This is a genomic window from Mycolicibacterium neworleansense (genome assembly GCF_001245615.1).
GTDB classification, from domain to species: Bacteria; Actinomycetota; Actinomycetes; order Mycobacteriales; family Mycobacteriaceae; genus Mycobacterium; species Mycobacterium neworleansense.
The window spans coordinates 398,785-513,368 of sequence record NZ_CWKH01000002.1; the positions used below are offsets into that span (position 1 = coordinate 398,785).

Below are 114,584 nucleotides of genomic sequence, written 5' to 3' on the forward strand. Positions count from 1 at the left end.
TGCGGGCCGGGGCCTCGACCGGGCTGGGCGCCACCTCCTGCGGAGGCAACGGCTTGGGTTCGGGCGGCTTCACCTCTGAACTCGGCGCGGTGCCGGTGGCACTGGTCAGTGCATACGTCACCCCACCGATGGCGACCACGACCAGCGCCGCGGCCACCGCGAAAACCGTCAACGGCAACCGCTGCCAGCCCCCGCTCGGTTGTTCGATCGGACCAGTCGGGGGTACGTACTGCACGGCTGGACGCGCCGCGGTTTCGCTGCCGTAAGAGTCGACCAGGTCGGGCCCGGTGTAGGGCACCACGTCGTCACCGGCGTCGTCCTCGGACCAGGCCAGCGCACGGAACGTCGACGAGCCCTCGGAACCCTCTGCACCGGAAGGAATCCCGGCAGGTGGCACCACGGCCGCTACACCCAGGGTCGGCGCCATACCGGTCTGCGCATCGGCCTCGGCGAGGTACGCGGCGGACAAGGCGGCACCGATCGCGGCATCCAGTGCGGGCTGCGGAGTGGTCACCACCACGGCTTGTGAGTGTGCTGAAAGCCGTTGGGTAACCAGTGGAATGCTGGCGCCGCCGCCGATGGTCACCACCGCGGATACGGCCGGCCAACTGATGCCGTTGCGTTCCAACGCTTTTTCCAGCGCATCGAGGGCGCCGGCAAGCGGAGCCTGCATCAGCGATTCGAGCTCGGTGCGGGTCACCCGCACAGTTGCGGCATACCCGGGCAGTTCCACCACCAGATCGGTCGCGGTATCTGCCGACAACCGCTCCTTGGCTTGGCGGCACTCCTCACGTAGCCGGGTCAGCGACCCGACAGCCGCGGTGCCTGCCGGATCGATGCCGCCGGCCTGGGCGACGCCGTCGAGCACGTGCGCCAACAGAGCCTGATCGATCTGGTCCCCGGAGAAATCGGGATAGCGGGTGGTCTCGTCGATCGGCTCGAAGGCCGACGCCGCATCGGCCAGCGTGATGCTGGTACCGCCACCGCCGAAGTCCAGCAGGGCCACCACACCGGTGGGCGGCAGGCCGGGATTGGCACGCAGGGCGGCCAGGGAGGCGACCGCATCGGGAACGAGCCGGGGCGGCCTCCCGTCCCGAGAGAAACTCGGGTTGGTGCGCAGCGCATTGCGCAGGGCGCGCAGGGTAGGCGCTCCCCAATGCGCCGGGACTGCGATCGCCAGCTGATCCGACGGTCCGCCGGCCAGCTCCACCATCGCATCGAGTGCCTCGACCAGCAGGGTGTCCGCGGGATACGACGCGCCGTCGGGCGCCACCAGGGGCACCGGATCGCCGACCCGCTCGACAAAACCGCTCAGGGTGACACCGGAACCGGATTCGGGCACGCCGACCTGCGGCGTCCGGTCGGTCGACAAGGTCAACACCGAACGCCGGCTGACAGGTTGATTGCCGACCCGCGCCGCAACCAAGTTGGTGGTCCCGATCGACAACCCCAACGGGCCGCTCATAACGCACGCCACGATAGCCGCCGCGCGGCGCCGAGGCAGTCTGACACTCCGTGCGAGCCGCCGCCGAGCGCATTCCGCCAGTGCGGGTTTGACCTGATCAGCAACACCTATGCGACCCACAGGAACATCGATGGTCACTGTCGATAATGGCCGTAAAGCCCACGCGGCAACCATTTCGGCGTGTCTTCGCGGAAACGCCTTCCGCACCCTCAAAGCGGTTTTACCTCAACGCGTTTACGGCCGCGTAGATCTGCGCATGATCAAAAATATTGACCCACCACCGATTTCCCCGGCCACCGGACCGAGCAACACCGCCGACAAACACCAGACAGCTGGTGATCACCGCCGACGATCAGCGCCGGCACCATTCGGCAACCGCGAAACCCCTCAACCGGCGTTTGACTTCGCAGCCTGCGGGTACAGCCACATCATGACGTCACTGTGGCTCGCCGACCGCCCGGAGCACCGAATATTTGCCACGCTTGCCGAGGAATCGGAGCGCAGTGCGGACGTCGTCGTGGTCGGCGCCGGCATCACCGGCCTGGTCACTGCGGTACTGCTGGCGCGCGCCGGGCGAGACGTCATGGTCCTGGAGGCACGCACCGCGGGAGCCGGCACGACCGGCAACACCACCGCCAAGATCAGCCTGCTGCAAGGCACCAGGATGACCGACATCGTGGCCAAGCATTCACCGCAGGTGGCCCGCCACTACGCCCAGGGCAATCTCGAAGGGCAGCAGTGGTTGATCGACTACTGCGACGCCCGCGGGATCGGGCTGCAACGCGAGGCCGCCTACACATACGCCCAGTCACCCAACGGCGTCGCAAAAGCCAAGGAGGAGCTCCGGGCCTGCCGGGAAGCCGGCCTGGAGGTCGAATGGGCCGACGAGGCCGACGTACCCTTCCCGTTCCACGGCGGAGTCAGATTGGCCGACCAAGCCCAGTTCGACCCCATGCCATTTCTGGACAGCCTGATCGCCGAGCTGCACGAGCGCGAAGGCCGGCTGGTCGAAGGAGTCAGGGTGCAGCGCGTCAGCCACGATGGCGGCGCCCGACTCAAACTGCGGGTACAGACCAGTAGCGGCACCGAACTCGAGGTCCGCGCCAATCGGTGCGTACTGGCCACCGGTACCCCAATCCTCGATCGAGGCGGATTCTTCGCCCGGCTGTCTCCCCACCGCTCGTACTGCATGGCGTTCCGGGTGCCCGGCAATATCACGCGGGGCATGTACATCTCGACCGATTCCCCTACCCGCTCAACACGTTCGGCTCCGACTTCCGACGGAGAGTTGCTCATCGTCGGCGGCGCCGGCCATCCGGTGGGACGCAAAAGCGACCCCGCCGCATCCGTCGACGAGCTGGCGTCGTGGACCAAGCTTCACTGGCCTGGTGCGGTCCAGACCCACTTCTGGTCGGCGCAGGACTATGCCCCCATCGACGCGCTTCCCTATGTCGGCCCGATCCTGCCGGGCCACGACGAGATCCTGGTGGCAACGGGTTTCGACAAATGGGGAATGACCAACGGGGTCGCCGCCGCACTGGCCTTGTCCGGCCGCGTCCTGGGCGGACGAATGGACTGGGCCGAGGCGTTCGCCAGTTGGAGTCCGCACGAGTTGTCGGGGATCGCCGCGGCGGTGCAGACCAACCTCACCGTCGGGTTGAACATGGCCAAGGGCTGGATCGCGCCCGCCACCCGCATCGGCGCCACCGCCACCGAGGACTGCGGCGTCGTGACCGGGCCACCGTGGCATCTGCAGGCACACAGCGTGGTCGACGGGGTCGAGCGCACGGTGTCGCCGGTGTGTCCCCACCTGGGCGGCATCGTGAATTGGAACGACGCCGACAAGTCGTGGGACTGCCCACTGCACGGGTCCCGCTTCGCTCCGGACGGCACGCTGATCGAGGGGCCGGCAACCCACGACCTCACGCCTTCGGGATAGCGCCACACCCGCTCGGCCGGTGTGCTCAAATGTCGGGCATGGGTGACATCGACGACATCAAGCAAGTCAAGTACCGGTACCTGCGTGCCTTGGACACCAAGCACTGGGACGAGTTCGCCGACACCCTCACCGAGGACGTCGCGGGCGACTATGGGCAGTCCATGGGCCAGACCCTGCACTTCACCGACCGCGACTCGCTGGTCGATTACATGAAGAGCTCGTTGGGCCCGGAGGTGATCACCGAACATCGCGTCGCACACCCGGAGATCGAGGTGACCGGCGACGAGGCCACCGCCACCTGGTACCTGCAGGACCGCGTGATCGTCGCGAGCATGAACTTCATGCTGTTCGGGTCGGCGTTCTATCACGACCGCTACCGGCGCACCGCCGATGGCTGGAAGATCAGCGCCACCGGCTACGACCGCACCTACGATGCCACGCTGTCGCTGGAGGGGCTGAACTTCAAACTGGAACCCGGTGCCGCCCTGAATATCTGACGGCTATTTCGCGACCGCGATCACCGCGCCGGGCCGGAGCCACTGCATGATCTTGACCAAGGTGGCGTCATCGATCGCGACGCAGCCGGCCGTGGGCCCGCCGTCGGTGGTGTGAACGAAGAAAGCGCCACCGTTGCCGGGCACCCTGGCCTTGTTCACGCCCATCACCACAGCGTGTTTGTACTGGGGGATCTGCAGGTTCTCGGTCCCGCTGCTCGGGTCGGTGTTGAACGGGCACTGCGCCTTCGGGCACACCTGCATGGTGTTGTAGGTCGGGCTCTTCATGTCGCCGTCCCACCAGTGGTTGGGCCCCACCTGCACATACTGCAGGCCGCCGCCGGGATTGGGTGCGGTGCCGAACGCGAAGTCGAGCGTGAAAACGCCCATGGGCGTCTTCATTTCACCATCGTGGGTCTGCGGAGCCATTCCGTTGGAGCCGATGTTCGCCGGAATCCCGGCGCCGATCGGCTGCCATCCGGCCGGCCCGCGCTGCCAGACATCCATCTTGGCCTTCGAACCGCCCACGCCCACAACCGAAATGACCTGGGTGGCGTTGCCGACCGACGAGGCGAACCAGGGCGGGTCAACGGCACCGGCTGTCGGCGCGCATGCCAACGCCAGCACCCCGGCACACAGCACGGCGAGCAGTCGGCGCATCCGTCCATCGTCGTCGGCGTCCCTCTCGGCCCGATAAAGCTTGGAGCACGATCCGGTCGCGACAGATACGTTGGCGGGATGGACGTGCGCGCGATCGGCAAAGGACTGGGCACCTTGGACCGCGAGGTCTTCGAGGCGGTAGCCGAGTCGCCCAGCCCCCTGTTGGACTCCGTGATGCCCCGGCTGACCAGGGCCGCAGACCATTCCAAGCTGTGGTTCGCCATCGCCGCGGCGATGGGCGCACTGGGCAGCACGTCGGTGCGGCGCGGCGCCGCGCGCGGTGTGGTCAGCCTGGCCGTCACCAGCCTGGTGACCAACCAGGTGGCCAAGCGGATCTGGCGGCGCCCGCGGCCGGACCGCAGCGTGATCCCTCTGGCCCGACGGACCCGACGGGTCCCCACCTCACATTCCCTGCCCTCGGGCCACTCCGCGAGTGCGGCGGCGTTCGCGGTCGGCGTGGGCCTGGAATCGGCATCGATGGGCCTGCCGCTGGCGCTGCTGGCCGGCCTGGTGGGCCTGTCCCGGGTGGCCACGGGTGCGCACTATCCCGGCGACGTGTTCGCCGGATTCGGCATCGGCGCCGCGATCGCCGTCCTCGGCGCCCGCGTCGTACCCACCATCCCGGCGGCCACCCTGCCGAAGTCCGATCCGCTGCGATTCCGCACCGAGCCGCGGCCGGAGGGCGAAGGCGTCACCCTGGTGATCAACCCGGCCTCCGGCGATGGCACCGGGGCACGCATCATCGATGACGTCCGAAAGGCCCTGCCGCGCACCGAGATCGTCGAGCTCGGCGCTGACGATGACATCGAGGCGGTCTTGCGGGCGACGGCCGCACGCACCGAAGTGCTCGCGGTGGGCGGCGGCGACGGCACCGTGGCGTGCGCGGCAGGCATCGCCGTCGAGGCCGGTGTGCCCCTCGCGGTCTTTCCCGGCGGGACGTTCAACCACTTCGCCAAGGACATCGGCTGCGATTCGGTGGCCCGGACCGTCAAGGCGATCACCGACGGCACCGCGGCCTACGTCGACCTGGTGTGCCTCAACGAGGAACACATGGTGATCAACACCGCCAGCATCGGCGCCTACCCCAAGTACGTCCGCACGCGCGAGCGGCTCGAGCACCGGATGGGCAAGCGGTTGGCCGGGATGTACGCGCTGTACCTCACGCTGCGCCGGGAAGCGCCGGTCCGGATCAGCTACGACGACAAGACACTTGAGACAGAGTTGTTCTTCCTGGGCAATTCCACGTATTTCCCGTCCGGATTCGCACCGTCGCAGCGTCCGCGTCTAGACGACGGCCTGATCGACGTGCGGATCCTGGAGACCGGGCGACGGTTCAGCCGGCTGCGCATCGCGACGGCCGTGGTGCTGGGCCGGCTGGAACGCAGTCCGCTCTACCACGAGCTGCAGGTGCCGGAGTTCCGGTTCGTCGCGGTCGACGGCCCCACCACCGTGGCCCATGACGGAGAGCTCGGCGAAGCGCTCAGCGAGGCCAGCTTCAGTGTGCGTTACCGGGCGCTGCCGGTGTTTCGTCCGCTGCCGTGACCGTCGGATACGGCGGGCACAGCAGGTAGACCGCCACGAACCAGGCATAGCCCAGCGCCCACCCGGCCACCACGTCAGACGGATGGTGGACGTTGAGCACCACCCGGCCCACCCCGATCGCGATGATGACGAGCACGCCGGCGGCCAACCACCAGCTCCGGAGTCGTGGCTGCAGCGTCGGCCAGGCCAGGGCCAACAGGGCCAGCACCGACACCATCACACCCAGCGCATGCCCGGAGGGAAATGAGGTGGAGGCCGCATGGACCATTGCGGTGGCCGGACGCGGACGCTCCACCAGGAACTTGGCCAGCTCGGTTGTCACCGCGCTGAGCTCGATGGTCAACAGCAGGAACAGCACGATGCGCCGTCGTCCTCGCCGCAGCGCGACAACGATCAGCACCAGGGCCAGCAACCGGAAAGCAAACGGGCCGAGCACCGTGCAGAACACGTCCCAGGCCGTCACCCAGCCGGGGTGCGCCATGCCGAACCGGTAGGGGCCCGCCAACCCGTCCGCATCGAGGTCGGCCAGCCACGTCCACTGCGCCTCGTAACCGATCCACAGCGCCGCGTACAGCACGAGGGCCAGGCCGCCGGTCACGATCAGCCATCTGGCACGCGAATTCACGAGATCATCTCTACCAGCTCCAACCGATTTGCCATGTTTGCGCGCTACCGTCGAGGACATGGCATTGATCCTGCGAAAGCTGATGCACATCGGCGCACTGCCGGAGGGTCTGCGAGCGGAAGCCGAGGCCGAGGGCATCCTGTTTCTCGCTGAATACGTCCCGGTGACCAGGCGTTTCACCGGTTCCATTCCGGGCAAGCGGTCGGCGGGCAGCGTCGCGAGTTATGCAGGTGCGGTGGTCCTGACCAACTACCGCGCGCTGGCCACCATGTCCACCCTGCCCAAGCTTGCCGGCCGCAGCGTCGACCAGCCGTGGACAGCGCCGCAGGTCGGTGCGATGCATGCCGAGATCGACCCGGCCGGCCTCACGATCACGGCGGATGTGGCCGAGATCGACCGGCGCTGCCGCGGTGAGTTGTCGCTGCACTACAAGACCGCGATACCGGACGAGGTCCTGGCACAGCTGCCGCGCCGGTCGCTGGCCTTCGACGTCGGCCCCGAATACGTATTCCGCGCGGTCGGAGTGCCGTACCACCCGTAACCCGGCGGCCCGCAAAGTTCGGTATTTACTGGGACGCGATGTCTCGGTAAATTGGCGCAATGGTTTCCACCTCGCCTGACGCCGCACCTCTGGATGCGGGCTACCAGGATCTGCTGCATACGCTGTCCGAGGGTTCCGTGCGCCGCCGCTTCGACCCCTACCTGGACATCGCATGGGACTCCCCCGATTTGGCGATCGACCTCGACGATCCCCGCTGGGTGCTGTCACCCAACGTCGATCCGCTCGGCGCCACCGCGTGGTACCAGGCCCAGCCGCTGGCCAGGCAGATCGAGATCGGCCGCTGGCGCACGCTCAACTCGGTCAAGGTCGGCGCGGCCTTCGAGAGCATCCTGATCCGCGGGCTGATGGCCTTCATCATGAAGCTGCCCAACAACTCGCCCGAGTTCCGCTACGCGCTGCACGAGATGACCGAAGAGTGCAACCACATCCAGATGTTCCAGGAGCTGGTCAACCGCAGCGGCGTGGACGTGCCGGGCATGCGGCCATTGTTCCGCCGGTTGTCCCCGTACATCGGCCTCGTCGGCCAGTACTCCCCTACGGCGTTCATGGCGGGCATCCTCGCCGGTGAGGAGCCGATCGACCACTTCCAGAAGGGGTTGATCCGCGAGGGCGCCAACATTCCGCCCGCAGTGCTGCGGACCATGCAGATCCACATCGCCGAAGAGGCCCGCCACATCTCCTGGGCGCACGAGTTCCTCAAAACGCATATGCCCGAACGCTCCTGGCGGATGAAGGCGTTCGCGTGTGTGGCATTTCCGTTGACCCTGCGCTGGCTCGCCCACGAGATCGTGGCTCCGCCGAAGTCATTCGGCGAGGAGTTCGGGATTCCGCGCGAGGTGATCAAGGACGCGTTCTGGCGCAGCCCGCACTCCCGCAAGATCCTGGCCGGCTACTTCGGTGAAATGCGTGCCCTGAGCGAGGAGCTCGGCCTGATGAACCGGGTTGGCCGCTGGATGTGGAAACGCTGCGGCATCGACGGCGAGGCGGCCCGCTACCGCGGTGTGCCGGACCGCGAAGCGGTAGCCATCGCCTGATGCCCCACGTCATCACGCAGTCCTGCTGCAGCGACGCCTCGTGCGTCTACGCCTGCCCGGTCAACTGCATCCACCCCACACCCGACGAACCCGATTTCCACACCGCGCAGATGCTCTACGTCGACCCGGTGGAATGCGTCGACTGCGGGGCTTGCGTGACGGCCTGCCCGGTGGACGCGATCAAACCGCACACCAAGCTGACCGCCGCGGAAGACGTGTTCGCCACCCTGAACGCCGATTTCTACGCCACACCGCGGCCGCGGCCCGTCCTGGCGCCCGTCGTGCCGCCGTTGCAGGTACGCACCGGGAGCGACCTTCGCGTGGCGATCGTCGGATCCGGCCCGGCCGCCATGTACGCCGCAGAAGAGGTGCTGACCATCCCCGGGGCCAAAGTCCGGATCTACGAACGGCTCACGCGGCCATATGGTTTGGCCCGATTCGGGGTGGCCCCCGATCACCAGCGGACCCGCGGGGTGACCCGCCAGTTCGACCACATCGCCGCCGATCCGCGCCTGGAGATGCGGTTGGGCGTCGAGGTCGGCGGTCAGATCACCCACGACGATTTGCTCGCCGAACACCACGCCGTCGTCTACGCGGTGGGGGCCTCGACGGACCGCCGCCTCGACATCGGTGGCATCGACCTACCCGGCGTCAGCTCGGCTACCGAATTCGTCGCCTGGTACAACGGTCATCCCGATCACGCGGGCCGGACCTTCGACTTATCGGGCCGTCGCGTGGTCATTGTCGGCAACGGCAACGTCGCCCTCGACGTCGCACGCATCCTCACCATCGATCCCGATCTGCTGGCCGACACCGATATCGCGCCTCATGCACTGAAGGCGCTGCGCGACAGTTCGGTCGAAGAGGTGGTGGTCGTCGGCCGGCGCGGGATCGAGCAGTCCGCGTTCACCCTTCCCGAACTGGTCGGTCTGTGCTCGACGCCGGATGTCGACGTCGTGGTCCGCGACGAGGACGTGCGGACACTGCCGGATTCCGATCCGCGGGCCTCGATATTGCGTGCGGCGCCACGCGGGGCGGGTAACCGCCGGATCGTGCTCGAGTATCTGCTGTCACCGACCACGATCCTCGGTCCATCCGCGGCCACCGGTGTGGAATTCGTGCACAACGAGCTCATCGCCGCGCCCGACGGTTCAACACGGGTGAAATCCACTGGGCGCCAACGAGTCATCGAAGCAGGTCTCGTACTGACGTCCATCGGCTACCGGGGCAAGCCCGTGGCGGGTCTGCCGTTCGACGACACCACCGCCACGGTGCCGAATGACGGCGGCCGGGTGCCGCAGGTCCGCGGGGCCTACGTCACCGGCTGGATCAAACGCGGCCCGACCGGCTTCATCGGGACAAACAAATCCTGCGCCCAGGAGACGGTTCGCAGCCTGGTCGCCGATTACAACGCCGGGCGGCTGGCCTAGCGGCTCATCAGCCCGGCGATCACCGACGTCAACTCGTCGTCGCGGTTGATGTCCAGCCCGCTCGCGCGCGCTGCGCCGTCCAGGACGTACCAGCCGAAATCGGCCAGGTGCGTCACGATCTCTTCTCGTGACCGCTCCGGCGCCGCGCCACGGATCCATGCCGACAAGGTGGCCTCCACCATCGTCACCACCGCGAACGGGACGGTCTTGAACGCGCTGTCATCCACCCCGATGGTTTGGGCGATCGTGGCGATGATCCCCTCGGATTGCCTGGTCATGCGGAGCTTGAGCTCACTGACCGCATCCAGAGACCCGTCGCTGTCGAACGTCGGGCCGCGCCGGACGAACTCGTCGAGCCGGGGGTGATCGAGCATCCAGTCGGCCACCGCCGCCACGGTGCGGGTCAGGATCTCGCGCAACGAGCCGTTACTGACGTCCAGGTTGGTGTCGAGAACCGCCGCGAAGTCGTCGAACACATAGGACCGGACGCGGCGCTCAAGCTCATCTTTGCCCGCGAACTGGCGGTACACCACCGACTTCGCCAGTCCGGCGCGGTCGGCGATACGTGCCATGGAGATGTCGGCGCCCGGTGGATTCTCCTCGATCAACGCGACCGCCGCCTGCAGGATCTGGGCACGCCGCTCGGTGTTGTGCTGCTCCCAGCGGGCCTCATAGCCGCTGACCGCAGCGGGTTCGGTGGCGGTCGGCATGGCCCCCACCCTACCGATGAAGCCGTGCCGAATAAGTCGCTCTCGATGAGCCAAACGGTTGCGGACGGCAAGCTCAGGCGGTTCGGTCGTAGAGTGGATGGAAAGGACGTGACGTGACCGAGCCGCAACGGCAGAACCTGCTGATCGTGCACTGGCATGACCTCGGGCGTTATCTGGGGGTATACGGCCACTCGGACGTGGCCAGCCCGCACCTCGACCGACTCGCCGCCGAGGGAATTCTGTTCACCCGCGCACACGCCACCGCACCGTTGTGCTCCCCGTCGCGCGGCTCGCTGTTCACCGGCCGGTACCCGCAGAGCAATGGACTGGTGGGCCTGGCTCACCACGGCTGGGAGTACCGCGCCGGCGTGCGCACCCTCCCTCACCTTCTCGGCGAATCCGGCTGGCACACAGCGCTGTTCGGCATGCAGCACGAGACGTCGTACCCGGCAAAACTGGGATACGACGAGTTCGATGTGTCGAACTCGTTCTGCGAGTATGTCGTCGAGCAGGCCACCGCGTGGCTGGCCGATGCGCCGCAACAGCCCTTCCTGCTGACCGCCGGATTTTTCGAGACGCACCGGCCATATCCGCGCGACCGGTACGAACCGGCCGATTCGACCTCCGTCGAGGTCCCCGACTACCTGCCCGACACCGGCGCCGTGCGCGGCGATCTCGCCGAGTTCTACGGGTCGATCGCGGTAGCTGACGCGAAAGTCGGCGAACTGCTCGGCGCCCTGGCCGAGGCCGGTCTGGACGCGAACACGTGGGTGGTGTTCATGACCGACCACGGACCGGCGCTGCCCCGCGCCAAGTCGACGCTGTACGACGCGGGCACCGGTATCGCCCTGATCGTGCGTCCACCCCGGGGTACCGAGATTGCGCCCCGCCGCTACGACGAGTTGTTCAGCGGGGTCGATCTGCTGCCCACCCTGCTGGAGTTACTCGGCGTCCAGATCCCCGCCGAGGTCGAGGGTTTGTCTCACGCCAGCAACCTCCGGTCATCCTCCACGGAGGCCGGTGAAGTCCGGTCCGAGGTGTACACCACAAAGACCTACCACGATTCTTTCGATCCCATTCGTGCGATCCGCACAAAGGAATACAGCTATATCGAGAATTACGCGGCGCGGCCATTGTTGGACCTGCCGTGGGATATCGCCGACAGCCCGCCCGGTCGCATACTCGCAGAGCAGATCCTCGCACCTCGGCCCGACCGCGAACTGTACGACCTCGCCGCGGACCCTTCCGAACGCAACAACCTGCTGGGACCGGATGCCACCGACAAGGCCGAGGCGATCGCCGAGAACCTCGCCCTGCTGTTGAACGACTGGCGCCAGAAGACCCTCGACGTCATACCGTCCGAATTCGCCGGCACGCGCATTTCGGAGCGTTATACCCAGACATATCTGAGCGTCCATGGCCGCCCGGCCACCAGCCGATCCGCCATCGCCGCCGACCGCGGCATCACCGATACCCACCAATAGTTTTCATCTCGGTGAATTAAAACTCTTGACGCTTCTTTGAATAGGCGCCGCAAATCAATGATGGTTAAAGTCTCGCCCATGTCAGATCATCCGACCGCCTACCTGGTGCTCGCCTCCCAGCGCAGCGGCAGCACCTTGCTGGTGGAATCCCTGCGCGCCACCGGCATGGCCGGTGAACCGCAAGAGTTCTTCCAGTACCTGCCGAGCACCAGCATGTCGCCGCAGCCCCGGGAGTGGTTCGCCGATGTCGAGGACGAGTCGATCCTGCGCCTGCTCGATCCGATCGTCGAGGGCAAGCCGGACCTGGCACCGTCGGAGATCTGGCGCGACTACGTACGCACGGTCGGCCGGACGCCCAACGGGGTATGGGGCGGCAAGCTCATGTGGAACCAGACCCCGTTGCTGCTGCAGCGTGCCGAGGGCCTGCCCGAGCGTTCCGGCCCAGGCCTGCTGGCCGCCATCCGCGACGTCATCGGCAGCGATCCGGTCCTGATCCACGTCTACCGTCCTGATGTTGTGTCGCAAGCGGTTTCGTTCTGGCGAGCGGTGCAGACCAGGGTCTGGCGCGGCCGGGCCGATCCGGTGCGCGATGCCCGCGCCGAGTACCACGCGGGCGCCATCGCCCACGTGGTCAAGCTGCTGCAGGCCCAGGAGGAGGGCTGGCGCGCCTGGTTCGCCGAGGAGAACGTCTCCCCCATCGAGGTGTCCTACCCGTACCTGTGGCGCAACCTCACGACCGTGGTGGCCACGGTGCTGGAAGCGCTCGGTCTGGACCCGCGGCTGGCCCCGCAGCCGGTCCTGGAGCGCCAGGCCGACCAGCGGTCCGACGAATGGGTGGACCGCTACCGCAAAGACGCCGAGAAGGAGGGGTTGCCGGTATGACGGTCGCTGATGAGCCGCTTGCGCGAAGAACAGCAAGCACTGATCTTTTGCACGTCGACGAATTACGGCTGCTGGAAGCCGAAGCCGTGCACATCATCCGCGAAGTGGTGGCCGAGCTCCAGCGCCCCGTGCTGCTGTTCTCCGCGGGCAAGGACTCCATCGTCCTGCTGCGCCTGGCCGAGAAGGCTTTCCACCCTTCGCCCTTGCCGTTCCCGGTGCTGCACGTGGACACCGGGCACAACTTCCCGGAAGTCATCGAGTTCCGCGACCGGCGCACCACCGGCGTCGGGCACAAGCTTCTCGTCGGGTCGGTGCAGGAGACGATCGACAGCGGCCGGGTCACCGATCCGGGGCCGGGCGCGTCCCGCAACCGGCAGCAGACCCGCACGCTGCTCGACGCGCTGGAGGCCGGCGGATTCGACGCGGCCTTCGGCGGCGCCCGCCGCGACGAAGAACGCGCCCGGGCCAAGGAGCGCATCCTGAGCTTCCGCGACGAGTTCGGCCAATGGGATCCGCGCGCCCAGCGGCCCGAGCCGTGGTCGTTGTACAACGGCCGGATCCGCAAGGGCGAGCAGGTACGGGTGTTCCCGCTGTCCAACTGGACCGAGCTCGACATCTGGCGCTACATCGAGCTGGAAAACCTTGAGCTGCCGTCGATCTACTTCGCCCACGAACGCGAGGTCTTCGAACGTGACGGCATCCTGCTCGCGGTGTCGGAGTACGCCGCACCCGTCGGCGCCGAGACGGCGGCCGTCGAGTGGGTGCGCTACCGCACCGTCGGCGATCTGACCATCACCGGGGCGGTGCGGTCACAGGCCACCACCATCGACCGGGTGATCACCGAGATCTCGGCGGCCACCGTGTCCGAGCGCGGCGAGACCCGCGCCGATGACCGCACATCCGTGGCCGCGATGGAAGACCGCAAGCGGGAGGGTTACTTCTGATGAGCGCTCGCGCGAAGAACAGGGGATTCTGATGAGCACGCGTCAACTGCTGCGCATCACCACGGCCGGGTCGGTCGATGACGGCAAGAGCACGCTGATCGGCCGCCTCCTGCACGACACCGACAGCCTGCCGCTGGATCATCTTGAGGCCGTGACCGATTCGGACGGGGTGGCCGACCTGGCGGCGCTGTCCGACGGGCTGCGGGCCGAGCGGGAGCAGGGCATCACCATCGATGTGGCCTACCGGTTCTTCTCCACCGCCACCCGCAGCTACATCCTGGCCGACACCCCCGGCCACGAGCGCTACACCCGCAACATGTTCACCGGTGCCTCCAATGCGCATGTGGCGATCCTGCTGGTCGATGCCCGGGCCGGGGTGCTGCGCCAGACCCGGCGTCACGCCCGCATCGCGAAACTGTTGGGTATCAAGCACTTCGTCGCCACGGTCAACAAGATCGACCTGGTCGACTTCGACAAGGACCGGTTCGCCGAAGTTGAACGGGAGCTGCACCAGGTCGCCGACCGGCTCGGCGGGCTCGATCTGACCGTCATCCCGATCGCCGCCAAACTGGGCGACAACGTGGTGCACCGCTCGCAGAACACCCCCTGGTACGAGGGGCCGACCCTGCTCGACTACCTCGAGGGCATCGAACTGTCCGCACCCCATGCCGATCCGGCAAACCTGCGCCTGGCCGTGCAGTGGGTGTCGCGACCCACATCGGAGCAGCGTCGCCGTTACACCGGCCGGCTGTCGGCGGGCACGCTACAGGTCGGTGACCCCGTGGTGAGCCTGCCAGCCGGCACGCGGTCGGTGGTCACGGCCCTGGACACCCTCGACGAGGACCGCGCGGTAGGTGTTGCCCCGCTGTCGGTTTCGATCGAGCTGGCCGACGACATCGATGTCGGCCGCGGCGATGTCTTCGTCAGCGGCGCGTCGGATGCCGTGGTGCCGGTGCTGGCCCGGGAGATCGACGCGACGGTTTGCTGGTTCTTCGACAACCCGCTGCGTGCGGGCGACCGGCTGGCCCTCAAGCAGGGCACCCGCACGGTGCGGGCCACGGTCCAGGAGCTGCACACCAAGCTCGACCCGGAGACCCTCGACGAGGTCGAGGCTCCGGTTGAGCTGGCGCTCAACGACATCGGCTCGGTCACGCTGCGCACCAGCTCGGTCCTGGTGGCCGACAGCTACGCCGACAATCGCGACAACGGCGCGTTCATCCTGATCGACGAGGTGTCCAATGACACCGTCGGCGCCGGGATCATCGTCGAGGCGCGCGAACTCAAGCCGAGCGGACACAACCGGTCCGACATCAAATGGCATCCGTCGTCCTTGGACCGCGACTATCGCTGGAACAGCACCGGCCAGCGCGGTGCGACCATCTGGTTCACCGGTCTGCCGGCCTCGGGCAAGTCCACGCTGGCGGTGGCCGTCGAGCGGGCGCTGGTCGAATCCGGCCAGGTGGCCTACCTCCTCGACGGGGACAACCTGCGCCACGGCCTGTCCGATGATCTTGGCTTCTCGGCCGGTGACCGGACCGAGAACATCCGCCGGGTAGGCCACTTGACCCGGCTGCTGGCCGATGCGGGTGTGGTCGCGCTGGCATCGCTGGTGTCACCGCTGAAGTCCGACCGCGAGACCGCTCGGGCCCTCAACGACGCCGCCAAACTGCCGTTCATCGAGGTGCACGTCGCGACCTCGTTGGCCGAGTGCGAGCGCCGGGATCCCAAGGGGCTCTACGCGCGAGCCCGGGCCGGTGAGCTCAAAGGCCTCACCGGCGTCGACGCACCTTACGAGCCGCCCGAGAATCCCGACCTGGTGCTCGACACCACCGGCGCCGTGATCGACGACCTGGTCCGGCAGGTCATCGATCTGCTCAACACCCGCCGCTAACCAGTGATTTGTGCACCTCCACCAACGGCCAGCGTTGCCGGAGGTGCACAAATCGCCTCGATGACGCGGTCGGCATGGGTGACGTACAGCCCGTGTGCAGCCCCGGGGATCTCGACGAGCTTCGCGTCAGGCAACAGCGCGGCGGTGCGTCGCCCGGTGAGCTCGATGGGCGCTGACACGTCGGCATCGCCGTGGATCACCAGGACCGGCAGATCGAGGCCGGCAAGCTCGGCGCGGTAGTCGGTGTGGGCGCCCATCTGCTGGGTGGCGACCAGTGTCACGAGGGGCACGGCGGCGACCTGGTCCACCGTCCACCGGACCACCTCGGGCGACACCACGTGATTCCCGAAGAAGGACGCGGCGTTGTCCACACACCATTGCCGCACATCGCGTTCCAACTCGGCGAGCATTCCGTCGAGCATCGCCTCGGGAACACCGTCGGGGTTGTCCGGGGTCTCGACCAGGAGCGGGAGCTGGGGCGCTACGAGCACCGCACGATTCACCCGCGCGGTCCCGTGCCGGCTCAGATAGCGCACGATCTCACCACAGCCCAGGGAATGCCCCACCATCGCCACCTCGCGGAGGTCCAGGTGCTCGAGCAGCGCGGCCAGGTCGTCGGCCAGCAGATCCACCGTCCACTCGCCGTCGTAGGTACCGGAAGCGCCGTGCCCGCGCCGGTCATAGCTCACACAGCGAAACCCATTGTCCACCAGTCTTTCCACGAGGTGAATCCACTGGCCTGAATTGAGTCCCCACGAATGGGTGAAGACCACGACCGGCCCGGACCCGGCGTCGGTGTAGTGAATGTCGGCGCTGTCTGCGGTCTTGAATGTCGGCATGCGCCAATGCTTGCGCAGCGCGGTACGGAAATCGATTACGTCGTAGGTAATGGCTGTCCGACTTGAGCGACCACAAACACGCGCCGGAACGGGAAGAACGTGGTGCCGTCTTCGCGCTTGGGATAAGCCTCGGCCAGCATCGGGATGATGGCCTGGCGGTATTGCTGCCACAGCTCTTCGCTCAGCCTGCCCTTGACCTGAGTCAGGGCCGTACCGGTGATCCAGTCCAAAACCGGTTTCTCACCGGTCAATTGGTGCAGATAGGTGGTTTCCCAGGCATCCACCGCACAGCCGGCGTCGGTGAGCAGTCCGGCGTATTGAGCCGGCGTGTCCACCTGGCCCACGTCACGCCACGGCATGTCCCGCAGCGGTTCGATGAACGTTTCCCGCCGCGCCAGCTCCCGGACCGCGTGATGTGAGGGCGCATCGAAATTGCCCGGCACCTGGAACGCGATCCAGGCGCCGGCCGGCAACTGTCCGGCCCAGCGCACCACGAGGTCGCGATGCGTGGGCACCCATTGCAATGCCGCGTTGGAGACCACCACGTCGGTATCGGGTTGCGGTGCCCAGTCCTCGATCCCGCCGGCGTGGGCCTCGAGCCCGCGGGCCTGCGCGGCCGCCACCATCTCCGGCGAGCTGTCCCAGGCCTCCAGCGCGGTGTCAGGCCAGCGCTGTAGCAACGTCTCGGTCAGGTTGCCCGGTCCACACCCGAGGTCGACCACCCGTCGCGGCGCATCCGCTGCGACGCGGTTCAGCAGGTCGTAGAACGGCCGGCCCCGATGATCAGCGAAGGTCAGATAGGTATCGGGATTCCACACCCACCCGATCATTCCCTCCCGCGGCCGGCGGTGCATGATCGTCGACGATGGATGAATCGAAAAAAGTCCGGCAAATCTGGACGGAGCTGGGCCTGCCCGGCATCGTCGACGTGCACACCCACTTCATGCCCAAGAACGTCATGGACAAGGTGTGGCAGTACTTCGACAGCCAGGGGCCGCTGATCGGCCGGGAATGGCCCATCACCTACCGCGCCGACGAGGCCCAGCGGGTCGCCACCCTCCGCGAGTTCGGCATCCGCAGGTTCACCTCCCTGATCTACGCGCACAAACCCGACATGGCGGCCTGGCTGAACCAGTGGGCGAGGGGCTTCGCCCAGGACACCCCCGACTGTCTGGCCACCGCCACGTTCTTCCCCGAGCCCGAGGCCACCGGCTATGTCAGGGATGCCATCGCCGCAGGCACCCAGGTGTTCAAGTCGCACATCCAGGTGGGCAACTATGAGCCCAACGATCCCCTGCTCGACGAGGTCTGGGGTCAGATCGAGGACGCCGGCATCCCCGTCGTCATCCACTGTGGATCCGGCCCGGCGCCCGGTGACTTCACCGGTCCGGACCCGATAGCCCGCCTGCTGACCCGCTATCCGCGCCTGGCGCTGATCATCGCGCACATGGGTATGCCCGAGTACTCGGCATTCCTGGACCTGGCGGAACGCTACGACAACGTGCGACTGGACACCACAATGGCGTTCACCCCGTTCGTCGAAGAGATGATGCCGTTCCCCGCCGCCGAGCAGGGCCGGCTGAAGGACCTGGGTGAGCACATCCTGTTCGGCAGCGACTTCCCGAACATCCCGTACGGATATGCCGAGGCCGTGCACCATCTGATCGACCTGCCGGGTGTCGACGACGCCTGGCGCCGCAATGTTCTGCATGACAACGCCGCGAAGTTGTTCGGTCTGAGCTGAGCAGTTGGTTAGCATCGGGAATCGTGGACCCGGATCCGGTTGAACCCCCGATTCCCGTTCCTGACGTCCCCGGCGGTGATGCCGGTGCGCGCGGTCTGCCGCACCGCGCGGATCTGACCGCCCGACAGCGGGCCATCGTAGACGCCTCCGCGGTCGCCGACATCGCGTTGCGCACCGGGGTCGCTTCGATCGTGGCCGCCTCGATGGTGCCGACCATGCTGGCATCGATGCTGCATCCGTCGGCTTCACGCGCCGAGCATGACCACATGCGCTTCTACGCGGATCTGGCTGCCGCGCAGGACCCCGCGGTGTCGTTCCCGGCTCCCACCGGGCCGCCCCGGGTGTTGACCCGGCGGGCGAGTCCGGTGGCGGAGATGATCGCGCACGGCCGGGTGGAGAACATCCAATTCGACAGCAGCTTCACCGCGGTCAATCCTGCGCTGCGCGACCTGTGCGGTGGGTTCACCCGCAACAACGTTGTGAGGGCGCAACATTGGCGCCACAACGACGGGCCGCACCCCACGTTGTGTGTGATCCACGGGTTCATGGGATCGCCGTATCTGGCGAACGGACTGTTCCTGTCGCTGCCGTGGTTCTACCGCTCGGGATACGACGTGTTGTTGTACACCTTGCCGTTTCACGGCGGCCGCGCTGAGCGGTTCTCACCGTTCAGCGGCTACGGATTCTTCTCACACGGATTCGCCGGCTTCTCCGAGGCGATGGCCCAGGCGGTGTACGACTTCCGTTCGGTGGTCGACTATTTGGAGTCCACGGGTGTCGACCGCGTCGCCCTGACCGGCATCTCGTTGGGCGGCTTCACCTCGGCCCTGCTGGCCAGTGTGGACGACCGGATTCAGGCCGTGGTCCCGAATGTCCCGGTGGTGACCCCGGATCGCACGGTCGACGAGTGGTTCCCGGCGAACAAGCTGGTGGCCCTGCAACGTCTGGTGGCCAGGACCGACCCTGCATTGACGGAAGCGGCGGGGCGGTACGCCTCGCCGCTGAACTACCGCCCGCTGGTGCCCAAGGAACGACGCCTGATCATCACCGGCCTCGGCGACCGGCTGGCTCCGCCGCAACAGGCCGAGATGCTGTGGGAACACTGGGATCGCTGCGCGTTCCACTGGTTCCCGGGCAACCACTTGTTGCATGTGAGCCAGCCGGACTACCTACGCCGGATGACCCGCTTCCTGCGGGATTTCATGTTCGACTGACGCCGTCAGCGCCTGCGGCGGCGCGACCGGAGTGCCCTCGAGACGCTGCACGGACAACGGGTTGAGCGCCGCCAGCGCCGGACGATGCCGGCCGCGAACCGGGGTCAGCCCGGCCAGCGGAGCCTTGCGCGCCGGCCGGTCCTGGGTGCGGATCGCGGCACCCACCGTCAGCTGGGGATCAGCCGGAGATCCGGTGAACTCCAGTGCCGTCCAGGTTTCCTGCGCGGGCAGGGCCGCAACTGCGGCCAGCACGTCATCCAGCTTGTCGTTGACGCTCACGCGGTACGCCGCAACGTGTCCGGAGTCGTCCTTGACCCCACGCCAGGTTTCCTTGCCCGGTTCCGGCAGCGGAGCGTCGACTCCGTCGACCAGCGTGACCGTCCAGCCCTGCTCCCGCAGATGGTCGCGCAGGCGGCGTCCGACGATTTCGATGGTGTCCCGCAGCGGGATTCGCGATGACCGGGCGCGCAGCGCGTCGAGGTTGTCGACGGCGGCGACGGTCAGGCTGATCCAGCTGCGGCGCGAGCCACCGGCGTCGCGGTGGGTCATGCGGACCTTGTCACAGCGGATGCCGTACCGGTCGAGGTAGCTGACGACGACCGGAAGCTGGGCCGGGTCGGCGGGATCGACGCGCAGCACGACGGTCTCCGAATCGGCTGCCTCGGCAGGCCGGCTCTTGGCGAGGTTGCGCCGCCACACGGCGATGCTGCGGGCGACCCGGGTGGTCAGGAACAGCCCGCCCCACCAGGCCAGCAGCAGCACCACGGCGGCAACGGAAACGCCGAGCACCCACCGTTCGGTATCGGTCTGCCACGGCCGGGCCAGGACCGCCGCGACGATGAACAGAGACGCCAGCGCGAGTCGGGCGGTCATGAGTGGTCCTTCCGTCGATATGCGCTGAATGCGACGGCCATGGCCGCCAGCGCGAGAGCTCCGGTGCCGGCGAAGGCGACGATTCGCCCGGTGTTGTCACGCGGGGCCGGTTCCGCCGGGGCGGCAATGGGTTTGCCCGCGGGGGCCGCCGGTCCGTCTAGTGGGATGTCGGCGACGTCCCAGGTGAGTGCGGCCACCGGATCGACGCCGCCGGCACCGGTCACGTTGGACGGCGAGCGCGCAGCACCCTGGGCCGTCGTGGTCAGCCGGTGCACCACCTGGCGGGCGTTCAGATCGGGAAACTTGCTGCGCACCAAGGCGGCAACGCCGGATACGTATGCCGCGGCGTAGCTGGTGCCGTTGAGCGGGACCAGTTTGTCCTGCTCGGTGGGCATGGCGTTGGACAGCCCACCCCCGGGCGCGTTGCTCACCGAGGAGATGTTCTCGCCGGGCGCGGCGATGCCCACCCACGGTCCTGCCATGGTGAATCCGGAGGGCTGCCCGGTCGCGTTGAGCGCGCCGACGGACAGCACGTAGGGCTGCCACCACGACGGGATGGACACCGAGGAGACGCCGCCCCAGTTCCGCGGATCGCCGGGCGCGCCGGCGTCGGCGGGCGCATTGGACTCGCACGACGATCCGGTCGCGACGCCGCCGCGGCTGTTCCCGGCCGCTGCGATGATCACCGCGTCCTTCTCGACCGCCGCATAGCGCAGCGCCGCACCGAGTTCGGTCTGATCGATCTGCTTGTCGGCGGGTACGCAGGTCACCACGGAGATGTTGATGACGCGCGCACCCATGTCGGCCGCACGCACCACGGCCCGGGCCAGGCTGGCCACGTCGGCTGCCACGCGGGCCTCGACGGCGTCGGCGCCGGGCGTGCGCGGGGCGAACCGTGGCGAGTTCTGCCTGATCGAGATCAGCCGGGCTTCCGGCGCCACACCCGAGAACCCGTCTGGCCCTGGCTGTCCGGCGATCAGGCCGGCCACCGAGGTGCCGTGACCATCACAGTCGGTCAGGCCGTCGGTGGACTCGATGAAATCGCCACCGCCTTCGACGTGAGGCAGCCGGGGTCCCGGCTGCACACCGGTGTCGATGACCGCGACGGTCTGGCCTTGTCCCCGGCTCTGTTTCCAGGCACCGGACAGATTGAGCGCCAGCTGATTCGGGCTGACCGCGCCGGGGTCGGTGCCCGGCAGGACGCCCGTGGTGGCACACGCCGAACGCTGCGTCATCGCCTCCACCGGGCCGGCACTGCCGGCCGGCGGGGCGATCTGCGGGTCGACCTCGGGCGGGCTGACGGCACCCGCCGACGGGGAGCCGACCAACAGCACCAGACCGGCTGTGGCCAGGACACCCAGGCTCTTGTGGATCACCGATTCATCACCTGTCGAGAACGAGGCTGAACAGCCCGATGAGGAAGGCCATCACCGGAATCAGCGAAGCGTCGAGGCCCGTGGCCAGGAAGCCGACCAGGCGCCGCATCGGCAGGGAGTAGGTGTCCGGAGACGCGGCCCGCGGGTTCAGCGCGGCGACGACCCACACCACCACCAGGGCGGCGAGCACGGCCAGCGCCCACCACGCGGCCTCGTACCGGCCGTCGATCGCGAAGGTCACCAACAGGACGACGGTCAGCAGGTAGGGATGGCCGAGCAGCCACGCCTTGCACGAGGCAGAGTCCCAGACCCGCGCCCGCAAGGCGGCACCGAACGCGGCGGCCACCACGACATACCAGGCCCACGGCGACGCGGTCGGCGAACCGACCAGGGCCACCGAGCCGGCCACGCCGAGCAGCACACCCGCTGCGATCACACCGGTCTGGTGCGACTGGCTCACCCGGACCCGGCGCGGCAGGTCGGCCAGAACCGACAGTGGCTGCGCCGACGGCGACGGATCACCCGGCGCGGGGATGACGGGCAGCGGGAAACGCGCCCACATGGCGGACAACTGGGCGGCCTGAACGGTGACCACGAGCGCGATCAGGATCAGCGCGCACCCGACCACGGTCGAATTGATCTCCCACAGCGAGGCCGCACCGGCGACCAACAACACACCGACGCCGGCCACCGTGGCCGCGGTGAACACCGCGATGCCCCGGTCATCGGACGAGCTGGCCATGCTGATCAACGACCACGCGGCCACCCCGGCCGCGGCCAACAGGATGCTGGGCGCACCGAAATCACCTGGCACACCGAGGGCGAACGCCGCGGCGACAGGAACCAGCGCAGTGACGGCCAGTGCCGTGGCCAGTACGGGTGAGCGGCCCCGGGTCGACAGCGCGGCGAGCACGGTGGCGATGGCGATGCCACCGACGACGAACAATCCGAGCAGCTCACCGGTCACCACACGGTGGGCGACGGCCAGGCCGGTGCCCGCCAGGATCAGCCCGATCAGGGCCAGCGATGCGTACCGCGCGATGTTCTCGGCACCCCACGGGCGCCGGCGGGCGGCCGAGAAGATCACAGCAGCGTCGGCGATGTCCTCGACGATGCGCGGGGCAGCCGGGCCGGCCGGGACTGCTTGCAGCGCAAGCAGATCCCCGTCCACCACGCCGACCGTGTCGAGCGTGGCATCCAGGCTGTAGGGCGCACCGCCGACCGGGGCCAGGCTGAGCCGCACCGGGTCCGGGGCGCTCGCGCCGTCGTCGCCCCCGGCAGGGAGCACGATGCGCTGGACCGCGGGCAGGATCTCGCGCAGCGGCAGCTCGGACGGCAGGGCCATCTCGGTCAGCCGGCCGCCATCGTCTCCAGCGGCCAGCACGGCCACCCGAACGATCGGCATCACAGTGTTGTCGGACATTCCTATGCTTTCTGGGTTCTTCTCATGGAGCGTGAATCTCGGTGGGATACAGCGTGGTCGGTTGGCGCGGCTTCGTCGAAGTCGCGAATGAGCGGCTGGTCGGGGAACCAGGAGCCGCTCGGCAGCGAAGCGGTGAGCCGTTCGATCGCCATCGCGATCGATTCGGCGTTGCCCGCCGTGAAGGTCGAAATCCACTCCCCGTCGAAGGCTTTCGACGGGGAGACCAGGATCCGTCCCTCGGGAGTGTCGATGATGCTGACCCCCACTTGTGTGGTGACCCGGTGACCGTCGCGGTGTTCTCCGGCGACGATCTCGACGTAGGTGCGCCGTCCGTCGAACACCGACTCCACGATCGGCCGGGCCGAGGCTGGGACACCGAGGAATCCCAGCACCTCGGTCAGCGGGGTGCCGTTGCGGATCTGATCGTCCGCGCGGGCACCGGCCGCGGCCGGCAACGCGAACTCCTCGAACCGGGCCGGCCTGCGTTGCGACAGTCCGGCCGTGAGCACCGGGACCAGCGCGTGCGGATGGTGGATGTCCATCTCGGTGAACGTCACCAGCTGCGCGTTGCGCAGAACGACCACCGTGCGGCCGTCCAGTCTGGCGACGATGCCGCGCAGCAGATCCCCTGGGCCGGAGACAAACCGCAGATCGAGCCATTGGGTTGCCCGGCAAACCAGCCGAACCCATTGCGCCACCTGCGGATTGACTCCACCACTGGCGTCGAGCACACCCATCCGGGTCAGGCCGGCGGTCTGCTCGGCGGCAAAGCCGGACCGCTGCACCGGTTCGCTGTAGGGCGGCGTTATGGCCAGCACCCACGGGAACGCCCCGGCGCCGAGTACCTCGGCGAGGTACCAGGCCTGATCGGTGGTGAGCTCGACGGCGTTAGCTCCGGTGTTCAAAGCGGAGCCTCCGGCTCCAGAAGGCCACCGATGCTAGCCCCACTTGGCCCCTTCGGCGGCGTCGCGCGCGCTCATCGACATGGTGTTCATCTCGTGAGTGGAGGCCATCGCCCGGTAGGCCCGGGTGAGCTCTTCCATGGCCTGGTTCCACTGGGCCTGCCAGGCCTGGTAGGTCATACCGGTGTCACCCTGCCAGGCGCTGCTCAACGCGGCCTGCTCGGCGGCGATGTCGGCACCGACCGCGTGCAGCGCACCCGAGTAGGTGTTCATCTCCCCGGCGTGAGCCAGCATGGCGGGGTAGTTGTACATGATCTGAGACATGAAAACTCCTGTATCCGTTGCTTGTTCGGCTAGACCGAGGTGTAGGTGCTGGCGGCGGCGGCGTCCTGGGCGACGTAGGTGCCCGCGGCGTCACCGAGGTTGAGCTGCGCGATGTCCAGCAGTGCGTTGACCTTGGCGGACACCTCGACGAACCGGGCGTGCGCGGCCTGGAACGCGGCCGAGGCCTCACCCATGTGGTAGGCCTGCGAGGACATGGCGGCCTGCTCGGCCTGGGCGATGGTGCTGCGCATCAGCGCGGCCTTGGCGCCGAAGGCGGCCTCGGAAGCGATCAGCTGGGGGATGTGAGCGTCCAACAGACTCATGGAATTTCCTTTCGGATCGTTGATGGATGGTCGTCGTGCATGAGCGGTCTGGTCAGCTGCGCGAACCCCCTTCCGGATCGCCCGGGGCCTCGTCGGGCTCCCAGGAACCGGGCAGCATCGGGGAGACGGGACTCTCGTCGAACCTCTCGCCGGCGAGCGTGGTCAAACCGGCCGCGGTCGCGGCCGATTTCGTCCCGGTGCCGGTGAATCCCATTGTCCCGGCACTACTTTCGGACGCACGTACCCGAGGTTCCGGTTGTGGCGCGGGGTCAGGATCCGGCTCCTCGTAGTCCATGTAGGCATCCGCGTAGGCGTGGTCCTCCAGTGCCGCACCCCGCTTGCGCCGACGCTTACGACGCGCCGCCAGCGACGCGGCCACGCCTGAAGCCGCCGCGGGGATTCCGGCAGCCGGTGCCGAGGCACTGGACTTGCCGCCCACCGTCGGGCTGAAACCCTCATCGGGGTCGTTGCCCAACACCACATATGGCGCGAAAGCCGCAGCGGCGACCGGAGCCGGTGCCGCGGCCCCACCGGCGCTGGCCGGGGCACCCGCAGGAGCGGTTCCCACCCGGCCCACGGGTACCGGCGCGGCCTCGGCCTCGGCCGGGACGTCGGCCGGAGACGGGTCGGGCAGTAGTCCGAGGAACCCCAGGGACGCCAGGCCGATGCCCAGCAGCGGGATCAGGAACGGCGAGAGCGCAACGCTGATCCAGGTGCCCCACCCGACCGGCTGGAAGATCGCCTGGTAGATCACGGGGCCGAGCATCGCGCCCCAGGTGCTCCAGAAGGCGCTCGGGTTGGTCAGCAGGGTCTCGATCATCCCCTGGATGTTGCCGAGCGGGTCGTTGAGGAACTTCAGCAGCTGATCGCTGTCGGGCAGTGTCCTGACGTAGTCGATCAGCCATTGCGGCAGGTTCGGGTACTCGCTGTCCGCCGTGGTATCGGCCGTGGTCAGCGCCGAACCGGATTCCGTCGCGGTGGCCTGCGCCATCATCTGCTGTGCGTTGGCCGAGGCGGTACCTGCCTCCCCCACACCGGGTTTGAGCAGCATCGGAGACGGCGTGCTGCTGGGAGCCGCCATGACCGCGGCACCGGCGACAGCCTGGTAGGTGGCCATGGTGGTGGCGGCCTGGATCCACATCCGGACGTAGTCAGCCTCGTTGACCGCAATCGGAATCGTGTTGATACCGAAGAAGTTCGTGGCAAGCAGGACGCCGTGGACGACATGGTTCAGCGCGAGCTCTGGCAGCGTCGGCATGGTGGCCACCGCGGTGGTGTAGGCCGCGGCCGCAGTCTCGTGTTGCACCGCCACCGCGGCACTGTTGGCGCTCTGCTGCGCCAACCATGTCAGGTAGGGCCCGTGGGCGGCGACGTACTGCTCCGAACTCGGGCCCTCCCACGACCCGGCCTGCACCCCGCCCAGCACGCTGGTGAGTTCCGCTGCCGCCGAGGCATATTCGGTGCTCAGCGACTGCCAGGCCCCCGCTGCGGCCAGCAACGACCCGGCGCCTGGACCGCTGGAAAGCAGCGTCGAGTGCACCTCGGGTGGTAGGGCCATCCAGATGGGGGCGGTCATGTCAGATGCCGCGCGCGGTCAGGTAGGACGCAGCCGCCATCGCGTCACCGGTGACGTAGCTGGCACCGGACTCCCCGACGCCGACACCCGAGCGGCCGAGTTCCTCGACCCCTTGGGCGGCTACCGCCGAGTGCTGGGCGCCGTGCGCGCTGAACCCCGTCGCGGTCTGCAACGACACCGCGTCCGCGGCAGGCGGGATCACCGCCGAGACCAGGGGCGCGGCGGCGGCGTGGGCCGCGGCCAGACGGGCGGTGAGCGCTTCGACGGCCGCGCTCGCGGCGGTCAATCCTTCCGGAACTACTCGCAATGTCATCAGAATTCCTTTCTCCCGTTGTTCACGGACAGCGCCGTGTCATCGATGAGTGGGTTGACGAGCTGGACGAACTCGGGCGCGTCGCCGTCGCCGAGCAACATGCCGCGTCCCGCCGGGAACCGGGCGAACCGGTGCCCGCGGAGCTTGCCGCTGTCGGCGGGATTGCCCGACAGCATCAACGTGGTCGCTTGCAGATCATTGAGGCGGCGCAGCAGCGGTGCGGTCATCACGGCGTGCGCCGATCCGGTGGCCCGGGCCGTCACGATGACGCGCAGACCCAGATCGGTTGCCTCGGCCAACAAGTTCACGATGTTGGTCCACGGGCGCTGCCCGGCGAACGGTCCGCTGATGGCGGGTCCGTCGGGGATCTGGTCCACGTCGTCGATGATCAGGTAGTGGATGTGGCCGTCCGTGCCCGTCCGCTGGTTCCAGGCGCTGAGCTCCTGCGGGCTCAAACCGGCAGGCGGACGGCGCTTCTCGATGAGGGCCGACAGACCCAGCATCGCGGGCAGCACGCGGTCGATGTTCGCCGTGTACTCGTTGTCCGGGAACAACGGCTCCTCCACCAGGTGCAGCCGTCGGTCGATGACCGTGAAGGCCACCTCGTCCGGCCGGGAGTTCTCCCGGATGGTCCGGATGATGTGACGCAGCAGCGTGGTCTTGCCGGACCTCGTATCGCCGAACACCGCCAGCAGCGGGTTGGTCTTGAAGTCGAGCACGACGGGAGCCAGGTCTTCCTCCCGCTGACCGATGACCACCTGCTCGGGCGCCGGGTACAGCGGCGCCAGCGCGGCCGGGGCCAGCGCGGTGGGCAGCAGACGCACCGGCGGTGCGCTCTGTCCGGGGTAGCGGGCATTGATCACGGCGATGTCGCTCAACTGCGGCTCGGCGAACAGGAAGTGCTCGGCGGCCATGGTCAGGCCGCGGCCCGGCTGATCGGCTGGCACCGATTCGGCCGGACGACGCAGCGCACCCACCACCCGCACGATGCTGTCGTGGCTGTCGTGCAGCTTGAGCTCCAGCCGCAGGCCGAGGCCGTCGCGCATCGCCAGCGGCACCTCCAGCCAGTTCGGCGTGGTGATCACGACGTGGATGCCGTAGGACAGGCCGGTATTGGCCAACTCGGTCACCTTGGCCAGCAACGGGTTACGCGTGTTGAAGGTGTCGGTGTTGTCGCGGCTGAAGGCGTACAGGTTGTCGATGACCAGGAACACCTCGCCGTAACCATCGGAGTATTTGCCCACCCGGCTCACCGCGCCCTGCTGCTGACGGGCCCGCAGCAGCTGCTCGAGCTCACCGAAGGTGCGCCGGATGCGCTCGGGCTCCAGCGGGGTCGCCACACTGCCGACGTGCGCCAGATCGGCCAGGCCGGCAAGCTGCCCGCCGCCGTAATCGAGGACGTAGAAGCTCACTTCGCTCGGCGAGTGCAGTGCCGCCGCCGACAGGACGAAGGTCTGCAGTGCCGTCGACTTACCCGATCGCGGTCCACCGTGGATCAGCACGTTGGCTGCCGACGAGTTCGCGTCGTACACCAGAGCGTCGCGGCGCATCTCGAACGGCTTGTCGATTTCACCCAGCGGCCAACGCAGTTGACCGGGTTCGACGTCGGTGCGGGCCAGCACGTCGTCCAGCGCGATCGCGTCGTCCAGCGGCGGCAGCCAGAGCTTGGGTGCCTGCGGGCCGTAGGTGGCCAGCTGGTCGCCGATGGTGGCGATCAGCTTGCGCGGTGGCGCGACATCGATCTCGGGCTCGTTCGTGACGATCACGGTATCGGGCTCGGGCTCGACACGCGACGCGGTGAACAGCTGCGGCTGCGGCAGGGCCCGCACCACGATCGACTTCTCCGCGCGAGGCGGGTCGTAGATGCCGTCGACGTAGGTGCTGCGAAACTTGATCGGCACCGCACCCGGGGCGGGCACCAGGAAGCCTTCGCCCTTGTGTTCGCGACCCGACTCGATGTGATAGGCGTCCTCGACCCCGATGATCTGCCGGGAGATGCTGGGGCTGGCCACCTTCAGGCCGATCCGGTACGACGTGTTCTTGTCGATGTCCTTGATCCGGCCCACGTCGAGGGTCTGCGACGCGAAGAGGATGTGGATCCGGAACGAACGCCCCTTGCGTGCGACGTAATCGAACAGGTCGGCGTACTCCGGATGCTCGGCGAGCATCAGGGTGAACTCGTCGGCGACCACGAACAGCGTCGGCATCGGGGGCAGGTCGTGCCCGGCTGCGATGGCGGCCTCGTACTCGGTGACCGAGTTGAAGGCACTGCCCTGAACCCGGCGGCCGGCCTCCTTGAGCAGCTGCTCACGGCGGGCCACTTCCCCGCGCAGGGTGTCGGCGAACCGGTCGGCCAGCGACCGCTTCTCGGCCATGTTCGAGATGACCGCCACCACCTGTGGGAAGTTGCGGAAGATGTCGGCTCCGGCCTCACCCTTGAAGTCGGCGTAGATCACGATGAGCCGCTCAGCGGAGTGAGTCGTCAACAGTGACAACAGGATCGACATCAGGGTCTGGGACTTGCCCGAGCCGGTCATACCGATCATCAGGCCGTGCGGGCCCATGCCGCCCTCGGCCTCGTCTTTGAGGTCGAAGTACAGCGGCTCACCGGTGGCGGTGACGCCGATCGGCACGCGCAGTTCGTCGTCGCGGTTGCGCGGCGCCCACAGGCTGGCGACGTCCAGTGCCGAGGCATCCGGGATATCGAGGAGCGTCGTGAAGGTCGCGCCGCCGGTCGCGGTCGAGCGCACGTAGCCGGGATTGGAGTCCCAGCGCGACAGCCGCCGCGCGATGTGAGCGGCCGCGGCGGCCGACACGGCGTCGGCCTTGGCGACATACGGCTGCCAGCCGCTGCTCTGCCACCGCTCGATCCGGCCGTCGGTGACCCGCAGGATGGGCCGCTCGGGATCCGGGTACTGCTCACGGTTGGGCAGCTTGTCGCTGCGGTGGATCACCGTCACCCCGGTAAGGCCGGGCTTGCGCGCGATGTCGTCGGGGTCGGCCTCGGGGTCATCGAGCACGACCAGCATGTGCTTGAGCACCTGGTCTGATTCGGCGGGGAACGCCGGCCGGCCGGCCAGGGCCGATTCGAGTTGTCCGCGCAGCTCGGTGACGCCGGTGGTCAGGTACCGAGCCGGGCCGACGCCATCGGCCTGGGCCGGAATATCCACATGCGGAAGCCATTTCAGCCACGACCAGGCATCGCCGTCGACATCGGGCGAGGCCAGCGCAACGCCGAGCATGGTCGGGTCGTGCCAGGTCACGGCCTGGGCGATCCAGGCCCGCAGCGCGTCACGAACTTCCTCGGCCTCACCGATCACGGTGATCCGGGCCAGCTTGGTGACGTCGATGCCGGTCGGGGCGTCGCGCACGGTGCGCTGCACGTCGAGCAGACCGCGAAGGGTGCTGTGCGACACCGGTTCCAGGTCGATCTCGTCGGCGGTGTCCTTGACCTTCAGCGCCGCGTCCAGCGGCACATCGTGCAACCCGGCACGCAACACCAGGAAGTCACGGTCGCGCGGGTCGCGCTCCCACTGCCGGCGGGTGCCGGGAATGACGGCCAGGGCCTCGGGCTCGGGGTGCGACCACTCCAGCGCGGCACGCTGTTCGGCGGCGTGGGCGCGGACGTTGTCACGCACCACCGACAGGTAGCGCAGGTAGTCGGCGCGTTCGGCGTCGACCTCCTCGGTGCGCATCTTGTTGTCCGACCCGCGGTAGAGCGCGGTGGCCGCCAGCAGCAGCACGAACGGGAAGAACAGTGTCGTCGGAGAGATCATCCGCATGCCGGTGGCCACCAGCGCCACGATCATGCCCACGATCAGGATGACGATCAGGAACGGCAGCACCCGGCGCAGCAGCGACGGCGGAACCAAACGCGGCAACTGCGGCGGTGGTTCGATCGTGATGGTGCCCTTGCGGGTGGTCGGCGGAGCCAGCCTGCGCTGGTGCTCGAAAATCAGCCGGCTCATCGAGTTGCCTCCAGGCGTGCAGCATTGGCGTTGGACGACAGCGCATCGTGTGCGGTCAGGGCGTCGCCACGGGACAGGGTCGGGCCGGCAGCGAACTGCGTCAGGATCGACCACGGGACGGGCAGGGCCGGCGCGGTGAGGCCAAGCGCGGCAACGGTTTTGTCGTCACCGTTGGTGTCGATGCCGTAGCGCACCCCGGTATCGCTCACCCAGAACAGCGAGCCTGCGACCGGCGAACCCGGTTCGGCGCCCACGGTCTGCACCAGATATCCCGTGCCGGGTGTCAGTGCGACCCGGTTGGCGGCGCCGTTGGCACCGGCTCCGACCAGCTCGACGCTGTGCAACCCGTCGGGCACCGGCAGGGCGGCGCCGGAAAGCACGCTCAAGCGGCTCTCGGTGGCACCGGCCGGCTTGCTCCACTGGGCGCAGGTAACCGGGGCGGTCGAGGGCGCCACCACCTTGACCGGGGCGCCCGGGTAGGCGGCCGTGTCGATGGCATGGGAGACGGGCATCCGCGACACCTCGTCGGGCCCGATTCGCGGCGCCTGGTCCAGGCCGTAGGAGTTGGTGTTGCGCAGGATCGTGGCCAGCACCGGTGAGACCGGCTGCAGGCCGTCGGACAGCACCGCGTAGTACCGGGCGGTGTTGTCGGCGTCGTAGGCGGCCACCACGCCGCCGACGGGCACCGGCGTCGACAACTGGTAGTTCGTCGGTGCCCCGGCGTCGACGATGTGCGGGGCCGTCAGAGCCGGCGCTTCGGGGATGGCGTTGAACAGGCCGGCAGCGATGGGCCGGGGTGCGGGGATCTGCTCGCCCAGACCGAGGGCGTCGGTGACGGCACGGTTGGCCAGATCGACCGGGCTGCGCTTGCCGTCCCACAGCAGCCAGTCACCCGGGGTCGGGCCTTCGCTGTTGTGCACCAGCACGGCTTGATCAGAGGTCAGCTGCAGGGCGCGCTCACCACCGGAGGCGAGAGTGCCGGCGATGACCGTCACACCGGCGTTGATACCCGAGACCGAGTCGCACACAGTCCAATCCGCGTCGGCACTGGTGCTCTGCACCATCCGTTCGGGCGCACCGGGGATGCCGAGCAGGTTGCCGCGCGGGAACTTGTCGATCTCGCTGGTCTTGACGGTGGTCGGGTTGTCCGCCTTGCCGGCGATCAACCGCGCCGAGGTGAGGTTCAGCACGGGATGCAACTGCTCACCGACCCGCACGTACAGGGCAGCCGTCGACCGGTCGGCCAGCACGGCGTCGTTACCTGCGGCGCCGCCCGGACGGATCAACGAGAAGATGAAGCAGCCGACCAGGCCGGTGACCAGGATCAGCGCACCGGTCATCACCGCGCGGCTCTGTGTGCGCAGCGGATCGACCAGCATGCGGGTGTCGTGCAGCGCGACGCCAGAAGCGATGCGGCGCATGACAAATCGCCAGCCGGTCACCTGGTGGCGCGTGACGAAACCGCGGCGGTACTGCACACCGTCGGGGTTCTCGTTGTTCGGCGTACGAGACGAGAAGGAACGACGCTCGTCGGAAGGTCCCGGGGGGGTCATGCGGGCACCGTCAGCCCGAGGCCGCGCAGCAGCGGGCCGGCCGAATTGGTCACGTCACCGGCGGTGATCGTCATCATCTCCTCGTCGGTGAAGTCGTCGTGGTCGGAATGGTCGAGGCGGTACTCGCGCTCCTCCTCGGAGCGCTCGACCAGGTTGCGGACGAAGCGGCCGTTACCGGCGATGTCCAGGCTGCGACGCGGCACGCCGTTGGCGTCGGGCGTGGTGGCTTCGGCCAGGTAGCCGAACAGGCGCTCCATCTCGTCGTGGGCGGCCTTCTCGAAGGTGCTGTCGCGCTTCTCTGCCATCCGCTCGGCGATCTCGACGAGTTCCGAGGAGGAGTACGACGGGAAGTCGATGCTGCGGGTGAAGCGCGAGCGCAGACCTTCGTTGGTGTCCAGGAACATGTCGAGGTCCTTGCGGTACCCCGCGACGATCACCACGAGCCGGTCGCGGTCGTTCTCCATGCGGGCCAGCAGGGTGTCGATGGCGACGAGGCCGAAGTCGTTCTTGGCGCCGGTGGACACCAGCGCGTAGGCCTCGTCGAGGAACAGCACGCCGTCGAGTGCGCTGTCGATGATCGCGTTGGTCTTGGCTTCGGTCTCACCGATGTGCTGGCCGATCAGGTCGGCACGGTGCACCTCGCGCACCGTCTCCTTCTTGAGAAGTCCCAGACCGCAATAGATCTTCGCGACGACGCGGGCGATGGTCGTCTTACCCGTTCCGGGCGGGCCGGCGAACACCAGGTGGTTGGTGCGCTGGGCCACGGCCAGTCCGCGTTCCTGGCGGCGGATCGACATCGCGACCGAGCTCTTGAGCCGCGCCACCTGGAACTTCACTTCTTCCAGACCGATGAACTCGGCCAGTTCGGCTTCGGCCTCGACGAGCAGGTGCGCCTTGCGTTCCTTGGCGCCCGGGTCGACGAAGTCCGACTCCGACGGTTCGGTGTCGGGATCCCACGGATCGGTACGGGCATCGATGCGCGCCGCAGTGGTGACGAGCAGGCCGAAGGTCGAATCCGACAGCGCCTCTTCGACTTGCTTGTTCTCCGGGTGTGCCGCGAAGAGGTCCTGCAGTACTTCGTTGGCGTCCTCGTCCTCGCCCTGTCCGCGCAAGGTCAGCGCCTTGGCCAGGGCGCCGTCGAGGGCCGCCACCGCGATCGGACCGGACGGGTCCTCCAGGTAGGACAACGCGGGCGCGAACATGCCGAGCCGGGCCAACGCGATGCCGAGGGTGGTGCGTGCGGCGTGCGCGGTGACCTCGTCGAGCGACGGGTTGGTGACCACCGGGGTGAGCAGACGCACCACATCGGACCAGCGCTCGGCGTGGTGGTTGAACGCGACCCGCAGCCAGGTGGCGTTGAGCCACCCGGGCCGGCGGGCGAGCACGTCGGCAACCAGCGCGTCGGCCTCGGCACGGGCACCTTCGGTATAGCGCCGCACGGCGTAGGCGAGCTGGAAGTCGTCGACCTCAGTGGCGCGGAACTGCAGGTACAGGCCGCTGTCGTAGAGGAACCCGAGCTGACCGGCCGCGAGGTCGATCTCACGCTGGAGCAGGCCTGCGCTGCCACGGGTGCGCCACACCGCGTCGATGACCGGTCCGGACACGTCGCCCGCGGCGGCCAGGCCGGTCCAGGCATCGCAGTGGTCGTGCGCGATGCGTGTCAGACCAGCAAAGCCGGCCCGGGCCGCGTCGAGATCGGCCGGCCGCTGACGGTCGTTCACCGTCAGGCCGAGCGCACGACAACATGTGGCGAAGCGGCTGATCACATCGCGATCGAGCCGGGGCGCTCCGGAAGGCGGAGCCGCAAGCGTGTCACTACCCATATGCGTGCACGGGAGCGACTAAGCCCCCGATTCTCTCCCTTATGTATGGCTAAGCTAACTTTTGCTGAAGTTAGCATTGCATAACTTAAGTGTCGAGAGGCACCTACTCGCGCTAGCTCGTGAACTGCCTCACCTTTTGGTCGCAGCCACCAAGGTGATAGTTCCCGTCATTGCCCCCGCCTCGGAGTCAGGAGCGGGCACGGGCCGGTCCAGTTCGGCGAGATAGCGATGCAAGGGCGTCGCGGTTGCGTCCCAGCCCTGCGCGCCGAACCACTGATCCGCGGGCGCGTGTTGCTGGTTGTACACGAGCGTGAAAAAGGCGTTCTCCTCACCGGAGGACACCGCTTCGGCACGCTTCGCCTCGAACGCCTCATCCGGCATCGGAACCGCCTCCTCGATACCGACGAAGCTGCCGGGCGCCGCCAGCGCATCGATGCCAGCAAACAGCTGTTCCTGTGCTGTGGCAGGCAGATAGATCAACAGACCCTCGGCGATCCAGGCAGAGGGCCGCGATGGATCGAAGCCGCTCTCCCGCAGCGCCTGTGGCCAGTCGTCGCGCAGATCGATCGCCACCTCGCGCCGCTCGGCCGTCGGTTGCTCGCCGAGGCGGTTCATGGTGTCGCGTTTGAACTCCAGCACCCTGGGCTGGTCCAGCTCGTACACCACAGTGCCGTCGGCCCACGGCAGCCGGTAGGCGCGTGAGTCCAGACCGGCTGCCAGCAGCACGACCTGCTTCACCCCGGCGTCGATGGCGCGGGTGAAGTACTCGTCGAAATACTTTGTGCGGGCACCTTGGAAGTCGACGAAGCTTTTGCCGAACTCGGTCTGCAGCGGGTGCTCCGGGTCGGTGCCCTCGACGGCAGTCGTCCACTCGCCCCCGACCGCACGGCAGAACGCCTCGGCATGCCGGTCGACGGCCAGGGGGTCGGGCTTCTGCGCCTCCAGTGCCCTTGAAGCAGCTACGAATAACGCCGTCTGCCCCACGCTCGTGGTGATGTCCCAGTTGTCGTTGTCGCTACGCACCGCCGCGAGGGTACGCCGCGACCCTGACAGCTAGACCAAGGGACGACCGGTGCGGATCCGCCAATCGAGGTCTTTCAGCAGCAGATTGAAGGGGAACTGCCGCAGGAACGACGGCAGCAGGTCGTTGATCGTGCGCAGCACTGCGATCAGCCGGTCGAACCGCTTCTGACTCTTGGCATCCCATGGCAACCGCATCTCGTCGCGGAACCGCTGGGGGAGAAAACCCGTGGTGATCAACAGGGCCACCGCGTCGAGCCGGCGCTGCACCATGCGGGGCAGCTTCGGATTCTTGGGCCGGCCCGCGGCGATCGGATACAGATATCCGCGCACGGTGTCGTCGATGTGCAGTTTCTCCAGCGACTCTTCCCAGTAGCGATCGAACGCGGCCCGGTCGGCCGGCCACATCGACTCAGGCACCTGCAGCGTGGTGCCCATCGTGACGCTGTCGCGGTAGTGCTGGTCGGCGGTCTCGTCGTCCAGCTCGCCGATGAACATCCGGAACACGTCGACCCCGCCCTTATAGAGGCAGGCGGCCACCCAGAGCTGCAGGTTCTTGTCGAACGCGTTGTACTTCACCGGGCTGTCCTCGGTGGAATACACCTGCGCGTGCGCCTTGTTGACCGCGCGGCGGTAGGCCGCCTTTTGCGCGTCACTGCCGCGAGTGGCCACCGCCAGGTAGGTGAAGGTGGTCCTGGCGCGCTTGATGGGGTGCAGATCGGTGCGACCGCTTTCGACGCGGCTCTCGACGACGCCGTAGCCGACGCCGGGATCGGCCAGTTGCATGATCACGTTGGCCGGACCGGCCAGCAGCGCCACGCCCATCAGACCGTCGTCGAAGCTGGCGCCGCGCCGGCGGCGCTTGGGCGCGGCCCCCGGACGTGAGGAGTCACTCATCCCCCGCTCGACGTGCGGGATCGGTTCGCTGACCGTCATGGCCACCCCTCCTGAAACTGAGAACACGTGATTCCTGATATTGGCCTGTAAGTCTGACGGGTGTCAAGATGTGTGGGTGAAGCAGGTCCGTCCCTACCGCGGCATCGAGGCCGCCGACCGCCTCGCGCAGCGGCGCAGCCAGCTGCTTGAGGCCGGGCTGGACCTACTCGGGGCAGAGGACGCCGAGGTGACCGTCCGGGCCGTGTGCCGCACCGCCGGTCTGGCTGCGCGCTACTTCTACGAGAGCTTCGCCGACAAAGACGACTTCATCGGCGCGGTGTACGACTGGGTGATCGCCGATATCGCGACCTCGACGCAGGCCGCCGTTGCCGCCGTTCCACTGGCCGACCAGACGATGGCCGGGATGAGGAACATCGTCCATCTGATCGCCAAGGATCCGAGGATCGGACGGCTGTTGTTCAGCGTCAAGCTGTCCAACGAGGTGTTGACCCGCAAACGTGTCGAGTCCGTGGCGCTGTTCGCCACCCTGCTCGGCCAGCACGCCGGCGACGCCCTGCAGCTGCAGGACAACGATTACCTCAAAGCCACTTCGTATTTCGCCGTGGGCGGTGTGACACAGACGATCAGCGCGTGGTTGTCCGGCGAGGTCGCACTGTCCCCTGAGCAGCTCATCAACCAGTTGCGCTCGATGCTCGATGCGGTGGCCGGCATGCAACAACCGGAGAGTTGACGTGCCGGGCCCGGTGTTGCTACGCCCCACCGCGCCACTGGCCGGCCATGTTCAGTTCTTCGGATATTGGCAGAACATGCAGGGCGTCGCCCACCGCAGCCTGGCCCTGCCGCGCGGCGCCGCGACTGTGATCATCGACCTCGACCCTCGCGACCGCGTCGACTTCTACGCCGCAGACGCCACTACCCGCCTCGATGTCGGCACCGAGTTCATCGCCGGCGCAGGAGTGACGTCCTACGTCACTCACATCGCTCCGTCGCAGACCGTGTTGACGATTCATTTCCGGCCCGGCGGCGCCTCCGCGTTCATGTCCGCACCGCTCGGCGAACTCGAGAACACCTGCGTCAGCCTGGACGCGATCTGGGGCGGCGATGCGCCGACCCTGCGTTCACGGTTGATCGAGGCCGCCTCAGTGCCGGCGCGGATAACCCTGGTGGAGGCGTTCCTCCTGGCGCGCATGCGATCCCGCGATCTGGCGGTCGGTGCCGTGCTGGCCGCCGCCGAACGCCGGCCTTCGCTGCGGGTGGCCGACGCTTGCACGCTGACCGGGATGTCCTCCCGGCAACTGATCGCATCGTTCCGGGCCGAGGTGGGCCTGGCACCCAAGGTCTATCTACGGCTACGCCGGTACCAGGCCGCCATGCGGCTACTGGACACGGGAACCGCCCCCGGTGCCCAGATCGCGGCAAATCTGGGCTATTTCGATCAGGCGCACTTCGTTCGGGAGTTCCGGTCGTTCACCGCCATGACGCCGACTCAGTACGCACAACGCCGGATCGGGTTACCCAGCCACGTCGGCTTCGGCAAAAATATCCAATCCGCCGCCGCGCTCGGCCGCGCATGATGGCGACATGACAGACTCCGAGCGCATCCCCGGCCAAGCCGTCGCCGACACCGGAACCCTGGTGGCGGCCATCCGGGCCGAGGAAACCCGCCGCCCCGACCGGCTTTTCAGCGATCCCTTCGCCGAGAAACTCGCCGGTCAACACGGGCGTCGCCTGCTCGCCGAAGCCGTTGCCGCCAGCGGTGACAAGTCGACCTTGCAGATCGTGGTGCGCACCCGGTTCTGGGACGAGGCCCTGCTACGCGCGGTGCCACCGGTGCGGCAGGTGGTGATCCTTGCCGCCGGACTCGATGCGCGGGCGTACCGGCTGCCGTGGCCCGAAGACACCACGGTGTTCGAACTCGACCAGCCCGCGGTGGTCACTGCCAAGGCCGAGACGCTGGCCGGCGACGCGCCACGCTGCCGTCGGGTGGCCGTCGGCGTCGACCTCACCCAGGACTGGACTGATACGTTGCGGTCCAACGGTTTTGACTCAACGCAACCGTCCGTCTGGCTCATGGAAGGGCTGCTGCAGTACCTGGACGAAGCCGCCGTGCACACTTTGTTCGAGCGGGTCGACGCCTTGTCAGTACCCGGTTCGGTACTGCTCTACGACATCGTCGGCAAGGCGCTGCTGGACAGCGTGATGCTGGCCGCGGTCCGCGAACAGATGTCCCGCAACGGGGCGCCGTGGCTGTTCGGCACCGACGCCCCGGCACAACTGTGCGAGCGGTTGGGCTGGTCGGCCGTCGTCACCGACGTGGCCGAGCCCGGCAACCAGTGGAACCGGTGGTTCGCTCCCGCGGTGCCACTGGAAGTTCCCGGGGTGCCGCGCGGGTATTTCGTCACCGCGACCAAGTAGAAGCCCTAGCCCGCAGGCACCGGAGCACGTCGGTCGGCGGCCGTCTTCGGCTCCGCCTGCGCATCGTTGTCGGTGAATTCCTTGGTCCAGCAGGCGAATTCCAGGGTGATGCCGTCGGGGTCGAGGAAGTAGAACGACCGCACGTAGACGCCGGGGTGCACGGTCGCCGACGCCTGCATCGGGCTGTCGTCATGGTTGAGCACCGGACCGACGCGAACGCCCTTGGCCTTGAGCTTCTGCCGGTACTCGTCGAACTTCTCGGCCGGCACGTGCAGGGCGATGTGGTTCAGCGAGCCGGTGGCGCTGACGAATTCGCCGATGCCGGGGATCGCCGCGGGTGCCGAGATCCCGGGAACGCCGTCGGGGGCTTCACGGAACCAGAAGAACGCGATGCAGTCCCCGTTGCCCGCGTCGAAGAAGAAGTGCTGCCCCATGCCGCCGGGCAGGTCCAGCGACTTGATCAACGGCATGCCGAGCACATTGGTGTAGAAGTCCACGGTGCGCGCCATGTCCGCGCACACCAGCGCCACATGGTTGATACCGCCGAACTCGAACTCCGGGTTGGGATTGCTGGGCTTGATCACGTCGACACACCTCCGGGGTGAACACACCAAACACTGGCGCAACTGCGAATCTGAATCTAACATCAGATTCAGATGTGATCAATGGCCGTTAGGAAATCCGTGACCGTCAGTCCCCGTACCCCGCTACCGACCGCGCGTGGCCGCCAGACGCAGGCGGCGATCGACAGCGCGGCCCGAACGGTGATCGCCCGCAAGGGCCTCCTGGCCACGACGATCTCCGACATCGCCTCCGAGGCGGGCCGGTCGGCCGCGTCGTTCTACAACTACTACGCCTCAAAAGAGGCCATGGTCCGCGAATGGGCCCTGCGATTCCGCAACGAGGCCCGTGAACGCGCACTGCCCGCGACCGCACCGAACCTGACCAACTGGGAACGCAGTTACCAGGCGGCCTCCGCGCACTGGACGACCTACCGGCACCGCCTGGCCGAGATCATCAGCGTGTCCCAGATGGCGATGATCGACGACGACTTCGCCGAATACTGGGACGAGATCTGCCAGTTGCCGATCGCCATGATCACCGAGATGATCAAACACGCTCAGCAGCAAGGGTTCTGCCCCGACGACGACGCACACCTGACGGCCGTCGCGCTGGTGTCGATGCTCAACCAGTTCTGCTATGTCCAGCTGTCCGGCGGCCGTGACGCGGCCGCCGACGACACCGCCTGCATCACCACCCTGGCCAACATCTTCTACCGGACCATCTACCACGAGGGGAACCCGCGTTCATGAGCACAGCGTCACCGGAAGTGGTTCGCGAGTTCGTCGGCCTGGAATCGCCGACAGCCCAGCGTGCCGGCGCGGGCGGATACCCGTGCCAGGGACTGTATTACCGGAGCGCAGAACACAAGCCCACGGTCGCGGTGATCGCCACGCACTACCAGATCGACTTCTCCGAGCACTACATCGCCGAGCACCTGGCCGCCCGAGGCATCGGCTTCCTCGGCTGGAACACCCGCTTCCGGGGGTTCGAGAGCAGCTTCCTGCTGGACCACGCCCTGGTCGACATCGGAGTGGGCGTGCGCTGGCTCCGCGAACAACAGGACATCGAAACCGTTGTGCTGCTTGGCAACTCCGGAGGCGGATCCCTGATGGCCGCCTACCAGTCTCAAGCCGTCGACCCGAATGTGCAGCCACTGGACGGAATGCGGCCGGCGGCCGGCCTGACCGAACTGTTGCCCGCCGACGGATATGTGGCCAGCGCCGCCCACCCGGGGCGCCCGGATGTCCTGACCGCGTGGATGGATGCCTCCGTCGTCGACGAGAACGATGCCGTCGCCAGCGACCCTGAGCTCGACCTGTTCGACGAACGCAACCCGGCGCCCTATTCGGCGGACTTCGTGGCCCGGTACCGCGCCGCCCAGGTCGACCGGAACGAGAAGATCACCGACTGGGCCACCGATGAGCTCAAAAAGATTCAGGCAGCCGGGTATTCGGACCGCCCGTTCACCGTCATGCGCACGTGGGCCGATCCGAGGATGGTCGATCCGGCCATCGAGCCGACCAACCGGCGGGCCAACCTGTGTTATGCCGGGACCCCGATCAAGGCCAACCGCTCGGCCCGTGGCATCGCCGCGGCCACCACCGTGCGCAACTGGATCGGCATGTGGAGCCTGCGGCATGCCCAGACCCGGGCCGAGCCACATCTGGCCCGGATCACCTGCCCGGCCCTGGTGATCAACGCCGACCAGGACACCGGGGTGTACCCGTCCGACGCCCAACGCATCTACGACGCACTCGCCAGTAGCGACAAAGACCAGTGCTCGATCGACACCGATCATTACTTCACCACTGCCGGCGCGCGTGGCGAGCAGGCCGATACCATCGCCCGATGGATCGCGAAGCGGTGGCGGTGAACCCCGGCCGGATCAGGGTCCTGGCGCACTTCACCCCGGGTGAGAGGGTGCTGGATTTTCTTGCACCCCATCAAGACTGGCTGGACGTGACGTTTTGCGCCGAGGACGACGACACCTCGTTCTACCGCGAACTTCCCTCCGCCGAGGTGCTCTGGCACGTATTGCGGCCGCTGTCCGGCGATGACCTGGAGCGCGGGCTGCGGCTGCGGCTCGTGCACAAGTTGGGCGCCGGGGTGAACACCATCGACGTCGACACCGCCACCCGGCTGGGCATCCTGGTGGCCAACATGCCCGGAGCCAACTCACCATCGGTGGCCGAGGGCACGGTCCTGCTCATGCTGGCCGCGCTGCGCCGGTTACCCGAACTCGACCGCGCCACCCGCGAGGGCAGAGGCTGGCCCTCGGATCACAGCCTGGGCGAAACCGTGCGCGACATCAGCGGGTGCACGGTGGGCCTGCTCGGCTACGGAAACGTCGCCAAGCGGGTCGAGAAGATCGTCGTCGCGATGGGCGCCGACCCGTCACAGGTGATCCACACCAGCACCCGCGACTCCGGCCATCCGCAGTGGCGGAGCCTGCCAGACCTGCTGTCCGCCAGCGATATCGTCTCGCTGCACCTGCCGCTGACCGAGGCCACGCAGGGGCTGCTCGACAGCAAGGCCCTGGCCTCGATGAAGCGGGGCGCCGTCGTCGTCAACACCGCGCGCGGTCCGATCATCGACGAGGCCGCCCTCGTGGAGGCGCTGCGCAGCGGGCAGCTGGCCGCGGCCGGCCTGGACGTCTTCTCCGAGGAGCCGGTGCCGACCGGCAATCCCCTGCTGGAACTACCCAACGTGGTGCTCACCCCGCACGTCACCTGGTACACCGTCGACACCATGCGGCGCTACCTGACCATGGCGGTCGACAACTGCCGGCGCATCCGCGACGGCGAGCACCTGGCCCACGTAGTAAACGGGGTTAAATAGGCCGCCGGAGTGGCGGCGATCACGTCGGGGTACCCTCGGCCCAACCGACCGGTTAATAGAGATATGCCCCGGATGGAGGAACCGCATGCCTATTGCGATCACGTCTGAGCACAGCGATCTGGCCGATTCTGTTCGGTCCCTGGTAGCGCGGGTGGCGCCGTCGGAGGTGCTCCACGAGGCGCTCGAGACGCCCATCCCCAACCCGCCGCCCTACTGGAAAGCCGCGGCCGAGCAGGGCCTGCAGGGCGTCCACCTCTCGGAATCCGTTGGTGGGCAAGGCTTCGGAATCCTCGAGCTGGCCATCACGTTGGCCGAGTTCGGCTACGGCGCCGTGCCCGGCCCCTTCGTCCCGTCGGCGATCGCCGGCGCGCTGATCTCGGCCGACAATCCCGAAGCCAAGGTCCTTGGTGGCCTGGCCACGGGTGAGACCATCGCCGCCTACGCCATCGACTCCGGCCTGACCGCCACCCGGCACGGCGACGGCCTGGTCATCCGCGGCGAGGCACGCGCGGTGCCCGCCGCGGCACAGGCCTCGGTTCTGGTGCTTCCCGTCGCGATCGAGTCCGGTGTCCAGTGGGTGGTGCTGGACGCCGCCCAGCTGGAGATCGAGCCGGTGCAGAGCGTCGATCCCCTACGCCCGCTGGCCCACGTGCGGGCCAACGCCACCGAGGTGACCGGTGATCGGGTGTTGTCCAGCCTCAGTCGCGCCCACGCCCGCGCGTTGATCACCACCCTGCTGTCAGCCGAGGCGATCGGTGTCGCCCGCTGGGCCACCGACACCGCCACCGCCTACGCCAAGATCCGCGAGCAGTTCGGCCGGCCGATCGGCCAGTTCCAGGCGATCAAGCACAAGTGCGCCGGGATGATCGCCGAGACCGAGCGGGCCACCGCCGCCGTCTGGGACGCGGCCCGTGCACTCGACGAGACCCAGCAAGACCCGTCGGCCCAGACCCATTTCGAATTCGCCGCCGCGGTGGCCGCCACCCTGGCACCGGCCGCCGCGCAGCACACCACTCAGGACTGCATCCAGGTGCACGGTGGCATCGGATTCACCTGGGAGCACGACACCAACGTCTACTACCGGCGTGCCCTGGTGCTGGCCGCGTGCTTCGGCCGGACCTCGGATTACCCGCAGGCAGTGGTCGATACCTCGACCTCCACCGGCATGCGCCCCGTCGACATCGACCTGGATCCCGACACCGAGAAGCTGCGTGACGAGATCCGTGCGGAAGTCGCTGGGCTGAAGGCGATTCCGAGTGGCGCCGAGCGCAACACCGCCATCGCCGAGGGCGGCTGGGTGCAGCCGCACCTGCCCAAGCCATGGGGCCGTGCTTCGGAGCCGATCGAGCAGATCATCATCGCCCAGGAGTTCAGCACCGGCCGCGTGCGGCGCCCGCAGATGGGCATCGCCTCCTGGATCATCCCGTCGATCGTGGCGTTCGGCACCGACGAGCAGAAGCAGCGCTTCCTTCCGCCGACGTTCCGCGGCGAGATGATCTGGTGCCAGCTGTTTTCCGAGCCGGGTGCGGGGTCGGACCTGGCCAGCCTGACCACCAAGGCCACCAAGGTCGACGGTGGCTGGCGCATCACCGGACAGAAGATCTGGACGACGGGTGCACAGTTCTCGGCCTGGGGCGCGCTGCTGGCACGGACGAATTCCGACGCTCCGAAACACAATGGCATCACGTACTTCCTGCTGGACATGAAGTCTCCGGGCGTCGAGGTGAAGCCGCTGCGCGAGTTGACCGGCAACGCGATGTTCAACACCGTGTTCATCGACGACGTTTTCGTGCCCGATGACATGGTGCTCGGGGAGGTCGACCGTGGCTGGGAGGTCAGCCGCAACACACTCACCAACGAGCGGGTGTCGATCGGCAGCAGCGAGCCGCCGTTCCTGGCCAACGTCGACCAGTTCGTGGAGTTCCTGCGTGACGGGCAGTTCGACCAGATCGAGCAGAACCACGCCGGCCAGTTGATCGCCGAAGGCCACGCCGCCAAGGTGCTCAACCTGCGATCCACCCTGCTCACGTTGGCCGGTGGCGATGCCATGCCCGCCGCGGCGATCTCCAAGCTGCTGTCGATGAAGACCGGCCAGGGTTACGCCGAGTTCGCCGTGGCCTCCTTCGGCACCGACGGTGCCGTCGGTGATCCCGAGCAGGAGTTCGGCCGCTGGGCCGAGTACCTGTTGGCCAGCCGGGCCACCACGATCTACGGCGGCACGAGCGAAGTTCAGCTCAACATCATCGCCGAACGACTCCTCGGCCTGCCGCGCGATCCGTAACCCCGATCGCTGTCGCCAGGCAACTCAGGCACGCGTTGCCTTGGCGACGAGTTCGCGTACGTCGAGCAGATGGTCTTCCATGGCCCGGCGCGCGGCGGGACCGTCGTGAGCCCGAACCGCATCGAAGATCTCCTTATGTCCACGAACCGATGCGCAGCGCCCGTATCTCGTGGAGTGCGAGTGCTTACGCACTTCACCGGTCCACTCGCTGGCCATGGTCTGCAGTGCGGTAAGAAGTGGGTTCTGCGCCGCGTGCGCCAGCAGCAGATGAAATTCGACGTCGAGGCGAAGTGACTCTGCCTGCAAGAGATTCTCGTGCGACTTGTCGAGTACATCGCCCAGCTGCAGCAGGTTTGCCGATGTTGCCCGGTGTGCCGCGAGTTCGGCGATCGACGGCTCGATGACAGAACGCAATTCGGCCGCATGCTCTTGTTCTGTCACTCCGCCCGTGATTGCAAGCAGCTCGTCGACACTCGCCGTCGGCGACAACACGATGGTTCCGCGACCCCGGACACGCGAGACCAGACGCTTGGACTCAAGTTCGTGCATGGCCTCGCGAAGTGAAGATCGCGATACTGACATCGACGCCGCAAGCTCACGTTCCGACGGCAGTCTGGTTCCGGGCGAGATCTCACCGGTAGCGATGAGGCGCTCGAAATGTGCTGCAAGCGCGACCGATACGCTTTGTGGTCGCTGAATCATCGGCGGGATCGATCCGCGTGCAGGTGCGTTCAAGTCGGTTCTGCCTCCCTGTTCAAGACCCAAGATAGGTCCGATGGTCGGGCCAAGCAGTCCAAAAACCGACGCTAGCCGTTTCCGGCGGAATAACAGTTTGTTACTCGTGTTACGAGACACGTTCCCGGCATGCTGCGCCGTTGGTGGCCACCTAATTTCAGTATCACTTGGCCGGACCATCCGGCCATGACCGCCCCCGCTCCTTCCGCGCCAGTGAATAGGACCTGCCATGAAAAGCTCGCGCTGCACTGCATTTCTCGCCGTTGTCGTCGGCGCCGGACTCGCTGGATGTGCGTCGTCGACCGAAGCAGCAACCACAGAAGAATCCAGTGAGTACGCCGAGCTGGCCTCGTCCGCAACTTGCACCGATCTGCGTGCCAAGAATCCCGACCTCAACGGCAAGACCCTCACTAACGCGATAAACCCGTACACGCCCGGATACGAAACGGTGAATCCGGAAAACCCCAGTGAATACCAGGGTTTCGATATCGACCTCGGGAACGCACTCGGCGCGTGCCTGGGCTTCGACAACGACTACATCCCCGTCGGGTTCTCCGAACTCATTCCCACGGTCGCCAGCGGCCAAGCCGACTGGATCATCTCCAACCTCTACGCGACGAAGGAACGTGCTGCCGGAGGTGTCGACTTCATCAGCTACTCAAAGGTATTCGACGGGATCCTGGTGGCGAAGGGCAATCCGAAGAAGATCACGGGTATCGACACCTCGCTGTGCGGGCTCACTGTCGGGCTCAACAAGGGATATGTAGAAGTTCCTCTCGTCGAAGCCGTGGGCCCCGAATGCACTGCGGCCGGACTGAAGGCGCCGACCGTAAGCTTGTTCGACTCAAGCGCCGACTGCACACAAGCGGTCCTGGCCGGCCGTGCGGACGCGTACATGAATGACATCAACACGGTCAATGGATTCGTTGCGGCCCATCCAGACAAGCTCGACTCAGCCGAAACCGTGATGCTCGACTACACGATCGGTATCGGGGTGCCACAGGGTAAGCACGAATTCCGCGACGCCATCCAGATGGCACTCACCGAGGTCCAGTCGAGCGGCCTACAGGACGAGCTTGCCGCCAAATGGAAGCTGACGGAGAACGCGATCGCCGAACCGACGATCCTCAGCGTCGGTTGACATGCTGGCCAAAACCACGGCAATCCAATGCATATCGCCCGAGGCGAGGTGAACTCATGGACAAATTCCTGCACTATCTGACGCTGCCGTGGCTGCTCGACGGCATGCTGTTCACGCTCCAGCTCACGTTGTACGGTTTCGGCGGCGGTATCGTGCTCGGCGCACTCCTGGCCGCGCTGCAACTCACCAGATCGCGGACGCTCACGGCGCTGGGCCGTACCTATGTCGTCATCTACCGCGGCACTCCCCTGATCCTGCAGCTCGTCTTCGTCTTCACCGCGCTACCCCACATCGGGATCACCCTGCCGCCCTTGGCCGCCGGATCGGTGGCACTCGCGATGAACGAAGCGGTGTTCGTCTCCGAGATCCTGCGCTCGGGAATCAAGGGCGTCGACCCGGGGCAATCGCTCGCCGGACGCGCTCTGGGCCTCGAACCCCGCAAGCTCATGCGTCGGGTGATAGCGCCTCAGGCATTCCGGTCGATGATTCCGGCCCTGGGAAACGAGTTCGTCTCCACGATGAAAAACAGCGCGCTGGCTTCGGTTATCGCGGTTCCAGAGCTCACCCTGCGAACGCAACAGCTCGCCTCGGCCACCTTCGACTATTTCTCGATCTACTTCGCGACCGCCGTCATGTATCTCGCGCTCACCGCCGTGCTCAGCGTCATCCAGTTGATTCTCGAGGACGCGCTCAACCTGGACCGCGATCGCCGATCACTGTTGTCGCGACTGGGGTTGCGGCGCCGGGTCAGCACGTCGGCCCCACTGCCGGACTCGGTGACCGCCGTCCCGGTGCCTGCCGGACGCCAGGACATCGGGGACACCATTCTCGAGATCCGCGACCTCCACAAGGCCTACGGCGAGAATCAGGTGCTCAACGGCATCACCGTGTCGGTACGACAGGGCGAGGTCATTGCGCTCCTCGGGCCGAGCGGATCCGGAAAGAGCACTCTGCTACGCACGATCAACCACCTCGAGTCGATCGATTCCGGATCGGTTCGCATCGCCGGGCAGACGGTCGGCTACAGCCAGTCGGGCACCCCGCTTCCCGAGGGACAGATCGCGCAGGCTCGAATCGCCGCCGGGATCGGCATGGTCTTTCAGCATTTCAATCTGTTCAAACACATGACGGTGAGGGAGAACATCGCCGCGCCGCTGCGCTGGATCCAACGCCTGAGCAAGGAGGAAGCAGCCGAGCGTGCTGATCTGCTCCTCTCACAGGTTGGGCTCGCGGACAAGGCCGGCGCCCTGCCGCACCGGTTGTCCGGCGGGCAGCAGCAGCGGGTCGGAATCGCGCGCGCACTGGCCGCGCGGCCCAGAATCCTCCTACTCGATGAGCCGACAAGTGCGCTCGACCCCGAACTCGTCGCGGAGGTCCTCGGCGTCATCCGCGGTCTTGCCCACCATCACGGCCTCACGATGATCATCGCGACCCACCAGTTGCGGTTCGCTCTTGAGGTCGCAGACCGGGTGGTCTTCATGGCCGGCGGAGTCGTTGTCGAAGAAGGCACCGCCGACCAGGTGATCACCCGGCCGCAGCACCCGGTGACCGCCCGCTTCGTCAACGCGATGCATCTGGCGGACGCGTGATCTCAAAACAGAGCTTCAGTTTCACTGCCACCGAAGGAATTCCACCACAGGTCGGGCCGTTCGCCCACGCAACCCGATGGGGCGACACCCTGTACGTGACGGGCCAGATGCCCACCGATCCCGCCACCGGCATGCTCGTCGACGGCGGTGTAGCCCGCCAGGCCAACCGAGTCATGGCCAACCTCTCGGCAGTACTCGCCCAGTTCGACGCCACGCTCGACGACGCGCTGATGGTGCGCGTCTATCTCACCGACTTCGACGACTTTGACAAGTTCAACGCCGAATACGTCACGTGGTTCACCGGTCCGCTACCCAGCCGCACCTGTGTCGGGGTTACCGGCCTTGCGGTGGGAGCGGTCGTCGAGATCGATCTCATCGTCGGACTGTGCCAGACATCGTCCAATCCCCCACCGGCACCCATGGAGGCACCATGATCTTCCCCACCCTTCACCCAGGCGAAGGCCACATCGGTGGTGAGCACTACCTGCAATCACATCCCGACGATGTGCTCTGGGGATGGCTTCCCAACGCGCGGACAAAGCCCGTGCTTTCGGTGGCATCCGGTGAGACGGTGACGATCGATACCGTCAGCCATGAGGGCATCCTCGAGGACCAAGGACGAGACCCTGTTTCGTACTTCGCACAGTTCGGCGTCCAGAATGTCCTCAAGGATGTCATCGACATTGCGGCAAGCCCCCTCGCCCATGACGACACATGTGGCCCGCACATCGTCACCGGACCCATCCATGTCGGCGACGCACTACCCGGCGACGTCCTCAAGGTTGACATCCTCGATCTCGCGATGCGTGTCCCTTACGGCTTCATCAGCAGCCGGCACGGCTACGGTGCCCTCGTCGGGGAGTTCCCCGAGTTTCCGGACTCCGAGCCGGTGCGCGCGGTCGACCAGATCGTCTCCATGGGCACCATCAGTCACTTCAGCTGGGTCGAGAAGCACCATGGGAAGCGTTACGGCATGCTGTCGGCGGGCAACGGCAGCATGCCGCACCGTGCGATTTCCGATCAACCCGTTCCTCGGCATCATGGGAGTCGCCTCGGCAACCGAGGACCCCGTGCCATCGGTGCCGCCCGGGGACCACGGCGGCAATATCGACATCAAGCACGTTGTGTCAGGCTCGACGCTCTACCTACCCGTGCAGGTCGAGGGGGCCGGCTTCTTCACCGGTGATCCGCATTTCGCCCAGGGCAATGGCGAGGTCGCGCTGACCGCACTTGAGGCACCCCTTCGGGCAACCGTGCGACTGACCATTCTGAAATCCGACGATGCCCGCGCAGCGATAGGGGCCGTCACGAATCCGGTTGTGGAAACCGCGACGCACTGGATCCCTACCGGTATGGACGCCGACCTTGACGAGGCGATGCGCATCGCCGTCCGAAATGCCGTCACGTTTCTCAACACTCGGCTCGGTGTCCCGCGCGACGTCGCCTTCGCGTACCTGTCGGCGGCCGGCGACTTCGAGGTGAGCCAGGTGGTTGATGCGGTCAAGGGCGTGCACTGCATGATCCGGAAGGCCGACTGGGCTGCTTGGTCCTAGGCCGCCCGGGCTTCCCGAAGCCGAGCGACGAACTGACCTGCTCGCCGGTCAACTCGAGTGCTACCGTTGAAATAGGCAGCCACCAGAAACGGTTGACACTCAATGATGAGCCCGTCACGACTACGTATTCTGCGCCCGGTACTGCTGGGCGCGGCGGCGCTGTCGGTCGTCATCGCTCCGACCGCTGTGTGGGGCCAGAGCTCTCCGGCGCCCACCGAAATCCAGGCTCAACCATGTGTAAACGGGGTCATTCCGTGGAACCCGTACGTGGTGAACTGCAATCTGCAGCCCCGGCCGCCCCGGATTCGCGGGTCGGCGCCTGACGCCGGTGCCATCATCGCGTGCCGGGACAGGCCGGGTTGCCTGGCCTGGTACATCAACGGGCCACCGTGACGATGTGAACGGACGATATGGGCAGCGACGAAGACGACGTCGAAAAGCGTTGGCACAACCCGCAGATGTTCCGATCGGCGGTGGGTTACGTGGTGGCGGTGGTTGCCGTCGCCGGGGTTGCCCTGGCCTTCTATGCCTTTGACCGTTCCACGCTCTCGGCCACGCTGGTCCCAACGATCATGTTCTTCGGCGGAGTCGGGGCGTTCATCCGGACCTATCAGGTGTGGAAAGCCGAGGACACCTGGCCGATCTGGCAGGGTGCGGGCTGGTTCCTCCTGGCGTTGTCGTTGATCTGCCTGGCGGTGCCAGGCTCAGCGCTGCTCGCCTAGTGCACCTTTGTCGAGTTCGGCTTGTACAGCGCGGTTACGGTCGAGCGCCCTTTTCGCGAGGCGCAACGACAACTGCGGTGACAGCCGCTCCAGGTACCAGAACAGCTTCCACCACCCGGGCACGATGATCATCGCGTCACCCCGCATCACGGCCCGCACCACGCGGTCGGCGAAAACGTCGGGATCCATGGGCCGCAACGGCTCCCACACCTTCTTGACGAAGTCTTCATCGGTGATCCCCGGGCCTTTGAGCCGGCCGTACTTGCCGCCGCTGAGGATCGGTGTCCGGATGACTCCGGGGCACAGCGCCGAAACCAGCACATTGTGACGCTCGGCTTCGACCCGCAGGGTCCGGGAGATGGCCACGACGGCGTGCTTGGTGGCGGAGTAGCTCGCCTGGCCCGCGCCGGTCATGAGGCCCGCCATCGAGGCGGTGTTCACGATGTGACCACTGTGCTGCCGGATCATGACCGGATAGACCGCCTGGATGCCGTGCACCACACCACGCAGGTTCACGTCGAAGACTTCGTTCCAGTCGTCCAGCGTGTACGTGTCGATCTCGCCGCCGACCCCGATACCCGCATTGTTGAACAGGTAGTCGATGCGGCCCGACTGCTCCACGATCGTGGCGGTCGCGCGCTCGAACGAGGCGAAGTCGCGCACGTCGAGTTCGATCGAGTGGGCTGTTCCACCACTGGCCCCGAGCCGGTCGGCCAGGTCCCGCGCGGCGTCCGTCTGTCGATCGGCTATCCAGACCTCAGCGCCTTGGCCGGCCAGCCTTGCCGCGAGCGCCGCACCGATGCCGGATGCACCGCCGGTGATCACGGCGACCTTTCCCGATAAGCTCTGCGACCCCATGGCCGCAGAATACGTTCGTTCTCGCGGCACCGCCGGAGGTTGAGTTTCTCAGGGCGGGATCACTCCATCATCCGAAAAAGAAGAGGCCCGTAGACAGCAGCGCTAGTACCTTGTAGGCGCGGTGACTACTGGGACCGCCGCCGGGATCGACGTAGGTGTTCGCCAATCTTATTGTCAGGAGCCAATTTCGGGGACCTCCAGCCGACCACTTGCCTACCACCAGAACATGACCGAGAGGAATTCAGTCATGGACCTACCCCGTATCTTCACCATCCGCGAGAGCAGCCACCGCATCCACAATCCGCTGACTCCCGACAAGTACGCCGCCCTCGGCCAGGCGCTCCACCTGGCTCCCGGGACACGGGTGCTCGACCTGGCCAGCGGCTCGGGCGAGATGTTGTGCACCTGGGCACGTGACCTGGGCTTCACGGGCGCCGGCGTGGACATCAGCACGGTTTTCACCGAGCAGGCCCGCGCCCGTGCCATCGAGCTCGGCGTCGCCGACCGGGTGGAGTTCATCCACGGCGACGCCGCCGGCCACGTCGCCGACGAGCCGGTCGATCTCGCCGCCTGCATCGGCGCCACCTGGATCGGCGACGGCGTCGCCGGAACAGCCGAGCTGCTCAGCCGTAGCCTTCGGCCCGGAGGCGTGATGCTGATCGGCGAGCCCTTCTGGCGTCGGACCCCGCCTGACGAGGCGGCTGCGCGGGCCTGCCACGCAGGTGAACTGTCGGATTTCCGGCCGCTGCCCGAGCTGCTGGAGCAGTTCGGCGAGCTGGGCTACGACGTGGTCGAAATGGTGCTGGCCGATCAGGACAGCTGGGACCGATACGCTGCGGCGCAGTGGCTCAACATGCGCCGCTGGCTCGATCAGAACGCGGATGACGAACTGGCGCCCGAGGTACGCGCCGAGCTCACCACCGAGCCCGCGCGCTACGCCCGCTACACGCGGGAGTATCTCGGTTGGGGTGTCTTCGCGCTGATGATGCGCTGACGTCAGGGCAAGATCGAGTCGACGTAGCCGCCGTCGACCCGCAGCGCCCCACCCGTGGTGGCCGAAGCCAGCGGAGAAGCCAAGTACGCCACCATGTTTGCGATCTCTTCGGGCTCGATCAGGCGCTGGATCAACGACTGCGGCCGGTGTTTGAGCATGAACTCCCGCTGCGCGTCATCCCACGACAGCGACTTGTCGACGAGCTGGTAGACGAAGTCCTCGACACCGGCGGTGTGGGTCGGGCCGGCGATCACCGAGTTCACGGTCACGCCGGTGCCCGCGGCCTCCTTGGCGAAACCACGCGACACCGCGAGCAGCGCTGTCTTGGATACGCCGTAGTGGATCATCTCCGCCGGCGTCACGATCGCGGAGTCACTGGCGATCTGGATCGCCCGGCCCCAGCCCCGCTCGGTCATCCCGGGCAGGTAGCTGCGGATAAGTCTCACTGCGGCAAGGACATTCACGTCGAAATAGGTGCGCCACTGCTCGTCGGTGATCTCCAGCGGCGGCACAGCACCGAAGATGCCGAGGTTGTTGACCAGGATGTCGACGTCGGGCAGCTGCCGTAGCAACTCTGCCGTCCCCTCCTCGGTCGAGACGTCGGCGGCCACCCCCAGAACGTCGAAATCGCCCAGCTTCGCCACGGCTTCGTCGACGCGGGCCGCCGTGCGGCCGTTGACGGCCACCCGCGCACCGCTACGGGCCAGTTGTTCGGCGATGGCCAGCCCGATGCCCTGGGTCGAGCCGGTGACGAGTGCGGTCTTTCCGGTCAGTTCGATGTTCACAAGGAGCTACTACCACCGATGCGAGCAAACTATTCCAGGTTGCGCAGCTCACGCTTGAGGATCTTGCCCGTGGGATTGCGCGGCAACTCGTCGAGGAAGACCACCTCACGTGGCACCTTGTAGCGGGCCAGGTGCTCTTTGACGTAGGTCTTGATCGTGTCCTCGTCGAGGCTGGCGCCCTCGGCCTTCACCACGAAGGCCTTCAGCCGGGCACCCCATTCCTTGTCCTCGACGCCAAGTGCGGTGGCCTCGATGACGTCGGGATGCCCGCTGATCAGATCCTCGACCTCGGCCGGGAAGACGTTCTCCCCGCCGGAGACGATCATCTCGTCATCGCGGCCGCTGACGTAGAGCAGACCGTGCTCGTCGAAGTATCCGACATCGCCGGAGGACAGCATGCCGTCGATGATCTGTTTGCCGCCCCCTCCGGTATATCCCTTGAACGGGAAGGTGTTTCGCACGAAGATGCGGCCGACCTGCCCCTGCGGGAGCTCGTTGCCGTTGTCGTCGATGATCTTGACGGTGATGCCTTTGACCACCGGGCCCACCGTGGCCGGGTTGATCGACAGGTCCTTGGGCCGGGCGATGCTCGCGAAGGCGATCTCGGTCGATCCGTAGAGGTTGTAGATGACCGGCCCGAGGTCCTTGAGCGCCCGCGAGGCCAGCTCGGCGCCCAGCTGGGATCCGGAGACGAACACGATCCGCAGTGACGAGAGATTGGGCTTCGGTGACATCTGCTCGAGGTGGTCGAGCATTCGCGAGAGCATGACCGGCACCACCACCATGGCGGTGACCTGGTGCTTCTCTACATCCTCCAGCACGGTGGCGGGCTTGAAGCGCCGGCGCAGCACCAGGGTCGTGCCCAGCATCATCGCGATGGTGGCGTGCAGGAACCCGAGCGCATGGAACATCGGCGCCGGAAGTGCGGTCACCTCGCCGGCCTTGAACGGGACGTGCGACAGCACTCCCCCGATCGGAGCCAGCGACGGCGGGGCGGCCCGGTTGGCGCCCTTGGGCGTTCCGGTGGTGCCGCTGGTCAGGATGATGATCGACGGATGCTTGCCGGCCTTCGGCGCCGGACGCCCATTGCCGCGCGCGATGACGTCGGCCAGGGTCTCGTCGGTGCTGCCGGACGGCTTGTCGGAATCGGGGTTGACGCCCAGGGCCCGCAGTTTGCCCAACTCCGGGTCGGCGTGGCCCACCGCGGCGGTGTACTCGTCGTCGTAGATGATCACCTTGGCGCCCTCGCGCTCGGAGACCTCTTTGATCTGCGGCCCCGAGAACTCGGAGTTCAGCAGGATGATCCGGGCGCCGACCCGGGCCGCGCCGTACAGCGCGACCAGGAACCAGCGGTGGTTGCGGGCCAGGATCCCTACCCCGTCACCGCCCCGGACACCCATCGTGAGCAGTTCGTGAGCCACCGCGTGCGCCGCCGCGTCGAGCTCACCGAACGTGAACTCGCCCTCGTCGTCGATGACGGCCAGACGGTCGGGATGCCGACGCGCGTTCAGCGCGGGGATCATCCCGATCTCACCCCAGGTGCGGATGTCACCCAGCATGGCCACGATGTTCTGCGGCGGTTCCAGCCGCAACGCACCCGCCTCGAACATCTTGCGGGCGTAGTGCAATTCGGCCGCGCCCCGCTCCGCGTACTGCTTGGCCTTCGCGGTCAGGTTCGCCGGCAGATCAGACAGACTTGGCATGTCGCAACAATAAGTGACACCTATCGCACCATGGGCAGTAACTAGCATGTGGTCATGGCCGGTGCACTGTCGCTGGAGATCGACGGCCTTGAGGTGGCCGTCAGCAACCCCGACAAGGTGGTTTTCCCTGATGCGCACGTCACCAAGCTGGACCTGATCAATTACTACCGGTCGGTGGCCGACGGTGCCCTGCGCGGGGTCTACGGCCGTCCGATGATCCTCAAGCGGTTCGTCAAGGGCATCAGCTCCGAGGCGATCTTTCAGAAACGGGCGCCGGAGAAGCGGCCGGACTATGTGGACGTGGCCGAGCTCAAGTACCGGTCCGGCACGTCGGCCAAGGAAGCGGTTCTGCGCGATGTCGCCGGCCTGGCCTGGGCGGTGAACGTGGGGTGCGTCGACCTGAATCCGCACCCGGTGCGGGCCGAGGATCTCGACCATCCCGACGAACTGCGAGTGGACCTGGACCCCATGCCCGGGGTGGACTGGTCGCAGATCGTGGCCGTCGGCCATGTCGCCCGCGAGGTGCTGGAGGAACACGGTCTGACGGCGTGGCCCAAGACGTCGGGATCGCGTGGCTTCCACATCTATGCCCGCATCCACCCGCGGTGGCCGTTCACCAAGGTGCGCCTGGCCGCCGAGACGGTGGCCCGCGAGGTGGAGCGACGTGTTCCCGACCTGGCGACGGCGCGCTGGTGGAAGGAAGAACGCGGCTCCCGGGTGTTCGTCGACTTCAACCAGAACGCCAAGGACCGGACGGTGGCCTCGGCCTATTCCGTGCGGGCCACCCCCGATGCCCGGGTGTCCACCCCGCTGCGGTGGGACGAGGTCGACGGGTGCCGGCCGGAGGCGTTCACGGTGGCCACCGTGCCCGACCGGTTCGCCGAGATCGGCGACCCGTGGGAGGGCATGGACCTCACGGTCGGCGAGTTGGGCCCGTTGCTGGCGCTGGCCAAGGAACTCGGTCCGGCCGAGAAGGCGCCCAAGGGTGCCGGACAAAGCGGTGCCGGCAGGCGCGTTTCTTCCATGCCGCTGATCGAGATCGCCAAGACGAAGACCAAGGACGAGGCGATGGCGGCGCTGGACGTGTGGCGCGGGCGTTATCCCGCGGCCGCCGCGCGGCTGGAGCCTGTCGACGTCCTGCTTGACGGCATGCGCGGCCCGAGCTCCATCTGGTACCGGGTGCGGATCAACCTGGAGCACGTGCCCGAGGCCGAGCGTCCGCCGCAAGAGGAATTGCTCGCCGACTACAACCCGTGGGAGAACTACCGCGGCGCGCAGTGGAAGCGCGGCTGAGGTCAGGAGTGCGCATGCGAATCGCCCTGTTCGCGACCTGCCTGGCGGATGCGATGTTCCCGCCTGCGGCGATCGCCACGGTGCAGGTGCTCGAGCGCCTCGGCCATCAAGTGGTCTTTCCGCACGGCCAAACCTGTTGCGGCCAAATGCATGTCAATACCGGCTATCTCAAAGAGGCCACCGCGCTGGTACGCAACCACGTCGAGTCCTTCGAATCCGCGCACTGCGACGCGGTGGTCGCGCCGTCGGGATCGTGCGTGGGGTCGGTTCGTCACCAGCACGCGATGGTGGCCCGACGCGCCGGCGACGAAGCCCTGGCCACCCGCGCCGAGAATCTGGCGGCCAAGACCTACGAGCTGTCCGAGTTCCTGATCGACGTGCTCGGCGTCGACGACGTGGGCGCCTACTATCCGCACCGCGTCACCTATCACCCGACCTGCCACTCGCTGCGCATGCTCGGGGTGGGTGACAAGCCGCTGCGGCTGTTACGAAACGTGCGGGGCCTGACCTTGGTGGAGTTGCCAGAGGCCGAATCCTGTTGCGGTTTCGGCGGAACCTTCGCGATCAAGAACTCCGACACCTCCACGGCGATGCTGGCCGACAAGATGGCCCACATCGCCGAGACCGACGCCGAGGTGTGCAGCGCCGGGGACTCATCGTGCCTGATGCACATCGGCGGCGGGCTGAGCCGGCTGCGCTCCGGGGTACGCACCGTGCACCTGGCCGAGATCCTCGCGGCCGAGGCGACCCGATGACCACCTTCCTGGGTACCCCCGGCGTCGGCAACCTGCGTGGCGACGCGCCCTTCCCGCAGGCCGCCCGCATAGCACTGGCCGACTCCCAGCTGCGCCGCAATATCGGGCATGCCACCCACACCATTCGCACCAAGCGGCTCAACGCAATCCGGGAATGCGACGACTGGGAACAGTTGCGTGCGGCGGGCAGCGCCCTCAAGCAGGACGCGATGGCGCGGCTTCCCGAATTACTGGAACAACTCGAGGACAACGTCACCAAGCGCGGCGGCGTGGTGCACTGGGCCCGCGACGGCGACGAGGCCAACCGCATCGTCGCCGACCTGATCCGCGCGGCGGGCTCCGACGAGGTGGTCAAGGTCAAGTCGATGGCCACCCAGGAGATCGGCCTCAACGAGTACCTCGAAGCCCAGGGCATCGCCGCATTCGAGACCGATCTGGCCGAGCTCATCGTGCAGCTCGGCCACGACAAACCCAGCCACATCCTGGTGCCGGCGATCCACCGCAACCGCGCCGAGATCCGGGAGATCTTCACCCGCGAGATGACCGACGCCGGTGAGCTCACCGACGACCCCCGCGTGCTGGCCATGGCGGCCCGGGCCCATCTGCGGCGCAAGTTCCTCACCGCCAAGGTCGCGATCAGCGGCGCGAATTTCGGCATCGCCGAGACGGGCACGCTCGCGGTGGTGGAGTCCGAGGGCAACGGCCGGATGTGCCTGACACTGCCGCAGACGCTGATCACGGTGATGGGCATCGAGAAGATCGTTCCGACGTTCGGCGATCTCGAGGTCTTCATGCAGCTGCTGCCCCGCTCGTCGACGGCCGAACGGATGAATCCGTACACCTCGATGTGGACCGGGGTGCATCCCGGCGACGGTCCGCAGGAATTCCACCTGGTCCTGCTCGACAACGGCCGGACCCGCGTGCTGGCCGACGAGGTGGGCCGCGCGGCGTTGCACTGCATCCGGTGCAGCGCCTGCCTGAATGTCTGCCCGGTCTACGAGCGCACCGGCGGCCACGCCTACGGCTCCGTCTATCCCGGACCGATCGGGGCGATATTGAGCCCCCAGCTGACCGGCATCACCGGCCACGACGACCCGAACGCCAGCCTGCCGTATGCGTCGTCGCTGTGCGGTGCGTGCTTCGAAGCCTGCCCGGTGCGCATCGACATCCCGTCGATCCTGGTCCACCTACGCGGTGCCCAGGTGGACCAAGAAAGAGGGGGACTACCGGGTGGCCAGGATCTGGCGATGAAGGCCGCGGGCTGGGCAATGGCCGGCGCCGGCCGGTTCTCACTGGCCGAGCGCGCCCTGGGTGCCGGTCGGCTGATCGCCGGACGCGATCACCGCATCTCCGCGCTGCCCTGGCCGGCGTCGGCGTGGACGGCCAGCCGCGACATCCCCGAACCTCCCGCCGAAACGTTCCGGCAATGGTGGAAGCGGACCCATGAGAGAGACCGGCAGTGACCGGCCCGACGTCTGATGCGGCCCGGGCCGCGGTGCTGAACCGGGTCCGCACCGCCCTGGCGTGCGCACCGCCACAGCCCGTCGCGGTGCCCCGCGACTATCACCGCGAGCCGCTCACCGGCGCGGGCGACGTCGAGAGGTTCGCCGAGACGGTCGCCGAGTACCGGGCCCGGGTTCACCGCGTCGAGGCCGACGCGATCGCCTCGACCGTCCTCGAACTGGTCGGCCCGCGGGCCACCGTGGTCATCCCGGTCGATCTGCCGCCCGAATGGGTGGCCGGGCTGACGGCCGTCGCCGACGCGCCGGCGCTGGACGTCGAGCAACTCGACCGAGCCGACGCCGTGCTGACTGGATGCGCGCTCGGGATCGCCGCGACTGGGACGATCGTGCTAGATGCCGGCCCCGGGCAGGGGCGGCGGGCACTGACGCTCGTGCCCGACCATCACATCTGCGTGGTGCGGGTTGACCAGATCGTCGACACCGTGCCGCAGGCATTCGCCGAGCTGACACCCACGCGGCCGCTGACCTTCATCTCCGGCCCCAGCGCCACCAGCGACATCGAACTCCAGCGGGTAGAAGGCGTCCACGGACCCCGCACGCTGGACGTGCTGGTCGTGTGAACCTTACCGACGAGTAGGGCCCAGAGGGTTCTTAGCAAAGTATTAACGCTGGCTCCCAGCCGCCTTAGATTGCCCGCATACCGTCATGAACAGGTTGACGCGACGGAGCTCAGCCAGAGCTCAGGAAAGACGGCGGGAGGCTGATCATGACATTCACGAACAACACCCCGGCAATGGATCGACACTTTCGGTACGGGAACTCGGCAGTCATCTGCGAGGGCGCTTCGATGCGCGCGCAGTGCCGCCAGCTGGCGACAGTGGTGACAGTCAAGGGAGATATCGACGGCAACAACATCGACCAGATCGCGTCGTATGTAAATCGGTTCATCCTTGCGGAGAAGCCATTGGCACTCGATTTGAGTGGCGTGAACAGCTTTGCACCGCAGGCGATCTCATTGTTCTACGACATCGATGAAAAGTGCGGCGCACTGGGAGTGGACTGGTCGGTCATCGCCAGCCAGCCGGTCGTCTCCGAGATCCACCGCCAGGAGGTGGGCGTCCCGCTCAGCTCCTCGGTGCCCGAAGCCCTGCATCACTTCGCCGAAGGCAACACGGCACGCCGCCGGTTGCTACCCCTGCTTATCAAGAGCGCCTGAGAGAAAGGCCAACGCAATGTTGATCGATGTCCGCTGGTTGACCCGCCTGCTTCGTCATCGCCACCGCACGGTGCACACGTAATTCTCCGCACCCCAGACAAATACCGAAATGGCTGCCAGACCTGGTCTGGCAGCCATTTCGGCTATTGGTAGCGAATCCTGCGCTACTGGACCTTCGTGATGGCCGGCGGCTTCCACGTGCCGTCGATGATCGACGGCGAGGTCTCCTTGGGCCAGTACAGCCGCAGCATGAGGTTGAATTTGCCGGCCGGCGCCGGCAGCCAGTTGGCTGCCTTTTCCGGGCCGGGGTTCTCGTGCTGCAGGTACAGATCGACCGAGCCGTCGGGGTTGGTGACGAACGTGTTCCGCTGGCTCAGCGTGTAGCGGTTGAGCGGGTTGTCGACGAAGAAGTAGCCCTCGTCATACATCGTCAATGACCAGAACCCCTCTACCGGTGGGAACTGCCCCTTGTCGAAATGCAGCCTGTATTTGTTGGCTCCGTCGTAGGGCTGACCACCCGTATCGGTTTCCGAGGTCGGGTAGACCGCGTCCTGGGGCCGGTTGGCGCCCAGCCCGATATAGGTGATCATCGCGCGCTGCAGATAGTCGGTGCCGTACTGACCGGTCTGTGTGGTGAACCGCCAGCCGTTGATGTCCTCGACCTCTTTGAAGCGGGCCAGGATCTTCTCGACGCCCTCCTTGGGCACCGACTGCAGGGCCGCGGCGACATCGGAACCGAGCTTGTTGATGTCGAACTTCTCGCCCGCCACGATGCCGAGCTTGGCCATCTTGTCCGCAATCGGCCGGTCGGCCTCGGTCGGCGGATTGTCCTTCATCAGGCCGGCCATCAGATCGAAGTAGGCCTCGGTGCTCAGGTTGTTGACCTGGTCGCGGACCGGCGTTTTCATGTCGACGGTCGGATCGACCTTGCCGGCCGGCGGAGTGTAGGGCTTGCCGTACGAGCTGAGGGGGACCAGCGAGATCTCATCCTGGAGCTTGTGCACGGCGGCGTAGTCCTCCGGCGTGCCGTCGCAATAGATGCGGCCGAGCAGCCACACCGTCGAGGTGGGTGACTTGTACTCCTTCACGCCCGCGGGCAGCGTGCCTTTCCAGCCCGGACCGGTGATGGCGTAGGTCTGCGGACCGGTTCCGGTGGTGCGCTTCCCGGGTACCTCGAAGACGTTGGTGTAGCCGTCGAGCATCGGGAACAGGTAGTACCGGTCGTGCGCATCCGGCAAGGTCAGCACCCACGGCTCGTCCTTGACGTCGACGAATCCGTTTGTGTACAGCGTGTCGGCATTTGGCGCGGTGACATCGCGGAACTGGGCGTTCGGGTACTCACGCATCCGCATCAACTGGCCCATCGGCGCCCGCGGCGCCTGGGCCGTCTCGACATTGGTCATCACGCGTCGCGTCATCTCGACGGTGACAAGCGGATACCCGTACACGTAGGCGTCCAGGGCGATGGCTTTGGCCTCATCGGGGGTCAACTGCGCCGTCCCCGATTCACCGGATTTGTCGGCCGGCGAACACGCCAGTGTGGCCGTCATCAGCATCGCGGTGCCGAACGCGAGCAGCCGTTTGACCGCGCGCCGATCCCTCTTCACGAAAAGCCGTTCCTTTCTTAGGTTTTGCTACTGGTTAGGTGTAGGCGACATGGACGCGGTGGATCTGCCCTTCGAAGGGGAACGGTGCGCGTTCGCGGTAGTCGAGCGACACCGGTGAGCCGAGGCAGGTGCCGATGTCGAGGCAGTCGTTGGCGGTGAACAGCAGTGGCGCGCTGATCGGGACCTGTCCACCGGCGATCGTCTCGCCGTTGCGCGCGATGGTGATGTCGAGTGGGCCGGCCGGGCGCGGGTCCGCGTACCGGGTGGTGACCGTGATGGTGGCACGACCCGGCGGCAGCTTGCCGTCGGTGCGGATCTTGGTGCGCGACAAGATGAACAGGTTGTACTCGTAGCACAGCTGCCCCTCGTCCAGATAGACCGTGAGCCCGCCGGCCGCCGCGCCCAGGGCGTACAGCACTCCGTTCGCGTTGGCGGGGATGTCGACATCGATCGTCACGACGTTGTTCTTGTTGCCCAGCGCCGGTGCGCAGAATTCGGGCATCCGGATGGTGTCACCCGAGAATTCCCACTCCTTGTACGGCGGGGCGATCCGCAACTCGGGGTGATACACCGGAACCCACAGGCCACCGCCGACGGGTAAGACCGCGTTGCGGGCGGCCTCGACCATGAACATCTCCCGCATCTGAGCCAACTTCTCCGGCTGTTCCGCCGCGAGATCGTGGGCCTGCGACCAGTCTTCGTCGAGGTGGTACAGCTCCCATGTGTCGTTGTCGGGCGTCCACGTCGCGATGCCCGGCGGCTGCCCGGGGACCCATGGCAGCCGCGGGCCGCGTGCGGAGGCCATCCAGCCGTCGTGATAGATGCCGCGGCTGCCCATGATCTCGAAGTACTGGGTCTTCTTACCCCCGGGCGCATTTCGGTCAGCCAGTGTGCGGGCGAAACTGGATCCCGCGAGCGGCATCTGAGGCTCGCCGTTGACGACCTGCGGCGGTGCGATACCGACGATGTCGTAGATGGTCGGCACGATGTCGTTGCAGTGCAGGAAGACGTCCCGGGGTGCGGCATCAGCGGCGATCCTGGCCGGCCACCGCACTGCCATCGGGTTACGGGTACCACCGAGGTGGGAGGCCAGCAGCTTCATGCCCTTGTACGGCGTGGAACCAGCCCAGGCCCAGGCGGCGTGATACTGGTTGTCCACCAGCGGGGAACCCAGGACGTCGAGCCCGCCGAGCTCCTCCAGAGCATCGATGTGCTGGCGCACCGTCGTCGGAATCCCGTTCTGCGCCAAAAGTTCGGCGATCGTGCCGTTCTGACCTTCCCCGGAGGAGCCGTTGTCACCCCAGATGTAGAGGAACAGGGTGTTGTCGGCGTAGCCCAGCGACTCGAGCTCGTCGGCGATGCGGCCCACCTGGACGTCGACGTGCTCACCGAATCCGGCGGCGACTTCCATCAGACGGCGCTGGAACGGCTTCTCGTCGTCGGGGATGTCATCCCACGCCGCCAGCTGCGGGTCCCGCTCGGTCAGCTCGCAGTCGGCCGGAATCCATCCTTTGTCCTTGGCTCGTTCAAACACCCGCTGCCGGTAGGCATCCCATCCGTCATCGAACTTGCCGGCGTATTTGTCGGCCCATTCCTTCATGATGTGGTGCGGACCATGGATGGCGCCGCTGGCCCAGTACATGAAGAACGGCTTGTCGGCGTTGAACGCCTTGTGCCGGCGCAGCCAGGAGATGGCGTCGTCGGCCAGGTCCTCGGACAGGTGGTAGCCCTCTTCGGCCGTCTTCGGCGGAGCCACGACGGTGGTGTTGCGCACCAGGTTCGGTTCATACTGGGATGCCTCGCCGGCCAGGAACCCGTAGAAGTATTCGAAACCCAATCCGGTGGGCCAGTTCTCGAACGGTCCGGCGGCGGTGGTTTCTTCCGCGGGCGTGTTGTGCCACTTGCCGAAGGCCGAGGTGGCGTAGCCGTACTGTTTGAGCACTTCGGCGACGGTGGCGCTCGACCGCGGGATCTTGCCCGCATATCCGTCCCAGTCGTTGGCCAGCTCGGCGATCTGGCCGTTGCCGATCTCGTGGTGGTTGCGGCCGGTGAGCAGCGAGGCCCGCGTGGGCGAGCACATCGCGGTGGTGTGAAACCGGTTGTAGGACACACCTTCAGCGCAGATACGGTCGAGCGTCGATGTGGTGACCTCACCGCCGAACGTCGAAGGCAGGCCCGGCCCGGCGTCGTCGATGAGCACGATGACGATGTTGGGTGAGTCGTCGGGCAGCCGCTTCGGCACCACCCGCGGGTTGTACATCGACTCCTGCAACGTCCGTCCCGCGGTACTGCCCGACGGAACCGGCGGGAACGGCAGGACGCCACCGTTCGGTATAACCGCCGCCACCAACTGGTCACCCTGCACGTCAGACACTGCGCGCCTCTCCTCCATGGGAACTTGGTCTGTGCAGCGAGCCATTGGTGGGGCAAGCCGCGCAGCCGTTTCACCCCGACCCGGGCATCAACTGTGCAGCAAACTGACAGCTTCTGTCTTGACATTCCAGGACAAATCTTTGACATTGTGGGACATGGCCGTGATTCGGGGGACGGCGCTGACCAATTTTCACCAGCTCGTCACCGAACTCGGCGGGGATAGTCGCGATCTGGTCGCTGCCGCCCACATTCCCTATGACGATGTCGGTCGCCACGACCGGTTCATCTCGCTGCCCAACGGAGCGCGAATGCTCGAGGATGCGGCCGTCGCGCTCGAAACCCCGGACTTCGGGCGGCGTTTGGCGCTGCGTCAAGGCATCGACGTCCTCGGCCCGGTCGGGCTGGCCGGCCGCAACGCCGGCACGGTCGCCCAGGCATTCGTGGTTTTCGACAAGTTCATGGCGGCCTACAGCCCGTCGATCACCGCGCGCGTCACCACACATCTCGACCCGAATCTGCGGCGCTTCGAATTCGAGTACGTCCTCGATCCGTCGCCACCGCAAGCCCAGGCGATCGAGCTGTCGCTGGGGGTCACGCTGCAGGTACTGCGGCTGTTCCTCGGCGCCGCCTACCGACCCGTCGCGGTACACCTCCCCCATGCCGCGCTGACCCCCGCCGACGACTATCAGAGCTACTTCGGCTGCCCGCCCAGCTTTTTCGAGCCGGTCGCCGGCTTCACCCTGCGCACCACCGACCTGCAGCGGCCGCTGCCCACCGATCAACTCGCCCACCAGACAGCGGTCGACTACCTCGCCCAGGTGACAGGCGAATTCAACCCGGCGGCCAGCCAATTGGTGCGCAGCCTGGTGCGCCAGCTCCTACCCACGGGCGCCGTCGGCCTCACCGACATCGCCCGGCATATCGGGCTGCACCCGAAGGCCCTGCAACGACGACTGCGCGCCGAGGACGCCACGTTCGCCGACCTGGTCGATCAGACCCGCCGCGACGTCGCCCAGCGCCTGCTGCTCGACACCGACCTCGGGCTCGACCAGCTCTGCCACCAACTCGGCTACGCCGAGCAGAGTGTCCTCACCCGCTCCTGCAAACGCTGGTTCGGCACCACCCCTACGGCGTATCGCAACGCCCGGACCGCATCAGGCGCGCAGCCTTAAACACTGACGCACCAACTCAAGCCACGTCCTTGCCGAGCGAATGATTCGTCGCGCGCACCCCGTTCGGCCTGCTAATGTTCGGCCCGCCGGGCGATGCAATCGGCACCTGCCCACCTCGGGAAGGAGTCCCGCTGTGTCCCGCACACCGACCACCGTGCGCTACGGAATGTTACCGGCGTTCGCCGCGGGTGCCGTCGGGGTCGCCGTCGGTCTGTTCAGCCCGGTGACCGCCGCGGCCGAGCCGCCGCCGCGCCCGCCCAACTGCACCGCCGCCGATCTGGCCGGCATCGCCTCCGGGGTCGCCGCCGCGACGTCCACCTACTTGTGGACCCACCCGGACGTCAACGATTTCTACACCAACCTGCACGGCCGCCCGCAGGACGAGGTTCCGCAGGACACCAAGGCCTTCTTCGACGCGAACCCGCAGGCCCACGCCGACCTCGTCGGCATCCGTGCACCGCTCACCGACTTCCGTAGCCGTTGCGGAATCAAGCAACCTGATCAGCCTTTAGGACAATGATGTTCAGCTCATCGTCACCTTCACCCTGGGCCCGCGCAGCCACCGCCGCGCTCGCGCTCACAGCGCTGCCGGGCGCCATCGTCCTGTTCGCTCCGGCCGGAACGGCCGGCGCCGACGTGTGCGCGAGCGCCGGACGGCGCATCTCGGTCGGCGGTTGTGTCAACGTCGCCGACGCCGTCGCCCCGTATGTTCCGCCGCCGGCGTACTACGCGCCGCTGCCCGAGGACCCACCGCCACCGCCGCCCCCGCCGGGCGCCAACATCAGCGGCTGCATCGGCTACAACGGCCGGTGGGTCCACGCGGGCGGCTGCAACTAGCTCAGGACCACACCCCGGGCTCTGAGGCTCAGGCGATGGCGCCGGAATCCTTGAGTTCTTCGATCCGGTCCCAGTCGATGCCGAGTTCCATCAGCACGATCTCGGTGTGCTCGGAGGCCTGAGGCGCGCGGGTGGTCTCCAGCGGCTCGTGGTTGAACTGCACGGGGCCGCGCACCACCTTGAACGGCTTGCCGCCGTCGGCGGCCTCCACCTCGACGATCATGTCGTTGGCCACCGCCTGATCGTCCGAGGCGAGATCGACCAGGCTCTGGAACGGCGCCCACTGACCCTTCATGGTCTTGAGGTGCTGACGCCAATACTCGAAGGGCTTGCTGCCGATCGCTTTGGCGATGAGTTCAACGCCCTCCGAGGCGTTTTCGATCAGCGGCAACACATCGGAGAACCGCGGATCATCGGCCAGTTCGGGCAGACCGAGATGTTCGAAGGCGTCGCGGATGTAACCGGTCGGGCTGACGATGCACAGGTTGATGGTGCCCCCGTCGGACGTGCGGTAATTGGCCATGAACGGGTTCACCGAGCTGATGTCGTCGGGCATCAACGAGCGCATGGTCTCGCCGGTCTCCATGCCCTGCGTGACGCTGGCGCCGGCCGCCCACCACGCCGTGCTCAACAGCGAGACGTCGATCTCGGCGGCTTCGCCGGTCCGCTCGCGGTGGAACAGCGCCGCAGAGATCCCACCGGCGATGTTCATCCCGCCGATCGAATCACCGAAGGCCGGAATGCCCTGGGACAGGGCACCATTGATCGCCTCCGGGGTGAGCGCGTGCCCGACGCCGCTGCGGGTCCAGAACGCCGTGCCGTCGAATCCTCCGGTATCACGCTCGGGCCCTTTGTCCCCGTAGGCGCTGCCGCGGGCGTAGATGATGTCCGGATTCACCGCCCGGATGTGCTCGACATCGAACTTGTTCTTCTGCCGTTGGGCGGGAAGGTAATTGGTCAGGAAGACGTCGGCGGTCTTGGCGATCTCGTAGAGGACCTCCTGGCCGCCGGGGGTCGAGACATCGATACCGACGCTGCGCTTGCCGCGATTGGGGTGCTCGATGAGGGGGTGGCGGTCCGGGTCGAGTTGGAACCCACCCATGTTGATGAAGCCCCGCTGGGTGTCACCGCGCAATGGGTGCTCGACCTTGATGACGTCGGCGCCCCAGTCGGCGAGGATGGCCCCGGCCGCCGGAACGAAGGTGAACTGCGCGACCTCGAGCACTCGCACGCCCTGCATGACCTTGATCAACGCAACTCCTAACCGTTGGACTTACGGTAAGTGTAGCGAGACCTGTGTCACAGCTGAATCTGCCCGCCGTCGACCGCCAATTCCGCTCCGGTCATGAAGCTGCTCTGATCCGAGGCCAGGAACAACACCGCGGAGGCGACCTCGTCGGGGCGGCCCAGCCGCTTCATCGGCACCTGCGCGGCCATTCCGTCGAGCAGATCCTGTTTCTGGTCGTCCGGCGCCAGACCGGTCAGCCCCGGCGTTTCGATCGGTCCGGGCACGACGGTGTTGACCCGGATCTTGCGGTCGGCCAGCTCAGCGGCCCAGGTGCGACCAAGTGAGCGGATGGCCGCCTTGGACGCCGCGTAAAGGCCGAACGCGGGCACCCCTTCAGAGGCGGCGGTGGAGCCGGCCAGGATGATCGAGGCGCCCTAGTTGAGCAATGGCAGCGTCTTCTGGACGGTGAACACAGTGCCGGCGACGTTGCGATCGAAGTTGTCCCGGTAGTGCTCCGGGGTGACATCGGCGAGGGTGGCGAAGTCGCCTCCGCCGGCGTTGGCGAAGACGACGTCGAGCCCTTGGCCGTGGTTGCCGATCGCCTCGGCGAGGGCATCGAGTTCCTCGATCTTGCCGATGTCGCTCTGGATGCCGCGGGCGCCGATGGAGGCGGCCGCCTCGTCCAGGCGGGCGCGGTCGCGGCCGGTGATGAAGACGTAGGCGCCTTCATCGGCGAGCCGACGGGCGGTGGCCAGACCGATGCCCGAGGTTCCTCCGGTGACCAGTGCCGTCTTGCCGTCGAGCTGTCCCATGATCGGACTCCGTTCGTGTGCGGTTCGTGCGTTCCGCCAGCCACAACGTAGGTGATATATCACCTATTCCGGCGAGTTCAGCACCGTCCACATCCGAACGATGCGATCACCTGATATCTCGGCGACGTCGAAGCCCGACGCTACGGTGTCGTCGTCGGCCGTCCGCACTTCCCAGGCCAGAAATCCCAGACCGCGCGTCTGCCGGACCGGGCCGGCTTTCACGAAGTGCAATCCTGGCAGCTTTTCCTGCAGTTCAGCCGCCTTTGCATTGAGTTCGACATGGCCGGTGGCGACGCCTTCGTCGTCAATCCACTGCACGTCATCCGCGTAAGTGGTCGCGATCGCTTCAGCGCGGAGTTGCGGGTCGCGCTGGTCGAACACGGCAAGAAGATTGGCCTCCATCAGGCGGGTGATGACGTCACTCATGGTCTCGCCCCTCACATTTAGGTGATAGTTCACACAAATGCTAGCTCGGCGCAGGCGGTAGTGAGCTGTTGAGATTGAGGTTGACGTGGATATGTTCCAGGGCCGCGGTGAACGGGGCGAGCAGATTGTCGGGCAACGGATCGAAGAACAGGCTGCGCACCAGATCGACATGGCCGGGGGCAGCCTCGTCGATGGCCTGCTGCCCGACGTCGGTGAGCACGACGTTGGTGGTACGGCCATCAGCGGCGCTGGACCGGCGTTCGGTCAGGCCGCGTTCTTCCATGCGCCGCAACTGATGTGACAGCCGGCTGCGCTCCCAGCCGATCTGGGCGGCCAGATCGCTGACCCGCATGCCGTCGGCACGCGCGTTGCTCAACGCCACCAGCACGTCGTAGTCAGCGAGCGACAATCCGGAATCGGCCTGCAGTTGGCGGTTCATCTCGTAGTTCATCCGCAGTTGAACACGCATATAGGCGACCCAGGCGCGCTGCTGCTTCGGTGTCAGCCACCCCCGCGCCGGTGATGTGTCCCGCACTTTTCTCGGCGTCACATCTGCAAGTATGACCGGATGCGGCTCGCACGCGCGGTGGCCGGCAGTCGGCTTCCCTACCGCCTGATGCTCAGGGGGCACCGGCTGATCCCGCCGACCGAGCGCCTGGTCCGGCGGCTCAGCCGCGGACGGCTCGGCGTACTCGAACTCGCCGGTCTGCCCTCGCTGCAACTGACGGTTGCCGGACGTCGATCCGGGACACCGCGCACCGTCACCCTCCAGTACGTCCCCGACGGCCGGTCGCTGCTGTTGGTGGCATCGAACTGGGGACTACCGACCCATCCGGGTTGGTCCCACAATCTCGGGGCCACCGACCGCGCGCTGATCGAACGTGACGGCAACCTGCAGGACGTCACCGCCGAACAGCTCAGCGGCGCGGAACGTCAGCGCGCCTGGAACGTCGTACTCGACTTCTGGCCCAACTACGCGTTGGCGCAGGAACGCGCCGGAGACCGCACCTTCCGCATATTTGCGCTACGGCCCACCGGCGACGCATAAGCGGGCCGTCACCTCGCGCTCTGACAGCGAGCGTGGCCGCAGCGGTTTGCGGGTATGCCACCGCCATCGGAGTATCGGGCCCGAGCATGGAGGTCGGCGATGACCGCCACCGGAGAAGTCAACGAACGACAGGCCAGGCAGGTCGCCGAACAGGCGCGGGAAGCGCAGTGGCATCAGCCCAGCTTCGGCAAGGAACTGTTCCTCGGCAGATTGCGGTTGGATCTGGTCCATCCGCACCCGCGAGGCCCGGCCGAGACCACGGAGCGCGGCGAGGCGTTCGTGGCCAAGCTGCGGCAGTTCTGCGAGACGCAGATCGACGCAGCGGTCATCGAACGCGACGCGCAGATCCCGGACAAGGTGATCCAGGGGCTCAAGGAACTCGGCGCATTCGGCATGAAGATCTCGACCGAGTTCGACGGGCTCGGGCTGTCGCAGGTGTACTACAACAAGGCGCTCACCCTGGTGGGCTCGGTGCATCCCGCACTGGGTGCCCTGTTGTCCGCGCACCAGTCGATCGGCGTACCGCAACCGGTGTCGATGTTCGGGACACCCGAGCAGAAGCGCACCTGGCTACCTCGGTGCACGCGAGAGATCAGTGCCTTCCTGCTCACCGAACCGGATGTCGGCAGCGACCCGGCCCGGCTGCACGCAACCGCAACCCCCGACGGCGACGACTACCTGCTCAACGGCGTCAAACTGTGGACCACCAACGGTGTCATCGCGGACCTGCTGGTGGTGATGGCCCAGGTACCGCCGGGCGAAGGACACAAGGGCGGCATCACCGCATTCGTGGTCGAGGCCGATACCCCCGGGATCGTCGTCACCAACCGCAACGCATTCATGGGGTTGCGCGGAATCGAGAACGGCCTGACCAAGCTGACCGACGTACGGGTACCGGCGGCGAACCGGATCGGCCGCGAGGGCGAGGGCCTGAAGATCGCGCTGACCACGCTCAATGTCGGGCGGCTTTCGCTGCCGGCAGTGTGCACCGGAACGGCGAAGTGGTGTCTGAAGATCGCCAGGGAATGGTCGAAGGAACGCGTCCAGTGGGGCCGTCCGGTCGGTGAGCACGACGCGGTGGCCGGCAAGGTGGCGTTCATCGCAGCCACCGCCTACGGCATCGAATCGATGGTCGAGCTGGCCGGCGAACTCGCCGACGCGGGTCGTACCGACATCCGGATCGAGGCCGCGCTGGCCAAGCTCTACGGCTCGGAGATGGCGTGGCTGATCGCCGATGAGTTGGTGCAGATTCGTGGCGGCCGTGGCTTCGAGACCGCCGAGTCGCTCGCGGCCCGCGGCGAGCGTGGGGTGCCCGTCGAGCAGATCCTGCGTGACATGCGGATCAACCGCATCTTCGAAGGCTCCACCGAGATCATGCATCTGATGCTGGCCCGGGAGGCGGTCGACGCCCACCTTTCGGTGGCCGGCGACATCATCGACCCGGATACCGATCTGAAGCACAAGGCGAAGGCGGCCGCCCAGGCCGGCAAGTTCTATGCGCGTTGGCTACCCACGCTGGTCACCGGGAAAGGGCAACTACCAACATCATTCACCGAATTCGGACCGCTTGGCGAACACCTGCGCTATGTCGAGCGGGCCAGTCGAAAGCTCGCCCGCAGCACGTTCTACGCGATGTCCCGGTGGCAGGGCCGCTTGGAGTACAAGCAGCGCTTCCTCGGCCGGATCGTCGACATCGGAGCGGAGCTGTTCGCGATGACGGCGGCATGTATTCGGGCCCAGAGTGAGGGAGCGGACTCGGCTGTAGAGCTTGCCGACGCGTTCTGTCACCAGTCCCGGGTGCGTGCCGACCGGTTGTTCCACGAGCTTTGGGACAACAGCGACGACTCCGACCGCGCGCTGACGCGTGGCGTGCTCGCCGGCCGCTACACATCGCTGGAGGACGGGATCATCGATCCGTCGATCGAGGGGCCGTGGATCGCACAGGAGGGCGGTGACGTGACCGATGACGTACACCGTGTCATCCGGTGAAGAAAGTACTTGCGCACGTGAACAAGTCACTCGCGCAGGCTTCCTGAGGAACCGGCACGCTCGTAGACTCAGGTCATCATGACGACCCCGTCGGACGCGCACGGCAGCGGATGGGGACAGTGGCCGCATTCGATGGATGCGCTCGATCACCGTCTCACCCGCAGACAGGCGCGTCAGATGAGTCGGCGATTCGACCGGGTCGGCGTGGGTATTGCCGCGGCCCGCCTACGCGAAATCTCCTCCGGTGCACCTGCCGCCGACGCCGAGCTGGAACGCGTCCAATTCGCCTTCGTCGCAGACGAACTCATGCACGACGAGCGGATAGCGAAGCTGGCCCGCGGCAAGCAGCGCTGCGCGTCGTGGTTCGTGGTCGTCATCATGGGGCTGATCATGTTCAGCTCACTGCTGTGCATGGTCGTGCTGATGTTGAGCCTGATGCAGCACTCGGCACCCTTCTGAGCCGACCGATCAGTCGAACGCGACGCTGAAGTACTGCGTCTCCTGGAACTCGTGCAGACCTTCACGGGCACCTTCGCGCCCCAGCCCGCTCTGCTTCATCCCGCCGAACGGGGTCGACGGGTCTGACACGATACCCCGGTTGATGCCCACCATGCCGGCATCGAAGGATTCCGCGAGCCGTACCGCATCCTGCATCCTGCCGGCGTAAACATATGCGGCCAAACCATATTCGGTGTCGTTCACCCACTGCAGGAGGTCGTCTTCGTCTTCCCACACCACGACCGGGGCGACGGGACCGAAGATCTCGTCAGCCAGGATCGCGGCATCCGGGGCGACACCGCTCAGCAGGGTGGGCGCGACGAACCAGCCATCGGCCGGCGTCTGCGCCTGGGCGGCGATCACGGCGCCGTCTGCCACCGCGGCGTCGATCGCGGCGGCCACACGCTGCGCGGCGCGCTCGCTCACCAGGGGGCCGATCTGCGATGCCGGATCCGATGCCGGCCCGACCCGCAGTGCCGCGACCTCCGCGCCCAGGCGGGCGACGAACTCCTCGGCCACCGAGGCGTGTACGTAGAACCGGTTGGCCGCGGTGCAGGCCTGACCGCCGCCACGGAACTTGGCCACCATGGCGCCGGCGACAGCCGCCTCGACATCGGCGTCGGCGGTCACCACGAAGGGCGCGTTGCCGCCGAGTTCCATGCTGGCGTTGACGATCCGGTCCGCAGCCTGCTTGAGCAGGATGCGGCCGACACCGGTGGAGCCGGTGAACGACACCTTGCGGACCCGCTCATCGCGCAGCCAGTTCTCGACGACCGCGGCGGCATCGGTGGTGGGGACCATGTTCACCACACCATTGGGAACGCCTGCGGCCGAGAGAATTCCGGCGATCGCGAGGGCCGTCAGAGGCGTCTCGGCGGCCGGCTTGAGGACCACGGTGCAGCCCGCGGCCAGCGCCGGGGCGATCTTGCGGGTCGCCATCGCCGCCGGAAAGTTCCACGGCGTCACCAGTGCGGCGACACCGACCGGCTTGTGCGTGACCAGTGTGCGGGTGCCGCCGGCGGGGCTGATGCCGTAGGCGCCGTCTGTCCGCACGGCCTCCTCGGAGAACCAGCGGAAGAACTCCGCCGCATAGCCCACCTCGGCGCGGGCATCGGCCTGCGACTTGCCGTTCTCGGCGCAGATCAGGGCGGCCAGCCGCTCGGTGTCGGCGATCATCAGATCGAACACCCGGCGCAGGATCTCACTGCGTTGCCGCGGGCTGGTCCTGGCCCAGTCGCCGAAGGCCCGGTGCGCGGCGTCCACTGCCGACCGGGCATCGGTGACGGTGCCGTCGGCGACCTCGGCGATGGTCAGGCCGGTGGCGGGGTCATGTACCTCGAATGTCGTGGCCGCACCACGGGCTTGTCCGTCGATGACGATGCCGTGCTTGGCGTCGAGTTCGGCGATCGCGTTCTGCGTGTTCACAGCGTCTCCCGGGGATCGAGTCGGACGGGCGGTCAGCGGGTCTCGGTGAAGATGGCCGCCAGGATGTCCAGCCCCTCCTCGAGCAGGTGGTCGGGCATCGACAGCGGCGGCAGGAAGCGCAGCACGTTGCCGTAGGTTCCGCAGGTCAGCACCACCAGGCCCTGGGCATGGGCGGCGGCCGAGACCCGCTTGGCGAGGTCGGCGTCGGGTTCGGTGGTGCCGGCCTTGACCAGTTCGACGGCGATCATGGCGCCGCGGCCGCGGACCTCGCCGATCCGGGTGTCCTCGGCGGCCATCGCGTTGAGGCGGCCGACCATGGTCTTCTCGATCTGCCCGGCGCGGGCGAGCAGTCCGTCCCGCTCGATGGTGTCGATGACGGCAAGTGCGGCGGCGCACGCGATCGGGTTGCCGCCGTAGGTACCGCCGAGGCCGCCGGCGTGCGGGGCGTCCATGATGTCGGCGCGGCCGGTGACGGCCGAAAGCGGCAGGCCACCGGCGATGCCCTTGGCGGTGACGATCAGATCGGGGACGACACCGTCGTGCTCGACGGCGAACATCGCGCCGGTGCGGGCGAAGCCCGACTGCACCTCGTCGGCGACGAATACCGCGCCGGCCTCGGTGCACCAGTCCTGCAGCGCGCGCAGGAACCCGGGCGCAGGAACGATGAATCCGCCTTCGCCCTGAATGGGTTCGATGACGATGGCGGCGACGTTGTCGGCGCCGACCTGCTTGTCGATGAGGTCGAGGGCGCGGGCCGCGGCTGCCGCACCGTCGGTCTCACCGTCACGGAACGGGAACGAGGTGGGCACCCGGTACACCTCACCGGCGAACGGCCCGAAGCCGTTCTTGTACGGCTGGTTCTTGGCGGTCATGGCCATCGTGAGGTTGGTACGGCCGTGGTAAGCGTGGTCGAAGACCACGACAGCCTGCCTGCGGGTGTGTGCCCGGGCGATCTTCACGGCGTTCTCGACGGCTTCGGCGCCGGAGTTGAACAGCACGCTGCGCTTCTCGTGCTCGCCGGGGGTCAGCCGGTTCAGCTCCTCGGCCACCCGCACATAACCCTCGTAGGGCGTGACCATGAAACACGTGTGGGTGAACGCGGCGACCTGCTGGGTCACTGCCTCCACGACGGCGGGCGCGCTGTTGCCCACGGTGGTCACGGCGATGCCGGAGCCGAAGTCGATGAGCTGGTTGCCGTCGGCGTCCACCAGGATGCCGCCGCCGGCTGCCACCACGAACACGGGCAGGGTGATTCCGACCCCACCGGCGACCGCAGCGGTCTTGCGTGCCTGCATCTCCTGCGAGATCGGCCCCGGAATTGCGGTGACGAGTCGGCGTTCCTGAGTGACGGCCGCACCCGCGATCTCGGCGATGCTCACGTGTTCCTCCTGCTGGTGGCGGTTGTTCGTCCTCACGCTAGGGAACTGCGGCCCCCGACGGCAGGTCTGTGATGCACATATATCACGCCACATATTGTGCAAAACTGTCAGCATGGTTCTGGTCCGCGATGTCCTGGATGTCTCGGCGCTCGCATTGTGTGCGGTCGAGGTCCCACACCCCGACGCCGCGGTCCGCTGGGTGGCCGCGAGCGAACTCGCTGATCCGTGCCCGTTCCTGGAGGGTGGGGAGATCCTGTTGACCACCGGCCTGGACACCGGCCACTGGCGCGACGAGTGGGACGGCTACGTGCGCAGGCTGGCCGACGCCGGCGTGGCCGCCATCGGGTTCGCCATCGGACTCACCCATGCCCAGACCCCGGCCGCACTCGCCGATGCCTGCTGCCGGTACCAGGTGAACCTGGTGGAGGTGCCGCGGCCCACCACTTTCGTCGCGATCAGCCGGCACATCGCGCATCTGCTGGAAGAGCAGGAGTCCACCGCGACGCGCGAGTCGCTCAAGACGCAGCGCAAGCTCATCTCTGCCGCGGCCAAGCCGGATCCCGCGGTGGCGGTCATCACCGCACTGGCCGCAGCGCTGGACGGCGCCACGTGCCTGATGAATCCCGACGGCCGGGTCGTCACCGGCCCGGTCGGCACCCGACGCGGTGAATTTCCGCTCGACGAGCTCGCCGCCGACGTGAGGCGGTTGCAGGCGCACGGATTACGCTCGGCCGCCGCACATTCCAATCCGACGCTGTCGGTGTCCATTCACCCCATCGGATCGCGCGGCCGGGCATCGGCCTACCTGGCGGCGCTGATGCCGGCCAGGGCGTCGGAAGGGCAGCGCCAGGCCGTGACGACCGCGGTCGCCCTGTTGGGGCTCATCGACGAGCAGGACCGCAGTCGTGCCACCACCCGGCAACACCTGCGCAGCCGCGCCCTGGAACTTCTCGCCGAAAGCGACGCCCGCACCGCGCAACTGGTGCTGGAGGTGGACCAGCCCGCGGCCGAATTGCCAAAGCACATCCGCTTTCTCCGGGCTACCGGTGACGAATCGGCCATCGAGGACGCAGCGGCCACCCTGGAGCGGCGCGGCATCCTCGCCGGTGTGTACGCGGGCGAGCTCTGCGCAGTGGCCGAACCCGCACGCACCGAAGCGACGGGCTCCCACCTGGCCGGCGAGGGGTTGCAGGTCGGCGTCGGGAACTCGGTGGCCCCGCGCGACGGAGCGACCGGCTACCGCACGGCCGGGCTGGCGCTCGCCCAGGCCACCGACGTGTCCGGGGTGGTGGTCTGGGACCGGGTGATCGACAACGGTCCGCTCGGCCTGATCGATCCCGACAAGGCCGCGGCTTTCGCCGAATCCTGGTTGCACGGCCTCGATTCCGAGCAGCTGGAGACCCTGCGTTGTTTTCTGCGCCACCATGGTTCCCGCCTCAAGGTCGCTGAAGAGCTGGGCCTGCACCGCAACACCGTGCGCAACCGGCTCGCGGCCATCGAGGCGGCCCTGCCCGGCAAGCTCGACGATCCACAGACCCGGGTGAGCGCGTGGATCGCCCTGCAGTCGGCCCCTGACGACCTCAGGCCTTGAAGTAGACGAACTGGTGACTGGTGGCCAGCAGGACGCCGCTGCGCCCGAACAGCTGGGCGCTCTGATCGAAATAGCCGCCGGAATACCGGTGCGCCCGCGCCGTTCCCAGCACGAAGTCGTCACCCTGCGCCGCAAGTTGTTCCTCGTCGGCGTGGAAGTACACCGTGATCGACACGGTTCCGGCCGGCACGAATTGCCCGTGCCGCAGGAACACCCGCGGATAGAAGATGTCGCTGACCGAGGCCAACGCCGCGAAATCCATAGCCCTGGAAGGCTTGTTACGCACCCACAGGGTCGTGGTGGAACTCGCCGACTCGGTCGGTTCACCAGCGGTGTCGGGCATCGCCCCGTCGACGAAACGCATGTCGTAGTTGTCGAACCACACCACACCGAACGGCGGGACCGATGGCACGATGTCCTCGGGCGCCGGAGCCGCCGGCGGGGTGATCTCGGTCTCCGACCAGCCTTGGCGCCGCAGCCCGAACACCGCGGTGGCGGTGGTCTTGGCCTCGCCGTCCTGGCTGAGTTCGACGATCCAGTGCTGGTTGGACCGGTTGGTCTTGACGCACCGTGTCAGGATGTCGAACTCGCCGTCGACGATCGGTGCCAGATAGTTCACCGTCAGGGCAATCGGCTGGCCGTGCCGTTGCGGGTGCAACTCCACCGCGCGCACCAGGGTGGCCGCGGTGATACCGCCGAACGGGCCCACCATGTTGGCCCACTCGGGGATCGTGCGCCCGCGCCACCGATCGTCGCCGGATGGTTCGAGTTCCAGGGCCTGGTCGAAGGGATGCACCCGGTCACAGTACCGACGCGGCTGCGCTCACTTTGCCGGAGAGTAGTTCGGTCGGCCCAGGCCCAGCGCCTGCTGGGCGATCATGTTGCGGAACACCTCGAGGGTTCCGCCGTAGATGCCGGTCGGGCCGGACAACCGGAATATGTACTCGGCAGCACCGTCGGCGGCGGCCCCCGTCGTTCCGACGGGCAGTGCGCCTGCCGGTCCGAGAATGTCCATGAGATCGGGTGACACCTCGCGCATGGTCTGGGCGATGGCGACGCGGCCGTACATGTCGGGGCTGCTCAACGCGGCCTCCAGCCGGGCTATCCCCCGGCCCAGCCGATACCGTGATGCCGCGTCATCTGCAGCGACGGCCGCTACGTGGTCTACTGCCTCGGCCATCAGGTTGATGTGCTCGGTCATGGTGGCGAGCTTCTGCAGCCCGCGGGTCTCGCGCTCGAACGTGCCGTGCTCGAGTTCGAGGGCACCACGCAGCACGGTCCAGCCGCCGTTGACCTCGCCGACCCGGTACCGATCGTCTACCCGGACATCGCTGTAGTAGGTGATATTGGTGCGGTCACCGTCCACGGTGCGCAGCGGCTGAATCTCGACACCTGCGGAGTTCAGCGGCACCAGGAACATGGTGAGACTCTTGTGCTTCGGCGCGGCCGGATCGGTGTTGGTCAACAGGAACACGTATTGGGCGTTGTGCGCGTTCGACGTGAACATCTTGGAGCCATTGATAACCCACGTCGATCCATCCGCTTCTTGCACCGCACGCGTCTTGCAGGTCGCGACGTCGGATCCGCCTTCGGGTTCGGTGTAGCCCAGGCACAGCCGCAGGCTGCCGTCCAAAACACCGGGCAGCACCTCGTCGAGCAGCTCGGCCGAGGCGAACTTCTCGACGGTGTGCGCGACCATGGCCGTCGTTCCCCAGTGGAACCAGGGGGTGTGCGCCCGGCCGATCTCCAGCTCCCAGATCCGGCGCCGGACCGCACTGAATCCCCCGTCGGCCTCGTCCTGGTAGTCGCCGGCCAGGTAGCCGGCCCGGCCCAATTCCAGATGCACTGCCTCGTCGAAATTCTCACCGGTCTCGCGGTCCCGCTGAAGCACCTCGTCGGTGACGACCCGGGCCAGGAACGCGCGCAGCTCATCGCGGAAGGCGCGGTCCTCCTGGGAGAGCTCGACGTGGGAGAAGTCCATCAGGACACCGTGACACTTCGAGACTCATTTGTAAAGGCGCCGAAGATCTCCTTGGCGACCGCTAGCGTCGTTACGTCGCCCTGATCACGGACGCAATCCTCTGACGCCGCCGGCAGAAATCACTCACGATGGACATCTCACAAAGTTCGGTCTCGGAGCGTCTACAGAGTGTGAAAGCCAAACCGCCGTTTGAGACCGTGGTGCGCAACCACGGTCCCACCGTCTTTCGGGTCTGTTGCGCCGTCGTCGGCGCGCACGATGCCGACGACGCCTGGTCGGAAACATTCCTGGCGGCGCTGAAGGCCTACCCTGACCTGCCGGCCGACGCCAATGTCGAGGCCTGGCTTGTCACCATCGCCCACCGCAAGGCCATCGACCTCACCCGGACCAGGACCCGTCAACCGATCCCCACCGACGTCGTCCCGGAAAGACCCGGGCCGCCGCCTCCCGAGGTATTCGAAGACCTGGCCGCCGCGGTGGATCAGCTGCCGCCCAAACAGAAACACGCCGTCACCTACCACTACCTCGCCGACCTGCCCTACAGCGAGATCGCCGACATCGTCGGCAGCACCGCCGCGGCAGCACGCCGCGCCTCCAGCGACGGTATCGCCACGCTACGACGCACTTACCTCGGCGGACTCACCGAGGACAACGCGCCCGCGAAGGGAGAGAACCATGAGTAACGACAGCATCATTCGCAACCTCACGCTCGCCACCGAAGCCGGCCCCGACAAGCTGGCCGAGCTGCACAACCGGCTGGCGGCCGCAGCGCAGCGCGACGGTCTCCTCGACATCGCGTACCGCACCGTCGACAGCCCGGTGGGGCCGCTGCTGCTGGCCGCCACCGAGCACGGCCTGCTCCGCGTCGCCTATGCCATCGAAGACCACGACAGCGTGCTGCAGCACCTCGCCGAGAAGGTGAGCCCGCGCGTCCTGCACGCACCGGCCCGTCTCGACACGGCCGCCCGTGAGCTCGACGAGTATTTCAGCCGGGTCCGGCGCACGTTCGATCTGCCATTGGACTGGCGGCTGGTAGCCGGTTTCCGGGGCACGGTGCTGCATCACCTGCCCGAGATCGACTATGGGAACACCGCCAGTTACGCCGCCGTCGCGGCCCTGGCGGGCAGCCCCAAAGCGGTGCGCGCAGTGGGCACGGCGTGCGCGAAAAACCCTCTGCCCGTGGTTATCCCGTGCCATCGCGTGGTCCGCAGCGACGGCGCCATGGGTGGCTACCTCGGCGGTGCTGCGGCCAAGCGCCTGCTCCTGGATCTGGAGGCCGCGGCATGACGTCGTGGCAGCAGCGGGTGGACGCCACCGATTGGAGCCGCGTGGGCGACGAGCTCGACACCACGGGGTGCGCGTTGACCGGGCCGCTGCTGACCCCCTCGGATGCCGCCGACATCGTGGCGCTCTATCCCGACGAGTCTCGGTTCCGCTCAACGATCGACATGGGCCGCTACCGGTTCGGCGAGGGTCAGTACCGCTACTTCCGGCAGCCCTATCCGCCGGCCGTGACGGCGCTGAAGCAGGCGTTGTATCCGCACCTGCTGCCGATCGCCCGCACCTGGTGGGCGCGGCTCGGCCGGGAGGCGCCGTGGCCGGACGATTTCGGCGACTGGCTGCGGATGTGCCATGCGGCCGGCCAGACCAAGACCACGGCGATCCTGCTTGAATACGGTGCCGGCGACTGGAATGCGCTGCACCGCGACCTCTATGGCGACCTGATCTTCCCGCTGCAGGTGGTGGTCAACCTGACCGAGCCGGAGGTCGACTACACCGGCGGCGAGTTCCTGCTCTACGAACAACGGGCCCGTGCGCAATCACGCGGCACCGCCATCGTCATCCCACACGGGCACGGCCTGGTGTTCACCACCCGCGACCGGCCGGCCAAGTCGGTTCGGGGCTGGTCGGCGGCGGCCATCCGGCACGGAGTCTCCACCGTCCGCTCCGGGACGAGGTACACCCTCGGCCTGGTCTTCCACGACGCGGCGTGACATACACGCTGATCGGCGCCGACGGTCGCCCCCATCCCAGCACCAGACCGGGAACCGTTGGAGGACATCGCCGCAGCAGGATCTACGGGCGGCTCGACTGCCCGTCGGCCCTGCGGGCCATCGCGGCCGGCGGCTACGTCAGCCAACGGGTTTTCTTCGCCGACGCGCAGACGGCGATGTCAGCGGGTTACCGCCCGTGTGCCGTCTGCCTGCCCGATGCCTACCGGCAGTGGAAGAGCACTAACCCGTAGTCACCGGCAGGGCGGCCGTGTCGTCGTCATCCGCACGGGGTGCACGTCGCGGTGCGGGCTTGCGGAAGTGGTTGTCCCCACGGGGATACACCACCTGCGGCCACCAGAACCACCGACCCAGCAGGGTGGCGATCGACGGCATCAGCAGCGAGCGCACGATGAGGGTGTCCAGCAGCAGGCCGATCGCGATCGTCGACCCCATCTGAGCCAGCACGACGAGGTCACTGCCCAGCATGGCCGCCATGGTCGCCGCGAACACCATGCCCGCCGAGGTCACCACGCCACCGGTGCCGCCCATCGAGCGGATGATGCCGGTCTTGAGGCCCGCATGGATCTCCTCTTTGAACCGGGAGACCAGCAGCAGGTTGTAGTCCGAGCCGACCGCCAGCAGGATGATCACCGACATCAACATGACCAGCCAGTGGACATGGATGCCGAACAGGTCCTGCCACAACAACACTGAGATACCGAACGACGCCGCGATCGAGCTGGCCGCCGTGCCGACGATCACCAGTGCCGCCACCGCGCTCCGGGTCAGGATGAGCATGATGATGAAGATCAGGGTCAGTGCCGACACCACCGCGATCATCAGGTCGTAGCGGGCTCCGTCGCTCATGTCCTTGTAGGTGGCCGCGACGCCGCCGAGGTAGATCTTGGCGTCGGACAGCGAGGACATCTTCAGGCCCTCCTGCGCGGCAGTGCGTTCGGCGTTGACCCGCCCGATACCCTCGGGCGTCGCCGGATCGGTCTGGTGCGTGATGAACATCCGCGCCGACTTCCCGTCGGGTGAGAGGAACATCTTCAGACCGCGCTCGAAGTCGGGGTTCGTGAACGCCTCCGGCGGAAGATAGAACAGGTCGTCGTTCTTGGCCTGGTCGAAGCTCTCGCCCATCGCCAGCGCGGTGTCGTTCATTGCCTGCATCTGGTCCAGCAGCGCCTTCTGCGAGTTGTACGACGCCAGCGACAGGTCTCGGCTGGTCTTCATCGACGCGATCGTCTGAGGAAGCAGTGCAGTCAGTTTCGGTGCCAGGTCGGCCAACTGGTCGGTGTTGACCTGGACCGAGGAGGTCTTGTCGGTCAACTCGTCGATCCCGTCGAGCGCATCGAAGACCGATCGCGCCGCCGAGCACATCGGAATGTCGAAGCAGTGCGGCTCCCAGTAGAAGTAGTTGCGCATGGGCCGGAACTGGTCATCGAAGTTCGCGATGTTGTCCCGCATCTTCTTGGTGACCTCGAGGAGCTCCTGCGACTTGGCCGCCGAGTCCTGCGTGAGCCTGGTCTGCTGGAGGGACAGCTGATACTGCTGCTCCAGGATGGAGATCGAGACGTTGGTCGCGTCGATCATCCTGAGCTGATCGGCCAACTGCTCCCGCTGGAATGGCAGGTTCAGGTTGCTGGTCTGTCCCTGGATGGCGGTCTGGAAGGGAATCGAGCTGTGCTGGATGGGAATTCCCAGCGGGCGGGTGATGCTCTGCACCATCGCGATGCCCTCGGTGCGCAGCACGTTCTTCGCGACGCGGTCCAGCACCAGCATGTCGGCCGGGTTGCGCATGTCGTGAGTCGACTCGACCATGAGGATGTCGGGATTCATCCGGGCTTGGCTGAAATGCCGGTCGGCGGCGGCGAACCCGACGTTGACCGGCGCCTCACCGGGCAGGTACCAGCGGTCGTTGTAGGCGGCCTTGTAGCCGGGGACGGCCACGACGCCGATGAGTACGACGAACGAGCTGGCCACCAGAATCGGTGCGGGCCAACGGACCACGGCCGTGCCGACCTTGTACCAGAACCGGCCCTTGGTGGCCTTCTTGGCCTCGTACAGTCCCACCTTGCTGCCCAGGAACAGCACGGCCGGGCCCATGGTGACCGCGGACGCGATGACCACCAGCATGCCGATCGCCACGGGGGCACCCATGGTGCTGAAGTACGGCAGCCGGGCGAAACTGAGGCAGTACGTCGCCCCGGCGATCGTCAGACCGGAACCGATGATGACCGGGGACACCGATCGAAAGGTCGTGTAGTACGCGGCTTCCCGGTCTTCTCCCGCGCTGCGCGCCTCCCGGTAACGACCGAACAGGAAGATGCCGTAGTCGGTGGCCGCCGCGATCGCCAGCATCGTGAGGATGTTGCCGGCGAAGGTGGTCAGCCCGAACACGCCGTTCTCGGCCAGAACCGACACCACTCCTCGGGAGGCCAAAAGCCCGACGCCGGTGAGCACCAACTGGATGAGTGTGGTGCGAATCGACCGGTAGACGATCAGCAGCATCACCGCGATGGCGATCAGGGTGAACAGCGTGATCTTGCCCAGGCTGGCGTTGCCGATGACGTGCATGTCGTCGGTCAGCGCCGCTGGTCCGGCGACATACGCTCGCACCCCGGGCGGAGCAGCGGTGTCCCTGATGACCTCGCGGACCTTCTCGACACCTTCGTTGGCCAGCGTTTGCCCCTGCTCACCGGCCAGGTTCAGCATCACGTACGACGCTTTGCCGTCGGCGCTCTGCGCGCCGGCCGCTGTCAGGGTGTCCCCCCAGAAGTCCTGGATGTGCTGGACGTGCTCGGGATCCTCACGCAGTTTGCGGATGATCTCGTCGTAGTACCGGTGCGCGTCGGGACCCAGTGCCCGGTCACCCTCCACCACGATCATCACGGTGCTGTTGGAATCGAACTCACCGAAGTTCGAGCCCATGCGCTTCATCGCGATCATCGAGGGCGCGTCCTCGGGTGCCATCGGCGCCGAGTGCTCCTCGCCGACGATCTCCAACTGGGGCGCGATCAGATTGACGACGACGGCGAATGCGATCCAGAACAGGATCACCGGAATCGCCAGGACGCGCAGGCTGTGGGCGATGAACGGTCGCTTGGGGTGTGCGTGAGCGGAATTGGTCATGCGGACTTCACCAGGCAGTAGGTCTGGGGCTTGACGCCGTTGGCTGATTGTTCTTCGCGGACAGTGCCGTTCACGGTGACGCGACAGCCGATCTCATTCCCGTCGCCCAATGCCATGAGGTTGGCGCTGACCGTCGGCAACGTGGTCGACAAGGTGATCGACCACGGCAGCGGTGCGGTCACCGAATGCACCTTGGCGTCCGGGTCGAAATAGCTGATCTGAGCGGTCGACCCGGGCGGCCCGTACACGTCGTACACCAGGACCTTCGGATTGAACTGGACGATCTCGATGCCGGCACCGGCATTCGCGTTGAGATCCTCGGACCCGAACATCCGGTGCAGGCGTGAGACCACCAGACCCGACACCGCGAGCACGACCACCAGAACCAATGGAATCCACGCGTGTTTCAACACACGACGAGCAACCCGACCAGGACTCACCGGTACCTCCCGACGATTACCCGAACCCGCCAATAGCGAAGGCGCCCCGGCGATCGGCGAATTAGTTCGAATAACTATGTACAGCGGGACGGAACATTACACCGCTGCGACCGGGGCCGCAGCCGCGGCCTCAAGTCTGGGAAACAGCTGTCGGTTACCTGTACGGCCGCGCCGCATCCCGCGCCGGCGCGGACGCTAGGCCGCGGTGCCGTTGCGGGACGGGCGATCGAGATAGCCTCGGGCAACCGCCATTTCGACCAGCCGCGAACGCAGCGCACGGCGCCCTCGATGCAATCGCGACATCACCGTGCCCACCGGAATCTGCAGGATCTCGGCAATCTCCTTGTACCGGAAACCCGCAACGTCGGCGTAGTACACGACGATGCCCTGCGACTCCGGCAACGCCCGCATCGCCTGGCGCACGTCGTCGTCACCCATCGACTCCAGCGCCGCCAGCTCCGCCGAGACCACGCCGAGCGGGAACCGCTGCCCCACTTCGGCGAGCTGCGCATCCGTGAGCTCGTCGGCGAAGACCTCCTGAGGACGACGCTGCGCAGTGCGATACGAGTTGATCCAGGTGTTGGTCAGGATCCGGAACAACCAGGCACGGATGTTCGTGCCATCCCGATAGGTGTGAAAACTGCCGTACGCCTTGACCATTGTCTCCTGAACGAGGTCTTCGGCATCGGCAACGTTGCGCGTATACCGACGCGCTGCCGCGAAAAGTTGGTCCACCAACGGCAGCGCATCGCGCTCGAACCGAGCCGCCAGACAATCATCGCCGTTCACGTGCATACCCGTGCTCATCGGCATGGCCCCCGCTCCTGCCACTGCTCATATCGCTGGCCTCAGACACTCCGCGCCTCGAAACTATCCGGCGACGCCCCCGGCCCCCAGGGGGATTACCCCCAGGTTCACGGTGGTTTTCCACACCGCGCCGAGCGTCCCGAACTGTCATGCACGCAGCATGACACCTCAACCCAAGTTGAGGTCAAATGGTTTTCCGGGGCCAATCTCTTTGCAGCTGTTGACTTTCAGCAGGCCGATATTGACTTCACGGCAGATAGCGCCGGGAACGACGGGAATCGACCGGAGATGGCGCCGGCACGGATCATCGGCGATACGCCGGGAAACCAGGACGTTCCCGCCTTAGGCTCATCGCTTATGAATCGACTCGATCGCTTCTTCGAGATCTCGACCCGTGGCTCGACGGTCCCCTCCGAGATCCGCGGAGGCGTGGTCACCTTCATCGCGATGGCCTACATCATCGTGCTGAACCCCGTCGTGCTGTCCGGCTCCGCCGACGTCGACGGCAACAAGCTCCAGTTCGCTCAGGTTTCGGCCACCACCTGCCTGGCGGCGGGCGTGATGACGATCCTGTTCGGCGTGATCGCGCGACTGCCGTTCGCATTCGCCGCGGGCCTTGGCATCAACTCGTTCCTGGCCACCACCGTGGTGGGCACCGTCACCTGGCCCGAGGCCATGGGTCTGGTGGTCATCGACGGCCTGATCATCGTGGCGCTGGCGGCCAGCGGATTCCGTCGCCTCGTGTTCGACGCGGTCCCCATGCAACTCAAACTGGCGATCACCGCGGGCATCGGGTTGTTCATTCTCTTCATCGGACTGGTCGACGCCGGATTCGTCGGCTCGACCGGGCTGCCGTCTCCACCGGTCGGGCTCGGCACGGGCGGCGTCGGCTCGATCAACACCGTGCCGACGGTCGTCTTCGTCTTCACCTTGCTGGTCACCGGCATCCTGGTGGCCCGCAAGGTCCGCGGCGGCATCCTGATCGGCCTCGTCACCGGCACCGTGGTGGCCGTGATCGTCGAGGCGATCTGGCACCTCGGATCGGCGCAGGACAAACCCGGCGGTTGGGGCCTGTCGGTACCGACGCTGTCCGGCTCGCCGTTCGCGCTTCCTGACCTGTCGCTCGTCGGTGAGGTCAGCATGGGCAGCTTCAGTCGCATCGGCGCGCTGGCCGCGATCATGCTGGTGTTCACCTTGGTCTTCGCCAACTTCTTCGACGCCATGGGCACGATGACCGGGCTGTCCCGGGAGGCTGGGCTGTCCGACGCCCAGGGCAACTTCCCGCGGCTGAAATCGGCGCTGATCGTCGAAGGCGCCGGCGCTGTCGTCGGCGGGTCCTCCTCGGCATCGTCGAACACGGTCTTCATCGAATCCGGCGCCGGTATCGAGGAGGGCGCCCGCACCGGGTTCGCCAATCTCATCACCGGTGCGCTGTTCCTGGCGGCGATGTTCGTCGCCCCGTTGGCCTCGATCGTGCCCACCGAGGTGGCGGCCGCGGCCCTGGTGATCGTCGGCGCCATGATGGTGTCGCAGCTGCGCCACATCGACTTGACGGAGTTCTCGGTGGCCCTGCCGGTGGTGCTCACCGTGGCCACCATGGCGTTCAGCTATTCGATCGCCAACGGCATCGGTGTCGGCTTCGTGGCCTGGGCCGTGCTGCGGTCGGCGGCCGGTAAGGCACGTGAGGTCAGCCCGCTGCTGTGGATCGTGGCCGTCGGCTTCATCCTGTACTTCGCCCGTGGCTGGATCGAGTCACTCATCGGCATGTAGGGGCCGGTAGCCTTCTGGGTCATGGGGACGACGGTATGAGCGCCGGCCTGTTCGGTTTGCTCGACGACATCGCCGCGCTGGCACGGCTGGCGGCGGCATCCATCGACGACATCGGGGCGGCGACCGGCAAGGCGACCGCCAAGGCCGCCGGCGTGGTGATCGACGACACCGCGGTCACGCCGCAGTACGTCCACGGCATCACCGCCGACCGTGAGCTGCCGGTGATCAAGCGCATCGCGATCGGCTCGCTACGCAACAAGCTGCTGTTCATCCTGCCCGCGGCGTTGCTGCTCAGCCAGTTCGCGCCGTTTCTGCTGACTCCGATCCTGATGCTGGGCGCGACGTACCTGTGCTTCGAAGGTGCCGAGAAGGTCTGGGGCCGCTTCATGGGCCACGGCGGACACCACGCCGACGACCAGCCCACCACAGCAGTCGGCGGCGACGCCGAGAAGTACATGATCACCGGCGCTATCCGCACCGATTTCATCCTGTCCGCCGAGATCATGGTGATCGCGCTGAACGAGGTGGCCGATCAGACGTTCTGGCCGCGACTGATCATTCTGGTAGTCGTCGCGCTGGTGATCACCGCCGCGGTCTACGGCGTGGTGGCCGGCATCGTGAAGATGGACGACATCGGTCTGCTGCTGGCCCAACGCACGTCACGGGTGTCGCAGACGATCGGCCGCGGCCTGGTCGCCGGGATGCCCAAGCTGCTGGCGGCGCTGTCGACGATCGGCACCGTCGCGATGCTCTGGGTCGGTGGTCACATCCTGCTGGTGGGTACCGACACGCTCGGCTGGCACACGCTCTACGGCCTGGTTCACCACGCCGAGGAGGCAGTCCGGCACGCCGTGGGCAGCACGTTCGGCGGTCTGCTGGCGTGGCTGACCAACACTGCCGCCTCGGCCGTCATCGGCCTGGTGGTCGGCACCGTCGTCGTGGGCATCATGCACGTGCTGCCGTTCGGCAAGAAAGAGAAGCACGACGCCGCTGCCTGACGCTTCGCCACGCGCCGATTTCGCTGCGGGGCTGCAATTCTCGGCGGTCGAGAAGCCCTGACGTGGACGACGGCGACACCAAGATCTCCCCTGCGGAGATGTTTCGGCTGCCCCTCGGGAAAACTCTCCGGCGCAAATACTTTTTAGATCAATGCGTTTCGACGTGCCATACTGGGCGTGGACGTATTTCGCACGTCCGGATTGAACAATGAGAGAAGCAAAATATGGCACAGGGAACTGTGAAATGGTTTAACGGCGAAAAGGGCTTCGGCTTCATCGCCCCGGATGGCGGCGCACCTGACGTCTTCGTCCACTACTCCGAGATCACCGGCGGTGGTTTCCGGTCACTCGAAGAGAACCAGCGCGTCGAGTTCGAGGTCACGCAGGGAGCCAAGGGCCCCCAGGCAACAGGAGTTACCGCGCTCTAAACCGCTCTGAGACCTGATAACGGGCTGGTACGGATAAATTCCCGTACCAGCCCGTTTTTCATGCCCGCAACCATCGCGCAGATTCGAGGTGGGCGACGCGCAGGACGCGATCCGCAGTGTCGTACGCGGGCGTGCACCGCTCCGTTTCCTCCACGGGCATCGCGGCGGCACGACGCATCACCAGCGAGCCCAGGGGTGGCGACGTCCGGCACGGGATGACAAGGAGTTTCACGCACGCGTCTCGGCCGGCCACCATCATCAAACGAGGCCGGCTCAGCTTCACCCCGGTCGGTCCCCGGGTTCCGGTCACGATCGAGTCCAGGTCGAGCTGTCCCTCGGCAGCTGACCAGTTGACGCGAATATCAACAACTTCCCCGAGCGAGCTATGCAGGACTCCGACAAGCTCGGGCAGTTCGTTTGCCACCGACGCGGTGTGCGGCCACCAGGCTCCGTCGATATCGGCGCCCAATTGCCTGGCGAGGGTGAGCCGAACCGGACTGGCCAGCCGGCGAGTCCCGTTGAGACCATTCACGACGACTGCGCGTCGGCGCGAGGCCCGGGCTCGCCCGACGCCCGATCCGAGAAAATCAGCGCCGCCGACGGTTCGGTCAGGTTCGGCGTCACCGATACCGGGTCCTGCCGCTCGGTGTGTGAAAACAGTTCGGACGATTCCATAAGACTGTCCTTGAGTGGTGCGACTACCGCACACGTAGTGGAAAGCAAGCGACGGTTCATCACCGGCTGACCGCCGACATCGAGGGTGTCAGCTCTGAACGATGGCGGCTGACCTGCTGATGTATCCGGTCCACCCCCGAATCTACACCGGCTGGCCGGCGGGCGCCCCATTGCGCCTCAAACCAAGGGTCGGCCGAGTCGGTACCGGATGCGGACATCCCAGAGCAAGGCCCGGAATCCCAACTGCGACAGCCAGAGTGGCCTTCTCCGTTCTCCTTGGACGTGCCGCGCCACATACTCGTCGAACCACTGTTGATCCTCAGCTGTCCACGGCACGCGCATCGCTTCGCGAAACGCCGGCGGCAGATAACCGATGGTGCGGCGGTACTTGACCGGCGCGAACCGCTTCTGGATCACCGGGTGCGCGTACCCGAAGTTGGCGATCCCGAGCAGAAACTCACGCACCTCGTCGCTGATCCGAATCTTTCCGACCTGCGCATCCCAGTAGCGTGCGAAGGAGTCACGGTCCGGCGGCCACATCTCGGCCGGCATCTGCAGCGTCGTGCCGCACACCTTGCCCTGCTGGTAGAACTCTTCGCGCTCGGCACCGGCGAGCCGCCCGTGAACCCGTTGATAGATGTCTTCCCAGCCGAAGTAAAGGCAGGCCGCAACCCAGAGTTGGAGTTCGGGATCCATCGCGTTGTACTCAACCGGACTGTCCGCGTCGGAGCGCACCTGAGCGTGTTGACGGTTGACCGCTTGCCGATACCGGCGACGGTCTTCGGCATTCCCGAGCACCGCGACAGCCAGGTATGAAGCCGTGGTGCGTGCCCTCTTGATCGGATGGCGATCCAGGCGCCCGTTCTCCACCTTGCTGCGGGCCACGCCGTAGCCGACGGCCGGATTGGCCAACTGCATGATCACGTTGGCCGTGCTCATGGTGTGTCCCATCGACAACAGCGACCTGGCGAAGAATCGGCAGTCGAGCTGGTCCATCTCGTTGCGCGACAGTCGCTGCGCACTCGGCCCCATGTCCACCCCAATTTTCTGGAAACCTTCGTTCTCAGATTATCGTGGCGCAACCAGAGCGAAATTGCCAATCCCGGCACCCACCAGCCGGTTGCCGACGGTGGTGCACGTCCTAGGACGAATACGGCGCGAGCCTGATGAGCAGCGGAAACGCCGCGTAACGGGTCATCCAGGCCGCCCGCCCATCCGGGACCGCCGCACTTTCGGCCGCCCACGCCTTGAGCAGATGTCGCTTGAATTCGAGCCGCGGGTGCCGCAGCAGGAGTTCGTCGACCCACTGAGCGGACAGCTCCGACATTCGTAAGCCGAAGACATCGGTTCCGGCACCGGCCGAGACGAATCCCCCTGCATCGGCAAGGTTTTCACTGACACCGACGGTGATGTGAGCGGCGATCGCCGCCCCCACCGCTTGAGCGCGTTCCTCCGTCCCGCCATGCGCACTGACGAATTGCACGGCCCGCTCCGCACCGGCCACCGCGAAGCACCGGCCGCGGGTGGGCTGTTCGAGGTTCAGATCATGTAGCAAGCTGGCGACGTAGACCAGCTCATCGTCCACCGTCACCCCATCGATATCGGCGAGCGCCTTCCCGAAAAAGTATGTGCGGTAACTGTGTTCGAGCACATGCGGGCTCAACACGTCCCGCGCCTCCTGCTCGGCGGCTCGGGCCAGCGCCGAGTCCGGTAACCGAATCGAACCGAAGTCCAGGCGCCCTTGACCCCGCCTGCCCCGCCGCGTCCTGATGGCGTCACCGACCATCGCCGGCAGCGCGCGGATCAATGGTCTGAGCAGAGCCCGTCGCTGAGCGGTGGTCAACGCCCCGCCACTGCGGGTCGACCATTGCCAATCCAACTCGGTCGTTGCCATGCCTTTAGTGAAATGCGTCAGATCAGCCACCACGAGTGGCCTAAATGCCATCTATGCTCGGATTCGTGCCACAGTGATGGGATGGGCACCAAGACCGTGGCGGCGCTGGCTCTCGACGGAGTGATCACCTACGACCTGACGTGCGCCGTGCAGATGTTCCGCCGGGGGCCAGACCGCACCGGCGCACCCCGGGGATTCGAACTGGTCACGTGCGGAGTGACGCCAGGTCCGGTCGAGACGCCAGACGGGTTCACCCTCATGGTCTCGCACGGCCTTGAAGCGCTGGCATCCGCAGACCTCGTCATCGTGCCCGGCTGCGTGCCTCGCACCGGCGCCCCATCCGACGAGGTCCTCGCGGCCCTCGTCGACGCGCATCAGTGTGGCGCGGTGATCGCAAGCATCTGCGTCGGCGCCTTCGTGCTCGCGGCTGCGGGTCTGCTCGACGGTCGGCGGGCCACCACGCACTGGGAGTACTGCGACGACATGCGTCGACTCTTCCCGTTGGTGGACCTACAGCCCGACGCCTTGTACATCGACGACGGCGACATCCTGACCTCCGCCGGCCTGTCGGCCGGCATGGATCTCTGCCTTCACCTGGTGCGCCGGGAAATGGGTGCGGCAGCGGCGGCCGACCTGGCTCGCTGGAATGTGATGGCGCCGCACCGAGACGGCGGCCAAGCGCAATTCATTCCGCCCGTCCGCAGACCGGCCGGCCTCGAGGGCCTCGGGCCGGTACTCACCTGGGCGACACAGAATTTGGCGGAAGTAGGCGATGTTTCGACCCTGGCCAAGGCATCCCACCTGAGCCTGCGGACCTTCAACCGCCGCTTCGGTGAGCAAGTCGGGACCACACCCAAACGCTGGCTGGACACCCAACGTGTCACCCGTGCGCGCGAACTACTGGAAGACACCGACCTCACCATGGAAGCCATTGCGGCACAGTGCGGTTTCGGGAGCGTGACAGCGATGCGGACCCAGTTGCGGACCACCACCGCGACCACTCCGAGCGCCTACCGCCGGGCCTTCCGGCGCTGAGCGCGCATCATCCGTTCGATGCACGCACCGCGGGCAGGATCAACGTGTCGATGACATCCCGGATGAACTTCGCGTCGATGCTCTGCCCGCTGATCACTCGCATCAGACACATCCCGGTCATCACGTCGGCAACCAGCGACCAGTCCCGGTCGGCTGCCACCTCACCACGCGCCGCGGCCTGCCGCAGGATCGCCGTCACCACTCGTCTGCCTTTGAGCAGCATCAGATCGTCGAGGGCCGAGGCGAGGTGCGGATCGTGAGTCGCCTCGACCGCGGCCCGCAGCACCAGATCGTAGGAGAAGTGCTCCTCGTCGTTGCGGACCGCGCGACGTACCAGTTCGTCGAAATCGCCTTGCAGACTTCCGGTATCGGGCGCGTCATCGTCCAGCAGGTCTGGTCGCCAGTACACGAGCGCATCGGTGATCAGCGCCGCCTTCGACGACCAGCGGCGGTAGATCGCCGCCTTCCCCACCCCGGCCCGCGCGGCGATGTCGTTCATGTTGGTGTTGACGTAGCCGTTCTCTGCCAAGGAAGCCAACGCCGCATCGAGGATCGCCGGGTCGCGGGACCGGTCGAGTCGACCGTCGGTGCGCCGGCGCAGTTTCGACGCCGCGTCCGGCGGATTGTCCTGGCCGCCCGTCACGTCACACCGTCGTCGTCGGGATGGGTGCCGTGGCGTCAGCGTTGTCGCCCGCCGCTTTACGTCGACGATCGAGGCGGCCCTGCCTGGTGATCTCAAAGGTGTTGAGCGGCCACCAGAACCAGCGGCCCAGCGCCGCGGCGATCGACGGAGTCATGAACGAGCGCACGATCAGCGTGTCGACGATCAGGCCGATGCCGATCGTGGTTCCCAGCTGACCGATCACCCGCAGATCGCTGACGATCATCGACGCCATGGTGAAGGCGAACACCAGTCCGGCCGCGGTGACGACGCGTCCGGTGGCGCCGACGGCGCGGATGATGCCCGTGTTGAGACCGGCATGGATCTCCTCCCGGAGCCGGGAGACCACCAGCAGGTTGTAGTCCGAACCCACCGCCAGCAGGATCACCATCGACAACGGGATCACGATCCATTGCACTCCCAGTCCGAGGATGTCCTGCCACAGCAGCACCGACAAACCGCACGCGGTGCCCAGTGATGCGGCCACGGTGCCCACGATCACCAAGGCGGCCACCACACTTCGGGTGATGATCAGCATGATCGCGAAGATCAGGATCATCGACGCGATGATCGCGATCATCAGATCGGTCTTGACGCCGTCCTGCATGTCGGCGTACATCGACGCGGTACCGGCCAGCGAGACCTTCGCGTTGGCCAGCGGAGTTCCTTTGACCGCGTCGGCCACAACGTCTTTGAGGTCGCGCACATGGGCGATGCCCTCGACCGAGGCGGGATCACCCTGGTGGGTGATGATGTAGCGGACCGCATGGCCGTCCGGCGACACGAACATCTTCAATCCGCGCTCGAAATCGGGGTTCTGGAACACGTCCGGCGGTAGGTAGAAGAAGTCGTCGTTCTTGGCCTGATCGAAATACAGGCCGATCTCCGTGGCCCCCTTGGCCAGTTCCTGCTGCTGAGCCTGAGTCCCGGCCATCACGCTGTGGGTGGAGATCATGAAGTCGCGCATCCGTGACATCGAGTCGATGGTGCTCCTCAGCACCGGCAGCATCTGCGGCATCAACTGGTCCATGCGGTCCATATCGACTGTCAGACCCTGCATTTCGTCGGTCAGCTTGTCGATACCGTCCAGGGTGTCGAAGATCGACCGCATCGACTGGCAGATCGGGATGTCGAAGCAGTGCGGCTCCCAGTACAGGTAGTTGCGCAGCGGCCGGAAGAAATCGTCGAAATTGGCCAGGTTGTCCCGCATCTCCTTGGTGGCTTCCACCATGTCGTGAGTCCGGCCCACCATGCTGTGGGTGGTCGCGGTCAGCTCGGACATCAGGGTGTACATGCGTTCCATGCTGGCGACGGTGCGGGCCATCTCGTCAGCCTGCTCGAGCATCTGAGCCGAGTTGTCGTTGTTGAACTTGGCGCCCTGCAGCGTGCCGGCGTTCTGCGCGCCGAGCAGGAACGGGATGGAGCTGTGCTCGATGGGAGAGCCGAGCGGGCGGGTGATGGTCTGCACCCGCTCGATACCGCGCATGTGGACCACGCCCTTGGCGACGCGATCGATGACCAGCATGTCCGCCGGGTTGCGGAGATCATGGTCGGCCTCGAGCATCAGCAGTTCCGGGTTCATGCGGGCCTGGGAGAAGTGCCGGTCGGCGACGCCCATGGCCAGGTTGGCCGGCATGTCGGCGGGGGTGAATTTCTGGTCGTTGTACTGCGGCACATAGGTGAGCAGGCTGACGAAGCCGATGACGGCAATGAGGCTGGTGACAAAGATGATCGGAATCGGCCAGCGCACCACGGATGTACCGACCTTGCGCCAGCCCCTGGTCGACAGTTCCCGCTTGGGATCGAGCAGTCCGAACTTCGACGCCACGGTCAACACTGCCGGAGCCAGCGTAAGCGCGGCGGCGATGATCACCAGGATCGCGATCGCGCACGGCAGGCCCATGGTCTGGAAGTACGGCAGCGTCGTCATGGTCAGGCACATGCACGCACCGGCGATCGTCAGCCCGGAACCCAGGATGACATGTGAGACACCGTGATACGCGATGTAGAACGCGTCTTCCTTCTCCAGCCCCTTCGATCTCTCCTCGTGGTACCGGCCGAGCAAAAAGATCACGTAGTCCGTACCCGCGGCCAGCGACAGCATGGTCACCATGCTCACCGCGTACGGGGTCAGGCCGATGATGTTCACGTAGCCCGCGGCGGCGGTGATGCCCTGTGCCGCAAAGAGCTCCAGTCCGATGATGACCATCGACACGAGCATCGTCACGATGGACCGGTAGATGAACAGCAGCATGATGACGATGACGGCGACCGAGACCAACTCCATCGTCGCCATACTTTGATGCCCGGCCACCTGGGTGTCGGCGTTGAGCACGGTGTTGCCGGCGACGTGGGCCTTGATGCCCGGGGGCGCGGGCACCGAGGCGACGATGTCGCGTACCGCGGCCACCGACTCGTGGCTGGCGCTGGTGCCCTGGGAGCCGTTGAGGAAGATCTGCACGTAGGCCGACTTGCCGTCGACACTCTGTGAGCCCGCGGCGGTCAGCGGATCGCTCCAGAAGTCCTGGATGTTCTGCACATGCTCGTGGTCGGCTTCGAGCTTGTCGATGATCTGGTCGTAGAACTTGTGGGCTTCGTCGCCGAGCTTCTCGTCGCCCTCCAGCACCACCATCGCCGAAGAATCCGAGTCGTACTGCTGAAACACCTTGCCGATGTTCAGCATCCCTTGGTACGACGGCGAGTTCGTGGGACTCAACGGCACCTGCCGCATTTCGGCGACTTCGTCCAGCGAGGGGACCAGTGCGCCCAGCGCGACCACGACGAGCACCCAGAACAGGATGATCGGCAGCGAGAAGATCCGGACCATGTGGCCGATGAACGGCCGATGCGGCTTCGAGTGCGAGTTGCTCATACGGATTTCACCAAGCAGTAGATGAACGGTTTGACGGTGTCGGTGCTCGCCCGGTCGTCGCGGACCTCGCCGTCGACGGTCACCCGGCACCGGAGGTCGCTGACATCACGATCACCCTGGGCCATGATGTTGGCCGACATCGACGGCAGCGTCGTCACGATCGTGAATGACCAAGGCAGCGGCGTGTTTTCGATGAGATGAGGTTGACCGTTCTCATCGAGGTAGTTGAGATTGGCGGTACCACCGGATCCGGTGACCTCGTAGGTGATGTGCTTGGGGTTGAAGTTCGCGGTGATGCCCGAACCATCGGCCGCTCTCGGTACGTGATGGTTGGACTCACGGATCCGAAGAATCGCGTACGCGCCCAGCGCGACGACCACTACCAAAGTGAGCGGTATCCACGCCTTCTTGAGCAACCGGAACACAGTTGCGCCTCCCCGACCTGCTATTCACAAATTGACCCAGACGGAACTCAAGTTCCGTCTAAGCGGATGCCGAGTACTGTACTCGACCCCGGCGGGGCCGACGATTCGGTACTTACTCGGCCAGAAGCCGCTCGAGGCCGGCAATCACGATGTCGAGGTTGAAGTCGAAGTCACCGGCAGCGGTCGCGTCGACACCACGAGCGGCCACCACGCCGCTGAGCAGCGGGAAGTCACCGGACGGAAGGTCTTTGAGGGCGCGCACCACCTCGGGCGTCTGGTGATGCAGCCGCGACTCCGCCGACCCCAGCACATCGTGGGCGGCCGACATGGCAAGCCCGGACACCAGAGTGAGGATCCGACCGGCCTCGCCGGTCCGGAACCCACCGTCGGTCAACGCACGCAGCACCTGTTCGGCCAGCGCGAGGCTGGCAGCGCCGCTGGTCCCGCGCAACCGGAAACTCGTGGCCGTCACTCCGAGCTTGAGCACACCCTGACGGATGGCATTGCCGTAGGCCCGCAGGACCTCCTGCCAGCTCGCCCCCTCGGGCAACTTGATCGAGCGCAACTCGGTCTCGAACAGATCGGCAACCACCAGCTCGAGTAGACCGTCGCGGTCACCGACGTAATAGTGCAGCGTGGTGCGGTCGACCCCGAGAGCATCGGCCACCGCCTGCATCGTCAGCGCGCCCGGCGCAATGGCGCGCGCGGCGGCGACGATCTGCTGTTGATCGATGCGCGGTGGCCGGCCCCGCCCGCGGCGCGATGCGTTTCCGGAGGTCACCCCGAAATTCTAGTTGCTCGGACCGCCGTACTCCGCCGACTCTTCCTTTTTTCTCACGGGCGTGGAAAACTGCCCGGAAACCGAGAAAGGGAGCCGCTGCGGTGTCACAAACTTCTCCATACCGGGTTGTCCAGTGGACGACAGGAAACGTCGGAAAGAGTTCGGTGGCGGCCATCGCCCGCAACCCAACCCTGGAACTGGTCGGCTGCTACGCGTGGTCGCCGGACAAGGCGGGCAAGGACGTCGGAGAGCTCGTCGGCATCGAGCCCCTCGGGATCGCCGCCACCAATGACGTGCAGGCGCTCCTGGCCCTCAAACCGGACGTCGTGGTGTACAACCCGATGTGGATCGACGTCGACGAGCTCGTCGAAATCCTTTCCGCCGGAGTCAACGTCGTCGCGACCGCTTCCTTCATCACCGGACACAACCAGGGCGAGGGCCGGGACCGGATCGCCGAGGCCTGCCGCAAGGGCGGCTCGACCATGTTCGGTTCCGGCATCAGCCCGGGCTATGTCAACCAGCTGGCGGTCGTGGCGGCCGGCATCTGCGACCGGGTCGACAAGGTCACCGTCAACGAGGCCGCCGACACCACGTTCTACGATTCGCCGGAGACCGAGAAGCCGGTCGGGTTCGGTCTGCCCATCGACCACCCTGATCTCCCGGCGATGACCGCCCACGGCACCGGAGTCTTCGGCGAGGCGGTGCGGATGATCGGCGACGCGCTCGGCATCGAGTTCGACGAGGTCCGCTGCGATGCCGAATATGCCCAGACCACCGAAGATCTCGACCTCGGGTCGTGGACGATTCCCGCCGGCGGTGTGGCGGGCGTGTTCGTCAGCTGGAAAGGCATCGTCGGGGATACCACCCGCGTCGAGCTCACTCTGCGGTGGCGTAAAGGTCAGACGCTGCAACCGGATTGGCAGATCGATCAGGATGGCTGGGTGATCGAGGTGGCCGGCCGGCCGACGGTGACGATGAAGGTCGGCTTCCTGCCGCCACCGGACTTCGAGGCCACGACGCTGGAGGAGTTCATGGTGCTCGGCCACATCATGACCGCCACTCCCCCGATCAACGCGATCCCCGCGGTGGTCAACGCCGCACCCGGCATCGTCACGTACAACGATCTCCCGCTCATCCTGCCGCGCGGAGTCGTGCCGATGGGCTAGAGCGGACGGCAGATCAGCCCCACCGCCGAGCACTGGACGGGCGCCCGGCCGTCACGGCCATCGTCGGCCGACACAGTGTAATGACCGGCCGCATTTCGCTGACACTTTGCAACCACTGCAGGCATGCGTCACGCCACAGGATTGGTCCAGCCGTCGACCGCAACCGACGGCATCGATCAACGACGATTGAGGGGACCCGGACCGTGGACTCGTTGCGCGCCAACCTAATTGCGCCCGAAATGTTGGATCAGCAGGCTGGGGTTGTGGTACCCGGCCGGCTCCTTGAGGCCAAGGCGCTCAACGATCTGATGGGTGATGCCGTCGCGGTGAACCTCAACTGGGTCGGCACTGCGGACGGCCGGCTGAACTTCGCACTCGCCGCGCTCGACCCGGTTCCGTTGCGGCGGATGTTGCCCGCGCTGCAGAGCATGGACCTGGAGGTCCTCGAGGAACAGGCCGGCACCTGGACCAGGTCGGACGGGCGGGTCTGCCATGTCTATCACCTGCTGTTGCAGCCCGGTCCCGACGTCATCGACGCGTTGGCGCAGCCACAGGGCGACACCGCCGATCGCGTCCGCGAAACCTTCCAAGCGATGTGGGCCGGCCGCGTCGAATCGGACGGATTCAATGCGCTGCTCCTGCGAGCCGCCCTCAGCTGGCGGCAGGTCACCGTGCTGCGCAGCTACAGCCGGTACCTTCGGCAGCTGCCGTTGCCCTACGGCCAGACCCGCATCCAACGGGTCTTGCTGGACAACCCGGCGGCCACACGCGCACTGCTGGATCTGTTCGAGGCCCGGTTCGACCGCACCGAGCAACCCGCCGACAGCCCGCACCGCATCGGCCGCATCGCAGAGGCCGAGCAGCGGGTGGCCGCCGAGATCGATCAGGTGCTGCACATCGACGCCGACCGGATCCTGCGCGCCTACCACAATCTGATCAACGCCACCGTGCGCACCAACGCGTTCGCGCCTGACGCCCTCACCGTCTGGGCCCCCTATCTGGTCCACAAACTCGACGCTCAGTCCATCGACGAGCTGCCACAGCCACGTCCGCTCTCCGAGATCTTCGTGTATTCACCGGAATTCGAAGGTCTGCATCTTCGCTTCGGGCTGGTGGCCCGCGGCGGGCTGCGCTGGTCGGACCGCTATGACGACTACCGCACCGAGGTCCTGGGTCTGGTGAAGGCACAGGCGGTCAAGAACGCGATGATCGTCCCGGTCGGCGCCAAGGGCGTGTTCGTCGTCAAGGCTCGGCCCGCCGCGGGCCAATCGCCCCGCGTCCAGGGGCTGCGGAGCTACCGACAGTTCATCGCCGCACTGCTCGACGTGGTCGACAAGACCGCCCCCTCAAATTCCGACGATCAGCCCCGCTTCGGCGGCGTGGTGTGCCACGACGGACCTGATCCCTATCTGGTGGTGGCCGCGGACAAGGGCACCGCGACATTCTCGGATTCGGCCAACGCGGTGGCACTGGACCGCGGCTACTGGATGGGCGACGCCTTCGCCTCCGGTGGTTCGGCCGGCTACGACCACAAGGCCATGGGCATCACCGCCCGGGGCGCCTGGGTCAGTGGCGATACCCATCTCGCCGAACTCGGAATCGACTCGGCTACAGATGAGTTCACCGCCGTCGGCGTCGGCGATATGAGCGGGGACGTCTTCGGCAACGGCATGCTGTTGCGCCCCGGCCTGCGACTTGTCGCCGCTTTCGATCACCGGCACATCTTCGTCGACCCGCAGCCCGACACCACGCCGGCCCGCAAGGAACGCCAACGACTTTTCGAGCTCTCCCAGTCATCGTGGGATGACTACGACCGTTCCGCGATCAGCCCGGGTGGCGGAGTGTGGCCGCGGACCGCCAAAACCATTCCCACCACCCCACAGATGCGCGCCGCACTCGGCATCGACGACCACGAGACCCGGCTGACTCCCACGCAATTGATCAGCCATATCCTGCGCGCGCCGGTGGACCTGTTGTTCAACGGCGGAATCGGCACCTATATCAAGGCCTGCGACGAACAGCATTCCGACATCGCCGACAAGGTGAACGATCCGTTGCGGGTGGATGCCGAGGATGTCCGGGCCCGGGTGATCGTCGAGGGAGGCAACCTCGGACTGTCCCAGCGTGCCCGCATCTCCTACGCCCGCCGCGGCGGCTTGGTGAACACCGATGCCATCGACAATGCCGCCGGAGTGGACTGCTCCGACCACGAGGTCAACATCAAGATCCTGCTGGACTCCGCCGCCCGGTCTGGGCTGATCACCGGAAGCGCACGCAACCGACTTCTGGTCGACATGACCGACGAAGTGGCGCAACTCGTGCTGTCCAACAACCAGGCGCACAACCGGCTCCTGGGCGATGCCCGATCCAACGCAGCCCAGATGGTGGATGTGCACGCCCGGATGACGGCGGATCTGGAAGCCCGGCGCGGGTTGCACCGTTCCCGCGAGAACGTGCCCAGCCCAGAGGAATTCGTCGATCTGGCCAAGGACGGCCGCGGCCTCACCGCTCCCCAACTGGCCACATTGATGGCGCATGTGAAGCTCGACCTCAAGGCCGAGCTGCTCAATGGCGAGATGTTCGACGACCCGTATTTCACCGCGCTGCTGACCCGGTACTTCCCGCCGACGTTGCGGCGCCGGCTCGGTGAGCCGTTGCCTGAGCATCCGCTGCGCCGGGAGATCATCACCACCTCGATCGTCAACCGCGTGCTGGCCACCTCGGGGCTGACCTTCGCGTTCCGGCTTTCCGAGGAAACCGGTTCTGCCCCGGCCGATATCGTGCGGGCTCACGCCGTGGTGTCCGAGGTTTTCGATCTCGACACGCTCTGGTCGGACATCTATGCCGCCGATCTCTCGCCCGCGCTGACGAATGCCCTGATCATCGAGGGCCGTCGTCTTCTCGACCGCGCTGCCCGATGGTTTGTGCTCAACCGGCCCCAGCCGCTCGAAATCGCCACCGAGATAGCCCGATTCAGCAATCAGCTGGCGATGTTGCGCGGGCAACTCGGATCGATGCTGCGGGGCCAGGAGCGCGACACCGTGTTGTCGGCGCACGACGACCTGGTAACCCGCGGCGTACCGGCCAACATCGCCCACCGGATCAGCGAATCCCTCTATGCGTTCAGCCTTTTGGACATCATCGAGGTCGCCCATCTCCACGGTGAGGACTCGGCCCAACTGGCCAGGATCTACTTCGAATTGTCGGACCGGTTGGGAGTGGACCGGCTCCTGCTGGCTGTGTCCTCGCTTCCCAGGGGCGGTCGCTGGCATGCCCAGGCCCGGCTTGCCCTCCGGGAGGACCTGTACCGCTCGTTGCGTGACCTGACGATCGACGTCACCAAGCACGGGATCGAGGGCGCCCAGGCCGCCAGCAGTATCCGCGACTTCGAGGCCTACAACCGGCCGCGGCTGGACCGGGCCAGGCGCACGCTGGACGAGTTCCTCGATTCCGCCGAGCCTGACTTGGCGGTGCTGTCGGTGGCCTCAGCCCAGTTGCGCCGGCTCCATCGGTGATCTGCCGCGCGGAGTGGTCCCCGCGAGTTAGCATCCAGCCATTCGCGGATCGGCTACCAGGGGATATCTGATGCACTTGTCTGGATGGGTGGGCGCCGGTGTGCTGACCGCCGGCGTGTCGGCGGCGTTGCTCACCGGCGCCGGCGCCGCCAGTGCCGAGACCGACGGCGGTTCCGATCCCGGGCCGGCGAAGACGTCGCCGTCGGACGGTGACGAAAAGACAAGCAGCACCAGATCTTCCGGCCACCACCGGGTCAAGGCACGTCTCACGCACGGTGACCGCCCGTCGACGACGGCAGCCAAAGCGGCGTCGCGTCTGCGCCGCGCCGTCGACGACACCGTCGAGAAAGCTGTCGACAAAACGGCCGAGAAGCCAAAGGCGGAGCAGGTACCGCGACAACGGCTCTCGGCCCTGCGCAGCGAGGTCCGCACACAGGTGCGTGAACGCCTGGCCCCGGCTACCGCCGACACGGACGCACCGGATCCATTGACGGCGATTTCGCAGGTGGCCTCGCAGGTGACGGAGGCGGTCGGCTCGGCCGTCTTCAACGCGATCGGCACGGTCATCCAGACCGCCGACGGGCCGCCCGTCGTGCCTCCCGCGCTTCGCGATTCGGTTGAGGTGAGTAGCTCGACGCTGGTGGTCTCGCCGGGTAACGAGGTACCCGCCGACTGGTACTTCCCGACGCACGGCGAGCCGGAACGGTTGATCTACCTGCAACACGGGTTCCTGGCCACCGGCCCGATGTACAGCTACACCGCGTCCTATCTGGCCGACCGTACCAACAGTGTCGTCGTGGTCACCACGGTGACATCCAATCCGTACACCGAGGGCGGCATGTGGCTCGGCGGGGACAACATGCACAAGGCTGTCGCCGGACTCTTCCTCGATCCCGACCGAGACGCCTTGAACGCCAGCATGTCCACTGCATCGCTGAAGGCGGGTCGGGAGACCATTGCCATGCCACAACGATTCGTGCTCGTCGGGCATTCGCTCGGCGGGGGCTTCGCCCCCGGAGTGGCCGGCTACTACGCCGAGGGACTGGTAGCCCGCCGCGCCGACGGCCAGGACGCTCCGAACGATCTGGCCGGGGTGGTGCTGTTGGACGGGGTTCCACCGTCGGGCACGCTGCCCAACGCGATGGACCGCCTCGCGCAGCTGGAGGCCAGCAACGGCAACGATCCCGCCGACTACGTGCCGGTCTATGAGATCGGCGCCCCGTCGAACGCTTTCAACTCGGTGAGCACGGTGAACGACGATCTCTCGGCGGCGCGGCCCGGGAAGTTCAACGGAGTCGTCGTCGACGGTGGTGTCCATATGGATTCCATGCTCGGCGGCAACCCACTGATCCAGGCGGCCGCCTACCTCGTCGCGGGGGTTCCACAGCCGCAGAACCCTCCGGCCGTGCAGTGGCTGATGGCCGGCTGGATCAACGACATGTTCGAGGGCAATATCGATCCCGCCACGGGGCGGTGCCTGAGCGACTGCCACGGTACCTACGGCGATGCCGGCGAGGCCGTCGACATCGACGGCGACCGGGGTGACGCCACCGCCGTGGTGATCGACTCCGGTCCGTCATCGGACGAATCCGGTTGGAGTGCGGCTCAATTCATTCCGATAGCCGCGACGCTCATCCCGGCGTCGGTGCGCTCACAGTGGGCGTAGCATTCACCGGGAAGTTGACCGAGTTGGCGATGAAGCACATGCGGTGGGCTTCGTGATGCAGTTCGGTGGCCTCACCGACTCGGTCCGGTTCGGCGATGGCGACCTGCGGCCGTAACGTGACGTCGGTGAAAACGCCACCGCCTTCGGCATTCTCGGTCATCGTGCCGTCCGGTCGATCACTGTAGGCCGTCACGGTGATGCCCGCCTTGGCACACAGCGCGAGGTACCAGAGCATGTGGCACTGCGACAGACTGACCACGAGCAACTCTTCGGGGTTCCACCGCTGCGGGTCTCCGCGGAAGGCAGGGTCGGCGCTCCCCGGGATCACCGGCTTATCAGCCGAATCGACACCGGCCACGTCATGATCCCGCGAGTAGTCGCGGTACCCGCTGGTTCCCGAACCGGTGTTACCGGTCCAGTTCACCTCGACCTCGTAGCGATGCGTCCGGTTGGCCATGGCAGCGACGGTACCAACCGGCACTGCCGGCATCGCGCCAACCATTGACACATTGACACAAATTGCTAGCCTTTGTGCCATGCCTACTGCAAGCAAGGTGAACGCGAACGCGGTACGACCGGCAGTGCTGCAGGATTTCCGCAGGCACTCGGGCAGCATCTTGGGAGGCGCATTCGGTGCCGCGGCATTCGATGAAGTGGCCCTGGTGCCGGTGGCCGCCGCCGTCGACCGCAGCGGCCGGTTCGAACGCAACTTTCTGGACCGCGGGGTACGCAGCGGGTTCTCCGCCTTCCTGGCGATCTGGGGCGACGCCGAGGACCGCGAGGCCGAGGGCCACCGCCTCAAGACCATGCACCGCGACGTCCGCGGTCACGGCAAAGACGACTTCGCCGATGTCCGATACAGCGCCCTGAACCCGCAGCTGTGGAACTGGATCGCCATCAGCGGGATCTTCGTCGTGCTGCACTCCTTCACGCCGGCGACCGGCATCACGATGAACGCCGCGGAACAGGAGGCGGCCTACGGCCAACTACTCGAGGCGTTCCGTTCGATCGAGTTACCGGGCGCCTCGGCGAAACTCCCGGAAACATATGGCGAGGCCGTCCGCTACTACGACGACATGGTGGAAAATCAGTTGCAGCGCAACGAGTTTCTCACCCGTGTGACGGCCGGACTGACCCGGCTGCCGCTGCCCACCCTGTTACTGCCCGGCCCGGTCCGGATGGCGCTGACTCCCTCGTGGTTGGCCGTTCGGCCGGTCGCCGGCCGGGTGATCAAGGTCTGCTCGTTCGGGATCATGCACCCGGGGGTCCGTGAGCTGACCGGATTCCGGTGGCAGACCCGGCACGAGCGGGAATTCGCCGTCTACACCCGGCTGCTTCAGCTGGCCTGGCGGGTGCTGCCGGACCGGCTGCTGTTGGTGCCCCTGGCCTACAACCGACTGCAGTACGAGAAGCTGGTACGCCTGCACCGATCGGTGGCGCTGGATTCGTTCGCGCCGCTGGGATGCCCGGCAGCGGGCTGACACACTGGTAGCGATGCCACGCAGCAACGCCAGCCAATCCGAACAGGAAGACGCCATCCTCAAGGCCACGGCCGAGGAGGTGGCGCTCGTCGGGCTCGGCCGGGCCAGCCTGGATGTCATCGCCAAACAGGCCGGGGTCAGCCGGCGCACCCTCTACCGTCGCTTCCCCACCCGCGACGCGCTCATCACCGAACTCGGACGCCGCACCTTCGATATGGCGATGCACCGGCTGCGCACCGTCGCAATCGATTCCGGGCCAAGCGAGGCCGCGGTGGCGGCGTTCTGCGAAGGTATGCGGCTGTTGACCACCGAACCCGTGATGCGGCGGTTCCTGCGACTGGACACCGACTACACCGCGGTGGCGGGTGCCTACGACCAGGCGCCGGCGTTTCTGCACCATGCCTCGTCGGCCATGGCCAAGGCCCTTCGCGCCGCCGGCGCCACCATGGGAGATGCCGATCTACTCGCCGTGGCCGAACTGCACATCCGGCTCGCGTGCTCGCTGGCCCAGATGCCCACCCCGATACTCGACGTCAACGACGACGAGGCGATTCGCGACTACGCGCGCAAGCATCTGGCGCCGCTGGTCCGCTAGCGGCGTCTCAGGCCCGCGTCGCCCCTCGTAGGTTGCCCGCAGCGTTGCGGACGGCGGCCGTGATGCTTTCGACGGTGCGGCTGTCGAGCTTCCAGCATTGCCAGTACAGCGGCACGTCCAGGTGCTGCTCAGTGATCCGGACGAAGTCGTCGTCCACCAGTTCCTCGGGGTACATCCCCCAGCCCAGACCGGCCCGCACGGCGGCGCCGAATCCCTCGGCAGTCGGAATGTAATGAATCGGCCTGGCGATATCCTTGCGGAACACCTTGCGCACCAACTGATCCTGCAGCGCATCGTCACGGTTCCAGGACAACGACGGCGCTGCCGGTGCCGCGTCGCGGGTGAATCCGCCGGGCAGGTAATGCCGCACATACCCTGCGCTGGCCACCGGGACGTAGCGCATCGCCCCCAAGGGATGCACCCGACAGCCCGGCACCGGGCTCCGCTCGGTGGTCACCGCACCCATCACCACGCCCTCACGCAGCAGGCGTGCCGACAGGTCCTGGTCCTCGATCCTGATGTCGAACAGGAACTCGGCCGCCTGGGCGAACACACCGGTGAACCACGTCGCCATCGAATCGGCGTTGACCGCTACCGCGATCCTGGTGCGGTGCGCGGATCCGCCACCCATCTCCGCCAGGGTCTCGGACTCCAGCAGGGCCGTCTGCGCGGCCAATCTCAGTAGCGGGACACCAGCCGGGGTTGCCGTGCAAGGCTTTTCGCGGACCACGAGTACCTGGCCGACCCGCTGCTCCAGCGCTTTGATGCGCTGACTGATCGCCGAGGGCGTCACATGCAGGCGCTGCGCGGCCGCATCGAAGCTCCCCAGCTCGACCACCGCGGCGAAGGCAGCAAGCTGCTGGCCGTCGATCTGCACGCACCGATCCTAGTCGGCCGCGTCCCTTACGCCGCGTAAACCACTGCCGGTGAAGCGCACCAGCTGATCGACCCACCCGCGATCCAGGCCGCCGGGCCCCAGCGGGCGCCCGTAGAGAGCAAGGTCAGAACTGGCGAGCGCGCCGATCATCCCGAGGATGGCAATTGTGCTGCGCTGCTGACCTTCTCTGGTCTGTATGTCCGGCACTGCCCGACCTGCCGCGGCGAAGAACAACTCCGGCAGGCTCGGTGTGCCCGCCAGCTGGTCGAGCCAGATCTGGTCTTCATCGAGGGCAAGTTGGTTCATCACCTTGAGCCAGCGCAGTCCCCCGACCGGATCGTCGTCGAGCAACCGGACGTACGGTGCGATCAGCGCCTCCACGACGTCGAAAACACCAATCTCGTTCCCCGACTGAGCCACTCGCACGAGCTCCTGGACGACAGCCTGGAACACGGTCGGGGCCCGTCTGCGTGCCACCTCCAGCACCAGGTCCCGCTTGGCCGGAAAGTGATAGGCCACCGCGCGACTGGCCACGCCTGCCTCACGGGCCACCGCGCGCGAGGCCACCGCACCGATCGACGTCTCGGCGAACATTCGCTCAGCGGTGTCGACGATCAGCGCTCGGGTGTCGACGTCACGCCGGGGACCGCGTCTACGGGCCGAACTCGAGACCACGGCAAGAGCCTAACCACTATCGGTCTCATCGTCCTGTGGTCGGTGCGGTTCTCCTACTACGGTCGTAGGTCAAGATCGGACACCAGCGTGATGTGGGCTGACCTGCATTCTTCGTAGCGTCGAGCCATGACACGAGCACAGCGTTCCCCAGCTATCTCGATAGCGAACTCAGTGACAGGCGTCGCCCGTGGATGGACGGCGAAAGACGCCGTCGTCACCGGCCCGGCGCCACTTCGCCCGGCCCGCCGCGAGGGCGGTCTCTGGCGGCGCGCCATGACCGCCGTGCGCACGGCACTGGCCGTTGTCCCTCGACCCGATCTGAAGCAGCCCTACTATCCGCCCCTGCGGGAAGGCTTCGTCGAAGACGCCGCGATGGCGCGCGAAATGTGGCGACTCTGAATTGCTGAAATCCGGCCCCCGAAAATCCGACCGCAGTAGGAGGCGCAGCAACAGCTTCACCTTCTACGATCACAACATGCTCGGTAGCCTCGCGCGCGCCTTCCGTGCGCACGTGCGCCGGCGGGGCTACGCCCTCCCGGTGGGCTACAACTGGGCCATCGTGTTGGCCTTCGACGCCACGGTGATCGGTGCCGGCGTGGTCGCGGTGTTGCAGCGCCCGAACGCCGACCTTCCGGCGGGCCTGCTGGCACTCGTCGTCTGCGTCGCCCCTTTCGCGTTGTTCTACTTGTCCGGCGTCGACTTCAAGGCACCGATCGTCTGGACCACCTGGACCACCGCGACCGCGGTGTTGCTGTTCGCGACGGCTACCCCGATCGACAATGATTTCGCTCCGCTGATCGCGGTACTGATGGTCGGCGAGGTCGCCTCGCTCGCCGGGGTGTGGGGTGGATTCCTGGCGTCACTGACCGCCGCCACGCTGCTGCTGACCGCGGCCTCGCAACACCGCCTCGACGCGCTGCCGCTCTATCTGGGCATCCTCGGAATGGGTTGGCTGGTGGGTTATCTCGTGCACACCCAGCAACAACTCATGCGGCAGCAGCAAGAGGCGCAGGCCGCACAGGCCCGACACGCCGCGGCCGACGAGCGGCGACGTATCGCCCGCGAGGTCCACGACGTGATCGCGCATTCACTGAGCGTGACTCTGCTGCATGTGACCGGGGCCCGCCGCGGACTGCAGCAGGACCGCGACGTAGACGACGCAGTCGAGGCACTGGAACAGGCCGAGCGCCTGGGCCGTCAGGCCATGGCCGACATCCGCCGCACGGTCGGGTTGCTCGACGGCGCCCCGATGAGCATGGCTCCCGAGCCGGGTGTCGACGACATCACCTGCCTGGTCGACGATTTCGTCCGAGCCGGTCTCAACGTGCGGTTCGACGCCACCGGCCGCACCGATGTGGTCTCCGCCGCGGTGGGTTTGGCCTTGTACCGCATCGCCCAGGAGTCCCTGGCGAACATCGCCAAACACGCACCCGACGCGGAAGCGACTGTGCTACTGAGGATCTCACGAACGTCGGCGAGCTTGACCGTCGCCAACCGACTTCCGGTTCCGGCACTGGTGGGCAAGAACGGCCGCACTGTCGAGGGCCGCGGTGTGCGCGGTATGCGCCAACGCGTCGAGTTGCTCGGCGGGATCATCAGCGTCGGCCCGGCCGACGACGGATGGTCGGTGCGCACGAACATTCCGTTGGACGAGACCGACCGGGCGCCTCGCTGGTGCCCCGTGGTGTCATGACGGACCCGACCTCGGAGGTCGCGGTCCTGCTGGTCGACGATCAGGACCTGGTGCGCTCCGGGCTGCGACGCATTCTGCGGCGCAAGGACGGCTTCACCATCGTCGCCGAATGCGCCGACGGCGATGAGGTGCCGGAGGCCGTCACCCGGTACCGACCCGACGTGGTGGTGATGGACCTGCGGATGAAGCGGGTGGACGGGATCGAGGCCACCCGCCAGGTGACCGAGACCGACGGACCTCCGGTTCTGGCGCTGACCACGTTCAACGACGACGAGTTGCTCTCCGGTGCGCTGCGCGCCGGGGCCAGCGGATTCGTACTCAAGGATTCCTCGGCCGAAGAACTGATCCGGGCGGTGCGCGCAGTCGCACTCGGCGACAGCTATCTCGACCCGGCGGTGACCTCGCGGGTACTCACCACATACCGCAGATCAGCCGAGCCGCGTCGCGCAGCCGCCGTCGGCGACCTCACGGCCCGCGAACTCGACGTCCTGACGCTGATCGCCAAGGGGCGCTCGAATTCCGAGATCGCCGATGAACTGAGCATCTCCGGGCTGACCGTCAAGAGCCACATCGGCCATATCTTCATCAAGCTCGACCTGCGGGACCGCGCCGCCGCGATCATCCATGCGTACGACACGGGACTGGTCAGCCCCCAGTGAGCATGGCCCCGCCTCAGTCAGGTGGGACCAATGGCCCTACCGCCGCAGGGCCACCGACGGCCATCATGAGGTATGGGGACTTCAGCTTGGCCGACCCGAGCCGCGGAGATCCATGAGACGCATACCGGGATCGTGGCCTTGATCGGCGACCGGGCGTACAAGGTCAAGAAACCAGTGGTCACGGATTTTCTCGACTTCAGCTCGGTCGAGCAGCGCGAACAAGTATGCGCACGTGAGGTCCAATTGAACCGCCGACTGGCGGCGGACAGTTATCTGGGCGTTGCCCACCTCTCGGATCCGCAGGGCGGTCCACCCGAACCCGTGATCGTGATGCGCAGATACCCCGACGCGCGTCGGCTGACGGCGATCGTCGTCAACGGTGAGCCCGTGGTCGAGCACCTGTCGTCGGTGGCCGAAAGGCTGGCCCGCTTTCACGCCGACGCCGAGCGGTCGGCGGACATCGATGCCGCGGGGAAGGTCCCGGCGATCGCCGGCCGTTGGCATGACAACCTCGCCGAACTGCGCCGACACACCGGGACCGTGGTATCCGAGGAATCGGTGGCCGAGGTCGGGCGGTTGGCAGATCAGTTCATCCACGGTCGCGCGGCGCTGTTCGCCGACCGCATCGCCAACGGCCACATCGTCGACGGCCACGGCGACCTGCTGACCGGCGACATCTTCTGCATGGCGGACGGTCCGGTGATCCTCGACTGCCTCGAGTTCGATGACAACCTGCGTCATGTCGACTGTGCCGACGACGCCGCGTTTTTGGCGATGGACCTGGAATTTCTCGGTCGCACAGACCTGGCCGACCACTTCATCGCCGAGTACCAGCGGTTCTCCGGGGACGTCGCGCCGGCGTCATTGCTGGACTTTCTCATCGCGTACCGGGCCGTGGTGCGCGCGAAGACCGACTGCATCAGGGTCGAACAGGGCATCGAGTCCGCGGCGGCCGACGCAAGAAGGCACCTCGATATCGCTCTCGATCACCTCCGCAAGGGCACCGTCCGGCTGATCGTCGTCGGCGGCGGCCCGGGCACCGGCAAGACCACCCTGGCGCGCGCGTTGGCAGAACAGATATCGGCGCAGGTGATCTCTACCGACGACGTACGCCGCGAGTTGCAGGAGCAGGGTCTCGTAGCGGGCGACGTGGGGATCTTGAACCAGGGCCTCTACAGCAGCGAGAACGTGGCGGCCGTGTACGACGCTGTGCTCCAGAAGGCCGGCAGCACCCTGGCCGAGGGCCGATCCGTGATCCTGGACGGTACGTGGCGCGATCCGGGACTTCGACGACGAGCACGGGACATCGCCTCTGAACACGGCTGCCCAACAACCGAATTGGCCTGCACAACGCCCATCGACGAAGCCAAGAAGCGGATCACGCAGCGGCAGACCACCACGTCAGATGCCACACCGGAGATCGCCGAGGGCCTGGCCGCCGGCGGCGCAGAATGGCCTGACGCCCACCTGATCAACACTCGCCGCCCGCTGGCGGACTCCGTCGCCGAAGCACAACGGATCTGTTGCTCGAGCATCTGAAACCTGGCCGTCGGCTCCATTACGAAATGAGTCATCAGTGTAAACCCGGGGCCGCCGCAGCCCCGCGGCCCTTGTAAAGTAGAACGGCGACCACGTTCCCGGCCGCATCTGCATAAAAGCTCCGCATCGCCGAGTCTGGCGCATCCACCTAGGGGGATTCATGAATGAAGTGCTGGCCCGCGCCGGCATCTTCCAGGGTGTGTCGCCAGACGCCGTGGCCGCACTCGTCCGGCAGTTGGAGCCGGTGACCTTCCGTCGCGGCGAGGTGGTCTTCACCGAGGGCGAGCCCGGCGACACGCTGTACATCATCACCGCGGGCAAGGTGAAGATCGGCCGCAAGTCCGTGGACGGCCGCGACAGCCTGATCACGCTGATGGGACCGTCGGACATGTTCGGCGAGCTCGCCATCTTCGATCCAGGCCCGCGGACGTCGACGGTGACTGCGCTGACAGAGTTGAAAACGGTCGTGATGAGCCGCAGCGTGCTGCGGAGCTGGATCGCCGACCGCCCCGAGATCGCCGAACAACTCCTGCGGGTGCTGGCTCGCCGGTTGCGCCGCACCAACGACAACCTGTCCGACCTGATCTTCACCGATGTGCCGGGCCGGGTGGCCAAGCAGCTGCTCTACCTGGCGCAACGGTTCGGCAGCCGGGACGGCACCGCACTGCGCGTCGATCACGAGCTGACCCAGGAAGAGATCGCCCAGCTGGTGGGCTCCTCGCGGGAAACCGTCAACAAGGCGCTGTCGGACTTTGCGCAACGAGGCTGGATCCGCGTGCAGGGCCGCAGCATCCTCATCGACAACGCCGAGCGATTGGCCAAACGCGCGCACTGAACGTGTGACCGCCGAGACATTGTTAGTGCCCTAACTATTAGGGTACGTTTATTTTGTGTCCGCAGTATCCGAAGCACCGGAGCTCAGCTCCGACCCCTTGGCCCTGGAACGGCAGGTCTGTTTCGCGCTGGCCGTCAGCAACCGCGCCGTGCTCGCGGTGTACCGCCCGCTCCTGGAGCCGCTGGGTCTGACCCATCCGCAGTACCTCGTGATGCTGGCGCTGTGGGATCACCACAGGTCCGGCTCGGGCGGCGTTCCCCCGCTGTCGGTGAAGGACATCGCCTCCGCGCTGCAGCTCGATTCGGCGACGCTCTCACCGATGCTCAAACGGCTGGAAGCGCTGGGCCTGCTGACCCGCAGCCGCCGGGCCGGCGATGAACGCGCGACCGATGTCGAGCTGACCGACGCCGGAGTCGCCCTTCGCGAGCGAGCCCTGGCCATCCCACCCGCCGTGGTGGAACGCCTCGGCGTCGACATCGCCGAACTCGAAGAGCTGCACCGGGTGCTGACCCGCATCAATGTGGCCGCGCTGGCGGCGAATTCACTCACCGATTGACACCAGGAGCCCATCATGGCCGCCGACCGTCCCAACCTCTTTCAGTACATCGCCTACTGCTACGGCAAACGACTGCCCGATTCCATGCGCGACTGGGTGGCCCATGACCTCGCCGACCACGGCGCCATCCGGCGGCACCTGATCCGGATGGCGATCCCGCCGCTGTTCGTGCTGGCACCGTTGTGGCTGCTGCCCGCGTCGCTGTACGTGCACATCGAGATGACCGTGCCGATCTACATCTGGGCCATCTTGATGGCGCTCGCGCTGAACAAGATCTGGCGCCGCCACCGGCTGGCCCAGCACGGCCTCGACCCCAACTTGGTGGACGAGATCCAGTACAAGAAGGACCTCAAGAAGCACGAGGACTACATCCGCCGGTTCGGCCCGCGTCCGGAATCGTCCAAGTACCAGTCCAACAGCAGCCCGTTCTAACCTTCCACCTGGCCACCCCCTTGCATGCAAGGTTGCATGCAAGGGGTACCGTGGTCTTCCGTGGACACGGACGACAAGTCGAGCAACAGCCAGCGCGTCTACCGGATGACCAAGGACCAGATCCTCTCCGGTGAGTTTCGAGGCGGGCAGCTGCTCAGCGAGGTAGAGGTGGCGACGCAGCTCGGCGTCAGCCGCACGCCCGTGCACGAGGCGTTTCTGCGCCTGGCCGCCGAGGACTTCCTGGATCTGGTGCCGCGGCGCGGCGCCGTCGTCGTCCCCGTCTCCGCGCAGGAAGCCACCGACCTGCTCGAGATGCGCCTGGCGCTGGAGACCGCGGCGGTACGCCGGTTGTGCCGGTCAGCGGAATCCATCGACACGCTGTTCGGCGAGCTCACCGAGTTGGTGGAGCGACAACGCCACGGCGCGGCGATCGGCGATGCCGATCAGTTCGCGGCCGCTGACGACGCGTTTCACCGCCGGATCGTGCAGGTCGCCGGCAACACTATCGCCGGTCGTTTCTACGGATCGCTCAGCGACAGACAGCGCCGCATGATGGCCGACGCCGCGCGCTCGGACTCCGCCCGGCTGACCGAGTTGATCGGCGAGCACGCCGAATTGGCCGACGCGATCGGACGGCGCGATGTGGCAGGTTTCGAGGGCGCGTTGCTGGCTCATCTGGAAGCGACCTACCGGGTGGTGCTGGCATGACCGCGGTCGCTCTCGACACCTACGAGGCGCAGGACCAGGTGCGGCATCGCCTGCGGCCCTGGCTGGCGGTGGCCATCGCGGTTTTCTGCATCGGTTGGGGTGGAAACCAATTCACCCCGCTGCTGATCGCCTATGCCGAGCACTCCGGCTACACCCGCGTCGATGTCGACATCCTGTTGGGTGCCTACGTGCTCGGCCTGATCCCGGGCCTGCTGATCGCCTCGACGCTGTCGGACCGCCATGGTCGGCGAAATGTGATGGCCGCGGGTGTGATCAGTGCGGCGCTGGGCAGTCTGGTCCTGGCGATCGGCGACTACTGGGGCTTTCCGGCCCTGTTCGTCGGCCGGTTGTTCAGCGGGATGGCCGTCGGGATCGCGATGGCGGTCGGCTCGGCCTGGATCGCCGAGTTGTCCCGACCGCCGTTTGACGACACATCGGCCGGGGCGGGTGGACGGCGCGCCTCGATCTGCCTGTCGTTGGGCTTCGGCGTCGGACCGTTGTGCGCCGGACTGCTCACCGTGTATGCACCACTGCCGCTGGTGTTGACCTACCTGGTGCACGCGGCTCTGTGTGTGCCGGTGCTGTGGGCGGTGTGGAACCGCACCGTCGAGACCCGGCCCCGCATGACCTCTCGGCCGTTCCTGGACGGATTGAAGGTGCCCGCGGCCGGACACCGCCGGTTCCTGCATGTCGTTGTTCCCATGGCGCCGTGGATCTTTGGCTCGGCGGCCATCGCCTATGCCGTGGTGCCGGCACTGGTCGCCGACCAACTCGGCTCGTGGGCCCTGCTCTACACCGTGGGATTGACGGTGCTGACCCTGGGCTGCGGCGTGGCGATCCAGCCGGTCGCCCGCCGGCTCGATGACGTGTCCAGCTCGCGGGCCGTGGTGGTGTCGATGGCCTTGATGGCGTTGGGGATCTTCGCCGCGGTGGCCACCGCCGTCACCCGCTCGGTACTGGTCGCCCCGTTGGTCGCGATGCTGCTCGGCAGCGCGTATGGCATTGCCATCGTCTCGGGTCTCCTTGAGATCCAACGCATTGCACCGCCCGACGAGCTGGCCGGCATCTCCGGTGTCTACTACTCCCTGGCCTATCTCGGGTTTCTGCTGCCGGCGGCGCTCGCGGCGCTGGCACACTGGTTCAGCTATCCGGTGATGCTGACTTTTGTCGGGGTACTGGCAGTCGCCTGCACTGCGGTATGCGCGTCGGGCTGGGCGAAACATCTGGAGCCGCGTACGCCTGTGCACCGCGCCGAGCTCTGAACGATCCGTCCCCGACGTCCTTGCCGGGCTACCGTCGATCAGGTGACGGTATCGCGATCTCTTACCCGGCTGTGCGCCGTGGGAGCCGCCGTGGTCACGGTCGCCGCGATGTCCTCCTGCGGACATCCGGCGTCTCCTCCGGTGGCGAGCTCCACGTCCACAACGACCGCGCCGGCATCGATCGTCCCGCCACCCACCCTGGCGGCCGTCGTTCCCACAGGTGACTTCACTCCGGTATCGAGGCTCGTCAATGACTCGATTGCGGCCCATCGCCTGCCGGGTGCGGTGATCCAGGTCGGACATGATGGCCGCGTTGTGTTCCGCCAGGCGTACGGCTCGCGCAAACTCGACGGCGAACCGGGACCAGATGGGCAACCCGCCCCCGCCGAGCCGATGACCGAGGACACGCTGTTCGACCTTGCGTCGCTGTCGAAGAGCATCGCGACCACGACGGCGTTCATGCAGCTCTACGAACAGGGCAAGGTCGAGTTCGACGACCCTGTGCAGAAGTATCTGCCGGACTTCAACCCCACCGATGACCCCCGCCGTGCCCGGGTGACGCTGCGCATGTTGCTCACGCACACGTCGGGCATCGCCGGCGATCTGAGCCTCGACGGCCCGTGGGGCCTCGACAAAGCCGACAAGGCCGAAGGGATACACCGGGCACTCGGCGCATGGGTGGTGTTCGAACCCGGCGAGCGGTTCCACTACTCCGACATCGGCTTCATCCTGGTGGGCACGATCATCGAGAGAATCACCGGCCGGCCTCTGGATGAGTACGTGCGGGACAACGTCTTTGCACCCCTTGGCATGTCGGACACCTACTATCTTCCGGCGGCCAAAGCGTGTGGCCCGCACCAGATCCGGGGAAACGCGATAGCCCTCGACCCGGGTGCGGCCAAGGTGAGGGACTGTCCGCCGGGCACCTGGAGCACGGATCTCCTGGCGCGCGTCGCTCCGACGGCGCTCGACGAGGACACTCCGAACCTCAGCCCGGACTACGGCCGCCCGCTGCGCGGCACCGTGCACGACCCGACGGCACGTCGCATGGGCGGCGCGACCGGCAGCGCCGGGGTGTTCTCGACGGTAGACGACGTCGGCCGGTTCGCGCAGGCTCTCCTCGACCGCCTCGCCGGCCGCCCGAGCACGTTCCCGCTGAAGCAGCCGACCGCGCAATTGATGACGACTCCGCAGCAGCCCGCGCAGACCATCGGGCAAGACCTTCGAGGATTCGGCTGGGACATCGATACCGCTCACTCCAGGCCGCGCGGACGCATATTTCCCGTCGGCAGCTTCGGCCACACCGGATTCACCGGTGTCACGCTGTGGATCGATCCGGGGTCGGACACCTACGTCGTGGTCCTGGCGAACGTGATCCATCAGCGGGGCGGTCCACCGATCGTCGGCCTGAGCGGTGATGTCGCCACCGAGACCGCCCGAGCACTCCATCTGTACGGGAACTAGCCCGCGACCGCCGAACCGACGAAATAGCTTCCGAGCAAGCAGGCTCCGATGAGCACGACCCACCCGTCGGTGAGGCGGCAGAGCAATACCGGCGCGTGTCGTACCTCCATGAACTCACGGAAGATGATGCGCACCTTGATCAAGGCGATGACGATCGCACTGACGGTGACCGCGGTGCTGGCCTTCAGGGTCCCGTTCTGGTCGACGGCTTCGTCCAGCCAGACATAGATGAGGGTCATCGCCGTCAAGGCAACCCAGACGATCAGCAGTCTCTTGTTGAAGTCGATGCGCACAGCTCACCTCACGACGTAGATCAAGGCGAAAATCAGGACCCAGAGGAAATCGACGGTGTGCCAGTAGGTGGCACCCGTTTCGACGAGTTGTTGGGATCTCCGCGCTGGACTCCACAACTGGTAGACGACGACACCGAGCACCACGAAGCCGA

General features: G+C 66.7%; 109 protein-coding genes and 1 pseudogene (2 of these 110 only partly in view). 60 read left to right on the forward strand and 50 right to left on the reverse strand.

Features of this window, described 5'->3' with window-relative positions; genetic code table 11:
- Window positions 1–1,465, reverse strand: partial view of an Hsp70 family protein gene (locus BN2156_RS17605; RefSeq protein ID WP_090516306.1) — the 5' portion only. It extends 326 nt beyond the left edge of the window; only the first 1,465 of its 1,791 coding nucleotides appear in the window; its start codon is at window positions 1,463–1,465; its stop codon lies beyond the left edge, outside the window.
- 430 nt (window positions 1,466–1,895) lie between these two features.
- Between BN2156_RS17605 and BN2156_RS17610 the strand changes: the two genes are divergently transcribed.
- Both BN2156_RS17610 and BN2156_RS17615 read left to right on the forward strand, forming a co-directional pair.
- Window positions 1,896–3,404, forward strand: coding sequence for an FAD-dependent oxidoreductase (locus BN2156_RS17610; protein WP_090516307.1), 1,509 nt, complete (start codon window positions 1,896–1,898; stop codon window positions 3,402–3,404).
- A 38-nt stretch (window positions 3,405–3,442) separates the two neighbouring features.
- Entirely contained in the window at window positions 3,443–3,901 is a 459-nt protein-coding gene (locus tag BN2156_RS17615) for a nuclear transport factor 2 family protein (RefSeq protein ID WP_235625387.1), read from the forward strand.
- A 3-nt stretch (window positions 3,902–3,904) separates the two neighbouring features.
- Here the strand turns inward: BN2156_RS17615 and BN2156_RS17620 are convergent, their stop codons facing one another.
- Window positions 3,905–4,558 (reverse strand): L,D-transpeptidase family protein, encoded by a 654-nt coding sequence (locus tag BN2156_RS17620; protein ID WP_090516309.1) that lies wholly within the window; start codon window positions 4,556–4,558, stop codon window positions 3,905–3,907.
- Between the two features lie 78 nt (window positions 4,559–4,636).
- On the opposite strand from BN2156_RS17620, the gene BN2156_RS17625 reads away from it, so the two are divergent.
- Window positions 4,637–6,100, forward strand: a complete 1,464-nt coding sequence (locus tag BN2156_RS17625) for a bifunctional phosphatase PAP2/diacylglycerol kinase family protein (protein ID WP_090516310.1) — start codon at window positions 4,637–4,639, stop codon at window positions 6,098–6,100.
- On the opposite strand, the gene BN2156_RS17630 is transcribed toward BN2156_RS17625, so the two are convergent.
- Window positions 6,054–6,725 (reverse strand): phosphatase PAP2 family protein, encoded by a 672-nt coding sequence (locus BN2156_RS17630; protein ID WP_235625388.1) that lies wholly within the window; start codon window positions 6,723–6,725, stop codon window positions 6,054–6,056. The genes BN2156_RS17625 and BN2156_RS17630 overlap by 47 nt on opposite strands.
- Before the next feature lie 58 nt (window positions 6,726–6,783).
- Between BN2156_RS17630 and BN2156_RS17635 the strand changes: the two genes are divergently transcribed.
- The 3 genes from BN2156_RS17635 to BN2156_RS17645 are packed head-to-tail and all read left to right on the forward strand — an operon-like array spanning window position 6,784 to window position 9,751.
- Window positions 6,784–7,266: a hypothetical protein gene (locus BN2156_RS17635; RefSeq protein ID WP_090516312.1), complete on the forward strand. Its 483-nt coding sequence runs from the start codon at window positions 6,784–6,786 to the stop codon at window positions 7,264–7,266.
- A gap of 59 nt (window positions 7,267–7,325) precedes the next feature.
- Complete coding sequence (locus tag BN2156_RS17640; protein WP_090516313.1) at window positions 7,326–8,321, forward strand: AurF N-oxygenase family protein; 996 nt, start codon at window positions 7,326–7,328, stop codon at window positions 8,319–8,321.
- Entirely contained in the window at window positions 8,321–9,751 is a 1,431-nt protein-coding gene (locus tag BN2156_RS17645) for an FAD-dependent oxidoreductase (protein WP_090516314.1), read from the forward strand. Before BN2156_RS17640 ends, BN2156_RS17645 begins: the two co-directional genes overlap by 1 nt.
- On the opposite strand, the gene BN2156_RS17650 is transcribed toward BN2156_RS17645, so the two are convergent.
- Window positions 9,748–10,461 (reverse strand): TetR/AcrR family transcriptional regulator, encoded by a 714-nt coding sequence (locus BN2156_RS17650; protein ID WP_090516315.1) that lies wholly within the window; start codon window positions 10,459–10,461, stop codon window positions 9,748–9,750. The two genes, BN2156_RS17645 and BN2156_RS17650, sit on opposite strands and share 4 nt — an antisense overlap.
- A 113-nt stretch (window positions 10,462–10,574) precedes the next feature.
- Here BN2156_RS17650 and BN2156_RS17655 point away from each other — a divergent pair, with 113 nt between their 5' ends.
- From BN2156_RS17655 to cysC, 4 genes are all read left to right on the forward strand, one after another.
- Window positions 10,575–11,945, forward strand: coding sequence for a sulfatase family protein (locus BN2156_RS17655; protein WP_090516316.1), 1,371 nt, complete (start codon window positions 10,575–10,577; stop codon window positions 11,943–11,945).
- 78 nt (window positions 11,946–12,023) lie between these two features.
- Window positions 12,024–12,827, forward strand: coding sequence for a trehalose 2-sulfotransferase (gene stf0, locus BN2156_RS17660; protein WP_090516317.1), 804 nt, complete (start codon window positions 12,024–12,026; stop codon window positions 12,825–12,827).
- Window positions 12,824–13,771 carry a sulfate adenylyltransferase subunit CysD gene (gene cysD, locus BN2156_RS17665; RefSeq protein WP_090516318.1) on the forward strand — a complete coding sequence of 316 codons (948 nt, stop codon included), beginning with the start codon at window positions 12,824–12,826 and terminating at the stop codon, window positions 13,769–13,771. Before stf0 ends, cysD begins: the two co-directional genes overlap by 4 nt.
- 31 nt (window positions 13,772–13,802) lie before the next feature.
- Entirely contained in the window at window positions 13,803–15,662 is a 1,860-nt protein-coding gene (gene cysC, locus BN2156_RS17670; protein WP_090516319.1) for a sulfate adenylyltransferase subunit CysN, read from the forward strand.
- Here cysC and BN2156_RS17675 read toward each other — a convergent pair.
- Both BN2156_RS17675 and BN2156_RS17680 read right to left on the reverse strand, forming a co-directional pair.
- A complete protein-coding gene (locus BN2156_RS17675; RefSeq protein ID WP_090516320.1) occupies window positions 15,659–16,501 on the reverse strand; it encodes an alpha/beta fold hydrolase in 843 nt (280 codons plus the stop codon). The genes cysC and BN2156_RS17675 overlap by 4 nt on opposite strands.
- 35 nt (window positions 16,502–16,536) lie before the next feature.
- Window positions 16,537–17,319 carry a trans-aconitate 2-methyltransferase gene (locus tag BN2156_RS17680; RefSeq protein ID WP_090517451.1) on the reverse strand — a complete coding sequence of 261 codons (783 nt, stop codon included), beginning with the start codon at window positions 17,317–17,319 and terminating at the stop codon, window positions 16,537–16,539.
- Window positions 17,320–17,366: 47 nt separating this feature from the next.
- Between BN2156_RS17680 and BN2156_RS17685 the strand changes: the two genes are divergently transcribed.
- The gene (locus BN2156_RS17685) at window positions 17,367–18,245 is read left to right on the forward strand and encodes an amidohydrolase family protein (protein WP_090516321.1); all 879 of its coding nucleotides are present in this window, start codon (window positions 17,367–17,369) and stop codon (window positions 18,243–18,245) included.
- Window positions 18,246–18,268: 23 nt separating this feature from the next.
- Window positions 18,269–19,459 carry an alpha/beta hydrolase family protein gene (locus BN2156_RS17690; protein ID WP_090516322.1) on the forward strand — a complete coding sequence of 397 codons (1,191 nt, stop codon included), beginning with the start codon at window positions 18,269–18,271 and terminating at the stop codon, window positions 19,457–19,459.
- Here the strand turns inward: BN2156_RS17690 and eccE are convergent.
- The 13 genes from eccE to BN2156_RS17755 all read right to left on the reverse strand — a co-directional run bounded on the left by eccE (window position 19,415) and on the right by BN2156_RS17755 (window position 35,869).
- Complete coding sequence (gene eccE / locus BN2156_RS17695; protein WP_090516323.1) at window positions 19,415–20,332, reverse strand: type VII secretion protein EccE; 918 nt, start codon at window positions 20,330–20,332, stop codon at window positions 19,415–19,417. The genes BN2156_RS17690 and eccE overlap by 45 nt on opposite strands.
- On the reverse strand, window positions 20,329–21,708 hold the full coding sequence (gene mycP / locus BN2156_RS17700) for a type VII secretion-associated serine protease mycosin (RefSeq protein ID WP_090516324.1): 1,380 nt from the start codon (window positions 21,706–21,708) through the stop codon (window positions 20,329–20,331). Before mycP ends, eccE begins: the two co-directional genes overlap by 4 nt.
- 7 nt (window positions 21,709–21,715) lie before the next feature.
- Window positions 21,716–23,131, reverse strand: a complete 1,416-nt coding sequence (gene eccD, locus BN2156_RS17705) for a type VII secretion integral membrane protein EccD (RefSeq protein WP_090516325.1) — start codon at window positions 23,129–23,131, stop codon at window positions 21,716–21,718.
- 2 nt (window positions 23,132–23,133) lie between these two features.
- Window positions 23,134–24,036 (reverse strand): ESX secretion-associated protein EspG, encoded by a 903-nt coding sequence (locus BN2156_RS17710; protein ID WP_090516326.1) that lies wholly within the window; start codon window positions 24,034–24,036, stop codon window positions 23,134–23,136.
- A gap of 33 nt (window positions 24,037–24,069) precedes the next feature.
- Window positions 24,070–24,357 (reverse strand): WXG100 family type VII secretion target, encoded by a 288-nt coding sequence (locus BN2156_RS17715; RefSeq protein WP_019342950.1) that lies wholly within the window; start codon window positions 24,355–24,357, stop codon window positions 24,070–24,072.
- Between the two features lie 29 nt (window positions 24,358–24,386).
- On the reverse strand, window positions 24,387–24,680 hold the full coding sequence (gene esxG, locus BN2156_RS17720; protein ID WP_067765159.1) for a type VII secretion system protein EsxG: 294 nt from the start codon (window positions 24,678–24,680) through the stop codon (window positions 24,387–24,389).
- Between the two features lie 52 nt (window positions 24,681–24,732).
- Entirely contained in the window at window positions 24,733–26,256 is a 1,524-nt protein-coding gene (locus tag BN2156_RS17725; protein WP_090516327.1) for a PPE domain-containing protein, read from the reverse strand.
- A 1-nt stretch (window position 26,257) separates the two neighbouring features.
- Complete coding sequence (locus BN2156_RS17730; protein ID WP_090516328.1) at window positions 26,258–26,569, reverse strand: PE family protein; 312 nt, start codon at window positions 26,567–26,569, stop codon at window positions 26,258–26,260.
- Complete coding sequence (gene eccCa / locus BN2156_RS17735; protein WP_090516329.1) at window positions 26,569–30,537, reverse strand: type VII secretion protein EccCa; 3,969 nt, start codon at window positions 30,535–30,537, stop codon at window positions 26,569–26,571. Before eccCa ends, BN2156_RS17730 begins: the two co-directional genes overlap by 1 nt.
- Window positions 30,534–32,090, reverse strand: a complete 1,557-nt coding sequence (gene eccB, locus BN2156_RS17740; protein WP_090516330.1) for a type VII secretion protein EccB — start codon at window positions 32,088–32,090, stop codon at window positions 30,534–30,536. Before eccB ends, eccCa begins: the two co-directional genes overlap by 4 nt.
- Entirely contained in the window at window positions 32,087–33,856 is a 1,770-nt protein-coding gene (eccA, locus tag BN2156_RS17745) for a type VII secretion AAA-ATPase EccA (protein ID WP_090516331.1), read from the reverse strand. The genes eccB and eccA overlap by 4 nt, the downstream gene beginning before the upstream one ends.
- A gap of 186 nt (window positions 33,857–34,042) precedes the next feature.
- Window positions 34,043–34,936 (reverse strand): class I SAM-dependent methyltransferase, encoded by an 894-nt coding sequence (locus BN2156_RS17750; protein WP_090516332.1) that lies wholly within the window; start codon window positions 34,934–34,936, stop codon window positions 34,043–34,045.
- 30 nt (window positions 34,937–34,966) lie between these two features.
- Window positions 34,967–35,869 carry an oxygenase MpaB family protein gene (locus BN2156_RS17755; RefSeq protein ID WP_162490883.1) on the reverse strand — a complete coding sequence of 301 codons (903 nt, stop codon included), beginning with the start codon at window positions 35,867–35,869 and terminating at the stop codon, window positions 34,967–34,969.
- Between the two features lie 76 nt (window positions 35,870–35,945).
- Between BN2156_RS17755 and BN2156_RS17760 the strand changes: the two genes are divergently transcribed.
- Genes BN2156_RS17760 through BN2156_RS17770 form a run of 3 tightly spaced genes read left to right on the forward strand, consistent with a single transcriptional unit; the run spans window position 35,946 to window position 38,245 of the window.
- The gene (locus tag BN2156_RS17760; protein WP_090517452.1) at window positions 35,946–36,560 is read left to right on the forward strand and encodes a TetR/AcrR family transcriptional regulator; all 615 of its coding nucleotides are present in this window, start codon (window positions 35,946–35,948) and stop codon (window positions 36,558–36,560) included.
- Between the two features lies 1 nt (window position 36,561).
- Window positions 36,562–37,404 (forward strand): helix-turn-helix transcriptional regulator, encoded by an 843-nt coding sequence (locus BN2156_RS17765; protein ID WP_090516334.1) that lies wholly within the window; start codon window positions 36,562–36,564, stop codon window positions 37,402–37,404.
- Window positions 37,405–37,411: 7 nt separating this feature from the next.
- Entirely contained in the window at window positions 37,412–38,245 is an 834-nt protein-coding gene (locus BN2156_RS17770) for an SAM-dependent methyltransferase (RefSeq protein ID WP_090516335.1), read from the forward strand.
- Between the two features lie 5 nt (window positions 38,246–38,250).
- On the opposite strand, the gene BN2156_RS17775 is transcribed toward BN2156_RS17770, so the two are convergent.
- Window positions 38,251–38,829 carry a VOC family protein gene (locus BN2156_RS17775; RefSeq protein ID WP_090516336.1) on the reverse strand — a complete coding sequence of 193 codons (579 nt, stop codon included), beginning with the start codon at window positions 38,827–38,829 and terminating at the stop codon, window positions 38,251–38,253.
- A gap of 99 nt (window positions 38,830–38,928) precedes the next feature.
- Here BN2156_RS17775 and BN2156_RS17780 point away from each other — a divergent pair, with 99 nt between their 5' ends.
- From BN2156_RS17780 to BN2156_RS17795, 4 genes are all read left to right on the forward strand, one after another.
- Complete coding sequence (locus BN2156_RS17780) at window positions 38,929–39,558, forward strand: TetR/AcrR family transcriptional regulator (RefSeq protein ID WP_090516337.1); 630 nt, start codon at window positions 38,929–38,931, stop codon at window positions 39,556–39,558.
- Window positions 39,555–40,682: an alpha/beta hydrolase gene (locus BN2156_RS17785; protein WP_090516338.1), complete on the forward strand. Its 1,128-nt coding sequence runs from the start codon at window positions 39,555–39,557 to the stop codon at window positions 40,680–40,682. Before BN2156_RS17780 ends, BN2156_RS17785 begins: the two co-directional genes overlap by 4 nt.
- On the forward strand, window positions 40,658–41,647 hold the full coding sequence (locus BN2156_RS17790) for a 2-hydroxyacid dehydrogenase (protein WP_210436664.1): 990 nt from the start codon (window positions 40,658–40,660) through the stop codon (window positions 41,645–41,647). Before BN2156_RS17785 ends, BN2156_RS17790 begins: the two co-directional genes overlap by 25 nt.
- An 85-nt stretch (window positions 41,648–41,732) precedes the next feature.
- Entirely contained in the window at window positions 41,733–43,928 is a 2,196-nt protein-coding gene (locus BN2156_RS17795; protein ID WP_090516339.1) for an acyl-CoA dehydrogenase family protein, read from the forward strand.
- A 24-nt stretch (window positions 43,929–43,952) separates the two neighbouring features.
- On the opposite strand, the gene BN2156_RS17800 is transcribed toward BN2156_RS17795, so the two are convergent.
- Window positions 43,953–44,693: a FadR/GntR family transcriptional regulator gene (locus BN2156_RS17800; protein ID WP_235625389.1), complete on the reverse strand. Its 741-nt coding sequence runs from the start codon at window positions 44,691–44,693 to the stop codon at window positions 43,953–43,955.
- 199 nt (window positions 44,694–44,892) lie between these two features.
- Here BN2156_RS17800 and BN2156_RS17805 point away from each other — a divergent pair, with 199 nt between their 5' ends.
- The 6 genes from BN2156_RS17805 (at window position 44,893) to BN2156_RS17830 (ending at window position 49,668) form a co-directional block, all read left to right on the forward strand.
- Window positions 44,893–45,804 (forward strand): ABC transporter substrate-binding protein, encoded by a 912-nt coding sequence (locus tag BN2156_RS17805; RefSeq protein WP_090516341.1) that lies wholly within the window; start codon window positions 44,893–44,895, stop codon window positions 45,802–45,804.
- Window positions 45,805–45,860: 56 nt separating this feature from the next.
- Window positions 45,861–47,393: an amino acid ABC transporter permease/ATP-binding protein gene (locus BN2156_RS17810; RefSeq protein WP_090516342.1), complete on the forward strand. Its 1,533-nt coding sequence runs from the start codon at window positions 45,861–45,863 to the stop codon at window positions 47,391–47,393.
- Complete coding sequence (locus tag BN2156_RS17815; RefSeq protein WP_210436665.1) at window positions 47,390–47,827, forward strand: RidA family protein; 438 nt, start codon at window positions 47,390–47,392, stop codon at window positions 47,825–47,827. Before BN2156_RS17810 ends, BN2156_RS17815 begins: the two co-directional genes overlap by 4 nt.
- Window positions 47,824–48,579, forward strand: coding sequence for an acetamidase/formamidase family protein (locus BN2156_RS17820; RefSeq protein ID WP_210436666.1), 756 nt, complete (start codon window positions 47,824–47,826; stop codon window positions 48,577–48,579). The genes BN2156_RS17815 and BN2156_RS17820 overlap by 4 nt, the downstream gene beginning before the upstream one ends.
- Window positions 48,518–48,946 (forward strand): acetamidase/formamidase family protein, encoded by a 429-nt coding sequence (locus tag BN2156_RS31025; protein ID WP_235625390.1) that lies wholly within the window; start codon window positions 48,518–48,520, stop codon window positions 48,944–48,946. The genes BN2156_RS17820 and BN2156_RS31025 overlap by 62 nt, the downstream gene beginning before the upstream one ends.
- A gap of 410 nt (window positions 48,947–49,356) precedes the next feature.
- Window positions 49,357–49,668: a hypothetical protein gene (locus tag BN2156_RS17830; protein WP_090516343.1), complete on the forward strand. Its 312-nt coding sequence runs from the start codon at window positions 49,357–49,359 to the stop codon at window positions 49,666–49,668.
- On the opposite strand, the gene BN2156_RS17835 is transcribed toward BN2156_RS17830, so the two are convergent.
- Window positions 49,651–50,526 (reverse strand): SDR family NAD(P)-dependent oxidoreductase, encoded by an 876-nt coding sequence (locus BN2156_RS17835; protein ID WP_090516344.1) that lies wholly within the window; start codon window positions 50,524–50,526, stop codon window positions 49,651–49,653. The genes BN2156_RS17830 and BN2156_RS17835 overlap by 18 nt on opposite strands.
- Before the next feature lie 247 nt (window positions 50,527–50,773).
- Between BN2156_RS17835 and BN2156_RS17840 the strand changes: the two genes are divergently transcribed.
- Complete coding sequence (locus BN2156_RS17840; RefSeq protein ID WP_090516345.1) at window positions 50,774–51,520, forward strand: methyltransferase domain-containing protein; 747 nt, start codon at window positions 50,774–50,776, stop codon at window positions 51,518–51,520.
- A 2-nt stretch (window positions 51,521–51,522) separates the two neighbouring features.
- On the opposite strand, the gene BN2156_RS17845 is transcribed toward BN2156_RS17840, so the two are convergent.
- Window positions 51,523–52,305: an SDR family NAD(P)-dependent oxidoreductase gene (locus tag BN2156_RS17845; RefSeq protein WP_090516346.1), complete on the reverse strand. Its 783-nt coding sequence runs from the start codon at window positions 52,303–52,305 to the stop codon at window positions 51,523–51,525.
- Window positions 52,306–52,334: 29 nt separating this feature from the next.
- The gene (gene fadD2 / locus BN2156_RS17850) at window positions 52,335–54,008 is read right to left on the reverse strand and encodes a long-chain-fatty-acid--CoA ligase FadD2 (protein ID WP_162490884.1); all 1,674 of its coding nucleotides are present in this window, start codon (window positions 54,006–54,008) and stop codon (window positions 52,335–52,337) included.
- A gap of 54 nt (window positions 54,009–54,062) precedes the next feature.
- Here fadD2 and ligD point away from each other — a divergent pair, with 54 nt between their 5' ends.
- The 5 genes from ligD to BN2156_RS17875 all read left to right on the forward strand — a co-directional run bounded on the left by ligD (window position 54,063) and on the right by BN2156_RS17875 (window position 58,735).
- Window positions 54,063–55,301 carry a non-homologous end-joining DNA ligase gene (ligD, locus tag BN2156_RS17855; RefSeq protein ID WP_090517457.1) on the forward strand — a complete coding sequence of 413 codons (1,239 nt, stop codon included), beginning with the start codon at window positions 54,063–54,065 and terminating at the stop codon, window positions 55,299–55,301.
- Window positions 55,302–55,315: 14 nt separating this feature from the next.
- Window positions 55,316–56,056 (forward strand): (Fe-S)-binding protein, encoded by a 741-nt coding sequence (locus tag BN2156_RS17860; RefSeq protein ID WP_090516347.1) that lies wholly within the window; start codon window positions 55,316–55,318, stop codon window positions 56,054–56,056.
- Entirely contained in the window at window positions 56,053–57,519 is a 1,467-nt protein-coding gene (locus tag BN2156_RS17865; protein ID WP_090516348.1) for a LutB/LldF family L-lactate oxidation iron-sulfur protein, read from the forward strand. Before BN2156_RS17860 ends, BN2156_RS17865 begins: the two co-directional genes overlap by 4 nt.
- Window positions 57,516–58,139 (forward strand): LutC/YkgG family protein, encoded by a 624-nt coding sequence (locus BN2156_RS17870; protein WP_235625391.1) that lies wholly within the window; start codon window positions 57,516–57,518, stop codon window positions 58,137–58,139. The genes BN2156_RS17865 and BN2156_RS17870 overlap by 4 nt, the downstream gene beginning before the upstream one ends.
- Before the next feature lie 146 nt (window positions 58,140–58,285).
- Window positions 58,286–58,735, forward strand: coding sequence for an STAS domain-containing protein (locus tag BN2156_RS17875; RefSeq protein WP_090516349.1), 450 nt, complete (start codon window positions 58,286–58,288; stop codon window positions 58,733–58,735).
- Window positions 58,736–58,899: 164 nt separating this feature from the next.
- Here BN2156_RS17875 and BN2156_RS17880 read toward each other — a convergent pair whose 3' ends face one another.
- A complete protein-coding gene (locus tag BN2156_RS17880) occupies window positions 58,900–60,291 on the reverse strand; it encodes a DUF1254 domain-containing protein (RefSeq protein ID WP_090517459.1) in 1,392 nt (463 codons plus the stop codon).
- Between the two features lie 85 nt (window positions 60,292–60,376).
- Window positions 60,377–62,716 (reverse strand): arylsulfatase, encoded by a 2,340-nt coding sequence (locus tag BN2156_RS17885; protein ID WP_235625392.1) that lies wholly within the window; start codon window positions 62,714–62,716, stop codon window positions 60,377–60,379.
- Window positions 62,717–62,870: 154 nt separating this feature from the next.
- On the opposite strand from BN2156_RS17885, the gene BN2156_RS17890 reads away from it, so the two are divergent.
- The 3 genes from BN2156_RS17890 (at window position 62,871) to BN2156_RS17900 (ending at window position 64,724) form a co-directional block, all read left to right on the forward strand.
- Complete coding sequence (locus tag BN2156_RS17890) at window positions 62,871–63,887, forward strand: AraC family transcriptional regulator (RefSeq protein WP_090516351.1); 1,017 nt, start codon at window positions 62,871–62,873, stop codon at window positions 63,885–63,887.
- A 133-nt stretch (window positions 63,888–64,020) separates the two neighbouring features.
- A complete protein-coding gene (locus tag BN2156_RS17895) occupies window positions 64,021–64,407 on the forward strand; it encodes a heme-binding protein (RefSeq protein WP_235625393.1) in 387 nt (128 codons plus the stop codon).
- The gene (locus tag BN2156_RS17900; RefSeq protein ID WP_090517461.1) at window positions 64,407–64,724 is read left to right on the forward strand and encodes a hypothetical protein; all 318 of its coding nucleotides are present in this window, start codon (window positions 64,407–64,409) and stop codon (window positions 64,722–64,724) included. Before BN2156_RS17895 ends, BN2156_RS17900 begins: the two co-directional genes overlap by 1 nt.
- Before the next feature lie 28 nt (window positions 64,725–64,752).
- On the opposite strand, the gene BN2156_RS17905 is transcribed toward BN2156_RS17900, so the two are convergent.
- The 4 genes and pseudogenes from BN2156_RS17905 to BN2156_RS17920 all read right to left on the reverse strand — a co-directional run bounded on the left by BN2156_RS17905 (window position 64,753) and on the right by BN2156_RS17920 (window position 67,659).
- The gene (locus BN2156_RS17905; protein WP_090517462.1) at window positions 64,753–65,964 is read right to left on the reverse strand and encodes a CaiB/BaiF CoA transferase family protein; all 1,212 of its coding nucleotides are present in this window, start codon (window positions 65,962–65,964) and stop codon (window positions 64,753–64,755) included.
- Between the two features lie 59 nt (window positions 65,965–66,023).
- Window positions 66,024–66,764: pseudogene (locus tag BN2156_RS17910) on the reverse strand (SDR family oxidoreductase).
- A gap of 63 nt (window positions 66,765–66,827) precedes the next feature.
- Window positions 66,828–67,190, reverse strand: a complete 363-nt coding sequence (locus BN2156_RS17915; protein ID WP_090516352.1) for a nuclear transport factor 2 family protein — start codon at window positions 67,188–67,190, stop codon at window positions 66,828–66,830.
- A gap of 40 nt (window positions 67,191–67,230) precedes the next feature.
- A complete protein-coding gene (locus tag BN2156_RS17920; RefSeq protein WP_090516353.1) occupies window positions 67,231–67,659 on the reverse strand; it encodes a MarR family winged helix-turn-helix transcriptional regulator in 429 nt (142 codons plus the stop codon).
- A gap of 99 nt (window positions 67,660–67,758) precedes the next feature.
- Here BN2156_RS17920 and BN2156_RS17925 point away from each other — a divergent pair, with 99 nt between their 5' ends.
- From BN2156_RS17925 to BN2156_RS17935, 3 genes are all read left to right on the forward strand, one after another.
- Window positions 67,759–68,238: a nitroreductase family deazaflavin-dependent oxidoreductase gene (locus tag BN2156_RS17925; protein WP_090516354.1), complete on the forward strand. Its 480-nt coding sequence runs from the start codon at window positions 67,759–67,761 to the stop codon at window positions 68,236–68,238.
- Between the two features lie 99 nt (window positions 68,239–68,337).
- On the forward strand, window positions 68,338–70,227 hold the full coding sequence (locus BN2156_RS17930; protein ID WP_090516355.1) for an acyl-CoA dehydrogenase family protein: 1,890 nt from the start codon (window positions 68,338–68,340) through the stop codon (window positions 70,225–70,227).
- Between the two features lie 78 nt (window positions 70,228–70,305).
- Entirely contained in the window at window positions 70,306–70,686 is a 381-nt protein-coding gene (locus BN2156_RS17935; RefSeq protein WP_090516356.1) for a hypothetical protein, read from the forward strand.
- A gap of 9 nt (window positions 70,687–70,695) precedes the next feature.
- Here the strand turns inward: BN2156_RS17935 and BN2156_RS17940 are convergent, their stop codons facing one another.
- Both BN2156_RS17940 and gabT read right to left on the reverse strand, forming a co-directional pair.
- The gene (locus BN2156_RS17940; protein ID WP_090516357.1) at window positions 70,696–72,150 is read right to left on the reverse strand and encodes an NAD-dependent succinate-semialdehyde dehydrogenase; all 1,455 of its coding nucleotides are present in this window, start codon (window positions 72,148–72,150) and stop codon (window positions 70,696–70,698) included.
- A 32-nt stretch (window positions 72,151–72,182) separates the two neighbouring features.
- On the reverse strand, window positions 72,183–73,529 hold the full coding sequence (gene gabT / locus BN2156_RS17945; RefSeq protein ID WP_090517463.1) for a 4-aminobutyrate--2-oxoglutarate transaminase: 1,347 nt from the start codon (window positions 73,527–73,529) through the stop codon (window positions 72,183–72,185).
- A 112-nt stretch (window positions 73,530–73,641) separates the two neighbouring features.
- On the opposite strand from gabT, the gene BN2156_RS17950 reads away from it, so the two are divergent.
- Window positions 73,642–75,120, forward strand: coding sequence for a PucR family transcriptional regulator (locus tag BN2156_RS17950; protein ID WP_090516358.1), 1,479 nt, complete (start codon window positions 73,642–73,644; stop codon window positions 75,118–75,120).
- Here the strand turns inward: BN2156_RS17950 and BN2156_RS17955 are convergent.
- Window positions 75,110–75,916, reverse strand: a complete 807-nt coding sequence (locus tag BN2156_RS17955) for an acyl-CoA thioesterase (RefSeq protein WP_090516359.1) — start codon at window positions 75,914–75,916, stop codon at window positions 75,110–75,112. The genes BN2156_RS17950 and BN2156_RS17955 overlap by 11 nt on opposite strands.
- Before the next feature lie 27 nt (window positions 75,917–75,943).
- Window positions 75,944–77,101: an acyl-CoA dehydrogenase family protein gene (locus BN2156_RS17960; RefSeq protein WP_090516360.1), complete on the reverse strand. Its 1,158-nt coding sequence runs from the start codon at window positions 77,099–77,101 to the stop codon at window positions 75,944–75,946.
- 170 nt (window positions 77,102–77,271) lie between these two features.
- On the opposite strand from BN2156_RS17960, the gene BN2156_RS17965 reads away from it, so the two are divergent.
- The 4 genes from BN2156_RS17965 to BN2156_RS17980 are packed head-to-tail and all read left to right on the forward strand — an operon-like array spanning window position 77,272 to window position 79,346.
- Window positions 77,272–77,784, forward strand: coding sequence for an RNA polymerase sigma factor (locus BN2156_RS17965; protein WP_235625394.1), 513 nt, complete (start codon window positions 77,272–77,274; stop codon window positions 77,782–77,784).
- Window positions 77,777–78,388 (forward strand): methylated-DNA--[protein]-cysteine S-methyltransferase, encoded by a 612-nt coding sequence (locus BN2156_RS17970; RefSeq protein ID WP_090516362.1) that lies wholly within the window; start codon window positions 77,777–77,779, stop codon window positions 78,386–78,388. Before BN2156_RS17965 ends, BN2156_RS17970 begins: the two co-directional genes overlap by 8 nt.
- Window positions 78,385–79,095 (forward strand): 2OG-Fe(II) oxygenase, encoded by a 711-nt coding sequence (locus tag BN2156_RS17975; RefSeq protein WP_090516363.1) that lies wholly within the window; start codon window positions 78,385–78,387, stop codon window positions 79,093–79,095. The genes BN2156_RS17970 and BN2156_RS17975 overlap by 4 nt, the downstream gene beginning before the upstream one ends.
- Window positions 79,092–79,346 (forward strand): Ada metal-binding domain-containing protein, encoded by a 255-nt coding sequence (locus tag BN2156_RS17980; RefSeq protein ID WP_090516364.1) that lies wholly within the window; start codon window positions 79,092–79,094, stop codon window positions 79,344–79,346. Before BN2156_RS17975 ends, BN2156_RS17980 begins: the two co-directional genes overlap by 4 nt.
- Here the strand turns inward: BN2156_RS17980 and BN2156_RS17985 are convergent.
- The 3 genes from BN2156_RS17985 to BN2156_RS17995 all read right to left on the reverse strand — a co-directional run bounded on the left by BN2156_RS17985 (window position 79,336) and on the right by BN2156_RS17995 (window position 83,483).
- Window positions 79,336–82,230 carry an MMPL/RND family transporter gene (locus BN2156_RS17985; protein WP_090516365.1) on the reverse strand — a complete coding sequence of 965 codons (2,895 nt, stop codon included), beginning with the start codon at window positions 82,228–82,230 and terminating at the stop codon, window positions 79,336–79,338. The two genes, BN2156_RS17980 and BN2156_RS17985, sit on opposite strands and share 11 nt — an antisense overlap.
- The gene (locus BN2156_RS17990) at window positions 82,227–82,643 is read right to left on the reverse strand and encodes an MmpS family transport accessory protein (RefSeq protein ID WP_090516366.1); all 417 of its coding nucleotides are present in this window, start codon (window positions 82,641–82,643) and stop codon (window positions 82,227–82,229) included. Before BN2156_RS17990 ends, BN2156_RS17985 begins: the two co-directional genes overlap by 4 nt.
- 222 nt (window positions 82,644–82,865) lie before the next feature.
- Window positions 82,866–83,483, reverse strand: coding sequence for a sigma-70 family RNA polymerase sigma factor (locus tag BN2156_RS17995; protein WP_235625395.1), 618 nt, complete (start codon window positions 83,481–83,483; stop codon window positions 82,866–82,868).
- 351 nt (window positions 83,484–83,834) lie between these two features.
- Between BN2156_RS17995 and BN2156_RS18000 the strand changes: the two genes are divergently transcribed.
- From BN2156_RS18000 to BN2156_RS18010, 3 genes are all read left to right on the forward strand, one after another.
- Window positions 83,835–85,247: an NCS2 family permease gene (locus BN2156_RS18000; RefSeq protein ID WP_090516367.1), complete on the forward strand. Its 1,413-nt coding sequence runs from the start codon at window positions 83,835–83,837 to the stop codon at window positions 85,245–85,247.
- 35 nt (window positions 85,248–85,282) lie between these two features.
- Window positions 85,283–86,245 (forward strand): DUF808 domain-containing protein, encoded by a 963-nt coding sequence (locus tag BN2156_RS18005; RefSeq protein WP_090516368.1) that lies wholly within the window; start codon window positions 85,283–85,285, stop codon window positions 86,243–86,245.
- A gap of 224 nt (window positions 86,246–86,469) precedes the next feature.
- Window positions 86,470–86,673, forward strand: coding sequence for a cold-shock protein (locus tag BN2156_RS18010; RefSeq protein WP_090516369.1), 204 nt, complete (start codon window positions 86,470–86,472; stop codon window positions 86,671–86,673).
- Window positions 86,674–86,731: 58 nt separating this feature from the next.
- Here the strand turns inward: BN2156_RS18010 and BN2156_RS18015 are convergent, their stop codons facing one another.
- The 4 genes from BN2156_RS18015 to BN2156_RS18025 form a co-directional block, all read right to left on the reverse strand.
- Complete coding sequence (locus BN2156_RS18015; RefSeq protein WP_090516370.1) at window positions 86,732–87,205, reverse strand: DUF5994 family protein; 474 nt, start codon at window positions 87,203–87,205, stop codon at window positions 86,732–86,734.
- Window positions 87,202–87,348: a hypothetical protein gene (locus BN2156_RS30725; RefSeq protein WP_159402852.1), complete on the reverse strand. Its 147-nt coding sequence runs from the start codon at window positions 87,346–87,348 to the stop codon at window positions 87,202–87,204. The genes BN2156_RS18015 and BN2156_RS30725 overlap by 4 nt, the downstream gene beginning before the upstream one ends.
- Before the next feature lie 177 nt (window positions 87,349–87,525).
- On the reverse strand, window positions 87,526–88,380 hold the full coding sequence (locus BN2156_RS18020) for an oxygenase MpaB family protein (protein WP_235625396.1): 855 nt from the start codon (window positions 88,378–88,380) through the stop codon (window positions 87,526–87,528).
- Between the two features lie 109 nt (window positions 88,381–88,489).
- The gene (locus BN2156_RS18025; RefSeq protein WP_090516371.1) at window positions 88,490–89,293 is read right to left on the reverse strand and encodes an HD domain-containing protein; all 804 of its coding nucleotides are present in this window, start codon (window positions 89,291–89,293) and stop codon (window positions 88,490–88,492) included.
- A 30-nt stretch (window positions 89,294–89,323) separates the two neighbouring features.
- On the opposite strand from BN2156_RS18025, the gene BN2156_RS18030 reads away from it, so the two are divergent.
- Window positions 89,324–90,277 carry a GlxA family transcriptional regulator gene (locus BN2156_RS18030; RefSeq protein WP_090516372.1) on the forward strand — a complete coding sequence of 318 codons (954 nt, stop codon included), beginning with the start codon at window positions 89,324–89,326 and terminating at the stop codon, window positions 90,275–90,277.
- 7 nt (window positions 90,278–90,284) lie between these two features.
- Here BN2156_RS18030 and BN2156_RS18035 read toward each other — a convergent pair whose 3' ends face one another.
- The 4 genes from BN2156_RS18035 to BN2156_RS18050 all read right to left on the reverse strand — a co-directional run bounded on the left by BN2156_RS18035 (window position 90,285) and on the right by BN2156_RS18050 (window position 95,016).
- Complete coding sequence (locus tag BN2156_RS18035; RefSeq protein WP_090516373.1) at window positions 90,285–90,920, reverse strand: TetR/AcrR family transcriptional regulator; 636 nt, start codon at window positions 90,918–90,920, stop codon at window positions 90,285–90,287.
- A gap of 1 nt (window position 90,921) precedes the next feature.
- A complete protein-coding gene (locus tag BN2156_RS18040) occupies window positions 90,922–93,810 on the reverse strand; it encodes an MMPL/RND family transporter (protein WP_090516374.1) in 2,889 nt (962 codons plus the stop codon).
- Window positions 93,807–94,235: an MmpS family transport accessory protein gene (locus BN2156_RS18045; RefSeq protein ID WP_090516375.1), complete on the reverse strand. Its 429-nt coding sequence runs from the start codon at window positions 94,233–94,235 to the stop codon at window positions 93,807–93,809. Before BN2156_RS18045 ends, BN2156_RS18040 begins: the two co-directional genes overlap by 4 nt.
- Window positions 94,236–94,347: 112 nt before the next feature.
- Window positions 94,348–95,016: a TetR/AcrR family transcriptional regulator C-terminal domain-containing protein gene (locus BN2156_RS18050; RefSeq protein WP_090516376.1), complete on the reverse strand. Its 669-nt coding sequence runs from the start codon at window positions 95,014–95,016 to the stop codon at window positions 94,348–94,350.
- A 101-nt stretch (window positions 95,017–95,117) separates the two neighbouring features.
- Here BN2156_RS18050 and BN2156_RS18055 point away from each other — a divergent pair, with 101 nt between their 5' ends.
- From BN2156_RS18055 to BN2156_RS18065, 3 genes are all read left to right on the forward strand, one after another.
- Complete coding sequence (locus BN2156_RS18055; RefSeq protein ID WP_090516377.1) at window positions 95,118–96,182, forward strand: NAD(P)H-dependent amine dehydrogenase family protein; 1,065 nt, start codon at window positions 95,118–95,120, stop codon at window positions 96,180–96,182.
- 239 nt (window positions 96,183–96,421) lie between these two features.
- Entirely contained in the window at window positions 96,422–99,697 is a 3,276-nt protein-coding gene (locus BN2156_RS18060; protein WP_090516378.1) for an NAD-glutamate dehydrogenase domain-containing protein, read from the forward strand.
- A gap of 70 nt (window positions 99,698–99,767) precedes the next feature.
- Window positions 99,768–101,363, forward strand: coding sequence for a hypothetical protein (locus BN2156_RS18065; protein WP_131725176.1), 1,596 nt, complete (start codon window positions 99,768–99,770; stop codon window positions 101,361–101,363).
- Here BN2156_RS18065 and BN2156_RS18070 read toward each other — a convergent pair.
- Complete coding sequence (locus BN2156_RS18070; protein WP_090517466.1) at window positions 101,329–101,820, reverse strand: OsmC family protein; 492 nt, start codon at window positions 101,818–101,820, stop codon at window positions 101,329–101,331. The genes BN2156_RS18065 and BN2156_RS18070 overlap by 35 nt on opposite strands.
- Before the next feature lie 79 nt (window positions 101,821–101,899).
- On the opposite strand from BN2156_RS18070, the gene BN2156_RS18075 reads away from it, so the two are divergent.
- Both BN2156_RS18075 and BN2156_RS18080 read left to right on the forward strand, forming a co-directional pair.
- Window positions 101,900–102,844: an oxygenase MpaB family protein gene (locus BN2156_RS18075; protein WP_090516380.1), complete on the forward strand. Its 945-nt coding sequence runs from the start codon at window positions 101,900–101,902 to the stop codon at window positions 102,842–102,844.
- Between the two features lie 13 nt (window positions 102,845–102,857).
- The gene (locus BN2156_RS18080) at window positions 102,858–103,439 is read left to right on the forward strand and encodes a TetR/AcrR family transcriptional regulator (protein ID WP_090516381.1); all 582 of its coding nucleotides are present in this window, start codon (window positions 102,858–102,860) and stop codon (window positions 103,437–103,439) included.
- Window positions 103,440–103,446: 7 nt separating this feature from the next.
- On the opposite strand, the gene BN2156_RS18085 is transcribed toward BN2156_RS18080, so the two are convergent.
- Together BN2156_RS18085 and BN2156_RS18090 are read right to left on the reverse strand one after the other, a co-directional pair.
- A complete protein-coding gene (locus BN2156_RS18085) occupies window positions 103,447–104,316 on the reverse strand; it encodes a LysR family transcriptional regulator ArgP (RefSeq protein WP_090516382.1) in 870 nt (289 codons plus the stop codon).
- 9 nt (window positions 104,317–104,325) lie between these two features.
- Window positions 104,326–104,991: a TetR/AcrR family transcriptional regulator gene (locus BN2156_RS18090; protein WP_131725177.1), complete on the reverse strand. Its 666-nt coding sequence runs from the start codon at window positions 104,989–104,991 to the stop codon at window positions 104,326–104,328.
- Between the two features lie 475 nt (window positions 104,992–105,466).
- Between BN2156_RS18090 and BN2156_RS18095 the strand changes: the two genes are divergently transcribed.
- The 9 genes from BN2156_RS18095 (at window position 105,467) to BN2156_RS18135 (ending at window position 114,139) form a co-directional block, all read left to right on the forward strand.
- Window positions 105,467–106,684, forward strand: coding sequence for a sensor histidine kinase (locus BN2156_RS18095; RefSeq protein WP_090516384.1), 1,218 nt, complete (start codon window positions 105,467–105,469; stop codon window positions 106,682–106,684).
- Entirely contained in the window at window positions 106,681–107,343 is a 663-nt protein-coding gene (locus tag BN2156_RS18100; RefSeq protein WP_090516385.1) for a response regulator transcription factor, read from the forward strand. The genes BN2156_RS18095 and BN2156_RS18100 overlap by 4 nt, the downstream gene beginning before the upstream one ends.
- Before the next feature lie 72 nt (window positions 107,344–107,415).
- The gene (locus BN2156_RS18105) at window positions 107,416–108,882 is read left to right on the forward strand and encodes a bifunctional aminoglycoside phosphotransferase/ATP-binding protein (RefSeq protein WP_090516386.1); all 1,467 of its coding nucleotides are present in this window, start codon (window positions 107,416–107,418) and stop codon (window positions 108,880–108,882) included.
- A gap of 160 nt (window positions 108,883–109,042) precedes the next feature.
- On the forward strand, window positions 109,043–109,717 hold the full coding sequence (gene crp, locus BN2156_RS18110) for a cAMP-activated global transcriptional regulator CRP (protein WP_090516387.1): 675 nt from the start codon (window positions 109,043–109,045) through the stop codon (window positions 109,715–109,717).
- A gap of 55 nt (window positions 109,718–109,772) precedes the next feature.
- Window positions 109,773–110,273: a MarR family winged helix-turn-helix transcriptional regulator gene (locus tag BN2156_RS18115; RefSeq protein ID WP_090516388.1), complete on the forward strand. Its 501-nt coding sequence runs from the start codon at window positions 109,773–109,775 to the stop codon at window positions 110,271–110,273.
- Between the two features lie 15 nt (window positions 110,274–110,288).
- A complete protein-coding gene (locus tag BN2156_RS18120; protein WP_090516389.1) occupies window positions 110,289–110,705 on the forward strand; it encodes a DUF5313 domain-containing protein in 417 nt (138 codons plus the stop codon).
- 60 nt (window positions 110,706–110,765) lie between these two features.
- On the forward strand, window positions 110,766–111,413 hold the full coding sequence (locus BN2156_RS18125; protein WP_235625398.1) for a GntR family transcriptional regulator: 648 nt from the start codon (window positions 110,766–110,768) through the stop codon (window positions 111,411–111,413).
- Window positions 111,410–112,675, forward strand: coding sequence for an MFS transporter (locus BN2156_RS18130; RefSeq protein ID WP_090516391.1), 1,266 nt, complete (start codon window positions 111,410–111,412; stop codon window positions 112,673–112,675). Before BN2156_RS18125 ends, BN2156_RS18130 begins: the two co-directional genes overlap by 4 nt.
- Window positions 112,676–112,783: 108 nt before the next feature.
- A complete protein-coding gene (locus tag BN2156_RS18135) occupies window positions 112,784–114,139 on the forward strand; it encodes a serine hydrolase domain-containing protein (protein ID WP_090517467.1) in 1,356 nt (451 codons plus the stop codon).
- Here BN2156_RS18135 and BN2156_RS18140 read toward each other — a convergent pair.
- Window positions 114,136–114,432: a cytochrome C oxidase subunit IV family protein gene (locus BN2156_RS18140; RefSeq protein ID WP_090516392.1), complete on the reverse strand. Its 297-nt coding sequence runs from the start codon at window positions 114,430–114,432 to the stop codon at window positions 114,136–114,138. The two genes, BN2156_RS18135 and BN2156_RS18140, sit on opposite strands and share 4 nt — an antisense overlap.
- 3 nt (window positions 114,433–114,435) lie before the next feature.
- Window positions 114,436–114,584 carry the 3' end of a cytochrome c oxidase subunit 3 gene (locus BN2156_RS18145; RefSeq protein WP_090516393.1) on the reverse strand. The gene runs 427 nt beyond the window's last position, so the window shows 149 of its 576 coding nt (coding positions 428–576); its start codon lies beyond the right edge, outside the window; its stop codon occupies window positions 114,436–114,438.

Excerpts from the sequence above, each read along its gene's own strand:
- BN2156_RS18020 (WP_235625396.1), bottom strand. The coding sequence starts at position 88,380 with ATGGGGCCGAGTGCGCAGCGACTGTCGCGCAACGAGATGGACCAGCTC.
- BN2156_RS17985 (WP_090516365.1), bottom strand. The coding sequence starts at position 82,230 with ATGACCAATTCCGCTCACGCACACCCCAAGCGACCGTTCATCGCCCAC.
- BN2156_RS17930 (WP_090516355.1), top strand. The coding sequence starts at position 68,338 with ATGACCGCCACCGGAGAAGTCAACGAACGACAGGCCAGGCAGGTCGCC.
- esxG (WP_067765159.1), bottom strand. The coding sequence starts at position 24,680 with ATGAGTCTGTTGGACGCTCACATCCCCCAGCTGATCGCTTCCGAGGCC.
- BN2156_RS17795 (WP_090516339.1), top strand. The coding sequence starts at position 41,733 with ATGCCTATTGCGATCACGTCTGAGCACAGCGATCTGGCCGATTCTGTT.
- BN2156_RS17685 (WP_090516321.1), top strand. The coding sequence starts at position 17,367 with ATGGATGAATCGAAAAAAGTCCGGCAAATCTGGACGGAGCTGGGCCTG.
- stf0 (WP_090516317.1), top strand. The coding sequence starts at position 12,024 with ATGTCAGATCATCCGACCGCCTACCTGGTGCTCGCCTCCCAGCGCAGC.
- BN2156_RS18095 (WP_090516384.1), top strand. The coding sequence starts at position 105,467 with ATGCTCGGTAGCCTCGCGCGCGCCTTCCGTGCGCACGTGCGCCGGCGG.
- BN2156_RS17865 (WP_090516348.1), top strand. The coding sequence starts at position 56,053 with ATGACCACCTTCCTGGGTACCCCCGGCGTCGGCAACCTGCGTGGCGAC.
- BN2156_RS17615 (WP_235625387.1), top strand. The coding sequence starts at position 3,443 with ATGGGTGACATCGACGACATCAAGCAAGTCAAGTACCGGTACCTGCGT.
- eccCa (WP_090516329.1), bottom strand. The coding sequence starts at position 30,537 with ATGAGCCGGCTGATTTTCGAGCACCAGCGCAGGCTGGCTCCGCCGACC.
- BN2156_RS17820 (WP_210436666.1), top strand. The coding sequence starts at position 47,824 with ATGATCTTCCCCACCCTTCACCCAGGCGAAGGCCACATCGGTGGTGAG.
- eccE (WP_090516323.1), bottom strand. The coding sequence starts at position 20,332 with ATGACCGCCCGACTCGCGCTGGCGTCTCTGTTCATCGTCGCGGCGGTC.
- BN2156_RS17770 (WP_090516335.1), top strand. The coding sequence starts at position 37,412 with ATGACAGACTCCGAGCGCATCCCCGGCCAAGCCGTCGCCGACACCGGA.
- BN2156_RS30725 (WP_159402852.1), bottom strand. The coding sequence starts at position 87,348 with ATGGAATCGTCCGAACTGTTTTCACACACCGAGCGGCAGGACCCGGTA.
- BN2156_RS18105 (WP_090516386.1), top strand. The coding sequence starts at position 107,416 with ATGGGGACTTCAGCTTGGCCGACCCGAGCCGCGGAGATCCATGAGACG.
- BN2156_RS18100 (WP_090516385.1), top strand. The coding sequence starts at position 106,681 with ATGACGGACCCGACCTCGGAGGTCGCGGTCCTGCTGGTCGACGATCAG.
- BN2156_RS18080 (WP_090516381.1), top strand. The coding sequence starts at position 102,858 with ATGCCACGCAGCAACGCCAGCCAATCCGAACAGGAAGACGCCATCCTC.
- BN2156_RS17620 (WP_090516309.1), bottom strand. The coding sequence starts at position 4,558 with ATGCGCCGACTGCTCGCCGTGCTGTGTGCCGGGGTGCTGGCGTTGGCA.
- cysD (WP_090516318.1), top strand. The coding sequence starts at position 12,824 with ATGACGGTCGCTGATGAGCCGCTTGCGCGAAGAACAGCAAGCACTGAT.
- fadD2 (WP_162490884.1), bottom strand. The coding sequence starts at position 54,008 with ATGCCAAGTCTGTCTGATCTGCCGGCGAACCTGACCGCGAAGGCCAAG.
- BN2156_RS17810 (WP_090516342.1), top strand. The coding sequence starts at position 45,861 with ATGGACAAATTCCTGCACTATCTGACGCTGCCGTGGCTGCTCGACGGC.
- BN2156_RS17950 (WP_090516358.1), top strand. The coding sequence starts at position 73,642 with ATGGTTCTGGTCCGCGATGTCCTGGATGTCTCGGCGCTCGCATTGTGT.
- BN2156_RS17905 (WP_090517462.1), bottom strand. The coding sequence starts at position 65,964 with ATGCAGGGCGTGCGAGTGCTCGAGGTCGCGCAGTTCACCTTCGTTCCG.
- BN2156_RS18070 (WP_090517466.1), bottom strand. The coding sequence starts at position 101,820 with ATGGCCAACCGGACGCATCGCTACGAGGTCGAGGTGAACTGGACCGGT.
- ligD (WP_090517457.1), top strand. The coding sequence starts at position 54,063 with ATGGCCGGTGCACTGTCGCTGGAGATCGACGGCCTTGAGGTGGCCGTC.
- BN2156_RS18060 (WP_090516378.1), top strand. The coding sequence starts at position 96,422 with ATGTTGGATCAGCAGGCTGGGGTTGTGGTACCCGGCCGGCTCCTTGAG.
- eccD (WP_090516325.1), bottom strand. The coding sequence starts at position 23,131 with ATGTCCGACAACACTGTGATGCCGATCGTTCGGGTGGCCGTGCTGGCC.
- BN2156_RS18005 (WP_090516368.1), top strand. The coding sequence starts at position 85,283 with ATGAGCGCCGGCCTGTTCGGTTTGCTCGACGACATCGCCGCGCTGGCA.
- BN2156_RS17675 (WP_090516320.1), bottom strand. The coding sequence starts at position 16,501 with ATGCCGACATTCAAGACCGCAGACAGCGCCGACATTCACTACACCGAC.
- BN2156_RS17640 (WP_090516313.1), top strand. The coding sequence starts at position 7,326 with ATGGTTTCCACCTCGCCTGACGCCGCACCTCTGGATGCGGGCTACCAG.
- BN2156_RS17920 (WP_090516353.1), bottom strand. The coding sequence starts at position 67,659 with ATGCGTGTTCAACTGCGGATGAACTACGAGATGAACCGCCAACTGCAG.
- BN2156_RS17830 (WP_090516343.1), top strand. The coding sequence starts at position 49,357 with ATGGGCAGCGACGAAGACGACGTCGAAAAGCGTTGGCACAACCCGCAG.
- BN2156_RS17715 (WP_019342950.1), bottom strand. The coding sequence starts at position 24,357 with ATGTCTCAGATCATGTACAACTACCCCGCCATGCTGGCTCACGCCGGG.
- BN2156_RS17915 (WP_090516352.1), bottom strand. The coding sequence starts at position 67,190 with ATGAGTGACGTCATCACCCGCCTGATGGAGGCCAATCTTCTTGCCGTG.
- BN2156_RS17835 (WP_090516344.1), bottom strand. The coding sequence starts at position 50,526 with ATGGGGTCGCAGAGCTTATCGGGAAAGGTCGCCGTGATCACCGGCGGT.
- BN2156_RS18025 (WP_090516371.1), bottom strand. The coding sequence starts at position 89,293 with ATGGCATTTAGGCCACTCGTGGTGGCTGATCTGACGCATTTCACTAAA.
- BN2156_RS18130 (WP_090516391.1), top strand. The coding sequence starts at position 111,410 with ATGACCGCGGTCGCTCTCGACACCTACGAGGCGCAGGACCAGGTGCGG.
- BN2156_RS18030 (WP_090516372.1), top strand. The coding sequence starts at position 89,324 with ATGGGCACCAAGACCGTGGCGGCGCTGGCTCTCGACGGAGTGATCACC.
- crp (WP_090516387.1), top strand. The coding sequence starts at position 109,043 with ATGAATGAAGTGCTGGCCCGCGCCGGCATCTTCCAGGGTGTGTCGCCA.
- BN2156_RS17970 (WP_090516362.1), top strand. The coding sequence starts at position 77,777 with ATGAGTAACGACAGCATCATTCGCAACCTCACGCTCGCCACCGAAGCC.
- BN2156_RS17875 (WP_090516349.1), top strand. The coding sequence starts at position 58,286 with ATGACATTCACGAACAACACCCCGGCAATGGATCGACACTTTCGGTAC.
- BN2156_RS18120 (WP_090516389.1), top strand. The coding sequence starts at position 110,289 with ATGGCCGCCGACCGTCCCAACCTCTTTCAGTACATCGCCTACTGCTAC.
- BN2156_RS17925 (WP_090516354.1), top strand. The coding sequence starts at position 67,759 with ATGCGGCTCGCACGCGCGGTGGCCGGCAGTCGGCTTCCCTACCGCCTG.
- BN2156_RS17635 (WP_090516312.1), top strand. The coding sequence starts at position 6,784 with ATGGCATTGATCCTGCGAAAGCTGATGCACATCGGCGCACTGCCGGAG.
- BN2156_RS17960 (WP_090516360.1), bottom strand. The coding sequence starts at position 77,101 with ATGGACTTCTCCCACGTCGAGCTCTCCCAGGAGGACCGCGCCTTCCGC.
- BN2156_RS17995 (WP_235625395.1), bottom strand. The coding sequence starts at position 83,483 with ATGCCGATGAGCACGGGTATGCACGTGAACGGCGATGATTGTCTGGCG.
- BN2156_RS17880 (WP_090517459.1), bottom strand. The coding sequence starts at position 60,291 with ATGCTGATGACGGCCACACTGGCGTGTTCGCCGGCCGACAAATCCGGT.
- BN2156_RS18000 (WP_090516367.1), top strand. The coding sequence starts at position 83,835 with ATGAATCGACTCGATCGCTTCTTCGAGATCTCGACCCGTGGCTCGACG.
- BN2156_RS17900 (WP_090517461.1), top strand. The coding sequence starts at position 64,407 with ATGTTCAGCTCATCGTCACCTTCACCCTGGGCCCGCGCAGCCACCGCC.
- BN2156_RS17730 (WP_090516328.1), bottom strand. The coding sequence starts at position 26,569 with ATGACATTGCGAGTAGTTCCGGAAGGATTGACCGCCGCGAGCGCGGCC.
- BN2156_RS17840 (WP_090516345.1), top strand. The coding sequence starts at position 50,774 with ATGGACCTACCCCGTATCTTCACCATCCGCGAGAGCAGCCACCGCATC.
- BN2156_RS17755 (WP_162490883.1), bottom strand. The coding sequence starts at position 35,869 with ATGACGGTCAGCGAACCGATCCCGCACGTCGAGCGGGGGATGAGTGAC.
- BN2156_RS18135 (WP_090517467.1), top strand. The coding sequence starts at position 112,784 with ATGTCCTCCTGCGGACATCCGGCGTCTCCTCCGGTGGCGAGCTCCACG.
- BN2156_RS17890 (WP_090516351.1), top strand. The coding sequence starts at position 62,871 with ATGGCCGTGATTCGGGGGACGGCGCTGACCAATTTTCACCAGCTCGTC.
- BN2156_RS17975 (WP_090516363.1), top strand. The coding sequence starts at position 78,385 with ATGACGTCGTGGCAGCAGCGGGTGGACGCCACCGATTGGAGCCGCGTG.
- BN2156_RS18065 (WP_131725176.1), top strand. The coding sequence starts at position 99,768 with ATGCACTTGTCTGGATGGGTGGGCGCCGGTGTGCTGACCGCCGGCGTG.
- BN2156_RS17625 (WP_090516310.1), top strand. The coding sequence starts at position 4,637 with ATGGACGTGCGCGCGATCGGCAAAGGACTGGGCACCTTGGACCGCGAG.
- BN2156_RS18010 (WP_090516369.1), top strand. The coding sequence starts at position 86,470 with ATGGCACAGGGAACTGTGAAATGGTTTAACGGCGAAAAGGGCTTCGGC.
- BN2156_RS18040 (WP_090516374.1), bottom strand. The coding sequence starts at position 93,810 with ATGAGCAACTCGCACTCGAAGCCGCATCGGCCGTTCATCGGCCACATG.
- cysC (WP_090516319.1), top strand. The coding sequence starts at position 13,803 with ATGAGCACGCGTCAACTGCTGCGCATCACCACGGCCGGGTCGGTCGAT.
- BN2156_RS17785 (WP_090516338.1), top strand. The coding sequence starts at position 39,555 with ATGAGCACAGCGTCACCGGAAGTGGTTCGCGAGTTCGTCGGCCTGGAA.
- BN2156_RS17645 (WP_090516314.1), top strand. The coding sequence starts at position 8,321 with ATGCCCCACGTCATCACGCAGTCCTGCTGCAGCGACGCCTCGTGCGTC.
- BN2156_RS17805 (WP_090516341.1), top strand. The coding sequence starts at position 44,893 with ATGAAAAGCTCGCGCTGCACTGCATTTCTCGCCGTTGTCGTCGGCGCC.
- BN2156_RS17650 (WP_090516315.1), bottom strand. The coding sequence starts at position 10,461 with ATGCCGACCGCCACCGAACCCGCTGCGGTCAGCGGCTATGAGGCCCGC.
- BN2156_RS17860 (WP_090516347.1), top strand. The coding sequence starts at position 55,316 with ATGCGAATCGCCCTGTTCGCGACCTGCCTGGCGGATGCGATGTTCCCG.
- BN2156_RS17935 (WP_090516356.1), top strand. The coding sequence starts at position 70,306 with ATGACGACCCCGTCGGACGCGCACGGCAGCGGATGGGGACAGTGGCCG.
- BN2156_RS17790 (WP_210436664.1), top strand. The coding sequence starts at position 40,658 with ATGGATCGCGAAGCGGTGGCGGTGAACCCCGGCCGGATCAGGGTCCTG.
- BN2156_RS17610 (WP_090516307.1), top strand. The coding sequence starts at position 1,896 with ATGACGTCACTGTGGCTCGCCGACCGCCCGGAGCACCGAATATTTGCC.
- eccB (WP_090516330.1), bottom strand. The coding sequence starts at position 32,090 with ATGACCCCCCCGGGACCTTCCGACGAGCGTCGTTCCTTCTCGTCTCGT.
- BN2156_RS18075 (WP_090516380.1), top strand. The coding sequence starts at position 101,900 with ATGCCTACTGCAAGCAAGGTGAACGCGAACGCGGTACGACCGGCAGTG.
- BN2156_RS17725 (WP_090516327.1), bottom strand. The coding sequence starts at position 26,256 with ATGACCGCCCCCATCTGGATGGCCCTACCACCCGAGGTGCACTCGACG.